The organism is Arenimonas terrae (assembly GCF_006265115.1).
GTDB classification, from domain to species: Bacteria; Pseudomonadota; Gammaproteobacteria; order Xanthomonadales; family Xanthomonadaceae; genus Arenimonas; species Arenimonas terrae.
This window is the reverse complement of record NZ_SMDR01000001.1, coordinates 167034-281744: the sequence shown is the minus strand read 5'-3', so window position 1 is coordinate 281744 and position 114711 is coordinate 167034. Positions and strand designations below refer to the sequence as shown.

Annotated in this window: 99 protein-coding genes, 3 tRNA genes and 1 pseudogene (1 of these 103 cut by a window edge); 29 read left to right on the top strand and 74 right to left on the bottom strand. The window is 69.7% G+C overall.

Translation table 11 applies throughout. The features are described from left to right. Positions 1–70: 70 nt before the first annotated feature. Complete coding sequence (locus E1B00_RS01330; protein ID WP_139444865.1) at positions 71–511, bottom strand: Hsp20/alpha crystallin family protein; 441 nt, start codon at positions 509–511, stop codon at positions 71–73. 184 nt (positions 512–695) lie between these two features. On the opposite strand from E1B00_RS01330, the gene E1B00_RS01325 reads away from it, so the two are divergent. Next, on the top strand, positions 696–1175 hold the full coding sequence (locus tag E1B00_RS01325; protein ID WP_139444864.1) for a peroxiredoxin: 480 nt from the start codon (positions 696–698) through the stop codon (positions 1173–1175). Positions 1176–1236: 61 nt separating this feature from the next. Here E1B00_RS01325 and pbpC read toward each other — a convergent pair whose 3' ends face one another. The 6 genes from pbpC to mtnA all read right to left on the bottom strand — a co-directional run bounded on the left by pbpC (position 1237) and on the right by mtnA (position 15400). Next, the gene (gene pbpC, locus E1B00_RS01320) at positions 1237–3663 is read right to left on the bottom strand and encodes a penicillin-binding protein 1C (RefSeq protein ID WP_139444863.1); all 2427 of its coding nucleotides are present in this window, start codon (positions 3661–3663) and stop codon (positions 1237–1239) included. A 1-nt stretch (position 3664) separates the two neighbouring features. Further along, positions 3665–8569 carry an alpha-2-macroglobulin family protein gene (locus tag E1B00_RS01315; protein ID WP_139444862.1) on the bottom strand — a complete coding sequence of 1635 codons (4905 nt, stop codon included), beginning with the start codon at positions 8567–8569 and terminating at the stop codon, positions 3665–3667. A gap of 93 nt (positions 8570–8662) precedes the next feature. Beyond that, positions 8663–9469 carry a hypothetical protein gene (locus E1B00_RS01310; protein WP_139444861.1) on the bottom strand — a complete coding sequence of 269 codons (807 nt, stop codon included), beginning with the start codon at positions 9467–9469 and terminating at the stop codon, positions 8663–8665. After that, complete coding sequence (locus E1B00_RS01305; RefSeq protein ID WP_176693080.1) at positions 9466–11541, bottom strand: PDZ domain-containing protein; 2076 nt, start codon at positions 11539–11541, stop codon at positions 9466–9468. The genes E1B00_RS01310 and E1B00_RS01305 overlap by 4 nt, the downstream gene beginning before the upstream one ends. A 69-nt stretch (positions 11542–11610) precedes the next feature. Continuing rightward, positions 11611–14214 carry a DNA gyrase subunit A gene (gene gyrA, locus E1B00_RS01300; RefSeq protein ID WP_139444859.1) on the bottom strand — a complete coding sequence of 868 codons (2604 nt, stop codon included), beginning with the start codon at positions 14212–14214 and terminating at the stop codon, positions 11611–11613. Positions 14215–14341: 127 nt separating this feature from the next. Continuing rightward, a complete protein-coding gene (mtnA, locus tag E1B00_RS01295) occupies positions 14342–15400 on the bottom strand; it encodes an S-methyl-5-thioribose-1-phosphate isomerase (protein ID WP_139444858.1) in 1059 nt (352 codons plus the stop codon). 72 nt (positions 15401–15472) lie between these two features. On the opposite strand from mtnA, the gene E1B00_RS01290 reads away from it, so the two are divergent. Further along, positions 15473–16183, top strand: coding sequence for a hypothetical protein (locus E1B00_RS01290; protein ID WP_139444857.1), 711 nt, complete (start codon positions 15473–15475; stop codon positions 16181–16183). Positions 16184–16247: 64 nt separating this feature from the next. Here E1B00_RS01290 and E1B00_RS01285 read toward each other — a convergent pair whose 3' ends face one another. From E1B00_RS01285 to E1B00_RS01250, 8 genes are all read right to left on the bottom strand, one after another. After that, entirely contained in the window at positions 16248–16835 is a 588-nt protein-coding gene (locus E1B00_RS01285) for a DUF3011 domain-containing protein (protein ID WP_139444856.1), read from the bottom strand. Between the two features lie 113 nt (positions 16836–16948). Then, on the bottom strand, positions 16949–17917 hold the full coding sequence (epmA, locus tag E1B00_RS01280; protein ID WP_139444855.1) for an EF-P lysine aminoacylase EpmA: 969 nt from the start codon (positions 17915–17917) through the stop codon (positions 16949–16951). A gap of 45 nt (positions 17918–17962) precedes the next feature. Continuing rightward, the gene (gene ligA, locus E1B00_RS01275) at positions 17963–20089 is read right to left on the bottom strand and encodes an NAD-dependent DNA ligase LigA (RefSeq protein WP_139444854.1); all 2127 of its coding nucleotides are present in this window, start codon (positions 20087–20089) and stop codon (positions 17963–17965) included. A gap of 7 nt (positions 20090–20096) precedes the next feature. Then, positions 20097–20867 carry a cell division protein ZipA gene (zipA, locus tag E1B00_RS01270; RefSeq protein WP_139444853.1) on the bottom strand — a complete coding sequence of 257 codons (771 nt, stop codon included), beginning with the start codon at positions 20865–20867 and terminating at the stop codon, positions 20097–20099. Between the two features lie 73 nt (positions 20868–20940). Beyond that, entirely contained in the window at positions 20941–24438 is a 3498-nt protein-coding gene (gene smc / locus E1B00_RS01265) for a chromosome segregation protein SMC (RefSeq protein WP_139444852.1), read from the bottom strand. Positions 24439–24634: 196 nt separating this feature from the next. Continuing rightward, positions 24635–24913 (bottom strand): BolA family protein, encoded by a 279-nt coding sequence (locus E1B00_RS01260; protein ID WP_246048541.1) that lies wholly within the window; start codon positions 24911–24913, stop codon positions 24635–24637. A 2-nt stretch (positions 24914–24915) separates the two neighbouring features. Further along, a complete protein-coding gene (locus tag E1B00_RS01255) occupies positions 24916–25215 on the bottom strand; it encodes a YciI family protein (RefSeq protein WP_139444851.1) in 300 nt (99 codons plus the stop codon). A gap of 12 nt (positions 25216–25227) precedes the next feature. After that, the gene (locus tag E1B00_RS01250) at positions 25228–27138 is read right to left on the bottom strand and encodes an alpha/beta hydrolase family protein (protein WP_139444850.1); all 1911 of its coding nucleotides are present in this window, start codon (positions 27136–27138) and stop codon (positions 25228–25230) included. 99 nt (positions 27139–27237) lie between these two features. Here E1B00_RS01250 and E1B00_RS01245 point away from each other — a divergent pair, with 99 nt between their 5' ends. The 4 genes and pseudogenes from E1B00_RS01245 to rluB all read left to right on the top strand — a co-directional run bounded on the left by E1B00_RS01245 (position 27238) and on the right by rluB (position 31316). Further along, positions 27238–27864 carry an L-threonylcarbamoyladenylate synthase gene (locus E1B00_RS01245; protein WP_139444849.1) on the top strand — a complete coding sequence of 209 codons (627 nt, stop codon included), beginning with the start codon at positions 27238–27240 and terminating at the stop codon, positions 27862–27864. An 83-nt stretch (positions 27865–27947) separates the two neighbouring features. Continuing rightward, positions 27948–28853 (top strand): segregation and condensation protein A, encoded by a 906-nt coding sequence (locus tag E1B00_RS01240; RefSeq protein WP_139444848.1) that lies wholly within the window; start codon positions 27948–27950, stop codon positions 28851–28853. A 22-nt stretch (positions 28854–28875) separates the two neighbouring features. After that, positions 28876–29431, top strand: a pseudogene (scpB, locus tag E1B00_RS01235) (SMC-Scp complex subunit ScpB); the annotation flags it as partial. A 220-nt stretch (positions 29432–29651) separates the two neighbouring features. Then, positions 29652–31316 carry a 23S rRNA pseudouridine(2605) synthase RluB gene (gene rluB, locus E1B00_RS01230; protein WP_139444847.1) on the top strand — a complete coding sequence of 555 codons (1665 nt, stop codon included), beginning with the start codon at positions 29652–29654 and terminating at the stop codon, positions 31314–31316. A 65-nt stretch (positions 31317–31381) separates the two neighbouring features. Here the strand turns inward: rluB and E1B00_RS01225 are convergent, their stop codons facing one another. The 3 genes from E1B00_RS01225 to E1B00_RS01215 all read right to left on the bottom strand — a co-directional run bounded on the left by E1B00_RS01225 (position 31382) and on the right by E1B00_RS01215 (position 37170). After that, positions 31382–32179 carry an amidohydrolase gene (locus E1B00_RS01225; protein WP_139444846.1) on the bottom strand — a complete coding sequence of 266 codons (798 nt, stop codon included), beginning with the start codon at positions 32177–32179 and terminating at the stop codon, positions 31382–31384. 3 nt (positions 32180–32182) lie between these two features. After that, a complete protein-coding gene (locus E1B00_RS01220; protein ID WP_139444845.1) occupies positions 32183–33331 on the bottom strand; it encodes a pyridoxal phosphate-dependent aminotransferase in 1149 nt (382 codons plus the stop codon). 149 nt (positions 33332–33480) lie between these two features. Further along, positions 33481–37170 (bottom strand): S8 family serine peptidase, encoded by a 3690-nt coding sequence (locus tag E1B00_RS01215; RefSeq protein ID WP_139444844.1) that lies wholly within the window; start codon positions 37168–37170, stop codon positions 33481–33483. A gap of 184 nt (positions 37171–37354) precedes the next feature. Between E1B00_RS01215 and ccmA the strand changes: the two genes are divergently transcribed. Genes ccmA through metX form a run of 10 tightly spaced genes read left to right on the top strand, consistent with a single transcriptional unit; the run spans position 37355 to position 45079 of the window. Beyond that, entirely contained in the window at positions 37355–38011 is a 657-nt protein-coding gene (gene ccmA, locus E1B00_RS01210) for a heme ABC exporter ATP-binding protein CcmA (protein WP_139444843.1), read from the top strand. Beyond that, a complete protein-coding gene (gene ccmB / locus E1B00_RS01205) occupies positions 38008–38691 on the top strand; it encodes a heme exporter protein CcmB (RefSeq protein ID WP_139444842.1) in 684 nt (227 codons plus the stop codon). Before ccmA ends, ccmB begins: the two co-directional genes overlap by 4 nt. A 13-nt stretch (positions 38692–38704) precedes the next feature. After that, on the top strand, positions 38705–39454 hold the full coding sequence (locus tag E1B00_RS01200; protein WP_139444841.1) for a heme ABC transporter permease: 750 nt from the start codon (positions 38705–38707) through the stop codon (positions 39452–39454). Next, positions 39451–39606 (top strand): heme exporter protein CcmD, encoded by a 156-nt coding sequence (gene ccmD, locus E1B00_RS15915; RefSeq protein WP_139444840.1) that lies wholly within the window; start codon positions 39451–39453, stop codon positions 39604–39606. The genes E1B00_RS01200 and ccmD overlap by 4 nt, the downstream gene beginning before the upstream one ends. Continuing rightward, on the top strand, positions 39603–40094 hold the full coding sequence (ccmE, locus tag E1B00_RS01190) for a cytochrome c maturation protein CcmE (protein WP_139444839.1): 492 nt from the start codon (positions 39603–39605) through the stop codon (positions 40092–40094). The genes ccmD and ccmE overlap by 4 nt, the downstream gene beginning before the upstream one ends. After that, on the top strand, positions 40095–42014 hold the full coding sequence (locus E1B00_RS01185; RefSeq protein WP_139444838.1) for a heme lyase CcmF/NrfE family subunit: 1920 nt from the start codon (positions 40095–40097) through the stop codon (positions 42012–42014). Continuing rightward, positions 42011–42544: a DsbE family thiol:disulfide interchange protein gene (locus tag E1B00_RS01180; RefSeq protein WP_139444837.1), complete on the top strand. Its 534-nt coding sequence runs from the start codon at positions 42011–42013 to the stop codon at positions 42542–42544. The genes E1B00_RS01185 and E1B00_RS01180 overlap by 4 nt, the downstream gene beginning before the upstream one ends. A 20-nt stretch (positions 42545–42564) precedes the next feature. Then, positions 42565–42966 carry a cytochrome c-type biogenesis protein gene (locus E1B00_RS01175; protein ID WP_139447624.1) on the top strand — a complete coding sequence of 134 codons (402 nt, stop codon included), beginning with the start codon at positions 42565–42567 and terminating at the stop codon, positions 42964–42966. Beyond that, a complete protein-coding gene (locus tag E1B00_RS01170; protein WP_139444836.1) occupies positions 42966–43967 on the top strand; it encodes a tetratricopeptide repeat protein in 1002 nt (333 codons plus the stop codon). Before E1B00_RS01175 ends, E1B00_RS01170 begins: the two co-directional genes overlap by 1 nt. Next, positions 43964–45079 (top strand): homoserine O-acetyltransferase MetX, encoded by a 1116-nt coding sequence (metX, locus tag E1B00_RS01165; protein WP_139444835.1) that lies wholly within the window; start codon positions 43964–43966, stop codon positions 45077–45079. The genes E1B00_RS01170 and metX overlap by 4 nt, the downstream gene beginning before the upstream one ends. Positions 45080–45138: 59 nt before the next feature. On the opposite strand, the gene E1B00_RS01160 is transcribed toward metX, so the two are convergent. From E1B00_RS01160 to E1B00_RS01135, 6 genes are all read right to left on the bottom strand, one after another. Further along, the gene (locus E1B00_RS01160; RefSeq protein WP_139444834.1) at positions 45139–45555 is read right to left on the bottom strand and encodes a hypothetical protein; all 417 of its coding nucleotides are present in this window, start codon (positions 45553–45555) and stop codon (positions 45139–45141) included. Positions 45556–46032: 477 nt separating this feature from the next. Continuing rightward, complete coding sequence (locus tag E1B00_RS01155) at positions 46033–46827, bottom strand: type I restriction enzyme HsdR N-terminal domain-containing protein (RefSeq protein ID WP_139444833.1); 795 nt, start codon at positions 46825–46827, stop codon at positions 46033–46035. 174 nt (positions 46828–47001) lie between these two features. Beyond that, positions 47002–47087 (bottom strand) — tRNA-Leu (locus tag E1B00_RS01150). A 32-nt stretch (positions 47088–47119) separates the two neighbouring features. Beyond that, positions 47120–47698: a cysteine dioxygenase family protein gene (locus tag E1B00_RS01145; protein ID WP_139444832.1), complete on the bottom strand. Its 579-nt coding sequence runs from the start codon at positions 47696–47698 to the stop codon at positions 47120–47122. Between the two features lie 68 nt (positions 47699–47766). After that, positions 47767–48210, bottom strand: a complete 444-nt coding sequence (locus E1B00_RS01140) for a hypothetical protein (protein WP_139444831.1) — start codon at positions 48208–48210, stop codon at positions 47767–47769. Between the two features lie 4 nt (positions 48211–48214). Beyond that, positions 48215–48931, bottom strand: coding sequence for a hypothetical protein (locus tag E1B00_RS01135; protein WP_139444830.1), 717 nt, complete (start codon positions 48929–48931; stop codon positions 48215–48217). Positions 48932–49038: 107 nt separating this feature from the next. Between E1B00_RS01135 and E1B00_RS01130 the strand changes: the two genes are divergently transcribed. Then, a complete protein-coding gene (locus E1B00_RS01130) occupies positions 49039–50352 on the top strand; it encodes a hypothetical protein (RefSeq protein WP_139444829.1) in 1314 nt (437 codons plus the stop codon). Between the two features lie 18 nt (positions 50353–50370). On the opposite strand, the gene E1B00_RS01125 is transcribed toward E1B00_RS01130, so the two are convergent. Then, positions 50371–51084 (bottom strand): hypothetical protein, encoded by a 714-nt coding sequence (locus tag E1B00_RS01125; protein ID WP_139444828.1) that lies wholly within the window; start codon positions 51082–51084, stop codon positions 50371–50373. A gap of 297 nt (positions 51085–51381) precedes the next feature. Next, positions 51382–52041, bottom strand: a complete 660-nt coding sequence (locus E1B00_RS01120; RefSeq protein WP_139444827.1) for a response regulator — start codon at positions 52039–52041, stop codon at positions 51382–51384. A 160-nt stretch (positions 52042–52201) separates the two neighbouring features. On the opposite strand from E1B00_RS01120, the gene E1B00_RS01115 reads away from it, so the two are divergent. Beyond that, on the top strand, positions 52202–52399 hold the full coding sequence (locus E1B00_RS01115) for a hypothetical protein (protein ID WP_139444826.1): 198 nt from the start codon (positions 52202–52204) through the stop codon (positions 52397–52399). A gap of 79 nt (positions 52400–52478) precedes the next feature. On the opposite strand, the gene E1B00_RS01110 is transcribed toward E1B00_RS01115, so the two are convergent. Next, positions 52479–53693: an NAD(P)/FAD-dependent oxidoreductase gene (locus E1B00_RS01110; RefSeq protein ID WP_139444825.1), complete on the bottom strand. Its 1215-nt coding sequence runs from the start codon at positions 53691–53693 to the stop codon at positions 52479–52481. 154 nt (positions 53694–53847) lie between these two features. Here E1B00_RS01110 and E1B00_RS01105 point away from each other — a divergent pair, with 154 nt between their 5' ends. Then, positions 53848–54153, top strand: coding sequence for an EF-hand domain-containing protein (locus E1B00_RS01105; protein WP_139444824.1), 306 nt, complete (start codon positions 53848–53850; stop codon positions 54151–54153). Between the two features lie 9 nt (positions 54154–54162). On the opposite strand, the gene E1B00_RS01100 is transcribed toward E1B00_RS01105, so the two are convergent. Next, positions 54163–54972: a 3-hydroxybutyrate dehydrogenase gene (locus E1B00_RS01100; RefSeq protein WP_139444823.1), complete on the bottom strand. Its 810-nt coding sequence runs from the start codon at positions 54970–54972 to the stop codon at positions 54163–54165. 127 nt (positions 54973–55099) lie between these two features. Here E1B00_RS01100 and E1B00_RS01095 point away from each other — a divergent pair, with 127 nt between their 5' ends. Beyond that, positions 55100–56962 carry a 3-hydroxybutyrate oligomer hydrolase family protein gene (locus tag E1B00_RS01095; RefSeq protein ID WP_246048446.1) on the top strand — a complete coding sequence of 621 codons (1863 nt, stop codon included), beginning with the start codon at positions 55100–55102 and terminating at the stop codon, positions 56960–56962. Positions 56963–57023: 61 nt separating this feature from the next. On the opposite strand, the gene E1B00_RS01090 is transcribed toward E1B00_RS01095, so the two are convergent. From E1B00_RS01090 to E1B00_RS01080, 3 genes are all read right to left on the bottom strand, one after another. Further along, positions 57024–60347, bottom strand: a complete 3324-nt coding sequence (locus E1B00_RS01090; RefSeq protein ID WP_139444822.1) for a hybrid sensor histidine kinase/response regulator — start codon at positions 60345–60347, stop codon at positions 57024–57026. Positions 60348–60363: 16 nt separating this feature from the next. Beyond that, positions 60364–61374 carry an extracellular catalytic domain type 2 short-chain-length polyhydroxyalkanoate depolymerase gene (locus tag E1B00_RS01085; RefSeq protein ID WP_246048445.1) on the bottom strand — a complete coding sequence of 337 codons (1011 nt, stop codon included), beginning with the start codon at positions 61372–61374 and terminating at the stop codon, positions 60364–60366. Between the two features lie 110 nt (positions 61375–61484). Then, entirely contained in the window at positions 61485–63710 is a 2226-nt protein-coding gene (locus tag E1B00_RS01080) for a TonB-dependent receptor (protein WP_139444821.1), read from the bottom strand. A gap of 155 nt (positions 63711–63865) precedes the next feature. Between E1B00_RS01080 and E1B00_RS01075 the strand changes: the two genes are divergently transcribed. The 7 genes from E1B00_RS01075 to E1B00_RS01045 all read left to right on the top strand — a co-directional run bounded on the left by E1B00_RS01075 (position 63866) and on the right by E1B00_RS01045 (position 68322). Next, positions 63866–65263 carry a GntP family permease gene (locus E1B00_RS01075; protein ID WP_139444820.1) on the top strand — a complete coding sequence of 466 codons (1398 nt, stop codon included), beginning with the start codon at positions 63866–63868 and terminating at the stop codon, positions 65261–65263. A 97-nt stretch (positions 65264–65360) separates the two neighbouring features. After that, positions 65361–65645 carry a hypothetical protein gene (locus E1B00_RS01070; protein WP_139444819.1) on the top strand — a complete coding sequence of 95 codons (285 nt, stop codon included), beginning with the start codon at positions 65361–65363 and terminating at the stop codon, positions 65643–65645. Further along, positions 65642–66421, top strand: a complete 780-nt coding sequence (locus E1B00_RS01065; RefSeq protein ID WP_139444818.1) for a hypothetical protein — start codon at positions 65642–65644, stop codon at positions 66419–66421. Before E1B00_RS01070 ends, E1B00_RS01065 begins: the two co-directional genes overlap by 4 nt. Positions 66422–66443: 22 nt before the next feature. Continuing rightward, positions 66444–66989, top strand: a complete 546-nt coding sequence (locus E1B00_RS01060; RefSeq protein ID WP_139444817.1) for a DUF4256 domain-containing protein — start codon at positions 66444–66446, stop codon at positions 66987–66989. Then, positions 66990–67388 carry a type II toxin-antitoxin system PemK/MazF family toxin gene (locus E1B00_RS01055; protein ID WP_139444816.1) on the top strand — a complete coding sequence of 133 codons (399 nt, stop codon included), beginning with the start codon at positions 66990–66992 and terminating at the stop codon, positions 67386–67388. It abuts the gene before it with no gap. Between the two features lie 33 nt (positions 67389–67421). Beyond that, the gene (locus E1B00_RS01050) at positions 67422–67871 is read left to right on the top strand and encodes an STM3941 family protein (protein ID WP_139444815.1); all 450 of its coding nucleotides are present in this window, start codon (positions 67422–67424) and stop codon (positions 67869–67871) included. A gap of 25 nt (positions 67872–67896) precedes the next feature. Beyond that, on the top strand, positions 67897–68322 hold the full coding sequence (locus E1B00_RS01045) for a hypothetical protein (RefSeq protein WP_139444814.1): 426 nt from the start codon (positions 67897–67899) through the stop codon (positions 68320–68322). A gap of 6 nt (positions 68323–68328) precedes the next feature. Here the strand turns inward: E1B00_RS01045 and E1B00_RS01040 are convergent, their stop codons facing one another. The 32 genes from E1B00_RS01040 to E1B00_RS00885 all read right to left on the bottom strand — a co-directional run bounded on the left by E1B00_RS01040 (position 68329) and on the right by E1B00_RS00885 (position 100343). Beyond that, on the bottom strand, positions 68329–68970 hold the full coding sequence (locus tag E1B00_RS01040) for a trimeric intracellular cation channel family protein (RefSeq protein WP_139444813.1): 642 nt from the start codon (positions 68968–68970) through the stop codon (positions 68329–68331). Next, the gene (locus tag E1B00_RS01035; RefSeq protein ID WP_139444812.1) at positions 68957–69808 is read right to left on the bottom strand and encodes a DUF817 domain-containing protein; all 852 of its coding nucleotides are present in this window, start codon (positions 69806–69808) and stop codon (positions 68957–68959) included. The genes E1B00_RS01040 and E1B00_RS01035 overlap by 14 nt, the downstream gene beginning before the upstream one ends. A gap of 7 nt (positions 69809–69815) precedes the next feature. Continuing rightward, positions 69816–70427, bottom strand: coding sequence for a CDP-alcohol phosphatidyltransferase family protein (locus E1B00_RS01030; RefSeq protein ID WP_139444811.1), 612 nt, complete (start codon positions 70425–70427; stop codon positions 69816–69818). A 168-nt stretch (positions 70428–70595) separates the two neighbouring features. Next, a complete protein-coding gene (pnp, locus tag E1B00_RS01025; protein WP_139444810.1) occupies positions 70596–72692 on the bottom strand; it encodes a polyribonucleotide nucleotidyltransferase in 2097 nt (698 codons plus the stop codon). 122 nt (positions 72693–72814) lie between these two features. After that, positions 72815–73075 carry a 30S ribosomal protein S15 gene (gene rpsO, locus E1B00_RS01020; RefSeq protein ID WP_139444809.1) on the bottom strand — a complete coding sequence of 87 codons (261 nt, stop codon included), beginning with the start codon at positions 73073–73075 and terminating at the stop codon, positions 72815–72817. 189 nt (positions 73076–73264) lie between these two features. Beyond that, entirely contained in the window at positions 73265–74188 is a 924-nt protein-coding gene (gene truB / locus E1B00_RS01015; protein WP_139444808.1) for a tRNA pseudouridine(55) synthase TruB, read from the bottom strand. Positions 74189–74197: 9 nt separating this feature from the next. Next, entirely contained in the window at positions 74198–74560 is a 363-nt protein-coding gene (gene rbfA, locus E1B00_RS01010) for a 30S ribosome-binding factor RbfA (RefSeq protein WP_139444807.1), read from the bottom strand. 15 nt (positions 74561–74575) lie between these two features. After that, positions 74576–77242 carry a translation initiation factor IF-2 gene (gene infB, locus E1B00_RS01005; RefSeq protein WP_139444806.1) on the bottom strand — a complete coding sequence of 889 codons (2667 nt, stop codon included), beginning with the start codon at positions 77240–77242 and terminating at the stop codon, positions 74576–74578. Positions 77243–77332: 90 nt separating this feature from the next. Then, the gene (gene nusA / locus E1B00_RS01000; protein WP_139444805.1) at positions 77333–78820 is read right to left on the bottom strand and encodes a transcription termination factor NusA; all 1488 of its coding nucleotides are present in this window, start codon (positions 78818–78820) and stop codon (positions 77333–77335) included. A gap of 45 nt (positions 78821–78865) precedes the next feature. Beyond that, positions 78866–79402, bottom strand: a complete 537-nt coding sequence (rimP, locus tag E1B00_RS00995) for a ribosome maturation factor RimP (protein WP_139444804.1) — start codon at positions 79400–79402, stop codon at positions 78866–78868. Between the two features lie 167 nt (positions 79403–79569). Next, a tRNA-Met gene (locus E1B00_RS00990) sits at positions 79570–79646 on the bottom strand. A 64-nt stretch (positions 79647–79710) separates the two neighbouring features. Then, on the bottom strand, positions 79711–81159 hold the full coding sequence (gene nuoN / locus E1B00_RS00985) for an NADH-quinone oxidoreductase subunit NuoN (protein WP_139444803.1): 1449 nt from the start codon (positions 81157–81159) through the stop codon (positions 79711–79713). A 10-nt stretch (positions 81160–81169) separates the two neighbouring features. Beyond that, entirely contained in the window at positions 81170–82699 is a 1530-nt protein-coding gene (locus E1B00_RS00980) for an NADH-quinone oxidoreductase subunit M (protein ID WP_139444802.1), read from the bottom strand. A 19-nt stretch (positions 82700–82718) separates the two neighbouring features. Then, positions 82719–84863, bottom strand: coding sequence for an NADH-quinone oxidoreductase subunit L (gene nuoL, locus E1B00_RS00975; protein ID WP_139444801.1), 2145 nt, complete (start codon positions 84861–84863; stop codon positions 82719–82721). A gap of 7 nt (positions 84864–84870) precedes the next feature. After that, positions 84871–85176, bottom strand: coding sequence for an NADH-quinone oxidoreductase subunit NuoK (gene nuoK / locus E1B00_RS00970; RefSeq protein WP_139444800.1), 306 nt, complete (start codon positions 85174–85176; stop codon positions 84871–84873). Then, positions 85173–85790, bottom strand: coding sequence for an NADH-quinone oxidoreductase subunit J (locus E1B00_RS00965; RefSeq protein ID WP_139444799.1), 618 nt, complete (start codon positions 85788–85790; stop codon positions 85173–85175). The genes nuoK and E1B00_RS00965 overlap by 4 nt, the downstream gene beginning before the upstream one ends. Before the next feature lie 19 nt (positions 85791–85809). Further along, positions 85810–86298: an NADH-quinone oxidoreductase subunit NuoI gene (nuoI, locus tag E1B00_RS00960; RefSeq protein WP_139444798.1), complete on the bottom strand. Its 489-nt coding sequence runs from the start codon at positions 86296–86298 to the stop codon at positions 85810–85812. A 3-nt stretch (positions 86299–86301) separates the two neighbouring features. Continuing rightward, positions 86302–87360 carry an NADH-quinone oxidoreductase subunit NuoH gene (nuoH, locus tag E1B00_RS00955; protein WP_139444797.1) on the bottom strand — a complete coding sequence of 353 codons (1059 nt, stop codon included), beginning with the start codon at positions 87358–87360 and terminating at the stop codon, positions 86302–86304. Position 87361: 1 nt separating this feature from the next. Beyond that, positions 87362–89665, bottom strand: a complete 2304-nt coding sequence (gene nuoG, locus E1B00_RS00950; RefSeq protein ID WP_139444796.1) for an NADH-quinone oxidoreductase subunit NuoG — start codon at positions 89663–89665, stop codon at positions 87362–87364. Continuing rightward, the gene (gene nuoF / locus E1B00_RS00945; RefSeq protein WP_139444795.1) at positions 89662–91029 is read right to left on the bottom strand and encodes an NADH-quinone oxidoreductase subunit NuoF; all 1368 of its coding nucleotides are present in this window, start codon (positions 91027–91029) and stop codon (positions 89662–89664) included. Before nuoF ends, nuoG begins: the two co-directional genes overlap by 4 nt. Positions 91030–91037: 8 nt before the next feature. Then, positions 91038–91565 (bottom strand): NADH-quinone oxidoreductase subunit NuoE, encoded by a 528-nt coding sequence (gene nuoE, locus E1B00_RS00940; protein WP_139444794.1) that lies wholly within the window; start codon positions 91563–91565, stop codon positions 91038–91040. Between the two features lie 14 nt (positions 91566–91579). Beyond that, on the bottom strand, positions 91580–92836 hold the full coding sequence (locus E1B00_RS00935) for an NADH-quinone oxidoreductase subunit D (protein WP_139444793.1): 1257 nt from the start codon (positions 92834–92836) through the stop codon (positions 91580–91582). 6 nt (positions 92837–92842) lie between these two features. After that, positions 92843–93565, bottom strand: a complete 723-nt coding sequence (locus tag E1B00_RS00930; protein WP_139444792.1) for an NADH-quinone oxidoreductase subunit C — start codon at positions 93563–93565, stop codon at positions 92843–92845. Positions 93566–93581: 16 nt separating this feature from the next. Continuing rightward, positions 93582–94136: a NuoB/complex I 20 kDa subunit family protein gene (locus E1B00_RS00925; RefSeq protein WP_139444791.1), complete on the bottom strand. Its 555-nt coding sequence runs from the start codon at positions 94134–94136 to the stop codon at positions 93582–93584. Further along, positions 94127–94483, bottom strand: coding sequence for an NADH-quinone oxidoreductase subunit A (locus tag E1B00_RS00920; RefSeq protein WP_139444790.1), 357 nt, complete (start codon positions 94481–94483; stop codon positions 94127–94129). Before E1B00_RS00920 ends, E1B00_RS00925 begins: the two co-directional genes overlap by 10 nt. Positions 94484–94563: 80 nt before the next feature. Continuing rightward, positions 94564–94648 (bottom strand) — tRNA-Leu (locus E1B00_RS00915). A gap of 54 nt (positions 94649–94702) precedes the next feature. Next, positions 94703–95194: a preprotein translocase subunit SecG gene (gene secG / locus E1B00_RS00910; protein ID WP_139444789.1), complete on the bottom strand. Its 492-nt coding sequence runs from the start codon at positions 95192–95194 to the stop codon at positions 94703–94705. 12 nt (positions 95195–95206) lie between these two features. After that, positions 95207–95959, bottom strand: coding sequence for a triose-phosphate isomerase (tpiA, locus tag E1B00_RS00905; protein ID WP_139444788.1), 753 nt, complete (start codon positions 95957–95959; stop codon positions 95207–95209). A 43-nt stretch (positions 95960–96002) separates the two neighbouring features. After that, on the bottom strand, positions 96003–96434 hold the full coding sequence (locus E1B00_RS00900) for a group I truncated hemoglobin (RefSeq protein WP_220396221.1): 432 nt from the start codon (positions 96432–96434) through the stop codon (positions 96003–96005). 8 nt (positions 96435–96442) lie between these two features. Continuing rightward, entirely contained in the window at positions 96443–97318 is an 876-nt protein-coding gene (locus tag E1B00_RS00895; protein WP_139444787.1) for a DUF3034 family protein, read from the bottom strand. After that, entirely contained in the window at positions 97315–99663 is a 2349-nt protein-coding gene (locus E1B00_RS00890; protein WP_139444786.1) for a putative bifunctional diguanylate cyclase/phosphodiesterase, read from the bottom strand. Before E1B00_RS00890 ends, E1B00_RS00895 begins: the two co-directional genes overlap by 4 nt. Next, positions 99663–100343, bottom strand: a complete 681-nt coding sequence (locus E1B00_RS00885; protein ID WP_425456419.1) for a methylamine utilization protein — start codon at positions 100341–100343, stop codon at positions 99663–99665. The genes E1B00_RS00890 and E1B00_RS00885 overlap by 1 nt, the downstream gene beginning before the upstream one ends. Positions 100344–100434: 91 nt before the next feature. On the opposite strand from E1B00_RS00885, the gene E1B00_RS00880 reads away from it, so the two are divergent. Continuing rightward, entirely contained in the window at positions 100435–101241 is an 807-nt protein-coding gene (locus tag E1B00_RS00880; protein ID WP_139444785.1) for an SDR family NAD(P)-dependent oxidoreductase, read from the top strand. Positions 101242–101387: 146 nt separating this feature from the next. On the opposite strand, the gene E1B00_RS00875 is transcribed toward E1B00_RS00880, so the two are convergent. The 11 genes from E1B00_RS00875 to prmB form a co-directional block, all read right to left on the bottom strand. Continuing rightward, a complete protein-coding gene (locus tag E1B00_RS00875; protein WP_139444784.1) occupies positions 101388–102326 on the bottom strand; it encodes an isopenicillin N synthase family dioxygenase in 939 nt (312 codons plus the stop codon). A 74-nt stretch (positions 102327–102400) separates the two neighbouring features. Further along, positions 102401–103744 carry a phosphoglucosamine mutase gene (glmM, locus tag E1B00_RS00870; protein WP_139444783.1) on the bottom strand — a complete coding sequence of 448 codons (1344 nt, stop codon included), beginning with the start codon at positions 103742–103744 and terminating at the stop codon, positions 102401–102403. 7 nt (positions 103745–103751) lie between these two features. After that, a complete protein-coding gene (gene accD / locus E1B00_RS00865) occupies positions 103752–104636 on the bottom strand; it encodes an acetyl-CoA carboxylase, carboxyltransferase subunit beta (RefSeq protein WP_139444782.1) in 885 nt (294 codons plus the stop codon). A gap of 70 nt (positions 104637–104706) precedes the next feature. After that, positions 104707–105510 (bottom strand): tryptophan synthase subunit alpha, encoded by an 804-nt coding sequence (gene trpA / locus E1B00_RS00860; RefSeq protein WP_139444781.1) that lies wholly within the window; start codon positions 105508–105510, stop codon positions 104707–104709. Further along, positions 105507–106727, bottom strand: a complete 1221-nt coding sequence (gene trpB / locus E1B00_RS00855) for a tryptophan synthase subunit beta (RefSeq protein WP_139447615.1) — start codon at positions 106725–106727, stop codon at positions 105507–105509. The genes trpA and trpB overlap by 4 nt, the downstream gene beginning before the upstream one ends. Position 106728: 1 nt before the next feature. Then, positions 106729–107364: a phosphoribosylanthranilate isomerase gene (locus tag E1B00_RS00850; RefSeq protein ID WP_139444780.1), complete on the bottom strand. Its 636-nt coding sequence runs from the start codon at positions 107362–107364 to the stop codon at positions 106729–106731. 597 nt (positions 107365–107961) lie between these two features. Continuing rightward, a complete protein-coding gene (truA, locus tag E1B00_RS00845) occupies positions 107962–108729 on the bottom strand; it encodes a tRNA pseudouridine(38-40) synthase TruA (protein ID WP_139444779.1) in 768 nt (255 codons plus the stop codon). A gap of 66 nt (positions 108730–108795) precedes the next feature. Continuing rightward, positions 108796–111135, bottom strand: coding sequence for a motility hub landmark protein FimV (locus tag E1B00_RS00840; RefSeq protein ID WP_139444778.1), 2340 nt, complete (start codon positions 111133–111135; stop codon positions 108796–108798). 80 nt (positions 111136–111215) lie between these two features. Then, positions 111216–112235 carry an aspartate-semialdehyde dehydrogenase gene (locus E1B00_RS00835; RefSeq protein WP_139444777.1) on the bottom strand — a complete coding sequence of 340 codons (1020 nt, stop codon included), beginning with the start codon at positions 112233–112235 and terminating at the stop codon, positions 111216–111218. Between the two features lie 206 nt (positions 112236–112441). Then, positions 112442–113542 (bottom strand): chorismate synthase, encoded by a 1101-nt coding sequence (gene aroC, locus E1B00_RS00830; RefSeq protein WP_139444776.1) that lies wholly within the window; start codon positions 113540–113542, stop codon positions 112442–112444. 9 nt (positions 113543–113551) lie between these two features. Further along, the gene (prmB, locus tag E1B00_RS00825) at positions 113552–114472 is read right to left on the bottom strand and encodes a 50S ribosomal protein L3 N(5)-glutamine methyltransferase (protein ID WP_139444775.1); all 921 of its coding nucleotides are present in this window, start codon (positions 114470–114472) and stop codon (positions 113552–113554) included. Positions 114473–114553: 81 nt separating this feature from the next. Here prmB and E1B00_RS00820 point away from each other — a divergent pair, with 81 nt between their 5' ends. Continuing rightward, positions 114554–114711: the 5' end (the start) of an SCO family protein gene (locus E1B00_RS00820; protein WP_139444774.1), read on the top strand. 511 nt of this gene lie beyond the right edge of the window; the window shows 158 of its 669 coding nt (coding positions 1–158); the start codon lies at positions 114554–114556; its stop codon lies beyond the right edge, outside the window.

Below are 114711 nucleotides of genomic sequence, written 5' to 3'. Positions count from 1 at the left end.
CGGCCCCGCCGCCCCCGCGCAGGGAGCGACGGGCCGGGAACGTGGCGCCTTCCGTGGCGGCCCGCGCCGCTTATTGCACCTGGATGCGGCGCGGCGTGGTCTCGGGACGCTTGGGAATGCTGATCTCCAGCACGCCGTGCTTGCCGGCGGCGGTGATGCCTTCCGGGTTGGCGCTGTCGGGCAGCGCGAAGCGGCGGTAGAACACGCCGTGCGCACGCTCGATGCGGGAATAGCGGTCGCCCTGGGCGGCCGATTCGGTGCGGCGCTCGCCCTTGATCGACAGGATACCCTTGTCCATCTGCACCTCGATCGCGTTCGGGTCGACGCCCGGCAGGTCGGCGAAGATCAGGAATCGGTCGCCCTCCTCCTTGATGTCCACGCGCGGCACCCACTGGCTGGTGACGACGCTGGACGCGTCGGTGTCGTCGTTGTTGAGGAACTTGTCGAACACCTGCTTGATCTCGTCCTGCAGGGCGCGGGGATTGCTGGCGGAATAGCGGATCAGGCTCATGGTTTGGTCTCCGTGGGTTCAGCGGCGCGGGGCCGCCATGACCGGAACATAGGGCCCGCCGGCGCGGCTTCAAGGCGTTGAAAAAGCGTCGGCCGGACCCCAGAAACGCCCGTTCACGCCCACGCGCGGGTCACGCGCGATCGGTACACTGCCCGTCCGCCTCCCCCACTCCACCGGAGCTGCCATGACCATCCAGATCGGCGACAAGATTCCCCAGGCCATCCTCAACGAACTGCGCGACGGCGTGCAGCCCGTGGACACCACCGAACTGTTCGCCGGCAAGAAGGTCGTGCTGTTCGCGGTACCGGGCGCGTTCACCCCGACCTGCTCGGCCAAGCACCTGCCGGGTTATGTCGAGAAGTTCGACGAGTTCAGCCAGCGCGGCATCGACGTCGCCTGCCTTTCGGTCAACGACGCGTTCGTGATGGGCGCCTGGGCCAAGGACCAGAACGTGCCGGCCGCCGTGCACATGCTCGCCGACGGCAACGGCGCCTTCACCAAGGCCCTCGGCCTGGAGCTCGACGCCACCGCCTTCGGCATGGGCCTGCGCGCCAAGCGTTTCGCGCTGTACGCCGAGGACGGCGTGGTGAAGCAGCTGCACGTCGAAGCCCCGGGCGAGTTCAAGGTTTCGTCGGCCGACTACGTGCTCGAACACCTGGCCTGAAGTCTCCCGCGATGGCACCGGAAAAGGCGGCTTCGGCCGCCTTTTTTTGCCGGCGCCGTAATCAGCGCAGCACGCGCAGCGTGAGTTCGGCCCAGGCGCCGGTGTCGGCCAGGGCGGTGATGCGCTGTTCGCCGGGTTCGTCGAAGGCGTGCGTCCAGGGTCGGCCGCCGCGGCTTTCGCCGGCCAGCCGCCCGTTCACCAGCCAGCGCACGCGCGAGTCGGTGCCGATCGCGCGCAGCCGCAGCGTCGGCGCGTGCGGACTGCCGGGGGCTCGCGCGAGCCGGGCGCCGTCGCCCGGGCCGTCGATGCGCAGCGTCTCCATCGCCGCCAACGCGTCCGGCGCGCAGTCCGGGGCCAGCGCGGGGATCGCACTCGCGCGCCGCGTGGCGGCCGGCAGCCACGGGTAGGCCAGGCCCGGCCAGCGCGCCACTTCGACCCGGCGGCGGGCGTGCGTGCGGGAGCAGCTGGCGCTGAGCCGCTGTCCGGTGCCTTCGTCCAGCTCCAGCGCCAGGCGTCCGCTGCCCCAGAGCCGCGATTCGCGTTCGGGCAGGGTTGGCGGCAGCACGCCGGCCAGGGCCAGGGCCTCGCGTTTTTCGTGGCAGAGCGCGGGGGCCGCCGGATCCGGCGGCAGGCCCAGCGGCCAACAGATCTCCAGCTTGCGCACGCTGGCAGGCGGCGCGCTGCGGCGTGAGTCGCCGGAACCGCGCGGCAGGCTGTCGACGACTTCGAACAGCAGGGGCAGCGCGGTGATCGCGCCGTACTGGCCCGGCAGCGGCGTGCCGTCCGGCCGCCCCACCCAGACGCCGACCGTGTAGCGCGCCGTGCCGCCCAGGGCCCAGGCGTCGCGGAAGCCGTAGCTGGTGCCGGTCTTCCAGGCCACGCGCGGCCTTCCGCTGGTGTCGAAGCTGTCCTCGCGCTGGCCGGGGCGCCCATGCTGTTCGAGGATCTCGCGCACGATCCAGGCCGCGCCCGGCGACAGCAGCCGGCGGTCCTGGCGCGGCGCGTCGGCGCGGTAGCGCACGGCGCCCGCCAGGCCCTCGCGGTTGAGCGCGGCGTAGGCGCCCACCAGTTCCTCCAGGCGGGTGCCGGTGCCGCCCAGGATGATCGACAGGTTGGGTTTGGAGCCACGCGGCAGGCGCAGGGTCAGGCCGGCGTGCGCCAGGCGGGCGGCGAAACGCTCCGGCCCCAGGCGGTCCAGCACGTCCACGGCCGGCACGTTGAGCGACAGCCGCAGCGCCTCGGCCACCGACACCGGGCCGTTGAAGGCCGGATCGAAATTCGCCGGCCGGTAGTCGCCGAAACTCTGCGGCGCGTCCACCAGCAGGCTTTCGGAATGCAGCAGGCCGTCGTCGATCGCCAGGCCGTAGAGGAAGGGCTTGAGCGTCGAACCCGGCGAACGGGTCGCGCGCACCATGTCCACGTGGCCCAGGCGCGCGGCGTCGGCGAATTCCAGCGAGCCCACGTAGGCGCGCGCCTCGAGGCTGGCGTTGTCCACCACCAGCAGCGCGGCCGAGGTGCGCTCCGGCAGGCGGGCGAAATACGCGGCCAGGCGCTGTTCGAGCACGCGCTGCAGGCCCGCATCGAGCGTGCTGGTGATGCGCGCCTGGTCGGGCGCCTCGGCGCGCAGCCGCTGTGCCAACAGGGCTGCGGACATCGGCGGCTGCAGGCGGCGCGAGACCACCGCTTCGATGCGGGCATCGGCGACATCGGCGTCGGTCCAGACATGCCGCGCGGCCAGACGTGCCAGCACCTTGTCGCGCGCCGCGCGTGCGGCCTCGGGGTGCCGGTCCGGGCGCAGCCGGCTCGGCGCCTGCGGCAGCACCGCCAGCAGCGCCGCTTCGGCCCGCGACAGGCTGCGCGCGGGTTTGCCCAGGTAGGCCCAGCTCGCCGCCTCCACGCCTTCGATGGTGCCGCCGAAGGGCGCGTGGTTGAGGTAGAGCGTCAGGATCTGATCCTTGGTAAAGCGCCACTCCAGCTGCAGCGCGCGCAGGCCCTGGCGCAGCTTGCCGCCGGCGGTGCGCGGGTGCGGGTCGAGGATGCGGGCGACCTGCATGCTGAGCGTCGAGCCGCCGGAAACGACGCGTCCGTTGGCCAGCCACTGTCCGCCCGCGCGCAGCAGCGCAAACGGATTGACGCCCGGGTGCCGACGGAACCAGCGGTCTTCGTAGGTGATCAGCGCCTCGAGGTAGTGCGGCGAGACCTGGTCGAGCGTGACCGGGTAGCGCCACACGCCATCCCGGTCGGCGAAAGCGCGCAGCGGCGTGCCGTCCGCGGCCAGCACCACGGCGCCACCCCCGCCTCCGGCGGGCAGCGGCGGCGGGAACAGGCGGTCCAGGCAGAACAGCAGGGCCAACAACCCGCCCGCGGCGATCAGCAGCGTGCGGGCGCGGAAGATCCGGCGCCCGGGCCGGGCGGCATCGCCGCGGCCCTTCCAGGGCCAGGCGATCCGCGCGCTGCGCGGACCGCCCCGGGGTGCCGCGGCCGCCATGTCAGGGCTGCACGACGGTCACCGACGCCGGCACCGCGCGACCGACGCCACGCAGCTCCGGCCGGTACATGTCCTCGACCTGCGGCGGCGGCACGACGTAGGTGCCCGGCGTCACCGCCCGCACCAGGTAGAACAGCTGCGTGGTCTGGCCCTGGTAGAGCTTGATCGCGGCCACGTAGCGGTCGTCGCGGTATTCCTCGTGCAGCACCTCGGCGACGTCGCCGCGGTCGCCCAGCGAGGTGCCGCCGACGGTGACGTCGGCCCACTGCGCCGGATCGGTGAGGTTGAGGTTCTCGACCTCCAGGCCGGCCGGCAGCAGGTCGACCACCAGCGCATCGGGCATGGCCTCGCGGGCCTCGATGCGCAGGGCCGCCACCAGCACCTGGCCTTCCTTCAGCGGACCCGGCTTCCAGGGCGTGCCGTCGGGGTTGTGCCAGGTGCGCTGCACGCTGATCGCGCTGTCGTCGGGCACCGGCGCCGTGCGCGGCACGCCGGCCACGTCGATGCTGGCGAACACCGGCGCCTGCGCCGTCGGGGTGAAGCGCACGCCGGCATTGAGGTCGCCGATGCCGAAGTCGCGGCTGAACAGGCGATCGGCGCTGAGCTCGTCGGTCTCGCCGCCCACGGCCAGCTGGCCGGAGAAGGTGCTCGACGCATCCAGCGTCAGCGCCCGGCCCAGGCGCGCCAGGGCGATCTGTTCCTGGGTGCTGAGCCAGTAGTGGCGCTCGGCGCCACGCGCCTGCAGGTCGCGCGACAGGGCCAGCAGGCGATCGTCCTGCGGCTTGCCGCTGCGGCCGTTCTCGCGCAGCAGGGCCAGCATCAGGGCGCGGTCGCGCAGCTCGCTGCCGTAGTCGCCCAGCCAGCGCGGCCGCTCGTCCTTCTTCGCCAGCGCCTCGTTGATGGCCTTGGTGCCGCGCGCCTCGTCGCCCTGCATGACCAGGGCCAGGCCCAGCTGCAGCAGCGGCAGGCCGGTGCGGGCCTTGCCGCGTTCGTTGTCGTAGAGCGCGCGCAAGGTGCCGAGCGGTGCCCGGTTGACCTTCGCGAGCACGTAGCCGGCCTGGGCCTGGTAGGCGAAGCGCAGGTGGTCGGACTCGTCGTAGGCGTAGAAGGGCACGCCGCCGGTGAGCAGGTCCTCGTTGAGGCGTTCGAGCGCCTTCTGCAGCATCGCCTCGGGCACCGCGAACCCGGCCTCGCGCGCGCCGAGCAGGAACTCGGCGATGTACGGGGTCAGGATCGGCGTGCTGCTGTCGCCGCCCCACATCGAGAAGTGGCCGTTTTCCGTCTGCAGTGCCGCCAGGCGACTGAAGGCGCCCTCGAGGCGCTGGCGCCTTGCGGTTTCATCCAGGCCGGTGAAGCCCATGCGGCGCGCGCTGTCGCCGTCGAGCAGCAGGGCCGCGTAGCCGCGGGTGGTGGTCTGTTCGACGCAGCCATAGGGGTAGTCGAGCAGGTCCTGCAGGGCCCGCGCGAACGGGATCGGCGGCACCGCCGTCACCGTCAGGCGTGCGGACACCGTGCCGGGCATCAGCCCGGCGGCGAGCTCGCTGCCCAGCGACAGCGAAGCATCCGGCGCCAGGCTCTGCGCGCGCGAACGCACGATGCCGCTCCAGGCCGCGCGCACCGGCACGTCGAACTCGCGGTTGACCGCATGGCCGCCGCCTTCCACGCGCAGCCGCAGCGTGCCGACACCAAAACCTTCGGTGCCGCTGAGCGCATAGGTCAGCGTGGTCTTTTCCTCGGAGGCGAGCGCCACCTTGCGGCGCTCGCCCGCCACTGCGATCGGGCCGGTGGTGTCGAGGCTGACGTTGAACTCGCCGGCGGCGCCGGTGTAGTTCTGCAGGTCCAGCGTGACCGTGCTGCGGTCGCCCGGCGCCAGCGCGCGCGGCGCGCTGACTTCGGCCAGGATCGGCGCACGCAGCACGCTCTCGCTGCTGCCCTGGCCGTAGACCTCGTCGCTGAAGACGAGCGCGGACACGCGCAGCGTGCCGTTGAAGTCCGGCACCTCCACGTCCACCTTGGCGCGGCCCTGCGCGTCGAGCTTCACCGGGCCCGCGAACAGGTCCACGGTCTGCACCCGCGCGGTCGGCCGGCGCGCCTGCGGCAGGGCCGCCAGGGCCATGTCGCCGCCGAAGCGCAGCGTCGCCGCTTCGCCCTCGAAACTTTCGATCACGCGGCCGTAGAGGTCGCGTGCGTCCACGCCGAGCCGGCGCTGGGCGAAGAAATGTTTCGCCGCGTCCGGCACCGGGAAGCGCGTGATGTTGAGGATGCCGACGTCCACCGCCGACACCGTCGCCCATGCGGTCTTTCCGGCCAGCGCGGGCGCGGTGATGGTCACCGGCAGCGCCTGTTCCGGACGCGTCTGCCTGGGCGCCTCGACCGTCACCGGCACGGTGCGCGCGGCGCGGTCCATCGGCACGTGGGCCACGCCGACGGCGCGCGCCGGCGTGACCTTCTCCACCGCCGAACCGCCGCGGAAGACCAGGGCGGTGATGTAGATGTCGTGCCGTTCCCAGGCCTCGGTGACCTTCAGCTCGTAGGTCGCGCCGGGTTTGGCCTCCAGCGGCTGCACGTGCAGCAGCTGGTCGCTTTCCACGATCAGGATGCCGGGGCCGGGCTGCGGCGGCGTCACCGTCACCTTGAGCGTGTCGCCGGCGCGGTAGGCGGTCTTGTCCAGGGCCAGCTTGACCTTGTCGGGGCGGGCGTCGAGGCCGCGGTTCTGGTTGTCCCAGCTCCAGCCGGCGACGAAAGGCAGGCGCGTGGTCAGGCCGGTGGCCGGATCGGTGATCTCGAGCCGGTATTCGCCCCACTCGACCGGGAAGTCGATGCGGGTGCCGCCCGAAGGCAGCGTCGCCAGGCTGCGGGTTTCGACGGTCTCGTAGCGGCTGGTGAAGTCGTAACCCCAGCCGCCGCTGTCCTGGCGCCAGTGGTAGTCGCGCAGTTCGCGCACCAGGCTGACCTTCAGCGCCGGGGCGGCGGAAAGTTTGCCGGTGGCGTCGCTGCGCAGCACCTCGAACCCGGCCACGCCGTTGGCCGGCGCGCCTTCCTTTAGGTCGAACAGCGGCCGCGCGCCGACCAGCTCGGCGGCCGGCCAGACACTGCGCTTGAGGCTGCGGCTGACCGGTCGGCCGCCGCTTTCGTAGACGCTGCCAGTGACCACGACCGCGACCGGCGCGCCCGGATTGGAGGCTTCCTCGGGCAGTGCGAGCTGGGTGCGCAGGCGGCCGTTGCCGGCCAGCGCCTCGTCCACCACGTCCTTGGCGTCCTTGGGCAGGGTGATCGTCGGGTCGCCGAAGAAATGGTCGGGGTACTGCTCGACCGGATGCTGTTCGGGCGAGACCGCCAGGCGCGCCGTGAAGCGGTTGCCCGCGGCCGGCGCGCCGTAGAGGTAGGCGGCGTCGACGTCCACGGTCAGCTTCTCGCCGGGCCGCAGCGTGGCCTGGGCGGAGGACAGCTCCAGCTTCATGCGCTCGGGCAGGAACTCCTCGATGCGCAGGCTCATGCCCTGCACCACTTCGGCGGCGCCCGGCGCGGTGCGGAACTCCACCTGCCAGCGGCCGGTCGGCACGTCGGCCGGCAGCGCCTGGCTCCAGGCGTAGTAACCGCCCTCGCCCGCCGCCAGCTGGGTTTCCAGGAAGACCTTGCCGTCGGGCTGCTTCAGGCTCAGGAACAGCGGCTGCGCCTTCACCGCGCGGCCGTCGAAATCGCGCATCAGCGCCGAGATGCGCACGGTCTCGCCGGGGCGGTAAAGGTCGCGGCCCGACCACGCGAACACGTCGAACCAGGCCTGTGGCCGTCCCGCCACCGCGAACTCGGAGAGATCCAGCGCCGGCTGGTTGAACGGCAGCAGGGACACGTCCGAACCGCTGCGCGCTACCAGCACGTGGCCGGCGTCGAGCTTGTAGCCGACCAGCGCATTGCCGGCGCCGTCGGTGGTCGCCTTCGCCACCACCTCGCCCTTGCGGTCGAGCACTTCCAGCGCCACGTCGCCGGCGGCATCGCCGCTCTTGAGCGAGGCGGTGTGCACGAACACCTTGTCGCCGTAGGCGCGCAGGTGCAGGCCGATGTCGCTGATGAAGAAGATCGCGGTTTCGTAGTCGTCGCCGTAGGCGCCGACCCGGCGCATCAGCGCGAAATACAGGCCCGGCTGCTGCAGTTCGGTGATGTTCTGCACCGGCAGGTAGCTAAGCCGGCGCTCGTTCTCGCCGCCGCCGAGCACGAAGCGGTTGAGGTAAACCGAGTCGGCGACCTTGTTGATCGCGACGCGGTTCTGCCACTCGCTGTCGCTCAGCTCCCAGCCGCCGCGGCGGCCGCCGCGCTGGTAGCTGACGAAGAAGTTCGCGACTTCGCTGTCGCGCACGCGCAGGAACTCGACGTCCACTTCGGGCACGTTCACCGAAACCACCGGCAGGCCGCGGGTGTCGCGCGCCGGCAGCACGCTGCCCTGCGAAGCGAAACCGACCGCCGGCTCCACCGGCCCGGTGTTGACCTTGCGCCGGTCTTCCTTGCCCAGGGTTTTGCCGTCGGCGGCGGACAGGCCGGCAAGCAGCACCACGCTGTAGTCCTGGCTGGCCTCCACGTAGGGGAAGCGCAGCTTCAGCGCGGACTCGTCCAGCACCCAGCTGCCCTTCACCGCCTCGCCCTTCGGACCGGTCACCACCAGCAGTTCGTCGAAGGACTGGCCCGCGGCCAGCGGCTGCGAGAACTCCAGCTCGATCGCCAGCTGGCCTTCGTGCGTGCCGCGCCCGGCGGCGACCAGGGCGAACCCTTCGACCTTGGGCCGGGCGTCGACCGCGCCATCCTGCAGTTCCGGCACCTGGTTGGCGTCGCGCTTGCAGCCGGCGAAGGCCAGCACCGCGGACAGAAGGATCAGGATCGCCGCGGCGCGGCGGAAAACGCGATTGGAAAACATGGCCAGCTCCCGGGGGGATGCGGCCAGTATAGGTCGGCGGCGTGACCGTTCGCCGCCACGGATTCGGCGAAAAAAACGGTCAGTGCAGGAAACTCACTGCCCGCCGGCGACCGGCAGCTTCGCCGCCTGCGCGGTGGCGGCGGCGACCTTGTCCACCGGCGTCATGCGCAGCACCAGGTCGGCCATGTCCATGCCCATGCCGGTATTGCGCGAACGCATCATCGAGGCCAGGTCCACGTCCACGTAGCCCATCGGCTTGCCGTCGTGGCTGAAGGCCAGGCCGGGCACGCCGTCCACCAGCAGGCGGAAGGTCGGCGTGCGGGTTTCGCCCAGCACCAGGCCCGGGCGGAACACCGGCACCCCGCCCCACTCGTCGGAGGTGCGCAGCAGGGAAAAGAAGGCCATGCCCGGCTCGGCCTTGATACCGGCGGCCAGGTCCACGTAATCGAGCTTGCCGGCCGGCTGGCGCAGGCGCAGCCAGGCCAGGCCGAGTTCGGCGTCGCGGGTGACCAGGTCGGCGGGCAGCCAGTCCTCGGATCCCGCCAGGCGCACGCGGAAGTCGCTGGACTTGGCCACCGGCGCGGCCTGGCCCGGCGTGACGTTGCCGAAGGTGCTGAAATCCAGGCTGACCGAGCGGTCGGGCACGATCATCAGGCCGTCGTCGCTGACCAGCACCGCCTGGGTGCGGTCCTCGATGCGCTGCTCGTTGCCCGAGTTCACCACCGACATCACGAACTTCACCGTCACAACGGCCTCGGCGTGCTGCCCGACCAGGTCGCGGTAGATCTCGCGGTAGTCCTCGAAGGGCTCGGCGGCGGTGGCAGCAGCGGTGTCGGCGGCGGCAAGCGCGGGGACCAGGGCCAACAGGGCCGTCAACACCAGGGGGCGGACCAGGGTCATGGCGTCTTCTCCGTGAGCCAGTAGCGTTCGAGATAGAGGATCCGGGTTTCCGGACCGCGCAGCACCTGCAGCGGGATCACGCTGCCATTGCCCTTGGCCAGCGCAACGTCCAGCGCCGCCGCCAGTCCGGGCAGGTCGCGCACCGGCTGGTCGGCCAGGCTGATGATGATGTCGCCGCCCTGCAGATGGGCCAGGCCGGCCGGACCGCCGGTTTCGACGCCGTCCACCACCACGCCGGCCTGGCTGGCCGGCAGGCGGCGCGCGGCGCGGTCGTAGAAGCCGAACTCGCGCAGCTGGGCGCGCAGCCGGGTCAGCGCCAGGGTGCGCAGGCCGGAGGTATTGGTCGGCGATTCGGCCAGCGTGACCACGAATCTGCGCGGCTTGCCGGCGCGCAGCGCGCTGAACTCGGCGCGGCTGCCGATCAGCAGGTCGCGCACGCGCTGGTGGTAGCCGTCGGCGGAGTTTTCGTTGGCGGCGCGCAGCGGTTCGCCGTCGATCGCCGTGATCAGGTCGCCGACCTCGGCGCCGGCGGCGCCCAGCGGGCTGCCCGGATACACGCGGGTGATGCGGAAGCCGGACGCCGCCAGGCCCAGGTCGCGCGCCAGCGAGGCCGTCACCGGCTGCACCTCGACACCCGACCAGGCCTTGGCCAGCTCGGGCAGCGGCGTGCGCACGCGGTCGCCATGGATCGGCGACAGCAGGGCCAGGCGCTGCTCGGCCTCGCGCTGGAACTCGATCACCAGCGGCTTGCCGTCGGCGGGCGGGCGGCCGGCCACGGCTTCCAGATCGGCCAGGCGACGCACCGGCTGGCCGCCGACGCGCAGGATCAGGTCACCCTGGGCCAGCGCCGGGCGGGCGATGGCCGCCGGACCGCCGGGGCGGATGCCGGTGACCAGCAGGCCCTGGGCACCGTCGAAGTTGCGGCGGCGGCCCATGGTCGGCGTGAGCTCGGACACCGACAGGCCGAAGGGCAGGAAGGCGCGCTCGTCGCCGCGGTCTTCGGGCTGGGCCGCGGCCACCAGGCGGATGCGGCTGGCCTGGCCGTCGCGGTCGATGTCCAACTGCACCGGCTTGCCGATGCTCAGCTCGGCCAGGCGGCGCTGCAGCGCCGGCACGTCCACCGGCTGCGGCGCGCTGACCGGCTGGCCGTCGATCGCCAGCACCAGGTCGCCGGCGCGCAGGCCGGCCTTTTCCGCCGCCGAGCCGCGCTCGACCGCATTCACCAGCACGCCGTCCGTTTTGCCCGTGCCCTTGAGCGAACGCAGCCGGAAGCCGAAATGCGCGCGCTCGATCCGGCCCTTGGCGATCAGGGCGCGCACCACCTCGCCGGCGTCCGGACCGGGAATGGCGAAGGCCAGGTCGCCGCCGAAGATCATGCCGCGGGTGTTCACGCCGACGATGCGGCCGCTCAGGTCCACCAGCGGGCCGCCGGAGTTGCCGGGTGCGATGGCGGCGTCGTGCTGGATCCAGGCGTAGTAGCGGCCGGTGGGCTCGTCGGCGCCCAGGCGGTCCTCATAGTCGGCCTCGTCGTCGAAGAGCGAAACCAACAGGCGGCGCGGGTTGTTCACCACGCCGGCGCTCATCGAGTTCGAAAGGCCCCAGGGCGCGCCCATGGCCAGCACGGTGTCGCCGGGTCGCAGGTCGAGCACATCGGCGAACTGCGCGTAGGCGAAGGTCTCGGGCTTGGGCGGGATCGCCTGCAGCACCGCGAGGTCGGAAAGCGTGTCGGTGCCGACCAGGCGCGCGGGCAGCTCTCGGCCGTCGGCGAACACCACCCGGAAGCTCTTGCCGTTCTGGGTGACATGGGCATTGGTGGCGATGTGGCCTTCGGCCGACACCACGGTGCCGCTGCCGCTGGACACGCTCAGCACCGGTTCGCCCTGCTGGTAGTCCTGGCGCACGTTGAGGATGCTGACCACGACCGGCAGCACGCGGTCGCGCGCTTCGGAGATGCGGTTGGCGTCGCTGGCGCGGACGGGAGCCGACGCGGGCGCCGGCTGGGCCGTGGCCGGCGCGCTGGCCAGGATCAGGGGCAGGACGAACGAAGCCAGGACGACGCGGGTCGGGCGCATGCAGCACTCCATCGGAAGACCGGCCTTAGGGTACAGGCCGCGCGGAGAGTTCCGCGCGGCCCGCCGGACTCAAGCTTCCGGCTGCGGCTGCGACGGCTCGGTGACGGTGCCGGCCTCTTCGTCGGCGACGTCGAGCACGTCCACGCGCTCCACGGCGATCAGCTCCTCGTCGGCCGCCACCCGCATGAGGGTAACGCCCTGGGTGTTGCGGCCGACCTGGGAGACTTCCGCCGCACGGGTGCGCACCAGGGTGCCCTGGTCGGAGATCAGCAGGATCTCGTGCTGTTCGGTCAGCTGGATCGCGCCGACCAGGTCGCCGTTGCGCTCGCTGGTCTGCAGCGCGATCACGCCCTGGGTGCCGCGGCCCTTCTTCGGGTACTCCGACACCGGGGTGCGCTTGCCGAAGCCCTTGGCGCTGGCGGTGAGGATGTCGCCGTCGCCGTCCACCACGATCATGCTCACGACCTTGGCGCCCTGCCCTTCGCCGTCTTCCTTCAGGCGCATGCCGCGCACGCCGGTGGCGGTACGACCCATCGACCGGACCTCGCCCTCGTCGAAACGCACAGCCTTGCCGTTGCTGGCGAACAGCATGATGTCGCGTTCGCCGTTGGTCAGCTGCACGTCCACCAGGCCGTCGCCCTCGTCGAGGTTGATGGCCCAGATGCCGGTGGAACGCGGGCGCGAGTATTCGCTCAGCGGGGTCTTCTTGACCGTGCCGTCGCGGGTGGCGAAGAACACGAAGTGGCTGTCGTCGAACTCGCGCACCGGCAGCACCGCCTGGACCTTCTCGCCTTCCTGCAGCGGGATCCAGTTGATGATCGGGCGGCCGCGCGAGTTCGGGCCGGCGTCGGGCAGCTGGTAGACCTTGAGCCAGAACACGCGGCCGGTGCTGGTGAAGGTCAGCAGCGTGTCGTGCGTGTTGACCACCCACAGGCGGTCGATGAAGTCCTCTTCCTTCACCGCCGTGGCCGAACGGCCCTTGCCCCCGCGCTTCTGCGCGCGGTAGGTCGTCAGCGGCTGGCGCTTGGCGTAACCGGCGTGCGACAGGGTCACGACGACGTCTTCCGAGGCGATCAGGTCGAGCACGTCGAGGTCTTCCTCGCCGGCGCGGATCTCGGTGCGGCGGGCATCGGCGTATTCGTCACGCAGGGTGCGCAGCTCGGTGCGGATGACTTCGAGCAGGCGGTCCGGGCTTTCCAGGATCTCGATCAGGCCGCGGATGGTCTCCAGCAGCTGCCTGTACTCGTCGGTGAGCTTTTCCTGCTCCAGGCCGGTGAGGCGGTGCAGGCGCATCTCCAGGATCTGCTGCGCCTGGACGTCGGTGAGCACGTAGTTGCCGTCGACCAGGCCCACGCCGTCGGGCAGGTCCTCGGGGCGCGAGGCCTCGGCGCCGGCGGCGCCCAGCAGCGCGCCGACCAGGCCCGGGGCCCAGGCGCGTGCCAGCATGCGCTCCTTGGCGACCGCGGGGTTCTCGGAGGTCTTGATCAGCTCGATCATCTCGTCGATGTTGGCCAGCGCGACCGTCAGGCCTTCCAGGATGTGGGCGCGGGCGCGGGCCTTGCGCAGCTCGAAGATGGTGCGCCGGGTCACCACCTCGCGGCGGTGGCGCACGAAGGCCTCGAGCATCTGCTTGAGGTTGAGCACCTGCGGACGGCCGTCCACCAGGGCGACGACGTTGATGCCGAACACCGATTCCATCGGCGTCTGCTGGTAGAGGTTGTTGAGCAGCACCTCGGCCGACTCGGCGCGCTTGACCTCGATGAAGATGCGCATGCCGTCCTTGTCGGACTCGTCGCGCAGCTCGCTGATGCCCTCGATCTTCTTTTCCTTGACCAGCTCGGCGATCTTCTCGATCAGGCGGGCCTTGTTGACCTGGTAGGGAAGCTCGGTGACGACGATGGCCTCGCGGCCGCTGTCCTCGTTCACCTCGACCTCGGCCTTGGCGCGCACGCGCACCCGGCCGCGGCCGGTGTGGTAGGCGGCGTGGATGCCGGCGGCGCCGTTGATGATGCCGCCGGTCGGGAAGTCCGGGCCCGGCATGTACTGCATCAGGTCGCTGATGCTGGTTTCCGGGTCGTTGATCAGGGCGATGGTCGCGTCGATCACTTCGCCGAGGTTGTGCGGCGGGATGTTGGTGGCCATGCCGACGGCGATGCCGGCCGAGCCGTTGACCAGCAGGTTCGGGAAGCGCGACGGCAGCACCGTCGGCTCGAGCTCCTTCTCGTCGTAGTTGGGCTGGAAGTCGACGGTGTCCTTGTCGATGTCGGCCAGCAGTTCGTGCGTCAGGCGCGTCATGCGCGCCTCGGTGTATCGCATGGCGGCGGCGGCGTCGCCGTCGATCGAGCCGAAGTTGCCCTGGCCGTCCACCAGCAGGTAGCGCAGCGAGAACGGCTGCGCCATGCGCACCAGGGTGTCGTACACCGAGGCGTCGCCGTGCGGGTGGTATTTGCCGATGACGTCGCCGACGATTCGGGCGGACTTCACGTGCGGCTTGTTGCTGTGGGTGCCCAGTTCGTTCATCGCGAACAGGACGCGGCGGTGCACGGGCTTGAGGCCATCGCGGACATCCGGGAGCGCGCGGCCCACGATCACGCTCATGGCGTAGTCGAGGTAACTCTTGCGCATCTCGTCTTCGAGGTTGACCGGGATGATTTCCTTAGCGAGATCTGCCATTCGTGCTTCCGTGTTCGACGTTCGGGCGGGCGCCGCGGCCAGGGCCGCAGACAGGGCTTTCAGGGACGAAAAATGATACCAGAAACGGACCCGCGACGGGCCAGCCTAGAGGCCGGAAAACAAGCACTTAGCCCGGAATTTTGGCCCCGAACACGGCCGCCATGCGGGCCGCGTCCGGAGCGGTCACCACGCCCCGCTCGGTGACGATGGCGTCGATCAGTCCGGCAGGGGTCACGTCGAACACGGGATTCCACGCTTCGACCCCGTCGGCGACCGTCCGGGTACCGGCCACGGACAGCAGTTCGGCCGGGTCGCGCATCTCGATCTCGATGTCCTCGCCGCGGGCGGTGTCCATGTCCACGGTGGACGAGGGCGCCACCACCATCACCTTCAGCCCGTGGTGGCGCGCGGCGATGGCGTGCGAATAGGTGCCGATCTTGTTGGCGGTGTCGCCGTTGGCGCAGATGCGGTCGGCGCCGACGATGACCCACTGCACGGCGCCAGTCTTCATCAGGTGGGCGGCGGCGCCGTCGCCGATCAGGGTGGCCGGGATGCCGTCCTGCAGCAGCTCCCAGACCGTGAGCCGCGCGCCCTGCAGCCAGGGCCGGGTCTCGCTGGCGTAGACGCGCTCGATCCGGCCCTCGGCCACGCCGGCGCGGATCACGCCCAGGGCGGTGCCGAATCCAGCGGTAGCCAGCGATCCGGTGTTGCAGTGGGTCAGCACGCCGCTGCCCGGCGCGATCAGGGCGGCGCCGAGCGCGCCCATATAGCGGTTTGCGGCCAGGTCCTCGGTCTCGATCGCGATGGCTTCGGCGGACAGCACGGCCAGCCAGTCGCTGCCGGCGGCAGCGAGGGCGCGGCGCACCCGGGCCAGCGCCCACATCAGGTTGACCGCGGTCGGGCGCGCGGCCTTGAGACGGTCCAGCGCCGGGCCCAGTCGGACCAGCGCCTCGGCGCCATCGGCGGCCTGCACGCCCTGCCCCGCCAGCACCGCGCCCCAGGCCGCGGCGATGCCGATGGCCGGCGCGCCGCGCACCACCAGGTCGTGGATGGCGCGCGCCACTGCGTCGCTGTCGGTGCAGTCGACCATCTCCACGGTGAAGGGCAGCCGGCGCTGGTCCAGCAGGGACAGGCGGTCGCCCTGCCAGCGGATCGGGCGGATGCGGTCGTAGCGGTCGAAGTCCATGCGCGGTTCCGGAAAGTCCAGGCGCCGAGTTTAGCAAGGCGCAGGCGACGGTCCCCGCGTTATGCTCGGGCCATGACTGCCCGCCGCCCCGCCCCGCGCACGTCCGCCGCCTTCGATGCCGGCATCGAGCCGATGCTGCACACCGCCTGCGTCAAGGCCGGGGCCGGCGCCGCCCTGCAGGTCGGCATCGACCGCCTGCCCCTGCTCAAGCCTTTCCTGCCGGCGCGCGTTCGCCGGGCCGGCAGCAGCGAATCGGCCGAGGACATCCAGCGCCACCTGGTGGAATCGATCTACCGGCGCTACCAGCTCAAGCCCGCGGGCTGGGAAGTCGAGGGCGTGCTGGCCGTGGCCCAGACCCAGGCCGTGCTCAGCCCGCTCGCCACCCGCGAAGGCCTGCGCGGCCTGCTGCGCGGCTGGCTGCCGTCGGCGGTCAGCACGCCGCTGATGCGCTACACACCGCTCGAACCCCTGGTCACGGCGACCGTGCGCGCCGTCGCCGCCACCTGGGCTGCCGGACGCTACGCCGACAGCGTCTGCCGGCTGCGCAAGGCGGGTGCCGACTGGCTGCCGGCACCGCTGGCAGGCGCCCTCCGGCTTGCGCCGTCCACGCTCAAGGCCTGGAGCGCCGAGGCGCTGGCGCTGGCGATGCCGCCGCTCAAGCTCGCCACGGCCTTGGGTCGCCAGCTGGCCGGCGGCAGCGTGCTGGCGCCGCCGAAAAAGAAGGCCGTCGCGAAAAAAACGCCGGCGCGCAAAGCCACGCCGCGCGGCAGACGGCCGAACTGAATCCGTCCGCTGCAAACACGAAGCCCGGCGCGAGGCCGGGCTTCGATCGGAACGCTCTGCAGGCTCAGAAGACCTGGAAATCGGCGCGGCAACCGCGCTCCACCCAGATGCCATCGCGGCGGTAGCCCCAGCTGTAGTTGTAGTCGCAGGGCGCCTTGCTGCGCTGGTAGGACACCTGGGCGCGGCGCACGCCGCCCGGCACGGGGCAGAAGCGCGGACGGTTGTCGTTGGATTCGCAGCGCACGGTGCGGACACCGTGGCCGTAGCCCGGGCCATGGCCGTAATCCGGCCGGCCATGACCGGGGCGGCCCTGGCCGCGGCCGACCGCAAAGGTCGCGCGACAGCCATTGGTGACCCAGATGCCGCGATAGTCGGCGCCCCAGGTGCGGCCCTGGATGCAGGCGGCTCGCGACTCCTGGCGCACCAGGCGCACGCCGCCGCGGGTGTCGACGGCGCAGATCTGGGTGCGGCGATCGTTGGAGTGGCAGGCGACGAGATTGCGGCCACCGTAACGCCCGTCGTAGCGGTCGTCATATCGATCGTCGTAGCGGTCGTTGTAGCCGTAACGATCATCGTAACGGTCGTCCGCCGAGGCAGCGATCGGCAGCACGGCGGCGGCGAGGGCAAGCAAGGCGAACAGGCAGCGTTTCATGTCGGATCTCCATGGCGTCGACCCACCGGGGCCGCACGGCCGGGAATCTAGGGCCCGGCGGATGAATCGACGGCCAATCGCGGCGGCCGCTGGCCGCGGCGCTTACCCGCGATTCATGCCCGGTCGAAGGGGAAGGCCATCACGTCGCCGATCTTGTCGGTTCCCAGCAGGGCCATCATCAGCCGGTCCACCCCGAGGGCGACCCCGGCGCAGGCCGGCAGCTTCGGCAGCGCGGCCAGCAGCCGCTCGTCCAGCGCCGGCGCGGCGGCGTTGCGGGCGCGGCGCCGGGCCAGGTCGGTTTCGAACCGCGCGCGCTGCTCGGCCGGGTCGGTCAGCTCGTGGTAACCGTTGGCCATCTCGAGCGGGCCCAGGTAGGCCTCGAAACGTTCGGCGACCGGCGGCGTGCCGGGGCGGATCTTCGCCAGCGCGCACTGGCTCACCGGGTAGTCGTAGACCAGCAGGATGCGGTTGGCGGGAATGCTGGGCTGGATCAGGTGGGTCATCAGCAGGTCGAGCCAGTCGTCGCGGGTCAGGCCCTTCGGGTCGATGTCGTAGACGCCCAGCGGCGAACGCAGGTCCGCTTCGGAGGCCTCCATCGGGTCGAAGCCGAACTTGTCCTGGTAGAGCTGGCGGAAGCTGGTGTCGCGCACTGTGGCGCGGCGGCCGGCCAGCGCCAGGGCCAGCTTCAGCAGCTCCGCCACCTCGTCCATCAGCTTCTGGTGGTCCCAGCCGACGCGGTACCACTCGAGCATGGTGAACTCGGGGTTGTGACGCTTGCCGGCTTCGCCGTTGCGGAACACCCGGCCCAGTTCGTAGCAGTCGCCGATGCCGGCCGCGACCAGGCGCTTGAGCGGGAATTCGGGCGACGTGCGCAGCCAGCGCAGCGGCTCGCCGGCCGCCTTCGGGCCGTCGAAGCGCAGCGAAAAACTCTCGATGTTCGGATCGGTGTTGCCGGCCGCCGACAGCACCGGCGTCTCCACTTCCAGCACGCCGCGTTCGGCGAAGAAGCGCCGGAACAGCGCATAGAGTTCGGCCCGCAGGCGCAGGGCCTTGGCGTTCGCGGTCGGTTTCCAGTCTTTCATGGCGAGTACTCTACGCCCCGGCGGCGACGCCCGGATGCGGCCCGCTCAGCCGCCTTCGTTTTTGTTCAGGAAGTCGAGCAGCATCGCCTCGTCCCAGACCTCGAGGCCCAGCTCCCGGGCCTTTTCGAGCTTGGACCCGGCGGCCTCGCCGGCCACGACGAAGCTGGTCTTCTTGGAAACACTGCCGGCCACCTTGGCGCCCAGCGCCTGCAGGCGGTCGCCGGCCTCGTCGCGGCTCATCGCCGACAGCGCACCGGTCAGCACCACGGTCTTGCCGGCCAGCGGGCCTTCGGCGGAGCGCTGCGGCGCGCCCTCGGGCCAGTGCACGCCGGCGGCGCGCAGGGCCTGCACCACCTCGCGGTTGTGCGCCTCGGCGAAGAAGCCGGCGATGCGCGCAGCCACCACGGGGCCGACGTCGGGGATCTCGACCAGGGTCGCCTCGTCGGCCGCCAGGATCGGATCGAGCGCGCCGAAATAGCGCGCCAGCGTGCGCGCCGTGCTTTCGCCGACGTCGCGGATGCCGAGCGCGAACAGCAGGCGTTCGAGCGTGGTCGCCTTGCTGGCGGCGATCGCCTCGACCAGGTTCTCGGCCCACTTGCTGGCGATCTTTCCGGCCTTGACGGTCTCGGGCACGGTGCCGTCGCGCTGGTCGGCTTCCTGTTTCATCTTCAGGAAGTCCTCGAGCCGCAGCCGGTAGAGGTCGGCCACCGTCTTGACGTAGCCGAAATCCACCAGGGCTTCGATGAATCGTTCGCCCAGGCCCTCGATGTCCATGGCCCGGCGGGAGGCGAAGTGGATCAGCGCCTGCTTGCGCTGCGCCGGGCAGAACAGGCCGCCGGTGCAGACGATGGCCGCGCCCTCGGCGTATTCGATGCCGCCGGCCTTGGTCTGCTTCAGGACTTTCCGCACCGCTTCGGTATGCGAACCGCAGGCCGGGCAGTTGGCCGGGAATTCGTAGGGCCCGTGCAGCGCCCTGCCCTTCGCATCCACCGGGCGCTTGTCCTCGATCACGCGCACCACTTCCGGGATCACGTCGCCGGCGCGGCGCACGATCACGGTGTCGCCGACGCGGACGTCCAGGCGTGCGATCTGGTCGGCGTTGTGCAGGGTGGCGTTGGTGACGGTGACGCCCGCCACCTGCACCGGCGCCAGCCGCGCCACCGGCGTCAGCGCGCCGGTGCGGCCGACCTGGACCTCGATCGCCTCGACCGTGGTCAGCTGTTCCTGGGCCGGGAACTTGTGCGCGATCGCCCACCGCGGCGCGCGAGAGACGAAGCCCATCGCGTTCTGCTGGTCGTAGCGGTCGAGCTTGTAGACGACACCGTCGATGTCGTAGGGCAAGGCATCGCGGCGCGCGCCGACCTTCGCGAAATAGTCGAGCAGCCCCTGCGTGCCGCGCGCCACGCCGACTTCCGGCGACACCGGGAAGCCGAAATCCTTCAGCGCGTGCAGCATCTTCGAATGGCGCTCGGGCAGTTCCCAGCCCGAAACGACACCCAGCCCATAGGCATAGAATGCCAGCGGCCGTGCGGCCGCGAGTTTGGGATCGAGCTGCCGAAGCGAGCCCGCCGCGCCGTTGCGCGGATTGGCCAGCACCTTTCCGCCGCTCTCACGCATGCGCCGGTTGTAGGCCTCGAAACCTGCGCGCGGCATATAGACCTCGCCGCGCACTTCCAGCACGGCCGGCGCGTCGCCGCGAAGGCGCAGCGGGATGGCCTTGACGGTACGCAGGTTGGCCGTGACATCCTCGCCGGTGGCGCCGTCGCCGCGGGTCGCGCCGCGCACGAACACACCGTCCTCGTAACGCAGGCTGATCGCCAGGCCGTCGAGCTTGGGTTCGACCGAGAACTCTGGCTCCGACACGCCCAGCGCCTTCTCGATGCGTGCGACGAACTCGCGCACTTCTTCGTCGCTGAAGGCGTTGTTGAGCGACAGCATCGGCTGTTCGTGCTGCACCTGTTCGAAGAACGGCAGCACCGCGCCACCGACCCGATGGGTCGGCGAATCGGCCGTCACCAGCTCCGGATGCGCGGCCTCCAGCGCTTCGAGATCGCGCACCAGCGCGTCGTACTGCGCGTCCGGAATGGCCGGATCGTCGAGCACGTGGTAGCGGTGGTTGGCGTCCTCGATCTGGCGCCGCAGTTCGGCGGCGCGGGCGGCGGGCGTGCTCATCGCGGCCTCAGCGGGTGGTGCGCAGGTCCCACTTCTGCTGCTTGCGGTCGTAGTTGCGCAGGTCTTCGCGGATGTGGGCGATGCGCTGGCGGCCGAGCGCGTTGCGCTCCTCGTCCAGCAGCACGCCGTCGAGCAGTTCGGCCATGCGCTGGGCCGTGGGCAGCATCGCGTCCCAGGCGTCGAGCGCCGACAGCGGGCCCGGAAGCGCCATGAAGAAGCTGATGCCCGGCGTGCGCAGGTCCTGGATGTGGCTCATGTCGAAGGAACCCGGCTTGACCAGGTTGGCGACGCTGAAGACCGGGCCCTGCTCCGGGTGGTTGTCCACCAGGCGGTGGAAGATGTTCATGTGGCCATAGATCAGGCCGGCCTTCTCGGCCGCGACCACCAGGTCCGGGCCGTGCAGCGCCTGGCCGGCGCGGGCGGCCAGGAACAGGCTGACGACCTTGTCGAAGTTCTCGTCCGGGCGGGCGCCCGGCATCGGCGCCGGCGCCGGGCGGCGGTCCGGCACAGGCTCGCCGGCCAGGGTCTTTTCCAGCAGGTCGAGTTCGGACTGTTCGATCGCGGCATTGCCGTCGCCGGTGTCGGCGTCGGCTTCGAGGATCTCGCGCAGGGTCGGCTCCTGGCGCGGGCCGGTGGCTTCACTGCGCGCCGGCAGGTGGCGCTTGCCCTGCTGACCGGGCTTCTTGCGGCTGGTGAAGACGATCACCGCGAACAGGATCAGGGCGGCCGCGCCGATGGCGATGCGCAGCAGCGCGGTGTCGCTGAGTCCTTCGAACATGGCGCCTCTCCCTGTGTGCCTTCAGGGCCGCGGGGGCGGCCCAGCGGAATGATGCCCGATTTCGCCGGTCAGGTCAGGCCGCGCCGACCAGGCGCGTGGCCTCGGCCAGGTCCACCGACACCAGTCGGCTGCAGCCCGGCTCGCGCATGGTGACGCCGGAGAGCTGCTTGGCTGCTTCCATCGTCGCCTTGTTGTGGGTGACGAACAGGAACTGCACCTTCTCGCTCATCTCGGTGACCATGCTGCTGAAGCGGCCGACGTTGGCCTCGTCCAGCGGCGCGTCCACCTCGTCGAGCAGGCAGAACGGCGCCGGGTTGAGGCGGAAGATCGCGAACACCAGCGCCACCGCGGTCAGCGCCTTCTCGCCGCCCGAAAGCAGGGAGATGTTGGACACGCGCTTGCCCGGCGGGCGCGCCATGATCGACACGCCGGTGTCGAGCAGGTCTTCGCCGGTGAGCTCGAGATAGGCGTGGCCGCCGCCGAACAGGCGCGGATAGAGTTCCTGCACGCCGGCGTTGACGCGGTCGAAGGTTTCCTTGAAGCGGCCGCGGGTTTCCTTGTCGATCTTCTTGATCGCGCCTTCCAGGGTTTCCAGCGCCGAGGTGAGGTCGGTGTTCTGGGCGTCGAGGTAGGTCTTGCGCTCGCTCTGCTCGCCGTATTCCTGGATCGCGGCCAGGTTGACCGGCTCCAGGCGGCGCATCTTGGCGTCGATGTCGGCCAGGTTCTTCTGCCAGCCCTCGAGATCGGCCTTCTCCGGCAGCGAGGCCAGCACGTCCTCCAGCGCCAGGCCGGCGGCGGCCACGGCTTCCGACAGCTGGCCGGCGCGCAGGCTCAGGGCCTGTTCTTCCATGCGGCGGGCGGAGATCGCCTCGCGCTGGGCCAGCGCCTGCTGGTCGCGCTGCTGGCGGGTCTGCTCGTAACCGCGCATCTCGGCCTCGATGCCGTCGACGCTCGAGCGCGCGGCGGCCAGGTCCTTCTCGACGATGACGCGCTGGTCGAGCGCGGACTGCCGCTCGGCCTGCAGGGCCACGACCGGCGCGTCACCGTCGGCGAGCTGGGCGACGAGTTCGTTCAGGCGCACTTCGAGCTGCGCCTTCTGGTTGCCCATGCGCGCCAGCGACTGGCTGAGCGCGACCACGCGGGCGCGCTGGGATTCCAGCGACAGGGCCAGCTGGTGCGCGGCCTCGCGGGCCTCGCGGGCGGTGTTGCGGGCGGCGTCGCGCTGTTCGCCCAGGCTGCGGCGTTCTGCGTCCAGGCGCTGGCGTTCGGCCTCCAGGTCGCCCATCTTGGCCACGGCCTGCTCGAGGCGGCCGCGCGCTTCGCGGGCATTGGTCTGCGATTCCTCGAGCGTCGTTCCGAGCGTGGCCAGCTCGCCGTCGATGCGGGCGACGCGGGCCTGGGCGGATTCGAGCCGGCTCTTCTGGCCCTGCAGCTGGCCGGCGAGTTCCGACACGCTGCGGTGCGCCAGGTACAGCGAACGCTGGGCGTCCTCGCGGTGCTGCTCGGCCTCGAGCAGCCTGTCGCGCATCGCCGTCAGGCCTTCGTTGAGCTGGGTTTCCTTCTTGGCCAGCGCCTCGATCTCGGCGCGCAAAGACTGGATCTCGCGCTCGCGGGCCAACGCACCCTGGTGGGCATCGCCGCTGCGCAACACGCGCAGCCAGCCGCCGCCGAGCCACTCACCACCGCGGGTGATGACGGCCTCGTTCTCGCCCAGTGACACGGCGCGCGCGGCAGACGCATCGTCGGCCGCGTGGATGTTCGCCAGCAGGCGGCGCACGGCGTCGGGGCCCTGCACCTTCGCGGCCAGTGAACCGGCGGGCACCTGGATGCCGCGGTTCTCGCCGCTGACCAGGGCGACGCGGCCCTGACCGAGGCTGGCGAGCGCATCGAGCCACTCCGACGGCGCGTCCACGGTGACGGCCTCGAGCAGGCTGCCGAGCACGGTCTCGACGGCAGTCTCCCAGCCGGCCTCGACCTGCAGCGCCTCGCCCAGACGGGCGTTGTCGGCGATGCCCTGGGCCTTGAGCCAGTCCAGCGCGACGTTCTTTTCCTGGCCCAGCGCGGCGTGCTGCAGCGCCTCGAGCGAGGACAGGCGGCCGCGCGCGGCCTGGCCCTGCTTGCGCACGTCGGCCAGTTCGCTCTGCTGCTGGCGCTGCTGTTCCTGCAGCGCGGTCAACGCGGCCTTGCGCTGTTCGAGCGTTTCGCCCAGGCCGTCCAGGCCGGCCTTCTGGCCGTCGTGGTCGGCGGTCAGGCGGGCCAGGGCCTCGGTGATGGCGGCGGTGTCCAGGCCGGTGCGTTCATTGGCCAGGGCCTCGCGGCGGCGGCCCGCGTCGAGCGCCTGCTTTTCCAGGTATTCGATCTTGGTGCGCTCGACCTCGGCCCAGCGCGCGGCTTCGGCCTGCGCCTTGGCATAGGTGTCCCAGCGCTGCTGCCAGTCGTGCAGCGCGGTCTCGGCCGCCTTGAGCGCGTCCTGGCGGCCGGCGTCTTCGGCGCGCAGCGCCTCGAGCCGGGGGTCGGCGGCGGCGATGGCATTGTGCAGCTCGCCCATCTGGCGCTCGTCGCCGCTGATGTGCTCGCCGATCTGGGCGAAGGCGGCGTCGGCTTCAGCGCGCGCGGTTTCCAGGCGCTGGCGCAGCTCCTTCTGGTGATGGATCTGCTGTTCGATGCGGGCCAGCTCGCCGCCGACGCGGTAGACCTCGGCCTGGGCGCGGCCCAGGCGTTCGCTGGCCTCGCCGTGCTGGCCGCGGCAGGCTTCGATCTGCGCTTCGGCCTGGCGCTGGTCGGCCAGCAGCGACTGCAGCTTGATCTCGTCCTGGGTCAGCGAATCGTGCAGGGCCTTGAGGTCGGCGTCGTAGCGGCGGAATTCCAGCGCCTTGAGCTGGGCGTCCTTGTTCAGGCGCTCGGCCTGCAGGGTCTGGTACTGCTCGGCGGCGCGGGCCTGGCGCTTGAGGTGCTCGAGCTGCTTGTCGACTTCCTCGCGCAGGTCGTTGAGGCGGTCGAGGTTCTCGCGCGTGCTCTTGATGCGCGATTCGGTTTCCTTGCGGCGCTCCTTGTACTTGGAGATGCCGGCGGCTTCCTCCAGGTAGACGCGCAGGTCCTCGGGCCGGGCCTCGATGATCTGGCTGATCATGCCCTGCTCGATGATCGAATAGCTGCGCGCGCCCAGGCCGGTGCCCAGGAACAGGTCGGTGATGTCGCGGCGGCGGCAGCGGGCGCCGTTGAGGTAATAGTTGCTCTGGCCGTCGCGGCTGACCGAGCGCTTGACCGAGATTTCCGCGTAACGCGCGTACTCGCCGCCGATGCTGCCCTCGGAGTTGTCGAAGATCAGCTCGACCTGGGCCTGGCTGACCGGCTTGCGCGAGGACGAGCCGGAGAAGATCACGTCGGTGAGCGAATCGCCGCGCAGGCGGCTGGCCGAACTTTCGCCCATCACCCAGCGCACCGCATCGATGATGTTCGACTTGCCGCAACCATTGGGACCGACGACGCCGGTCATGTTGGTCGGCAGGTGCAGCACCGTGGGGTCAACGAAGGATTTGAAGCCGGACAGCTTGATCGTGGAAAGGCGCATTCGTCGGGGTTCTCAAGCAGCCGGTCGAGCCGGCCGGCACCGGAGCGTCTTCACGCTCCGCCGCAGGGTCCAGGGGAAGCTCGCGAACGGGTCCGCAGCCCATGCCAAGTGATTGATTCCATTGGCAGAGCGCGGTCCCCGGCACGCGGCCGTGGGGCAGTATACCAGCGGCCGCGGGGCCGCCCAGCCCGGCCGCTCAGCCCGCTTCGGTGGGGGTCCGGGCCTGGATCGACAGGGCGTGGATGTCGGTCTCCATCATCGTGCCCAGGGCCGCGTAGACCCGGCGGTGCCGGGCCAGGGGCGCCAGGCCGGCGAAGGCCTCGCTGACGATGTGCACCGCGAAATGGCCGCGGCCGTCCCGGGCGCCGGCGTGGCCGGCGTGCTTGTGGCTCTCGTCCACGACCTCCAGCGCCGTGGGTCGCAGCGCCTGCTCCAGGGCGGCGCGGATCGCCGCCGGGCGCTGTTCGCGCGGCAGGCTCACGGCAGCACGACCTTGAGCGGACGGACGTCGACGCGGGCGTAGACGCCGGCCGCGACATAGGGATCGGCATCGGCCCAGGCGCGCGCGTCCTGCAGCGAGGGGAACTCGGCCACGATCACGCTGCCGGTGAAGCCGGCGGGACCCGGATCCTCGGCGTCGATGGCCGGCAACGGCCCGGCCAGCTTCAGCCGGCCCTGGTCACGCAGCGACTCCAGCCGCGCGAGATGGGCCGGACGCGCGGCCTTGCGGCCTTCCAGCGAGTTGGGGTGATCGGTGCCGTGGATCAGATACCACATCTGCGCGCCTCCTCAGGGGCTCGGGGCGGCCGGCTTCCCGGGCCGGCCGATGGTGCGGTCCAGCAGGGCCAGCACGCGCCTCTGCCAGTCGAGTTCGTTCTTCGCCAGCGCATAACCATGCGCTTCGCCGGGATAGGTAACCATCTCCACTTCCCTGCCGGCCTTGGACAAGGCCTTGTGCATGTCGCGCGTGTGGGCCACGGGCGCGATCGAATCCATCTCTCCCGCACCCAGCAGTACCGGCACCTTGATCTCCGCCGCCCGGTTGACCGGCGACCGCGCCTTGCGGTCCATGTCGCCGAACATGGTGTCGATGTACTCGCGGCTGTAATAGGTCCCCCAGGCATCCTCGCGATACATGCGCGGCAGGTCGTAAACCCCGACGTTGCCGATGCCGCAGGCGTAGAGCCCGGGCTCGCGCACCAGGCCCATCATCGCCGAATAGGCGCCGTAGCTCGCGCCATAGATGCAGATGCGCCCCGGCGCCGCCACGCCCTGGGCCAACGCCCAGTGGGTGGCGTCGGTGACGTCGTCCTGCATCTTGCCGCCCCACTCGCCGTTGCCCAGCTCGCGGAAGCGGCGGCCATAGTTGCCGGACCCGCGGAAGTTCACCTGCAGCACCGCGTAACCCCGGCTGGCGAGGATCTGCACGTCCTGGTCGAAGCCCCAGATGTCGAATATGCCCTTCGGTCCCCCATGCGGCATCACCACCATCGGCGCCGGCTCGCCGCCCGCCGAACGCGGCACCGTCAGGAAACCTTCGATCTCCTCGCCGTCGCGGGCCTTGAACCGGAACGGCCGCATCGTTGCCATGCGTTCGGGATCGAGCCGCGTGTTGCGCGAGGCGATGAGCGCCGCCTTCCCCGCCTGGTGGTCGACCAGATAGAAGTCGCCGGAATTGACGTCCGATGACACCAGATAGACCCCCTTGCCGCCATCCCGCGTGTAGGAAGTGGGCTGGACGTAGGCATCGGGAAAGGCGCGCTCGAGCTTCAGGAGTTCGCGGGTGAATCGGTCCTCCGGGCGTACGGGCAGCAGCTTGGGCTTGCCGTCCAGGTAACGCGCGAGGATGACGCCCCCGTCGACAGGGGACCTGAGCACGCTGTTGAGGTCGACGCGCTGCCCTTCGAGCAGGGGCGCCCGCACATGGGTTTCCAAGTCCAGTGTCTCGAGCCCGACGGTGCCGGACCCGCGGCCCACGGCGAGGTAGGCCAGCCGGTTGTCGGCGGAAAAACCCAGCACGTCGACCGAATCGCCGGTGCGCTCCTGGACGTTGACGTGATGCCACTCCACGCCGCCCTTCTTCAGGTAAAGGCGCGGCGTGTGTTCGCGGTTCCAGTAACCCGACACCAGGCGCAGTTCGCCCGCGTGGTCGAAGTACACGTCGGTGCCGCTGAGCGGCGACCGGGTGCTGATGTAATCGATCTCGCCCGTGTCAAGCCGGACCTTGCCCACACCCGAACCCCAGGAGTCGACGTAGCCGACCAGGATCCGGTCGTCGTCGTCCCGCAGCTCGTCGGCCAGCCACATCCGGACCTTGGCATTGACCGGCTGGGCGCCGCTGCCGTCGGCGTTGACGCGATACAGGTAGCCGGTCTCGCGGGGCGCCGCCAGGCGGCCTCCCTGGCTGGCGACCGAGTAGACGATCTGCCGCGGGTTGACCCAGACGAAGCCGGAGACATGGGCATCGCGCGCGAAGGTGACGAAGGCCGTCTGCTTGAGGTCCCTGGCCCGCAGCACCGCCAGCGCGGTGCGGTCGCCGTAGGGCACGGACACCGCGTAGTGCTCGCCATCGGGCGAGATGCGCAGCATGTCGAAATCGTTGGGCTGGATGAAGTGCTCGAGCGGAACCGGCGCCGACGGGGCGTCCGCGGCGACCAGCCCGGGCACGAACGCCAGGAACATCAGGATGGACAGGCGCATGCGTCGAGGAGATGGCTTCGTGGGCCGCCAATCTAGCCCAGCCGGCGCCCGGGGTGCATCGCCCTCGCTCCGGGCGGACGGGACGGGCACAATCGGGGCATGTCCGAACGTCTCAGCGTGCACCCCATCAATCCCCAGGCCCGCCTCGTCGAAAAGGCGGCGGGCATCCTGAGGGCCGGAGGCTTGGCGCTGCTGCCCACCGACGCGGGCTACTCCTTGGTCTGGACCCTGAACGGGAAGGAGGCCGAGGAGCGCGTCCAGCGCCTGCGCGAGCTGGACAGCCGACACCCTTTCACCTTACTCTGTCGGCAATTGAGTGAGGCCGGCCGCTTGGCCCGGCTCGACGATCCGGCCTTCCGGCTGATGCGATCGCTGACCCCCGGACCCTGCACCTTCATCCTTCCGGCCTCCGCGGACCTGCCCAAGCGCATCAAGAACAGCGGCCGCAGCAAGCGCCGCGACATCGGCATACGCCTGCCCGACCACGTGGTCGCCAGGACCTTGCTGGAAGCGATGGGTGAGCCCTTGCTGTCGACCAGCCTGGTGCTGCCGGATGATCCGCATCCGACCAGCCACGAGGCCGAAGGGGTAGCCGAGCGCTGGTTGCGCTGGGCCGATGTGATGCTGGATGCCGAGGACTGCGAGCCCGGCCCGACCAGCATCGTGGACTGCACGGGCGATCAACCCGTGGTGGTGCGCCAGGGTTTCCACCCGGTCGCCCTCTAGTCCGATCCGCCGATGTCCCGCACCACCCCGGCCCGGAGGGGGCCCCGCTCGATGAGAGCACCACCGATTGCCATGAGCCTGCGATGAGCGAACACACCGCGCCCGAAGCGGAGCATCCGACCTTCCCCGTGCCGCCCCAGCAGCAGGAAATGCCGCTGGCGATGGTCCTGGGCCAGCCGGTGCTGCAGATGCCGCAGGACCTGTACATCCCGCCGGACGCGCTGGAAGTCATCCTCGAGGCCTTCGAGGGCCCGCTGGACCTGCTGCTCTACCTGATCCGCCGGCAGAACCTGAACATCCTGGACATCCCCGTCGCCGAGATCACCCGGCAGTACGTCGAATACATCGGAGTGATGCAGGACCTGCGCTTCGACCTCGCCGCCGAGTACCTGGTGATGGCCGCCATGCTCGCCGAGATCAAGTCGCGCATGCTGCTGCCCCGCCCGCCCGCCGAGGAAGGCCTGGAAGGCGACCCGCGCGCCGAGCTGGTGCGCCGCCTGCAGGAGTACGAGCGTTTCAAGAAGGCCGCCGAGGACATCGACGGCCTCGACCGCCTGGACCGCGACACCGCCGTCGTGCACGCCCACGTACCGGAGCGGGCCGCGGTCAAGGTGCCGCCGCCGGTGGACCTGCGCGAGATGCTGCTGGCCCTGCGCGACGTGCTCAAGCGCGCCGAGCTGTTCACCCACCACGCGATCAAGCGCGAGGCCCTGAGCGTCCGCCAGCGCATGGGCGAGGTGCTGTCGAAGCTGGGCGACGGCCAGTTCCACGGCTTCGAGACCCTGTTCAACGCCGAGGAAGGCCGCCTGGGCGTGGTGGTCACTTTCCTGTCGATCCTCGAACTGGCCAAGGAACAGCTGCTCGAGATCGTGCAGGAAGCGCCGCTGGCACCGATCTACGTGAAGTCTCTGGCCGCCGGCGACGGCGAGGCCACCGACATCGAACTCCCCGAACCGACCTCGGACGGCGCCGACGCGCCGGCCGCGTAAGTCCACTCCAACCCGCGAATCCATGGACCAGACCCTGATCCGACAGATCGTCGAGGCCGCCCTGCTGGCCGCCCCGCAACCGCTCACCCTGGCGCAGCTGGCCGGGCTGTTCCCCGAGGACGAGCCGGCGCCGCCGGGCTCGCTCGAGCAGGCCATCGCCGACCTGCGCGAGGCCAGCGCCGACCGCGGCGTCGAGCTGGTCGAGGTGGCCTCGGGTTTCCGCTTCCAGGTCAAGGCCGAGGTGCACGGCTGGGTCGCCCGCCTGTGGACCGAGCGCCAGACCAAATACACCCGGGCGACGCTGGAAACGCTGGCCCTGATCGCCTACCGCCAGCCGATCACCCGCGGCGAGATCGAACAGATCCGCGGCGTCAGCGTCAACGCCAACATGATCAAGATGCTCGAAGAGCGCGAGTGGATCCGCTCGGTCGGCCACCGCGACGTGCCGGGCCGCCCGGAGCTGTTCGGCACCACCAAGGGCTTCCTCGACTACTTCGGGCTCAAGAGCCTGGACGAACTGCCGCCGCTGGCCGAACTCAAGGACATCCCCGAGCTCGAGCCGCAGCTGCCCTTCGACATCGCGCCCGCCGGCGTGGCCAGCGCGGCGCTCGCCGCCAGCCTCGACGACGTGGCCGACGAGGACGGCGAAACCGACGAAGACGGCGGACACGACGAAGACGAGTCGGCCGACGAGGCCGACGAAGCCGATGACCAGACGCAAGACGACCGCACCGTCGAGACGACGACTGCGCATTCCCATCCAGAGGCCGGCGACGACGCCGAGCCGGAGCAGAAGTAATGAGCGACAAACCGAAAAAGACCCTCTCGCTGCGCCTCAAGGGCAGCGAGCCCGCCGCCAAGGTCGAGGAGCGCCTGCACAAGGTGCTCGCCCAGGCCGGCCTGGGCTCGCGCCGCGCGCTCGAGGAACGCATCGCCCAGGGCCTGGTCAAGGTCAACGGCACCGTCGCCCAGACCGGGCAGTCGGTGAAGGGCGGCGACCGCATCGACCTCGACGGCAAGACCTTCGTGGCCACCGCGCTGACCGAACCGGCCAGCGTGCTGCTGTACAACAAGCCCGAAGGCGAAGTCACCACGCGCGAAGACCCCGAAGGCCGCCCGACCGTGTTCGAGTCCCTGCCCCGCCTCAAGGGCGCGCGCTGGATCGCCGTGGGCCGCCTCGACATCAACACCACCGGCCTGCTGCTGCTCACCACCGACGGCGAGCTGGCCAATGCCCTGATGCACCCGTCCAGCGGCATCGCCCGCGAATACGTCTGCCGCATCCACGGCGAAGTGCCCGACAACGTGGTCGACCGCCTCGCGCGCGGCGTCGCGCTGGAGGACGGCCCGGCCAAGTTCGACGAGATCGAGCGCATCGGCAGCTCCGATTCGCACGCCTGGTTCAAGGTCGTGCTGACCGAGGGTCGCAACCGCGAAGTGCGCCGCCTGTGGGAATCGCAGGGCTTCCAGGTCAGCCGCCTCAAGCGCGTGAAGTACGGCAGCGTGCACCTGCCCCGCCTGCTCAAGCGCGGCCACTGCGAGGAAATGCCGGCCGACCAGGTCGAGCAGCTGCGCGCCCAGTTCAAGCTCGAGGAAAACCCGCCGGTGCTGACCCTGCAGCCGGTGATCGGCCAGCGCAAGTCGCGCCCGACCGAAATCCGCGTCGGCAAGGACCGCAAGCAGGCCTCCTACGTCAACGGTTCGGTGGATGACGAAGCGCGCGAGCTGCGCCGCTTCGACCACGTGCGCGAGGAAAAGAACCCCCGCGGCCGCGGCCGTCCGGGGGCCGGCGCCGGCAAGCCCTTCGGCGGCAAGGGCAAGCGCGGCGCGGGCGGCGGCAAGCCGTTCTCGGGCCCGATGGGTACCGACGCGCCGCGCGGCGCGCGTCCCGGCGGCCCGGGCGCCAAGCCCTTCCGCAGCAAGCCCGGCGGCGCGCCGGGTCCGCGCGGTCCGCGCGACGACAACTTCGGCAACCGCGCCGGCGGCCCGGGCGGCAACGCCGGCGGCTTCAACAAGAAGCCGCGCGCACCGCGCGGCGACGCGCAGCCGACCCACCACAACGCCCACGACAACAACCCGGCGGCGTTCCGCAGCTGGTACGTGCCCGAGGGTGTCGAGACCGGCTCGAAGGTCGCGCCGCCGCGCGGCCAGCGTCCGGGCGGCAAGCCCTCCGGTCCGCGTCCGCAGGGTGCGCGTCCGTTCAACGACCGCGGCCCGCGTCCGCAGGGCGACAGCCCCTACGGCCAGCGCGGTCCGCGCGGTCCGAAGCCGGCCGGCGACGCGCCCTACGGCCATTCGCGCGGTCCCGCCGGTCCACGCGGCAACAAGCCGGCGGGCGCCAGCCCCTACGGCCAGCCGCGTGGTCCGCGTCCGGACGGCAACCGCGGCCCGCGCAAGCCGGGCCCGGGCGGCCCGCCGGCGTTCAAGAAGAAGCGGCCGGAAGGCCTGCCGTCCGACGACTGATCGGCCCGCCGCACGAATGAAGAACCCGCCTCACGGCGGGTTCTTTTTTGCCCCGGCTCCGAGTCTCAGTGCAGGTCGAAGCGGTCGGCGTCGAGCTGGGCCGGGAAGCGCTCGCGGTGCCCGGCCAGCGCCGCGGCCGACAGCGTGGTGGTGGCCACCTGCACCTGCGCGCCGAACTCCATCAGGGGCTGGCCCAGGAAATCCAGCGCGACGCTGTCGCCGCTGTAGGGATGGCCGTTGCCGTCGGTGCCGACCCGGTTCACGGCGGCGACATAGCTCAGGTTCTCGATCGCCCGCGCGCGCAGCAGGGTCTGCCAGGCGTAGCGGCGCGGGCTGGGCCAGTTGGCGACGAACAGCAGCAGGTCGTAGTCGAAACGCTCCGGCGCCTCGACGCCGTAGCGGTTGCGGATGAACACCGGGAAGCGCAGGTCGTAGCAGACCAATGGACAAACCCGCCACCCCTTGAGCTCGACCGTGAGCCGCTCGCGCCCGGATGCATAGCGCTCGTGCTCCTTCGCCATGCGGAACAGGTGCCGCTTGTCGTAATGCTTCAGGCTGCCGTCCGGCGTTGCCCACAGCAGGCGGTTGTAGACACCCTCGCCTTCGCGGATCTGCACGCTGCCGGTGACCACGGCGCCCAGCTGCCGGGCCTGGTCGCGGATCCAGGCCACGGTCGGGCCGTCCATGCCTTCGGCCGAGGCCAGAGCCTCGTTGCTGAAACCGGAGGTGAAGGTTTCCGGCAGCAGCACCAGGTCGGTGCGGCCGGCCAGCGGCGCGATCAGGTCGGCGTACATCGCCCGGTTCGCCGCCGGGTCGTGCCAGACGGTGTCGCCCTGGACCAAAGAGACACGAAGGTCATCCATGGTTCAAAGCCCCTGCAGCCGTTCGATCGCCGCATCGAGCGTGCTCTCGACCTTGGCGAAGCACAGCCGCGCCAGACGCTGCCCCTTCGGCGGCGTCTCGTAGAAGGGCGACAGCGGGATCGCCGCCACGCCCTTCTCGATGGTGAGCCAGCGGCAGAAGGCGGCATCGTCCAGGTCGCTCACCGCCGAATAATCCACCAGCTGGAAATACCCGCCCGGCACCGGCAGCGGCTTCAGGCGCGTGGTCTCGAGCTGCTTGCGGAAGCGGTCGCGCTTGGCCTGGTAGAAGGCGCCCAGCCCGTCGTAGTGTTCCGGCTCCTGCGCGATCATCGCCGCGAAGGCCCACTGCGCCGGGGCGAAGGTGCAGAAGGTGTTGTACTGGTGCACCTTGCGGAACTCGGCGCTCAGCGCCGGCGGCGCGATCGCGTAGCCGATCTTCCAGCCGGTGCAGTGGTAGGTCTTGCCGAAGCTGGAGATCACGAAAGCGCGCTCGGCCAGCTCGGGGTAGCGCAGCACGCTCTCGTGGCGGCGGCCGTCGAAGATGATGTGTTCGTAGACTTCGTCCGACAGCAGCACGATGCCGGTGCCGCGCAGGATGTCCGCCAGCGCCGCCATGTCCGCGGCGGTGAACATCGCGCCGGACGGATTGTGCGGCGTATTGACCATCAGCATCCGGGTACGCGGGGTGATCGCGTCGCGCACGCGCTGCCAGTCGACCGAGAAGTCCACCGGATCCAGCGGCACGTGCACGGCTTTCGCGCCGGCCAGGTCGATCGCCGGCTCGTAGCAGTCGTAGCAGGGATCGAGCACCACCACTTCCTCGCCCGGCCGCACCACGGCGTGGATGGCGTTGAAGATCGCCTCGCTGGCGCCGCTGGTGACGGTGATCTCGGCGTCGGCGTCGACACGGCGGCCGTAGCAGCGCTCGGTCTTGGCGGCGATCGCCTGGCGCAGGGCCGGGATGCCGGTCATCGGCGCGTACTGGTTCTTGCCCTCGGCCATCGCCCGGGCCAGCTCGTCGACCAGGCGCGGCGGCACCGGGAAATCCGGGAAGCCCTGCCCCAGGTTCACGGCCTGGTGCTCGAGGGCCAGCTGGGACATCACGGTGAAGATGGTCGTGCCGACCTTCGGGAGCTTGGTGGGAATCTGCATGGACCGGAACCGGGGAAAGGATGCCGCCGATTATGCGGCCGCCGGGCGGTGGCCGCACCCGCCCCCGGTTATTCGCTGATAACCAGAGGCGGGCCATGGCAAAAAAAACGGGGCCCCGAAGGGCCCCGTGATGCCGGCAGACGCCGGGCTTACTGGCAGTTCTTTCGCTGCGACAGCAGGGCCACGGCGCGGTTCTGCGTCCAGGTGCCGGACAGCGCACCGGTGAAGTTGGCGTTCACCGACATGTCGGTGACGTTGTTCGTCGCCAGGGTGCGGGTGCCGGTGCCGGCCGCCGTGCCGGTCAGGCCGACCGGCGCCGACAGCGGCGAGAAGCCCGAGAACCACTGCAGGTTGAAGGTCGGCGTCGCCGCGGCGAAGTTCTTCTGGCCGTACAGCCAGCGCGGGAAGCCGACACCGTCGTACACGTAGGGAATGAAGACTTCCTGCGGGTTGGCGCCGCCGGTGGCCAGGTAGGTGTAGCCGAAGCCCGACAGGCTGGGCGAATACCAGTGGCCGCTGACGTCGAGCGTCTGGGCATTGTGCTGCGGGCAGTTGCCGCCGCCCACGCGCGTCATGCGCTCGAAGCCGCTGCGGCCGTCGAGGTTGAAGTTCATGGTCATGGTCTGCGCGCCGGTTTCCGTGATGATCACGTCGCCGACGTCCACCGCGTGGGTGGCGCTGCCGTTCCAGACCACGCGGAAGAGCTCCGCCTTCCAGGTGCCGTTGGCGCCGGGCGCGGCGCCCTGCGAGTAGTACCAGGTCGGGGTGTTGTCCTCGAGGTAGGTGTACCAGACCGTCACCCACTGGTCGGGCGCGCTGCCGGCCGGGCCGGCGAAGTCCACGAAGATGCCGTGGCCATCGCGGGCCGCGTTGACGTACTGGCCCGACAGGAAGCCCGGGCGGGCGCCCTGCGCGGTGATCGTCGCGGTGACGGTGGCGCGCGCATCGGTGCCGGTCGCATTGCCCGCCACCACGTAGTAGCGGCCCGGCAGCAGCGTGCCGGCCGCGGTGGTCAGCGTCACCGTTTCGTTGCCGCTGGCGGTGGCGGCGCGGAACGCGGCATTGCCGTTCCAGGCCGGCGCGGCCGCGATGGTCGGGCCGGTCGGGTTGGGCACGTGGGCGACGTAGAGGTCGACATTGCCCTGGCTGCCGGTGGTGGTGAAGGTCGCCGACGTCGCGTGCGGCGGCACGTCGAAGTACAGGCGATCGTGCGAGCTGTTGGGCGTGAGCTGCACGAAGCGGCCGACGCCGTTGGACAGCGCGAACGGTTCGTAGGTCGTGCCGGTGCGGCGCAGGCGGATCGGCACCTCGACGGCGCTGGTGCCGGGCTGGCCCTGCATCATCACGTAGCCGACGCGCTCGGTGCCGTTGGTCATGCCCGGGTTGTCGTAGGACACCCGGACCTTGAACGGCGAGGCGGCGGGCGTCGTGCCCGGACCGGTGGCGACCAGGGTGGTGGCGCTGCCGCCACTCGCGGCGCGCATCGGGATCACGTAGGTGTCCACGCCGACGTTGGTGCCCGGCCCTTCCCAGTTCTGCACCATCACCCACATCGGAATGTCGGCGTTTTCGGTGGTGACCTGGACGCTGCACTCCTCGGCGGAGGTCGACGAGCCGGAAATGCAGAGCAGTTCGCCCGAATCCGGCACGCCGTTGTTGTCGTAGTCGCGGCCGACGTAGAGATCGACATCGCCGGCGGCGGCGCGGGTCACGGCATGGATGCGGTAATTGATCGGGCCTTCCGCACCCACTGTGGCCGGCACCGACAGGAAGCGGCGGTAGTGCACGCTGACGTCGTCGAACACGTCGGTCGGCGTGTCGTCCTGGGTGATGGTGTGCGTGCTCGACAGCGGCGAGTACAGGCCGGTGGAGACAAAACGGGCGTTCGGCAGCGGCACCATGCCCTCGACGTCCAGGTCGAACACGCCGCGTTCGGTGGTGACGTTGCGCTGCGCCGGATTGAAGCGCGCCGCGAAGGCCGGGGTCGAGAACGGCGAGGCATAGACCGCCACCGGCAGCTTCAGGTTCGGGCGACCGTCACCGGAGTTGTTGGTCAGGGTCACGGTGCCGTAGATCCACTTGCCGGCCAACGCCGGGTTGTCGACGTTGACGGTGAAGGTGACCGCCTGACCGGCGGCGCTGCTGTTGAAGCTGGTGACATTCGGAGTGATCGTCGCGCCCGCGGTCACCGACGAGGAGATGCTGTAGTTGCCCGCCGACGTGCCGGGCATCTGCTTGAAGGTGCGCGTGACGGTGCAGGTGCGGAAGCAGAACCCGTGCCCGAGGGTGGGCAGGTTCAGCGCCTGGGCGTTGCCGGTGGCCGGGTTCGCGGTGGCGGCGCGGAACTGCGTGCCGGTGACGTCCAGATACAGGCCCGCCTTGACCGCCAGCGACAGGTCCAGCATGCCAGCGCCCTGTTCGTGCGGCGTGGCGGTACGGCTTCCGTTCGTGACCGAGTTGCGCGCCGTCAGGGTCAGCGCGGAAATCAGCTGGTCCACCGTCGCGGTCGGGCGCGCGGACTTGAGCAGGGCGGCCGCGCCGGCGACATGCGGGGTCGCCATCGAGGTGCCGCTCAGTTCTTCGGTGCTGGTGTTGCCGCTGGTGCCGGCGGCGATGATGCCGACGCCCGGCGCAGTGACATCGGGCTTGACCACGCCCAGCGGGATCACCGGGCCGCGACCGCTGAAGCTGGCCAGGCGATCGGGCGGCGGGACGCCGTCGTGGGTGGCGGCGGCGACGCCCATCACCCAGGGCGCATTGGAGGGGTTGCCGTGCGAGCCGGGGGCCGGGCCGTCGTTGCCGGCCGCGGCGGCGACCACGATGCCGGCCTCGCGCGCGGCCAGGAAGGCCTCGCTGTCGTCGTTGATGGTGCCGCCGACGCTGGCCCAGGGATCGAAGGGGCCCGAGCCGATCGAATAGTTGATGACGTCCACGCCATCCTGGATGGCCTGGTCGATCGAGGCCAGCAGGGCCGTGCCCTGGCAGCTCAGGCCGGGGCAGGCCTTGTAGGCGATGACGTTGGCGTTCGGCGCCACGCCGCTGTACACGCTGAAGGCGTTGCCGGCGGCGGTGCTGGCGGTATGCGTGCCGTGGCCATCGTCGTCGATGGGGTCGCGCAGGCCGCTGGTCAGGCCGTCGGTGAAGTCCCAGAGGCCGATCAGTTTGTTGTTGCAGGCGCTGGGGGTGGTGGTGCAATAGCCGCGGAAGCTGCCCAGCGGGTTGCTCAGGCCGTTGGCCGCGAAGGCGACGTGGGTGCGGTTGATGCCGGTGTCGATGACACCGACGATCTGGCCCTCGCCGCGGCGCGCGGTGCCGCCGTTGGCAACGCCGTTCCAGATCTGGTCGGCCTTTATCCACTTGGGACCGAAGTCGGTCTGGATGAATCGGACGAATTCGGGCTGGACGCGCTTGACGCCGGGCATCGTCGCCATCGCCTCGGCCTCGGCGGCGGTCAGCTGCAGGGCCATGCCGTTGAGCGCATGTTCGTATACGTAGGTCGCGCGCACCGGCCGGCCGAGGCGGGACGAGGCTTCACGCAGGCGCTGCTGACGCAGGTCGCCCAGGTACTCGGTGTAGGCGACGGCGGCCGCGCTGCGGGCGTCGTACTTGCGCGCGCCGGTCACCGCGCGGCTGCTGGCGGCCAGCCGGGGACGGGTGCTGTCCTTGCTGCTGAAACCGCGGAAGCTGGCGGCGGCGGGTTCGTCGAATACGACGATGTAGGTCTTGAGCGCGTCGCGGCTGGCGACGGCATCGGCCGGATTCGGAGAGGCGGCCTCGAGGGCGGGAGCCGACAGGCCGAGGCCGAGGGCGATGGCAAGCATCAGGGGAGTCGCGCGCATGCTCTTGCTGTCCTGCGAGATGAATGAACTCCCCGATTCTCACGCACGAGGGCGCGAAGCACAACGAAGGGGCGCTCGAATGTCCGGTTGCGGTTTGTGAAGCCGCACGGAAACTTGATTCTGGTCAGGCAACGCTAACGCCGGCAGGGCGGGAAGCGGCGGCCTGAGGTAGCATTCCGCCGCCATGACGCCCACGCCCAACGCCCCCGCGCCGCCGCTGCTGCAGGCCCGCGGCCTGTGTTTCGCCCGCAATGAAGAGCCGGTGTTCGGGCCGCTGGATTTCGAACTCGGTCCCGGCGAAGCGCTGCTGGTGCTGGGCGGCAACGGCGCCGGCAAGACCACCCTGCTGCGCGTGCTTGCCGGCCTGCTGGGCGCCAGCGCCGGCGAGGTGTTCCTGTCCGGCCGGCCGGTCGACCGCGGCCACCTGGCCCGCGGCAGCGCCTACCTGGGCCATCTGCCCGGCCACAAGGCCGAGCTGGGCGCGCTGGAGAACCTCGCCTTCCACCGGGCCCTGCGCGGCGACGCCACCGGGGCCGACCTCGAGCGCGCCCTGACCGATGTCGGCCTCTCCGGCCACGAAGACAGCCCGGCCCGACGCCTCTCCGCCGGCCAGAACAAGCGCCTGGCCCTGGCCCGCCTGCGCCTGCAGTCGGCGCCGCTGTGGCTGCTCGATGAGCCCTACGCCAACCTGGACCTGGACGGCATCGCCCTGGTCAACCACCTGATCCAGGAACACGTGCGCGCCGGCGGCGCCGTGCTGCTGACCACCCACGGCGCCTATGCGGCCCCGCCAGTGCCGGTGCGCACCCTGACCCTGGCGCCGGCCCGGAGCCCCGCATGAGCGGCCCGTCCCTGCTGGCCGCCGCCCGCGCCCAGGCCGCCCGCGACCTGCGCCTGGTCTGGCGTCGGCGCGGTGATGCCGCCCAGCCCCTGCTGTTCGCCCTGATGGTCGTCGCCCTGTTTCCGCTGGCCCTGGGCTCGGACCCGGCCCAGCTCGCCCGGATCGCCCCGGGCGTGCTCTGGGTGGCGGTGCTGCTGGCGGGCCTGCTGACCCTGGATTCGCTCTACCGCAGCGACGTCGAGGACGGCAGCCTGGAACAGATGCTGCTCGCGCCCGTGCCCCTGGCCTGGCTGCTGGCCGTCCGGGTAGCCGTGCACTGGGCCACCACCGCCCTGCCCCTGGTGCTGGTCACGCCGCTGCTGGCGCAGCTTCTTTACCTGCCCGGGGAACTCCTGCCGGTGCTGATGGTCTCGCTCGCGCTGGGCACGCCGCTGCTGAGCCTGATGGGCGCGGTGGTGGCGGCGCTGACGGTCGGGATACGCCGCTCTGGTATGCTTTTGGCCCTGCTGGCGCTGCCCCTGTTCCTGCCAGTGCTGGTATTCGGCGCCGGCAGCGTGATGGCCGCCGCGCAGGGCCTGCCCTGGTCCGGCGCGCTGCTGCTGCTCGGGGCCGGACTGGCCCTGGCCCTGGTACTCGCCCCGCTCGCCGCCGCCGCGGCGATCCGCATCGCCCTGACCTGAAAGCCATCGCCTCGTGAATCCCGTCCTGCTCTGGTTCCACCAACTCGGCTCGCCCCCCACCTTCGACCGCTTCGCCGCGCGCTGGGCGCCGGTGGGTTTCGGCCTGGGGCTGCTGACGATGGCGATCGGCCTGTACGGCGCGCTGTTCGTGGTGCCGGCCGACTACCAGCAGGGCGACAGCTTCCGCATCCTGTACATCCACGTGCCGGCGGCCTGGATGAGCCTGTTCGTCTACGCGCTGATGGCCTTCTACGCGGCCATCGCCCTGGTCTGGCGGATCAAGCTGTGCGAGATCCTGGCCATGGCCTGCGCGCCGGTCGGCGCCCTGTTCACGGCGGTCACGCTGGCCACCGGATCGATCTGGGGCAAACCGATGTGGGGCACCTGGTGGGACTGGGACCCGCGCCTGACCTCGGAACTGGTGCTGCTGTTCCTGTACCTGGGCGTGATCGGCCTCAACGCCGCCATCGAGGACCGCCGCAACGCCGCGCGCGCCGCCGGCTTCCTGGCCATCGTCGGCGTGGTGCTGCTGCCGGTGATCCGCTATTCGGTGGAGTGGTGGAACTCGCTGCACCAGGGCGCCACCATCCGGCTGTTCGGCGAATCGACCATGGATTCGTCCATGACCTGGCCGCTGTGGGTAATGGTGCTGGCGACCAAGTTCTGGTTCGCCGGCTCGCTGCTGCAGCGCGCCCGCGCCGACAACCTCGAGCGCGAGGCCGGCAAGGACTGGGCGCGCGCCGCCGCGGAGGCGCCGCGATGAGCTACCTCGACTACGTGATCGGCGCCTACGCCGTGTTCGCCGCCTTCCTGGCCTGGGATTTCGTGGTGCCGCGCATCCGCCTGGCCCGCACCCGCCGCGCCATCCGGCTGCGCGCCCGGCGCGACGCCACCCGCTCCGGAACCCCCGCATGAACCCGACCCGCAAGCGCCGCCTGCTGCTGATCCTCGCCCTGCTCGCCGCCTCCGGCGTGGCCGCGGCCCTGGTCGCGCTGGCCCTGCGCGAGAACATCACCTACCTGTACACGCCCAGCCAGGTGTTCGCCGGCGAAGCGGCCGACCAGGCCGTGTTCCGCCTCGGCGGCATGGTCGCCAAGGATTCGCTCAAGCGCGAGGACGGCACGCTGAAGGTGCAGTTCGGCGTCACCGACGGCGACGCGGTGATGACCGCGTACTACGAGGGCATCCTTCCCGACCTGTTCCGCGAGAACCAGGCCGTGATCGCCACCGGCCGCCGCGAGGGCGACGTCTTCATCGCCACCCAGGTGCTGGCCAAGCACGACGAGCAGTACATGCCGCGCGAAGTGGCCGAGGCCATGGGCAAGGCGCACGACAAGCACAAGGTCGACGACAAGGCCGCGGATGGCGCACCCGCCGACGGCGCCAAGCCGGGAGCCTACTGAGTGCTGCCCGAACTCGGCCTGCTGAGCCTGGCGCTGGCGCTGCTGCTGGCGCTGGCCCTGTCCGTGCTGCCGCTGTTGGGCGCACACCGCGGCCACACGGCCTGGATGGCGACCGCGCGGCCGCTGGCCTATGCCCAGCTGCTGATGGTCGCAGTTTCGTACGGCCTGCTGACCTGGGCCTTCCTGCAGCACGACTTCTCGGTCGCCTACGTCGCGCAGAACTCCAACTCGCTGCTGCCGCGGGCCTACCAGTTCACCGCGGTCTGGAGCGCGCACGAAGGTTCGCTGCTGCTGTGGGTGCTGTTCCTGTGCGTCTGGACCGCGCTGGTGGCGCGCTTCTCGCGCAAGCTGCCGGCACCGGTCATCGCCCGCGTGCTCGCGGTGATGGGCATGATCGCGCTGGGTTTCCTGGCCTTCACGCTGTTCACGTCCAACCCGTTCGAGCGCCTGCTGCCCGGCGCCGACGAAGGCCGCGACATGAACCCGCTGCTGCAGGACGTGGGCATGATCTTCCACCCGCCCCTGCTCTACCTGGGCTACGTCGGTTTCGCGGTGGCGTTCGCGTTCGCGGTGGCGGCGCTGATCGACGGCAAGGTGGACGCGCAGTGGGTGCGCTGGTCGCGTCCGTGGACGAATGTGGCCTGGGCCTTCCTGACCCTGGGTATCGCGCTCGGCAGCTTCTGGGCCTATTACGAACTGGGCTGGGGCGGCTGGTGGTTCTGGGATCCGGTCGAAAACGCCAGCTTCATGCCCTGGCTGGTCGGCACGGCCCTGCTGCATTCCCAGGCGGTCACCGAAAAGCGCGGCAGCTTCCGCGGCTGGACCCTGCTGCTGGCGATCGCGGCGTTTTCGCTGTCCCTGCTCGGCACCTTCCTGGTGCGCTCCGGGGTGCTGACCTCGGTGCACGCCTTCGCGTCGGATCCCGAACGCGGCATGTTCATCCTCGCCTTCCTGGTGATCGTGATCGGCGGCTCGCTGCTGCTGTACGCCTTGCGGGCGCCGAAGATGGAAACCGGCCAGCCCTTCGCCGCGTCCTCGCGCGAGACCTTCCTGCTGGCCAACAACCTGCTGCTGACCGCCGCCGCCGCGATGATCCTGCTGGGCACGCTGTATCCGCTGCTGGCCGAAGCCCTGGACCTGGGCAAGATCTCGGTCGGCCCGCCCTACTTCGGCCTGCTGTTCGTGCTGCTGATGGCGCCGCTGGTGGCCCTGGTTCCGTTCGGGCCGCTGACCCGCTGGCAACGCGAGGACATCGGCCGGCCGCTGCGCTGGCTGGCCCCCTGGGCGGGGCTGGCGGTGATCGCCGGCGTGCTGGTCTTCTTCGCCTGGCCCAACGGCACCGCCAAGACCGCCTTCGGCATCGCCGGCGCGGTCTGGATGTTGGCAGGCACCGCTCGCTTCGTCTGGCTGCGGCTGAGGTCCAGCGGCAGCCGCTTCACCGCCGAGATGGTCGGCATGGTGCTGGCGCATGCCGGCATCGGCATCTTCGTGGCCGGCGTGTTCCTGACCGAAAGCACCAGCATCGAGAAGGACGTGGCGGCGAGACCCGGCCAGAGCTTCGAGCTGCGCGGCCATGACTTCCTGTTCCAGGGCGTGGAAAAACAGCCCGGCCCGAACTTCATGGCCGACCGCGGCACCGTCGTGGTCAGCCGCGACGGCCGCCAGGTCGCGGTGATGCATCCGGAAAAACGCGCCTACGCCAGTGGCGGCCAGGTGATGACCGAAGCCGCGCTCGACGGCGGTCTCTCGCGCGACCTCTACGTCGCGCTGGGCGAACCGCTGGACCAGAACGGCACCTGGGCGCTGCGCCTGTACGTCAAACCCTACATCCGCCTGATCTGGCTGGGCGCGCTGTTCATGGCCCTGGGCGGCTTCGTCGTGGTCTTCGACAAGCGCTTCCGGCGCACGGTGGCGGCATGATCAAGCGCCTGCTGCCGCTGATCGCCTTCTCGCTGCTGGCCCTGCTGCTGGGCGTGGGCGTGCTGATGAATTCGGGCAAGGACACCAGCGCCATTCCCTCGCCGCTGATCGGCAAGCCAGCGCCGGCGTTTTCGCTGCCGGTGCTGGGCGAACCCTCGCGGATGATCACCAATGCCGACCTGGGCGGCGCGCCCTACCTGCTCAACGTCTGGGGCAGCTGGTGCCCGGCCTGCCGCGACGAACACCCGGTCATCACCGAACTCGCGCAGAGCGGCCGCATCAAGGTGATCGGCTACGACTACAAGGACGAACCGGAAGACGCGTTGCGCTGGCTCGAGCAGTTCGGCAACCCGTACGCCCTGGTGATCGCCGACCGGGACGGCCGCGCGGCCTTCGACTGGGGCATCTACGGCGCGCCGGAGAGTTTCCTGGTGGATGCCCAGGGCATCGTGCGCTGGAAGTACATCGGCCCGATGACCGACGAGGTCGTGCGCGACCAGCTGCTGCCGGAACTGGAGAAGCTCAAGTGAAGCGCCTTCTGCTCGTGCTGATGCTGCTGCTGTCGGCCACCGTCGGCGCGATGGAGCCGATCCAGTTCGAGGACGCCGCCGAGGAAGCCCGCTTCCGCGAGCTCAGCGCCGAACTGCGCTGCGTGATGTGCCAGAACCAGTCCCTGGCCGACTCCAACGCCCAGATCGCTCACGACCTGCGCCTGCAGGTGCTGACCCTGATGCGCGAAGGCAAGAGCGACCGCGAGATCAAGGACTACCTGGTCGCGCGTTACAGCGACTTCGTGCTCTACAACCCGCCGGTGCGGCCGGCGACCTGGCTGCTGTGGTTCGGGCCGGCGCTGATGCTGGCGATCGGCGCCGCGGTGGTCGTGGTGGTCGTGCGCCGGCGCGCGGCCGCCGCCCCCGCGATCGCCCCGAACGAAAACGACCAGGAGTGGTGATGACCGGTTTCCTGCTCGGCGCCCTGCTGATCTGCGCGCTGGCCCTGGCCTTGGTGCTGCCCCCGCTGTGGCGCGACGCCCGCCGCACCGCCCTGGCGCTCGCGCTGGCACTGCCGCTGGGTGCGGCCGGCGTGTACGGGCTGCTCGGCACACCCGACGCACTCGATCCGAAAAACGTCGAAGCCCCGACCACGCTCGAGGACGCCATCGCCCAGCTCGAACGCCGGCTGGAAGACGAGCCCGGCAGCGTCGAGGGCTGGGTGCTGCTGGGCCGCAGCCGCATGGCGCAGCAGAACTGGCCGCAAGCCCGCGACGCCTTCGCCAGGGCCCAGGCCCTGCTGCCGGACGAACCGGACCTGATGGTGGAATACGCCGACGCGATGATGCGTGCCGCACCCGACGGCCGTTTCCCGCCCGAAGCGGTGGCGATGCTGGAGAAGGTCGTCGCCGGCCAGCCCAACCACCAGCGCGGCCTGTTCTACCTCGGCGCCCAGCGGCTGCAGGCGGAAAAACCCGCCGAAGCGGCCGACTACTGGGGCCGCCTGCTGCCCCTGCTCGACGCCCGCACTGCCGAGGCCCTGCGCCCGCAGCTGGCGATGGCGCGCGAACAGGCCGGCCTGCCGCCGCTGGAAGAGACGCCCGCCGCCGCGACCGGCCCGACCCTGCAGGTGACGGTGGCACTGGCGCCCGCGTTGGCGGCGCAGCTGGACGCCGCCGACACCCTGTTCGTATTCGCCCGCACGCCCGACGGCGCCGGCCTGCCGGTGGCGGTGAAGCGCCTGGCGGCGAAGGATTTCCCGATCACGATCGGGCTGTCGGACGCCGACGGCCTGATGCCGGCGCAGAAGCTGTCGATGCAGGCGCAGGTGCGGCTGATGGCGCGCATCTCGAAATCCGGCGACGCTGCGGCGGCCGCCGGCGACCTCGAAGCCGAAGCGCAGGTGATCGCCGTGCGCGACGGGGCCCAGGCCACCCTGATCATCGACCGGGTGCATCCATGACCGAAACCATCCCGCCCGGCACCCGCTTCGCCGCCCTGCCCTCGCCCTTCGCCTTCAAGCGCGGCGGCGAGCTGCACGGCGCCCGGATGGCCTACGAAACCTGGGGCGACCTCAACGCCGCCCGCGACAACGCCCTCCTGATCCTCACCGGCCTGTCGCCGAATGCGCACGCGGCCTCCAACGCCGGCAATCCCGACCCGGGCTGGTGGGAAGGCATGCTCGGCCCGGGCAAGGCGATCGACACGAACCGCTGGTTCGTGATCTGCGTGAACTCGCTGGGCAGCTGCAAGGGTTCGACCGGCGCCGCGTCGGTCAACCCGGCCACCGGCGAACCCTATCGCCTCGATTTCCCCGACCTGTCGATCGAGGACGGCGCCCGCGCCGCCCACGTCGTGGTGCGGTCGCTGGGCATCGAGCGTCTGGCCTGCGTGATCGGCAACTCGATGGGCGGCATGACCGCGCTGGCCTACCTGCTGCTGCATCCGGGATCGGCGCGCGCGCACATCAATGTCTCGGGCAGCGCCCAGGCGCTGCCGTTCTCGATCGCGATCCGCTCGCTGCAGCGCGAGGCGATCCGGCTGGATCCGAACTGGAACCACGGCCGCTACGACGACGCGCACTACCCCGAAAACGGCATGCGCATCGCCCGCAAGCTCGGCGTGGTGACCTATCGCTCGGCGATGGAGTGGGACGGCCGCTTCGGCCGCGTCAAACTCGACAGCGAGATGCGCGGCGACGAGGACCCGTTCGGCCAGGAATTCGAGGTCGAGCGCTATCTCGAGGGCCACGCGCAGCGCTTCGTGCGCAGCTTCGACCCGAACTGCTACCTCTATCTTGGCCGCTCGATGGACTGGTTCGACGTGGCCGAATACGGCGGCGGCGACGTGATGAAGGGCCTGGCGTCGATCAAGGTCGAACGCTCGCTGTCGATCGGCGTGCATACCGACATCCTGTTTCCGCTGCAGCAGCAGGAGCAGGTGGCCGACGGGCTGCGCGCGGGCGGCGCGGAGGCGGAGTTCGTGCCGCTGCCGTCACCGCAGGGGCATGATGCGTTTCTGGTGGATATCGAGCGGTTCGGGGCGGCGATTGGTGCGTTCTTACAACGGCTTTGATTTTTCGCGATCCTGTCGAGAAGATTCACGCACTCATACTTCCCTGACAGAGCACAAGATTAACGCGTCGACTCGAAAGGAGACCTCGGCAGAGCGACAACTGCCCCCTCTCCCATCAGTATCATTCCATCTTCTTCAGGGCTCTCAGGCCACGCGAAGTGCGCAAAGTTGCCGCGTTCGACAGAAAAATGGCCCAAATCATCCAGCTCGCGTGTACCTTCCAGGATGCTTTGAATCGATGGACCTGCCGCAGAAATATCGCCTCGTGTAATGAGGAAAGCCAGCGGGTAGAACTTCAGAAGTGAGAAGTGAACGTTCCCCGAAAGCCCAAACTTCATCATCATCGCGCCACGAATCGAGACCTGTCGAGAGTATGGGTAGACCCATGCGGAGAATTCGAGCTCGGCGGGCCATTTAGCAGCTGGGTCAAGAAAGAATCCCGCGAGTGCAGATCCGATCTCACCCGCAGCAGGCATATTTACACCTACTGCTAGGAGATGACCGACTACTGCGCGAGCGATTCGCTGCGGCATACATGGAAAATGAAGCACTCGCGGCAATGCCGTAACAGCGGTCAGGCACCTGTGCACATCATTGGCAAGAGAAATAAGCGCTGGATCGTACTCGCCCCCAAGACGTTCGTTATTGCAACGAGCGCAAATCGTCGTATGCGTTGGCCCACCCTGAAATAGTCGACCTCGATAAGCAGGCACTTGATTGCCCATTGCCTCGTGTAGTCGATACATCTCGAACTGTCCGATGCGAGGCACCCCTTTCGGCGGGACGTGATCTTGGGTCAGCCGACCAAAACGCCCGCAGATATTGCATGCTCCGTCCCTACTTCCGCGCGTGCGTATCCTTTCATAACCACGCGCCATGCCTCACCCCGCTCCCGTGGAAGACTGTATCGGGTTCGTTACGGTCGTTAGGTCAGCTGAAAATTCCTACGGCTCCTAAGCACCATCGCCAGACCCGCTCGATGCTTTGGCTCCCGTCACTTTTGGCGCCCGCAGCAGTGTATTTGCGGCCTTGGCGACTCTCTTCCGGGCCTCTTCCGCCTTCTCACCCTCTAGTACTTCCCGCTTGATTACTTCGTTCACCAAGACGTCTTTGATCTGGTCGGCATCGATCTTGACGTCAGGGGATACCCGCCTCAGCTCCCTGCGGATCACATCCAGAACGGTGTCCGTCTGAAGCATCGCGCCAACGAAGAATCTGGATAGCGCCTGCTTCTGCGTGTGGTACTCGCCCAGCAAGGACCGCTGCCAACCCTCTTTGCAGAACAGGTAGAGGCGCTCAATATCTCCGTCAGAACGATGGCTCAGCGAGCAGAAATCGATTTCCAGCACAAGCTCCTGATCAATCGGTTTAGCGAAGATGACGTGATAGACCCGCCAAATGGCTCCGTTCGTAAGGAGCACCCAGTCCACGCCCTGATTCGCGGCATAGTCAATGGCCTGCTTGACGTGACTTTCCTTCAGGTCCAGTCCGATGGACTTAACCTCGATCAGGGTCTGAAGTTGGCCATCCAGCTTTATTGCCAGATCGCAGTAGGTTCCGCGAATGGCGTACTCCGACGTCACATCTGAGTACTTGTCGTAGCCGAAGACGTCAGCGAGCATGTCTTTGATGATGGTCACGGTGTCGGCTTCGCCAACGTCCCGCGCCTTGGCTGCCGCGACGATAGGCTGATATCGCTTGATGCCCGCTACGACACGCTCGGCGATCTTCTTAGGAACTGCTGCCATTACCTACCCCCAGGACAGAAACAGTCGATTCGACGTTACATGACCCAACGCGGGTCATACAAACTTCCGGCCTCGGAAAAGGAAAAAGCCCGCCAAGGCGGGCTTTTTCGGGCATTGGGGAGTGGGGACTCCGTTTGGGGGGCGTGGGCCCTCCAATCGGCTTTTCCACTCCTTTGGTACCGGTGATAGGACTCGAACCTACACGACATCGCTGCCAAGGGATTTTGAGTCCCCCGCGTCTACCATTCCGCCACACCGGCACATTGGCGCCGCGATTATAGCCCAGTGCCGCTCAGGCGGCTTCGTCCAGGCCCAGCTGGCGGTCGGCCTTGGTGTACCAGCCGTCGCCTGCGGGATGGAAGTGCGCGCAGCAGGTCAGGGCCTGCTTGTAGATGTGCAGGGACACCGCGATGGCGGTGGCGCTGGGGTTGCGGATGGTGTGGTACTCGTGCGGCGGGATCAGGCTGCCGGCGGATCCGGCCCCGGCCAGGGTCGTGCCCACCGGCTCGAACTGGAAGCGCTCGCCGTCGCGGCCGCGCAGGTCGTACTGGGTGATCTCCAGTTGGCCTTCGACGATGCCCTCGACGCACCAGACGCCGGAGTGGTCGTGGATGGCCGTGCCCTGCCCCGGGCCCCAGGTCATGGCGACCACGCTGAAGCCGGTGAGCTCGCAGCGGTAGAGCTCGCGGCGCGCGTAGTGGTCGGCCACCGGCTCGTGCACGCAGTCAGGGAGCGTCATGGCCCGGGTGCGGATCAGCTCGGACAGGCCGTTGCGGATGCAGTCGGTGGTCTGGCGCTGGCAGTCGCCGGTCACCGCCGCGTTGATCATGGCGATGAGCTTGTCGCTGCCGGGGAAGTCGAGGGCCAACATGGCGGCACCTGGGGGTTTCGGGAGTGGGCGCAGTTTAGCACCGGGCCTTCACGCCGCCTTGCGCCCGGTCAAACGGCCCGGGGCCAGGGCCACCAGCCGCGGCCGGTCAGGGCGTAGCGGTCGGCGGCCTGTTCGAAGCGGTTGCGGTGGCTGATGCCGCCGCAGGCGAAATACAGCGGCAGGAACAGCGGCCCCAGCACCAGGGCCTGGTAGACGTGGGCGCGTTCGTGGTCGCCCAGCCGCACGCATTCGTCGCGGCCGCCGCGGGCGGCGCAGGCGTAGGTCACCGTCACCTCGTCCATCGACGCGCCGGTGTGCAGGATCACGTTGCCCAGGGTCAGGGCGCCGCCCGGGCCCCAGGGATACCGGTGGAAGACCAGGGCCGCGTCGGACAGGCGCGCCCTGGCGCCGAACGGCAGCCCCGCCAGGCCGGCCAGCAGGCCGGCCAGGCTCATCGGGCTGGCCCAGGCCATGCCCAGCGCGAAACCCAGGACCTGGCCGGCCCGGCGCATCGCCCTACTCGCCGCCCGCCCAGATCAGCCGCGACATCGCCTCGGCGCTTTCGGGGTCGAGCTGGGTCGAATTGTGGGTGAAGGCGTTGATCGCCCAGCAGGCGTCCTCGTCGGACGCGGCGACCGGATTCTGCAGCACGCCGGCGATGCGCTGGCCGAACGGGCCCGGGAACTTCTCGCCCAGGTGCTGCAGCGCGCGGTCGCGTTTCACCGTATCCACCGGGATGATCGGCGCATTGCCGACCTCGGCCTTGAGCGCGCGCAGGTAGAAGTCCCAGAGGTTGCGGTGGTGCACCGGCGGCAGGCGCTCGAGCGCCGACTGCATGTCGTTGCCAAGCTCGCGGTCGAAATCGTCGCGCGGACGGATCAGCTTGGCGCAGCTCTTCTGCGGCAGGCGCGGGATCATCGCCGCCATCGCCCGCGTCACCTTCACCAGCGACGGGCCGTCCAGCGACTGGGCGCCGCGGCCCAGCGCGAACTTCACCTCCGCGTACAGGCCCTTGCTGGAGAAGGTGCCGGCGAAACGCTCGCGCAGCGCCGGGTCGGCGTTGAAGCGGTCCACGAACTCCTGCTGCTGCGCATGCAGCGACGAACCGGGCGGGTACGGGTTGATCATCTCGCCGCTGATCTGGCGCAGCACCGGCGCACCGCCCCTGCCCATCTCCTTGTAGACCACGGCCGCGGCGATCAACAGCACCACGCCGATGAGCAGCTTCTTCATTGCCTGTTTCCCCTGGATTCCCCTGATTCCGGCCGGAATTCTAGCATCGGCCGCTTGTGGCCGACCCCGGCGATCTGCGACGCTGGCGCCCTTGCCAGGAGTGCGAAATGGACCAGCCCGACGCGGCCGAAAGCCCCAAGACCGAGTTGCCCGGACGCACCACCCCGACTTGGGAGATGGAGCTGCTGGTCTCCGGCGCGACGGTATTCGGCCTGATGCAGCTGCCGGCACAGGCCGACCGCCTGGTGTTCGGCTTCTACAACGCCAGCAACTTCGCGGTGGCCGCGCTGGCGCCCTCGCTGTGGATCTACATCAAGTTCTCGCTGCTGACCCTGATCGCGACCTTCGTCGTGCACCTGTGCCTGCGCGGATACTGGGTGGCGCTGGTCGGCCTGCATTCGGTCTATCCGCAGGGCTTCCGCTGGGACCGGATGAAGGCCCGGCTCGGCCCGCATTACCTGGAGACCAGCCGCGAACTGGCCGGCGACATCCGCACCCTGATCGAACGTGCCGACAACCGGGCCAGCGTGGTCTTCGGCCTGGGCTTCGGCATGGCGATGCTGATGCTGATGCCGATGGTGCTGGTGATGGGCATGATGGCCTTCATCTGGTGCTACGAAACCCTGGGCGGCGACGGCACGGATGCACTGAAGCTGTCGGCCGCCATGGCCGCGCTGCTGTTCATCGTGTTCGGCGTGATGGTGTACTGGGACCGGGCCAAGGGCGACCACTACCCCGCCGGGAGCCGCGCGGGGCGCTGGATCCGCGGCTTCTTCCGCTTCTACGCCCGGCTCGGCTTCGACCGCGCGAACAATCCGCTGATCACCCTGTACGGCAGCAACGAGGGCAACCGCCGCACCGCGGTCATCCTGGGCGTGGTGATGTTCTGCGTGATGAGCATCGTGATCTGGCAGGCGCTGGGCGACCGCCTGGGCTGGGACGTCGGCGACTTCGACGGCTTGCCCGACGACGTGCAGTCGGCCACCGACACGGTGCTGCCCCAGCACTACGCCAGCCAGCGCGGCGATACCCCGCGCCTGGCGCCGCTGCCGCACATCCCGGACCCGGTGGTGCGCGGCGGCTACGTGCGCCTGTTCGTCCCCTACATTCCGGCCCGCCACAACGAGGCGATGCGGCTGCGCTGCCCGCAGGCGCTGGAAGCGACCGGCGACGACGCGCAGCGCGAACGCCTGGAGTGCCTCGAGGCCATGCACGCGGTCACGCTCGACGGCCAGCCGCTGGACATCCATTTCGACGCCGCCGAAGACCCGGCCACCGGCCAGCGCGGCATGCTGGCGATGATCCCGGTGCATGCGCTCGAGCGCGGCCGCCACGAGCTGAGCCTCCAGCGCACCCCGCGCAGCGACCGCAAGGCCGACGATCCGCCGCCCAAGCCCTACGTCATTCCCTTCTGGCTCTGACTCCGGCGTCCGCCAGGATCATTCCGATTCCTGCCGATTGGCGAAATACGGCACTTCACGACCAGGGGCCATTTCGCCGATGTGTTCTCGCTCGCGGGCGTATCGGGGATCTTCGGGATGAAGCTCGAAAAAGCCGTGCACCGCATTCCCGTCCATGTCCCTGCTGAGCGAGATCTCCAGCACCCCATCGTCGCGAAGCATCGCCACCCCCAACTGCAACGGCGTTTCGGCCGATGGCTCGGGCAGTTCGTGCCAGCTGAGTGAGGACACTATGTCGTTCAGCCTGCGGCAGTTGCCTGTGTTTGACGTGCAGTTGAACTTCAGCTCAAGCCGCAGACCCTCCCGATCCAACGGCATCACCAGAATGTGCTCGGTGCGCACGATCCAGGGAGTCAGCGTGCGAGCGTGGCGGACGGCGTGCGGCCAACGACGGCCCTTGCCGTCCACGTAGGTGGACAGCTTGAACGGTGGCGGCGCGGACAGGCGGGACTGACCGGCCGCGATCTCCCGCGCCCGCGAGTCGGCGTCCCAGAAGCCGGCCCAGGCCAGCAGCGCGCGATCGTCGTACTCGGCCGGAGGCCTGCCGCGCGGCAAAAGTTTGATGATCAGGTCTTCCCAGTCACTGCCGCTCCAGTGTGTCCAGGGGTTGAAAAGATGTCCGGGGCCGTCCCTGTAAGCGATGGCTGCGAAAGGTGAAGTGCGACCAGGGTCCGCTCCCTCCGGGATCTCCACGCAGACACGCCAGGCTTCGGCCGCATCGCAGACACGAGAGCCGGATGCGGCTTCGGACGCCGATGCCTGACCGCAAGGCAAAACGGCACAGGCCAGGACCAGAGAAACTGCACGCCAGCATCCAGGCATCCGAATTCCCATGATCGGCGGATGATGCCCGCCTCGTCGCCATCGGACCACAACACCGGAATGCCCGCAACGCACCCCGAACGACGAAGGACTGCCTACCCCGGGCCGAAGACCGCGACGATGGAACGTACTCCGCCGCGCCCGAGGTCATTCCCTTCTGGCGCTGATCTAGGCCTCGCGTGCCGGGTCGGCCAGCGCCAGCGACCCGAGCAGCACGCCGGCCTGGGTGCGGTTGCGCACGCCGAGCTTCTCGAAGATCGCGCTCATGTGCGCCTTCACCGTGCGCTCCTGGATGCCGAGCTCGTCGGCGATCTGCTTGTTGAGCCGCCCTTCGGCCACGCGCGCCAGCACCTTGAACTGCTGCGGGCTGAGGCTGGCGAGCCGGGCCGCCGTCTCCCGGTCGCCCGGATCGGCGGCAGCACGCGCCACCGGCTCGCGCAGGGCCGGCGGCAGCCATTCCTCGCAGGCCAGCACAGCGCGCAGGCCGGCCTGCAGCTCCGACAGATCAGCGCGTTTGGTCAGGTAGCCGGCGGCGCCATAGGCCAGCGCGCGGCGGATCGTCACCGGATCCTCGTGCGCGGAGATCATCGCCACCGCCACGCCGGGGTGCTCGGCGCGCAGCGAAGCCAGGCCCATCAGGCCGTGGCTGCCGGGCATGTGCAGATCCAGCAGCACCAGGTCGGTGTCGGGCGCGGCGGCCAGCGCGGCGTGCACGCCCGGCATGTCCTCGGCCTCGGCGATCACCGCGTCGGGCAGCACGCCGCGCACGGCCTGGGTCAGGGCCAGGCGGTAGAGCGGATGGTCGTCGGCGATCAGCAGTCGATGCATGGCCTCATGGTATGTCGCCCTCCGCCACCGGGAAACCCGGAGGCCGCGCAATCGCTTCCGCCGTCGGTATCGGCTGCTGAACCACATCGGCGTGGCACGGACATTGCTGCACTCTTCCCGTCGGTAGCTTTCCGACATCCCCCCAACGGAGAACTCCAAGATGGCCAACAACCAGAACAACCAGACCACCCCGAACCCGCAGGACAAGGGCCAGCAGGGCCAGCCGGGCAAGAACGCCCCGGGCCAGCAGGACCGCAGCCAGCCGGGCCAGAAGGACGCCGACCGCGACGCCAAGGAAGGCGGCAAGGAAATGCCGGGCCAGGATAAGGATCGCGCCGGGCAGAACACCGGCCGCTGAAGCCTGACCGATGAACCGATGCCCCGGCTCGCGCCGGGGCATTTTTTTCAGAAAGCTCCAATCCTTTCCGGTCGGCCGCTCAGCCCGCGGTCCGCTCGAACGAAAACAGTCGGGCCAGCGGATGCGGCTGCGATTCTATGCGCGCGCGCAGCAGTCCCGCGCCCAGCAGGCTGTAGGTGATGCCGTTGCCGCCATAGGCCAGCGCGAACAGCACGCGCGGCCCATGGGCCGGATGCGGCCCGAAATACGGCAGGCCGTCGGCGGTTTCGGCGAAAGTGCCGGCCCAGGCGAAGGCAGGCGTCAGCTCCAGGTCCGGGAACAGGCCGGCCAGCCGCCGCTGAAGTTTCGCCTGCTTCTTCTCCACCCGCCGGTCGCGCCGCGCCGGAATGTCCACCGCATCGTCCTCGCCGCCGACCAGCAGGCGGCCGTCGGTGGTGCTGCGCAGGTAGAGATAGGGGCGCGCCGACTCCCAGACCAGCGTGCGCGACAGGAAGCCCAGGCGCTCCGCGCCCACCGGATCCGAGATGAAGGCGTAGCTGCTGCGGTTCTTCGCCACGGCCTTGGGCAACCACGCCTGCGAAGCGTAACCCGCGGCGATGATCACGCGGCCCGCGCGCACCACCGGACCGCCTTCGGTATGCAGCTCCACGCGCCGCGCCGAGGTGGTGATGTCGAGCACGCGCGTGCGGTCGTGGACCTGGCCGCCCTTTTTCTCCACGCGCATCAGCAGCCGGTAGGCCAGGCGATAGGGATCGACCGTGGCCGCGGGCCGCGTCAGCAGGCCGGCCGGGGCGTCCAGCCCGAAATCCGAGCGCAGCGCGTCGCGGTCCTGCCACTCGACCTCGATGCCGGCGCGCCGCCGCGCCTCGAACTCGCGGCGGATGCCGCGCACATGCCCTGCGCGCGAGGCCAGATAGAGACTGTCCTGCCTGCGGAAGCCGGCATCGGGAAACGCCCTGGCCAGCCGCCCGAGTTCGCGCACCGCGTCGACGCAGGACCGGTAGGCGAGCACGGCATCGGGCAGGCCGACCTTGCGCGTAAGGTCCACCAGGTGCGTGTCGATCTCGTACTGCAGCAGCGCCGTGCTGGCCGCAGTGCTGCCCCAGGCGACGTCGCGCTGTTCTAGCACGATGACCGAATGCCCATGACGGCACAGCTCATCGGCCACCAGGGCCGCGGTGATGCCGCCGCCGATGATCGCCACGTCGGCCTGCGCATCCGCCTCCAGCCGCGGAAACGCGTGCATCAGCCCGTTCTTCACCGCCCAGTAGGGATAACCGCTCTTGAGGTCCATGGCAGGGTCCGTGGGGGCTTGCCCGACTCTACCGCCTTCGCCGCCGGCGCTTTACGCCAGACGAAACCCCACCTGAACGCGGGGTCCGCGATTCACGCACCGTTCGTCCCGCGATGTTCATGGTCGTGGCACTCCACCCCGAAGGGAGAACGACATGAAACGTTTGACGATCATGCTTTCCGCGACGCTGTTCGCCGCCGCCGCGCAGGCCCAGGTCACCCCGACCAGCGAAGTCCAGTTCGAGGCCACCACCGGTCCGGTCACGGTGAAGTCCGTGCAGCCGCCGATTCCCAACAGCGACGACTACCAGGCCACCGTGGCCCAGCTCGACCAGAATGGCGACGGCGTCGTGGTGCGTTCGGAGGTTCCTGCCGACCACGCGCTCGCCAGCGAGTTCAGGCTGGTCGACACCGACCGCAACGGCCGCATCACCGACGCCGAGCTGTCGAACTGGAAATGAGCCAGCGGGCTATTGCGCGGTCCAGCCGCCGTCCACCGGCAGCGCGGCGCCGCTGAGGTTGTGCGCTTCGCGGCGGCACAGCCACACGACCAGGTCGGCGATTTCCTCCGGCAGCGACATGCGGCCGCTGGGCTGCTTCTCGCGCAGCAGCTCGCGCACGCCGGCCTCGCGGTCGCCGTGCACCGCGGAGGCGCGGGCGGCGATCTGCGGTTCGATCAGCGGCGTCTCGACCCAGCCCGGGCAGACGCAGTTCACGGTGACGCCGCCGCTGGCGCGGCTGCCGGCGGCCGCGTACTCCAGCGCCGCGACCTTGCTCAGCCCGATCAGGCCGAACTTGCTGGCGACGTAGGGTGACTTGTTCACCGACGCCACCAGGCCGTGCACCGAGGCGATGTTGACCACGCGGCCGTAACCCTGCGCGGCCATGCCCGGCAGCGCCAGGCGCATGGTGTGGAAGGCGGCGCTGAGGTTGATGGCGATGAGTTTTTCCCAGGTCGCGGCCGGCATCTCGGCGATCGGCGCGGTGTGCTGCACGCCGGCGCAGTTCACCAGCACGTCCACCGGCGCCCAGGCGGCGAGGTCGGCCATCATCGCTTCGATGGCCGCGGCATCCGACAGATCGGCGCCGAAATGGCGGACCTCGGGCGCGCCGGCCTGGCGCACCGACTCCAGCGCCGCGGCGATCTGTTCGGGCGTGCCCAGACCGTTCACGGCGACCCGCGCGCCGGCGGCGCCGAGGCTGCGGGCGATGGCCAGGCCGATGCCCGAGGTCGAGCCGGTGACCAGGGCGCAGCGGCCGGCGAGGAAGCGGTCGCTCATGGCGAAGTCCTTGGGGCGATAGGGATTTCCCACCCTAGCAGGGCCGCCGCGGCGGCGCGTCGTACCAAGGTACGATGCCGGCCGCACGCGCCATTGCTAAGGTCGGGCGATGAACCCGATGCCGACCTTGCCGTCCCGCCCCCAGCCGCGCTGGGATCGCCGCTCGCGCCCACTGGCGCTGTCGCTGCTGGCGCTTGCGCTGGCGGCCTGCGCAGGCACCGCCGAACGCGCGCCGGCGCTGGCGCTGGACGCGGGCGTCCACCTGCATGCCCACGCCGACGGCGACGATCTGCTGACCGCCGGCCTGGGCGAAGCCGGCCTGCGCAACCCCGTGCCACCGGCCTTCGCCAACCCCGAACAGCCGACCGCCGCGGAACTGCGCCGGCGCGCGATCTGGACCAACTGGCGCGGCATCGCCGACCTCGCGCCCGGCGGCGGCTACGGCAGCGTCTACGGCACTTTGCAGCCGGTGCCGGGCCGCGAATACCACGCCTTCGCCCGGCTGCCCGGGCGCAATCAGCCGCACCGCGTGCTGGTGCAGCTGCCCGATGCCTTCGATGCCGGCAAACGCTGCGTGGTGGTGACCGCATCCTCCGGCTCGCGCGGCGTGTACGGCGCGATCGCCCTGGCGGGCGCCTGGGGCCTGCCGCGCGGCTGCGCGGTGGCCTACACCGACAAGGGCGCCGGAACCGGCTACGTCGCGGAAGGCGGCCGCGGATTCGGCATCGATGGCCGCGTGGCGGCGAAAGGCGCGCCGGTTGAATTCGCGCCGGACGCGGCGATGGCGGCCAATCAGGACGCGCCGCGCATCGCGGTCAAACACGCGCATTCCGGCGACAACCCGGAAGCCGACTGGGGCCGGCACGTGCAGCAGGCGGCGCAGTTCGCGCTGCAGGTGCTGGACACGGCGCATCCCGGCGATGGCCCCTGGACCTTCCGGAACACGCGCGTGATCGCCGTGGGCGTGTCCAACGGCGGCGGCGCGGTGCTGCGGGCGGCGGAGCTCGAGGGCGATTGGCTCGATGCCGTGGTCGCGGTATCGCCCAACATACTGCCCGGCGACGGCGGCCGCGCGCTCTACGACTACGGCACCGAAGCCGCGGTGTGGATGCCCTGCGCGCTCAACGCCGCCGCCTTCGACGGCGTGCTGCTGGCGCGCCCGAACGGCGGCAAGCACCCGGCCGGCACCTTGCGCTGCGCTTCGCTAAAGGCGGCGGGCCGCCTCGAGGGCGACAGCGCCGAAGCCCAGGCCGAATCCGCGCACGCGACCCTGAAAGCCGCGGGCTGGACCGACGAGGCCATCGCCGCCGGCGCGCTCAGCACCGGCTTCGATCTGTGGCGCGCGGTGGACGTCACCTATGCGTCGGCCTATGCGCGCACGCCGGCGTCGGCGATGCCCTGCGGCTACGGCTTCGCCGTGCTCGGCGCCGACGGCAGACCGCGCGCGCCGACCGCGGCCGAACAGGCGGCCTGGTGGAGCGACGGCAGCGGCATCCCGCCGGGCACCGGCATCGGCCTGCTCGATGGCCAGGCCAGCGGCGCCGACCCTGCCCTGCCGGGACTGAATTGCCTGCGCGGCCTCTGGGACGACGCCGGGGGCGCCGTGCGCGCCGGCATCGCCCAGACCCGCGCCGCCCTGCCCCGCGCCGGCCTGCCGGTGATCGTGGTGCACGGCGCCGACGACGGCCTGGTGCCGGAAGCCTTCAGCGGCGCCGCCTACGCGCGCTGGGCCGACGCCAGCGCGCGCCCGGTCAGCTACTGGCGCGTGCGCAACGCCCAGCACTTCGACGCCTTCCTCGGCCTGCCGGTGCTGGCCATGCGCTACGTGCCGATGCTGCCCTACGGCTACCGCGCACTCGATGCCGCCTGGGCGACGGTGGCGGAAGGCGCTCCCCTGCCGGGCGATGCCGAGATCCAGACCACACCACGCCCCTTCGCGAACGGCGCGCTGGCGCCGCTGACGCCGGAAAACCTGGACGCCCCACGCTGAGCGCAAGCGCTAATCCGGGGTCAGAGTGCATTTATCTGGATAAATGCACTCTGACCCCGGGTTAGCGTGCCAGCAGTCGGGACATCACCGACTTCAGCGCCAGCGGCTTGAGCGGCTTGTGCAGCAGCACGCAGCCGGCGGCGGCGACTGCGTCGCGCACGTCGGCGCTGTGGTCGGCGGTGATGATGACGCAGGGTCGCGCCGGCAGGGTCGCCGCCAGGCGTTCGCGCAGGGCCAGGCCGGTGTCGCCGCCGTCGAGGTGGAAGTCGAGCAGCAGCAGGTCCGGCATCGCGCCGGCGGCCAGCCGCTGCGCCTCGTCGGCGTCGCGCGCGGCCAGCACCTCGCACTGCCAGCCGCCCAGCAGGGCCTGCATGGCTCGAAGCACGTCGGCGTCGTTGTCCACGACCAGCACGCGGCTGCGCGGTGGTTCCGGGGTGGCGGGTTCCGGCGCCGCCGCGGCCACCGGCGCCGGCGCCGCGCGCGGCACATCGATTGCGAACATGGTGCCGCGCCCCGGCCAGGAGCGCAGCCGCAGCGGATGCCCCAGCAGGCGCGCGATGCGCTCGGCGATCGCCAGGCCCAGGCCCAGCCCCTGCCCGCCGCGGTCGAGCCGGCGGAACTCCTCGAAGATCAGGCTCTGGTCGCTTTCGGCGATGCCGGGGCCGGTGTCCCAGACTTCGATCGACAGCGCGTCGCCGCGGCGGCGCACGCCCACCAGGATGCGGCCGCGGGCCGTGTACTTCACCGCATTGCCCAGGAAGTTCTGCAGCACGCGGCGCAGCAGCTGCGGGTCGCTGCGCACCCAGGCCCCGGTGCCGACGCAGTCCAGCGGCAGGCGCTTCTCGGCCGCCAGCACGCGGAATTCGGCGGCCAGATGCTGCAGCAGGTCGCCGATGCGGAAGGCCTGCTCCTTCGGCTCCATGCCGCCGGCGTCGAGCCGCGAGATGTCGAGCAGGCCGGCCAGCAGCGATTCGGCCGAACCCAGCGCACCGTCGATATTGACCAGCGCTTCGACATGCCGGCGCTCCGTCAGCTGCGGTGCCAGCGCGTGCACGAACAGGTGGGCGGCGTTGAGCGGCTGCGCCAGGTCGTGGCTGACCGCCGCCAGGAAGCGGGTCTTGGCCCGGTTGGCGCGCTCGGCCTCGCCCTTGGCGCCGGCCAGTTCGGCGGTGCGCTCGGCGACGCGCTGCTCCAGCGTCTCGGCCACCGACTTGAGCGCCTGCTCGTTGCGCCGGAAATCGGTGACGTCGGTGAAGGTGGCGACAAAACCGCCGCCGGGCATCGGGTTGCCGCGGATCTCGACCACGGTCTCACCGAAGCGGCGCTCGGCGACGTAGGGGGTGCCGGCGCGCATGTGCGCGATGCGCTTGCCCACCTCGCCGTCGCCGCGGCCCGGGCCGGCAAGGCCGCGGCGCACGTTGTGCGCGACCAGCTCCGACACCGGCACACCGACCTGCAGCAGGGTCGCCGGATAGTCGAACAGTTCGGCATAGCGCCGGTTCCAGGCCACCAGGCGCAGCTCGGCGTCGACCACGCTGATGCCCTGGCTCATGTTCTCCAGCGCCGCCTCGAGCACGCGCTGGTTGAAGCGCAGCGCCTGCGAGGCTTCGCCCACGATGGTGGCGACGGTGTCGAGGTCGCGGCCCTGTTCGCGCCGCGCGGCGTCGAGCAGCAGGCGCGCCGAGGCGGCGCCCAGCACCGCCGCCAGCTCGCGTTCGATGCGCTGCTCGATCTCGGCCGGCACCGCGGCGTCGGCGCCGGTGTCGGCCAGCACCGCGTCCACGCGCTGCGCCGGCAGGAACCGCGCCGCGACTTCGCGCAGCCCGGCGCGCGACAGTCCGCCACCGACCGCACGGTCCGGCGCCACGTCCAGCCGCGAGGCCAGCACCCAGGTCACGCCCGCCCCGGCCAGCAGGCTCAGGGCGGTGGCGCGGCCGATGCGGCTCCACTCGCCCAGGCCGAACATCGCGTCCGGCGCCAGCCAGGCCAGGCCGAACGGCCCCTGCACGAGCCACGGCGCGGAATGACCCGCGGCCTCGGCCAGCGCCGGCACCAGCAGCACCCATATCCACACGAGCACCGCCGCCACCACGCCCGCAAGCACCGCGCGCGCCGGCGTCTGCGGCCGCCACACCGCGAAGCCCACCGCCGGCGCCAGCGTCGCCAGGCCCGAGAACGACAGCGCACCGATATCGGCCAGCGCGTCGCTGCCGGCGATGGCGCGACTGTAGAGCCAGGCCAGCAGCACCACCACCAGGATGCCGATGCGCCGCTGCATCAGCACCGCGCCGCGCAGGTCGGCGCCCTTGCCGCCGCCGGCCCAGCGGCCGCGCACCAGCAGCGGCGCCAGCCAGTGGTTGCCGATCATCACGCTCAGCGCCAGGGTCGAGATGATGACCATGCCGGTCGCGGCGCTGAGCCCGCCCAGGAAGGCCAGCAGGGCCAGCGCCTCGTGGCCCTGTGCCAGCGGCAGCGCCAGCACGTACAGGTCGGAAGGCACGCCCATCGGCGCCAGCAGCGCGTCGCCGGCGCGGGCCAGCGGCAGGATCGGCAGCGCGATCACCCCCATGTACAGCGGGAACAGCCAGCGCGCCGTGCGCAGCTGGGTCTCGTCGCGGCACTCGACGATGCCGACGTGGAACTGGTGCGGCAGCGTGAACATCGCCAGCGCGCCCAGCAGCACGAGGGCCGGGAAACCGCTGGCGCCGTCGGGCGGCGGCGGCGCGGCCGGCACGTCCGGCAGGTCCAGCCCGAACCAGACGAAGGCGCCCAGGGCCAGCATCGCGCCGAGCTTGAGCAGCGACTCGACCGCCATCGCCAGCACCAGCCCGCGGTTGTGTTCGGCCGCGGAGGCGCGGCGCGTGCCGAACAGCATCGCGAACAGCGCCATCGCCAGCGCCACGTACAGCGCGCTGTCCTGCCACGGCGGCGGCGCCAGGTCGGAGGCGCGGGTGAGCATGCCGTAGCTCATGGCCACCGCCTTGAGCTGCAGCGCGATGTAGGGAACGATGCCCAGCACCGCGACGAAGGTGACCACGGCCGCCAGCCAGGAATTGCGGCCCAGCCGCGTCGCCACCAGGTCGGCCAGCGAGGTCGAGTTGTGCTCGCGCGCCAGCCGCAGCAGCTTGAGCAGGAAGCCGAAGCCCAGCACGTACAGCAGGATCGTGCCCAGGAAGGTCGGCGGGATCGGCCAGCCCGAGCGCTGCGCCTGGGTCACCGTGCCGTAGAAGGTCCACGAGGTGCAGTACACGGCCAGCGACAGGCTGTAGACCACCGGCCACTGTTTCGCCAGCAGGCCCGGGCGCCGTTCGGCCCACAGCGCAGTGCCGAACAGCAGGCCCAGCCAGAGCAGGCCGGCCCCGACGACCAGGCCGTCGGTCAGCACGGCGCCCTGCCGGCGGTCATTGCAGCGGTGCGCCGATCGCCGCCATCGCCGACGCCAGCCAGCGCAGCTGCGCGCCGCGACGGGTGTCGTAGTCCGGTCCCGTGTAGCCCCACCAGTCCCAGCATGCTTTTGGATTCAGCGGCAGATAGCTCGATCGCGCCTGAGGATACAGCACCACCACGCGGTGCACGTCCGCCCAGCGGTTGAAGCCGGCGTCGCGCACGAAGGCCTCGCCGACCCGGTCGGCGTTCTGTTCGCAGCCGTGGAAGGCGACCAGCAGACCGCAGCGCTCGCCGGCCGCGCAGGCGGCGGGCAGGTAGAGATAGCCGTCGACGGCGAGCTGGGCGTCCTGCCCGGGCTCGAGGTAAGCCTCCTGGCCGAAGCGGCGCAGTTCGCCGCTGGCCTCGCCCGCTTCCGCGCCGGGCTCGCCGAACAGGGCCTGCATCGCCTCGCCGGCCGCGTCCCGGCCGCAGGCACCCAGGTGCGGCGGGCCGCCGGCGACGCAGTCGGCGCCGGCCAACAACGTCGGCAGCACGTGGCCGAAGTCGCCGGTTTCGCGGGTCACGGTGAGCCCGGGCGCGTCGGCGCCGAGCTGGCGGTAGAGCTGCTGCGCCGAATCCACCACTGCCGCGGCGACGACCTGGTCTTCGCGGCCGTGCAGCAGCCAGACCCGGTCGCCGGCCAGGCCCGACAGCGGCGCGATGTCGCCACGCACCGCGCGTTCGCGCAGCTTTTTCGCCAGCCGCTCCGGATCGGGCGTGAAAGGCTTGGCTTCGATGCAGGGCCCGAGCGCGGTGTCGAGCGAGCCGCCGGCGCAGCCGTAAGGTCCACCCGCCACCAGCGCCGCGCCGCGCAGCCGGTCCGACCAGGCGAAGTGGACCTGCGTGGCCATGTAGGCGCCCGAAGACAGGCCCGCGACCGCGATCCGGTCGGCGTCGATCGCCAGCGCCGGCAGCGGCGGCGCCGGCTCCGCGGCGCAACCGCAGAGCACGGCGATCGCCAAGAGTCCGCCCGAAAAACGAGCCACTCGCGCGGTGCCGCTGCCGGGAACGCTGCTCGCGTGCGGGTCGACGCGTCCGCCAAAAACACGGGCCGCTTGCGCGGCCCGTTGGGAAAGTTCCCGGGGAAACATCGGCATCAGAAGTCGTAGCGCACGGACAGGCTGTACTGGCGCGGCGGGCCGTAGAAGCCGGTGTAGACGCCGAGCGCGCGGTTGAGGTTGTAGCCCGTGGTCAGGTACTCCTCGTCGGCCAGGTTCGAGCCCTGCAGCGACAGGGTCCAGGCGTCGTTGACGTTCCAGATGACGCCGGCGCTGATCAGGCCGTAGCCGTCCTGCATGATCGGCGGGCGGCCGTTGGGCGGCACTTCGGCGCGCACGATCTCGGTGGTCGCGGTCACTTCCGACTGGTAGCTGTAGCCGAGGCGGGCCGAGAGGCGGCCGCCGTTGGCCAGGGCCGTGCGGTACTCGACATTGAAGGCCCCCGAGAACTCGGGCGCATTGGTGAACTCCTGCTCGTCGGCGATGTTCAGGCCGGCGTACATGAAGGTGTCGTACTCGCCGTCGAGCCAGGCCAGGTTGCCGCTGATCAGCCAGTTCTCGGTCGGCAGGAACTGGTACTCGACCTCGAAGCCGTTGACCGTGCCTTCGCCGGCGTTGGTGAAATCGCCGAAGAAGGCGTCGTCGGTGCCGTCGCCGTTGCTGTCGTAGGCGGTGAACACCGACAGCTGGATGTCTTCGTACTTGTTGTGGAAGGCCGCCAGGTTCAGGAACAGGCGCTGGTCGAGGAAGGACATCTTGGTGCCGACCTCGAAGCTGTCGACCACCTCGTCGTCGAAGGGTTCGGCCGAACGCGGCACCGCGGTGGCCTGGGCGCGGATGTTGTAGCCGCCGGACTTGAAGCCGCGGGTCGCCAGGCCGTAGACCAGGATGTCGTCCGTGGCCTGGTAACCGAGCGAGATGCGCGGCGAGATGTTCTTGAAGTTGATCGTGCGGTCGAAGTTCGCCGCCACCGAAATCGGCGTGGTGTAGGTGCCGTCGCTGTAGCCGCGGTTGAGCACGTCGGCGCGCTTGTCCTCGTCGGTCCAGCGCACGCCGACGTCGAGGTTGAGCTTCTCGCTGAGGTCGAAGCTCCAGTCGCCGTAGACCGCCAGGCTGTCGGTGTAGACCGTGCCCTGGGTGTCGCCGAACAGCAGGCCGAAGAAGTTGTTGAGCACCTGGCCGCCGGCTTCGCCGTCGAACAGGTACAGGCCCATCACGCCACGGTGGCGGCCGCCGCCGTCGTAGTTGAGCTGGATCTCGTGGCTGACCTGCTCGTCGCTGTAGAAGGCCTTGACGTCGGCGATGGTGGACTGGGTCAGGTCGAAGTCGATGTTGGTCTCGGTGTCGGATTCGCGCTTGGCGAACACGTACTTCGCATTCCAGTCGTCGTTGATGCGCCAGTTCGCCGTCAGCGAGGCGCCGGCCATCGAGGTGTCGTTGACGTTGGGCATGCCGTTGCGTACGTCGTAGCGGCTGTCCATCGGCGTCGCCAGCGGCACGAAGCGGTTGCCTTCCAGCAGCTGGGCGCCGCGCACGCCGGACGTGTCGTCCATCCAGTCGAAGGCGAACTGCAGGTTGAAGTCTTCGGTGACGTAGGCGCCGAGCTGGCCGCGCAGGGCCTTGATCTTCTTGTCGCTGACGTCGTCGCCGGTTACCACGTTCTCGCCGAAGCCGTCGCGGTTGAGGCTGGCCAGGGCGATGCGGCCGCGCAGCGTGTCGGCCTCGTTGAAGGAGCCGCCGATCGAGGCCTTGGCGTCGACCTGGCCGTAGTTGCCCACGGTCAGTTCGGCCCGGCCCTCGGTTTCAGTGGGCAGGCCGCGCGAGATGTACTTGATGGCGCCGCCGACGGTGTTCTTGCCGTACAGGGTGCCCTGCGGGCCGCGCAGCACTTCGATGCGCTCGACGTCGAACACGTCCAGCAGCGCGCCCTGCGGGCGGGCGATGTAGACGTCGTCGAGATAGATGCCCACGCCCGGGTCCACGCCCCACAGCGGATCGGACTGGCCGACGCCGCGGATGTAGGCGGTGACCGTGCTCGAGGAGCCGCGCGCGGCGTAGATGGTCAGGTTCGGCACCTGGGCGTCGAGGTCGCCGAGGTCGCGGACATTGAGCTTGTCCAGGGATTCGGAGGTGAAGGCGGTGACCGCGACCGGCACTTCCTGCAGCGTCTCTTCGCGCTTGCGGGCGGTGACCTGGATCGCGTCCAGGGTGACGGCCTCGCCTTCGGCGGCGGGCGCCGGCGCGGCGGACTCCTGGGCCTGCGCCTGCAGGGCGCCGAGGGTCAGGGTCAGGCCGATGGCCAGGCTGAGGTGGTTGCGCTTCATGTTCTCCCCTTGCAAGCGTGTGGACGGCCGGACGGCCGACGCCCAGCAGACTATGACGGCCCCGTGGGGCCGGGCACTGTACCTTGGTACAGGTGGCCGCCGGCGCGCGCGCTGCGGAGACTCGGGCCCTGGATTTCCCCTGGGGAAGCGAAGGCATGTCCTTCCTGATCGTGCTCGCGGCGCTGTGTTTCCTGATGCTGGTCGCCTACCGCGGCTACAGCGTGATCCTGTTCGCGCCGATCGCGGCCATGGGCGCCGTGCTGCTGACCGACCCGACCCTGGTCGCGCCGATGTTCACCGGCCTGTTCATGGACAAGATGGTCGGCTTCCTGAAGCTGTACTTCCCGGTGTTCCTGCTGGGCGCGATCTTCGGCAAGCTCATCGAAGTCTCGGGCTTCTCGAAGTCGATCGTGGCCGCCACCATCCGGCTGTTCGGGCCGCAGCGGGCCATGCTGTCCATCGTCGCGGTGTGCGCGCTGCTGACCTACGGCGGTGTGTCGCTGTTCGTGGTGGTGTTCGCGGTGTACCCGTTCGCCGCCGAACTGTTCCGCCAGGCCGACATCCCCAAACGCCTGATCCCCGGCACCATCGCCCTGGGCGCCTTCACCTTCACCATGGACGCGCTGCCGGGCACGCCGCAGATCCAGAACATCATCCCGGCCTCGTTCTTCGGCACCGACGCCTGGGCCGCGCCGGTGCTGGGCACGCTGGGCGGCGTCTTCATCCTGGCGCTGGGCCTGGGCTACCTGGAATGGCGCCGGCGCGCCGCACTGGCCGCGGGCGAAGGCTATGGCACCGAACTGGTGAACGAGCCCGCGCCGTTTGCCGGCGACAAGCTGGCCAACCCCTGGATCGCACTGCTGCCGCTGGTGCTGGTGGGCGTGTCGAACAAGGTGTTCACCGTGCTGATCCCGCAGCACTACGGCGCCAGCCACGCCTTCCTTCCGTCGGTGATCGGCGACCCGGCGCCGGTGGTGCAGGAGATCCCGCGCATCGCCGCCGTCTGGGCGGTCGAAGCGGCGCTGCTGGTCGGCATCCTGACCGTGCTGCTGCTGTCCTGGCGCGCGGTGGCCACGCACTTCGCCGAAAGCACCAAACCCGCGATCGGCGGCGCCCTGCTGGCCTCGATGAACACCGCCTCCGAATACGGCTTCGGCGCCGTCATCGCCGCCCTGCCCGGCTTCCTGGTGGTGGCCAATGCGCTGGGCTCTATCCCGAACCCGCTGGTCAACGAGGCAGTGACCGTGACCGCGCTGGCCGGCATCACCGGTTCGGCCAGCGGCGGCATGTCGATCGCCCTGGCGGCGATGGCCGACACCTTCATCGCAAACGCCAATGCCGCCGGCATCCCGATGGAGGTGCTGCACCGCGTGGCCGCCATGGCCAGCGGTGGCATGGACACCCTGCCCCACAACGGCGCGGTGATCACCCTGCTCGCCGTCACCGGCCTGACCCACCGCCAGGCCTACAAGGACATCTTCGCGATCACGATCATCAAGACGATGGCGGTGTTCGTGATCATCGGGCTGTTCTACGCGACTGGGTGGGTTTAGGCCCTCTGCTTGACCCGGCGCGGGCCGTCGCCAACCATAGGTCCCGACGCCCCGCACCGGGGCCGGATCGGCGCCCGGCGCCATCGGAAGGCAGTCAATGGCCACTCGCAAGACCGCGGCAAGACCCACCGTCGCCACGCGCCACCTGAAGAAGGTGGCGGCTGCGCCTGACCGAAAGCACACGGTAAAGGCGTCGCTGCGCAACGTCGACCTGACCAAAGCCACGTCCGCGCTGAACTTGGTCCTTCGCGCTGACGGCGAAAAACTGGGGGAACTGGTCGTTGGGCGCGGCTCCTTCTTCTGGTACGCCCGCAACAGCAAGAAGCGCCAGCGCATCACCTGGTCCGACTTCGCGGACCTGATGGACAAGCACGCCAAGTGAGCGACCCTAGCCTGACCCGGCTGGAGATGACCCACCTGTGCCCCCTATGCGGCGTTGCCCTGCCGCTGATTGCCCGATATCCGCGCTATGTTTGCCCCTCTTGCGAAAGTAGAGCCTGTTCGCGCAACGGCCGTCCGCTGGCATTCTTCAACCTGGGGCTTTCGGGCGGCTACGGCGCGCAGTACGCCGACGACCACAGCCCCTATGACAGCCATGACTGCTACATCGACGGCCATCCCTGCCGCGCCGACGAAGCACGATTCGGCGGCATCGTAGTCCAAACTCTGCCGCCGGAGCCGGATTGGACCGAATTGAGCGACCGCCAGCTGCTCACGGCCCACGGTGCGCTGCTTGACGAGTTGACGCGGCGCGGAGTTGTGAGAAGCGCGAACAATCCCGTGGCCGACTATGCAGAAGCCTTGGTATGCAAGGTGTTGCGGCTTTCGCGGGAAGTTCCTTCCCGCGCCGGATTCGACGCAATCGATTCCGACGGAACGCGCTACCAGATCAAGGGGAGACGGTTGGCCGGACCGAACAAATCGACGCAGCTGGGAGCCATCCGCAACCTCGACCAACGACCCTTCGACGTGCTGGCAGCCGTGGCCTTCGATGCTGACCTGTCGGTGCGATACGCCGCGCTGATTCCAGTAGAGTTCGTCACCGAACGGGGGAGATACTCCCGCCACGCCAATGCCCACGTATTTCACTTCCGCCCCTCCGTTCTAGAGGACGGAAGAGTCGTTGAAATCACCTCGGAACTGGCGAGGGCGCAATGATCCGGAACGGGATTCAAACGGCATGAACAAGAAACAACGCGATGAGCTTCTCGACGTGCTGAAAACGCGCTTCGAGAAGAACACGTCCCGTCACAAAGGTATCGCCTGGCCCCAGGTGCAGGCGCGGCTCGAAGCCCAGCCCGCCGCGCTGAAGGTGCTGGCCGCGATGGAGGCCACGGGCGGCGAACCCGACGTCGTCGCCGCGGCCGGCAAGGCCGGCCCGTACACCTTCTTCGACTGTTCGGCGGAAAGCCCGTCGGGCCGGCGCAGCACCTGCTACGACGCCGACGCCCTGGCGGAGCGCAAGGAGAACAAGCCCGCCGACAGCGCCGCCGGCATGGCTGCCGCGATGGGCATCACCCTGCTCACCGAAGCGCAGTACCGGCAGCTGCAGGCGCTGGGCGAGTTCGACCTCAAGACCTCCAGCTGGATCCAGACCCCGCCGGCGGTCCGCAAGCTGGGCGGCGCGCTGTTCTGCGACCGGCGCTACGGCCAGGTCTTCGTCTACCACAACGGCGCGCAGTCCTATTACGCCGCGCGTGGTTTCCGCGGTTCGCTGGAGGTCTGAGTGACCCTGCCCCCTTCGGGCCAGTCCGAACGCCCCATCCGTCGCGGCGACCTCTACTGGCTCGTTTCCGACGGACCGCAGGGTTCGGTGCCGCCGATCCGGCACCCGCATGTCGTGGTGCAGGACGACCTGTTCAACGATTCGCGCATCGACACCGTCGTCGTCTGCGGCATCACCACCAACGCCCGGCGCGGCTCGGAGCCCGGCACGGTGCGCCTGCCGGCCGGCGAAGGCGGACTGGAGCGCGAAAGCGTGGTGCTGGCCTCGCAGGTCTCGTCGGTGCGCAAGGACCAGCTGGGCGAGCGCATCGGCAGCGTTTCCGCCGAGCGGGTCGAACAGATCCTCTCGGCGCTGCGTTTCCTCCAGCACTCCTTCCATTCGCGCCCCGACCTGCGCTAGAAACGAAGTCCACCCGCCCACCGCGCCTGCACCATGAAACTGACGCCCCCGCCCTTGAAGTTCGTGATCCTGCTGCTCGTCTCCGCCGCCTTCGTGGCCATGGGCATCTTCCTGGTCGCGCAGGGCAAGCCGCTGATCGGCTGGCTGAACATCGTCTTCTTCGGGCTGGGCGTGGCGGTGGCCATCGTCAGCCTGCTGCCGGGCAGCAACCACCTGCAGCTCGACGACGAAGGCCTCGAGGTCTGTTCGCTGTACCGGCGCTGGTCGGTGCGCTGGGGCGACGTGCAGACGTTCTTCCCGGCCTTCATTTCGCGCCGGGAGCTGGTCTGCTGGAACTACGTGCCCGGGTATTCCGGCCAGCGCGCTGGCCGGGTGGTGGCCAGCCACCTCGCCGGCGTCGAGGCTGCCCTGCCCGACACCTACGGCATGACGGCCGCGGCCCTGGCCGACTTGTTGAATCAATGGCGCATCCGGCATACCTGACGTCCCTATCCTTCAAGGAATCTCCATGAGCACCGTGTTGTGGGCGAACCTGCTGATCGACGGCGAAGTGAGCTCGGACGAAAGTGACAAGGCGGCGCTGCACCGGCACGCCGACAAGCTCGACGGCATCTTCCAGCGCGCGGCTGGCGTGTCCCTGCTGTCGTTCTGCGACAGCACCGACCTGGAGTACAACCTGGGCGACGACGAGGAACTGCCCGAGGGCATGACGTCCACGAACCAGGTGATGGCCCTGTCCGGGAAATGGATCGCGGCCACCGAGGCCGTACGCGCGATCACCGCCGCCCTGGCCGAGATCGAAGCCCGCAAGATCCGCTTCGGCCTGCTGCGCAATGACCACGACGCCGTCGTCGCCGAACTGAAGGAAAGCCTCGCCTATGCCGGCAGCACGCAGGCCCCGGACGCGCGCTTCAATTTCAGCATCGTGATGTAGCCACGCTCAGGCCGGCGGCTCCGCCGTCGGCAGGCGCCAGCCGCGGCGGATCGCGAACAGGCGCAGTCCGGTGCAGGCGACCACGCCGGCGACCACGACCGGCGTCAGCGGCAGCGAAAGCGCCTTGCCCAGCACCACCACGCCGGCGCCGGCCAGCGCGGCCACGGCATAGAGCTCGGCCTTGAGCACGGCGGGCACCTGGGCGACCAGCACGTCGCGCAGCATGCCACCGCCGATGCCGGTCAGCATGCCCAGCAGGATGGCGCCGACCGGGCCGAGGCCGAAGGCCTGCGCCTTCAGCGCCCCTGCGACGGCGAACACGCCCAGGCCGACCGCGTCCATGCTCTGCACCGGGTTGCGCCAGCGTTCGATCGCACCGGCGCGCCAGAAGGTCAGCAGGCCGGCCGCCATCGAAATGGCGACGTAGCGCCAGTCCTGCAGCGCCGCCGGCGGGGTCGCGCCGATCATCGTGTCGCGCAGGATGCCGCCGCCGCAGGCCGCGACGAAGGACAGCACCAGCACGCCGAACAGGTCCAGCCGCTGCCGCACCCCGACCAGCGCGCCGCTGAGCGCGAAGACGAACGTCCCCACCAGGTCGAGCACGACCAGGACCAGACCGACCGCGACCGCGCCGTCAATCGGCGACATGGATGCGTTCCTTGATGTGCTTGAGGTTGGCGACGATGGTGAAGGTCATCACCACCAGCAGGGCCCAGGAGCTCCATTTTCCCACGTGCACCGCCGCCCAGGCGCCGATCTGGTTGGGATAGCTCCAGATGTGGAAGAAGGTGCTGATGTTCTCGGCGATCCAGATGAAGAAGCCGATCAGCACGAAGGCCAGCAGCAGCGGCATGCTGCGGTCGCGGTCCAGGGGGCGGAACAGCACGGTCGAGCGCGCGTACAGCCCCAGGGCGCAGGCCGCCAGGTACCAGCGGTAGTCGCCGATGTAGTGGTGGGTGAAGAAGTTCGCGTAGATCAGCATCGCCACCAATGCCGCCATCCAGTGCGGCGGATGGTGCCGCACGCGCAGGTCGAACAGCCGCCAGGCCTGGATCACGTAGCTGCCCACCGCCGCGTACATGAAGCCGGCGAACAGCGGCACGCCCAGCACCTTGGTGTAGGCGTGATCTGGGTAGCTCCAGGAGCCGATCGCCGGCGAAGTCTTGAACACCTCCAGCGCGAAGCCGACGGCATGGAACAGGCAGATCGCCTTGAATTCGTCCCAGGTCTCGAGCCTGGTCGCCAGCATCCAGGCCTGGATGCCCAGCGCGACGACCAGCAGTACGTCGTAGCGCGGCAGGCCGAACAGCCCGGCCCGCGGCACGGTGAACACCGCCGCGAAGAACAACACGACGAACAGGCAGGCCCGCGCCTCCTTGACGCCGAAGTAGAGGAACTCGCGCAGGAAGCGCGGCAGCCGCGCCAGCCAGGGCAGCGGCCGCTGCCCCACCAGGTGCGCGTCGACATCGGCCAGCGAGGGAATCATGGGCGGATCAGGGCTTGGGGATGCGCAGGGTCTTGCTGATCATCAGCGAACCCGACAGCGCGAACATCAGCACCAGCGGATGCAGCTGCCAGCCCAGGTCGACGCTGCCCAGCCACAGCGATTCGCCGATGCGCTGCTGCCAGGCGGCGACCGCCAGCACCACCACCAGCGCCAGACTGGTTGGGATCGGCGTGCCTTCGAAATACTTGACCTTGCCCTCGTCGCCGCTCAGTGCTTCGGCGGTGACGTTGTAGCGGGCCAGGCGGCTGACGCCGCAGCCGACGAAGTAGGACAGCACCAGCCAGTCCCAGCCGCCCTGCATGCCGCAGGCGTAGGCCAGGGCCGCGGGCGCGACGCCGAAGGAGATCACGTCCGACAACGAGTCCAGTTCGCGGCCCAGGGTCGAGGACGATTGCCGCGAACGGGCGATGCGGCCGTCGAGCGCGTCGAAGACGAAGGCCAGCGGGATCAGGGCCATGCCCCAGAGCAGGTCGGTGACGTGGCCGTCCTGCAGGAAGCGCATCGCCGCGAAGATGGCGCCGGTGCCGCAGAAGGCGTTGGCCAGCGTGAACCAGTCGGCCAGGTGGAAATCGCGGAGCATGGAGAAATGGCGTTTCATACCGGCACCATCGTCGGCTCGGGAACGAGCCGACTTTAGCAGACGGAAACCGGGCCGCCCGCCGGGCGACGCGGACGCAGGAAAAACTTTCCGGCCGGGCCCTCGTGCCGAACAAAGAAAAAGCGGGCCGAAGCCCGCTTTTCCGTGCACAACATGGGAATCGGAGGCTTAGACGCCCTCGCCCTCTTCCACGGCCTTCATCGACAGGCGGATGCGGCCCTGCTTGTCGACTTCCAGCACCTTGACCTTCACCACGTCGCCTTCCTTGAGCTTGTCGGAGACCTTCTCGACGCGCTCGTTGGAGATCTGCGACACGTGCACCAGGCCGTCCTTGCCCGGGGCGATGGTGACGAACGCACCGAAATCCATCAGCTTGGCGACCTTGCCCTCGTAGATGCGGCCCGGCTCGACGTCCGACGTGATCGACTCGATGCGCGCCTTCGCGGCCTGGGCGGCGGCGGCGTTGACCGAGGCGATGACGATGGTGCCGTCGTCCTGGATGTCGATCTGGGTGCCGGTTTCCTTGGTGATCGCCTGGATCACCGAACCGCCCTTGCCGATCACTTCGCGGATCTTGTCCGGGTGGATCTTCATGGTCAGCAGGCGCGGCGCGTACTCGCTCATTTCGGTGCGCGGCGTGCTGATCGCCTTGGCCATCTCGCCGAGGATGTGCAGGCGGCCCTGCTTCGCCTGCGACAGCGCGATCTTCATGATCTCTTCGGTGATGCCTTCGATCTTGATGTCCATCTGCAGGGCGGAGATGCCCTCGGCGGAACCGGCCACCTTGAAGTCCATGTCGCCGAGGTGGTCTTCGTCACCCAGGATGTCGGACAGCACGGCGAAATCGTCGCCTTCCTTGATCAGGCCCATCGCGATGCCCGCGACCGGCGACTTCACCGGCACGCCGGCGTCCATCAGCGCGAGCGAGGAGCCGCAGACCGACGCCATCGACGAGGAGCCGTTCGACTCGGTGATCTCGGAGACGACGCGCACGGTGTACGGGAACGACTCCATGCTCGGCATCACGGCGAGCACGCCGCGCTTGGCGAGGCGGCCGTGGCCGATCTCGCGGCGCTTCGGGCCCATCATGCGGCCGGCTTCACCGACCGAGTACGGGGGGAAGTTGTAGTGGAACAGGAAGTGCTCTTTGTACTCGCCGGCGGCCTGGTCGATGATCTGGCCGTCACGGGCGGTGCCCAGGGTGATCGCGACGATCGCCTGGGTCTCGCCGCGGGTGAACAGCGACGAGCCGTGCACGCGCGGCAGCACGCCGGTCTTGACGGTGATCGGGCGCACGGTGGTCAGGTCGCGGCCGTCGATGCGGGACTTGGTCTTGAGCACCGAAGAACGCATCGAGTTGTACTCGAGCTCGCTGAATTCCTTGCCCAGGTCGGCCACGTTCCAGCCCGCTTCCACGGCCTTGGGCTTGAGCGACTCGACCACTTCCTTCTTCAGCTTGGAGATCGCGTCGCGACGCTCGATCTTGTCCTTCACGGCGTAGGCGGCGGCGAGGCGGTCGCCCACGGCGCCGGCGACGGCAGCGACCAGCGCTTCGTTCTTGGCCGGCGCGGTCCAGTCCCAGCGCTTGACGCCGACTTCGGCGACGAGCTCGTTGATCGCGTTGATCACGGCCTGCTGGGCCTGGTGGCCGAACACGACGGCGCCGAGCATCACGTCCTCGGACAGCAGCGCGGCTTCGGATTCCACCATCAGCACGGCCTTGGCGGTACCGGCGACGACCAGCTCGAGCTTCGAGGTCTGCAGCTGGGTGGTGGTCGGGTTGAGGATGTACTTGCCGTCGATGTAGCCGACCTTGGCGGCACCGATCGGGCCGTTGAACGGCAGGCCCGACAGCGCCAGCGCGGCGGACGCGCCGATCAGCGCCGGGATGTCGCCGTCGATTTCCGGGTTCAGCGACATCACGGTGGCGATGACCTGGACTTCATTGGTGAAGCCTTCCGGGAACAGCGGACGGCACGGACGGTCGATGAGGCGGGAGATCAGCGTCTCCTTCTCGGTCTGGCGGCCTTCGCGCTTGAAGAAGCCTCCCGGGATGCGGCCGCCGGCGTAGAACTTCTCGATGTAGTCGACCGTGAGCGGGAAGAAATCCTGGCCTTCCTTCGCCGTGCGGTTGCCGACGGCCGTGACGAGCACGACGGTGTCGTCCATCTTGACGATGACGGAGCTGGCCTGGCGCGCGATCTCGCCGGTCTCCAGGGTCACCTGGTGCTGGCCGTACTGGAAGGTCTTGGTTACTTTCGCCACGTTGTGTAGTCCTTGAGTCTTCTGATTCATGAACCGGCGGGCACCCTGCCCGGCGGCTTCGCATCCGGGCGACCGCCCAAATGCGACGCGGCGCCATCGGCGCCGCGTCGTTGTTGCTTGCCTTAGCGGCGCAGGCCCAGGCGCTCGATCAGCGTCTGATAGCGCGCGGCGTCCTTCTTCTTGAGGTAGCCCAGCAGCGAACGGCGCTGGTTGACCATCTTGAGCAGGCCGCGGCGGGAGTGGTGGTCCTGCTTGTGCGCCTTGAAGTGGTCGGTCAGCTGGTCGATGCGGGCGGAGAGCAGGGCCACCTGGACTTCCGGCGAACCGGTGTCGTTGGGGACGCGCTTGAACTCTTCGATGATCTTGGCGGAATCGATGGACATTTCTGTATTTCCTTGTGATGCGCAGCCTGCAGGAACGGGGCCAGGATTGGCGCCGCACCGCGTGGCCCGCCGGTTGGGAGGTGCTCGTGAAAGCCGCGAAATTGTAGCCGAGCGGGCCTTTGCGGACAAGGCTTTAGCGGCACAGGAACCGCGGTCCCCCGCCATGCGGGGGCGCGGGAACACGCGCGCTTATTGCGCCGAAGCCCAGCGGAACAGGCGCCTGGGCCGCAGGGAACCGTCTTCACGCAGCTCGCCCAGCCCCAGGGAACGGCCGTTCAGGTCGGTGAGGTTGAGGGTCTCGACGGGGGCGGCGCCGTCGATGGCGAGTACCTGGCCCTGCCCCAGGCGCCGCGCCTGGTCGGGGTCCAGGGCCAGGGCCGGGAAATGGGCCAGCCCGGCCTCGACCGGCAGCAGCCGGGCATCCAGGGCCGCTTCGCCGCCGGCGTCGGCCAGGGCCTGGAGCTGGTCGGGCGTCATCATGTCCGGGGACAGGAAGGGCTCGACCCAGGTCCGGCGCAGCGCGGTGATGTGGCCGCCGCAGCCCAGCGCCTCGCCCAGGTCGCGGGCCAGGCTGCGGATGTAGGTGCCCGAGCCGCAGGTCACGGCCAGGCGCAGCAGCGGGCCGTCCAGGGCCAGCACGGTGATGTCCTGGATCTCGACCTCGCGCTCGGCCACCTCGATGGTCTCGCCGCGCCGGGCCTTGGCATAAAGCGGCTCGCCGCCCTGCTTGAGCGCGGAATAGATCGGCGGGCGCTGGCGGATGCGGCCGAGGAAGGGCCGCAGCGCCGCCTCAATCCGGGCGCGGTCCAGCGGCGGAACCGGCCGCTCGCGCAGCACCGTGCCGTCGGCATCATCGGTGTCGGTGGTGGCGCCGAAGCGGATCTGCGCCTCGTAGGCCTTGCGGCCGCCCAGCAGCAGGCCGGCGATCTTGGTTGCCTCGCCGAAACACAGGGGCAGCAGGCCGGTCGCCAGCGGATCGAGCGCGCCGGTGTGGCCGCCCTTCTCGGCGCGGTACAGGTGGCGCACGCGCTGCAGGGCCTGGTTGGAACTCAGGCCGGCGGGCTTGTCCAGCAGCAGGATGCCGTCGAGCGGGCGGAAGGTCGTGCGGCCCACGCGCGGGGCTCAGTCTTCGGCGGAGCCGGACGGGTTCTCGCGCAGCAGCTTCTCGATGCGCTCGCCCTTGTCGACCGAGTCGTCGTAGAAGAAGTGGATCTCGGGCACGTGGCGCATGCGCACCGCCTGGCCAAGCTGGTAGCGCAGCTCGGGCGCGAGTTCCTTGAGCGCCTTCACCGCGGTCGGGCCCTGCTCGGCCAGCAGCGCGGTGACGAAGACCTTGGCGTGGGCCAAGTCGCGGGTGACCTCGACGTCGGAAACGCTGACCGACGGCAGGCCATGGTCGCGCACCGCCTGGTGCACGATCTGGCCGATGTCGCGCCGCAGCTGGGCCGCGACGCGGTCGGTGCGATGGAAGCTCTTGGTCGCCATGGGTTCGCGCGCGCCTTACAGCGTGCGCTGGACCTCGATGCGCTCGAAGCATTCGATCTGGTCGCCCGGCTGCACGTCGTTGTAGGCCTTCACCGCGATGCCGCACTCGGTACCCGAGCGGACTTCCTCGACGTTGTCCTTGAAACGGCGCAGCGACTCCAGCTCGCCCTCGAACACCACGACGCTGTTGCGCAGCACGCGGATCGGCTTGCTCTTGCGCACGGTGCCCTCGATGACGAGCGAACCGGCGACGGCGCCGAACTTGGAGCTGCGGAACACATCGCGGACCTCGGCGATGCCCAGGATCTCCTCGCGGATCTCCACGCCCAGCAGGCCGGACGCCACCTGCTTCACCTGGTCGATCACGTCGTAGATGATCGAGAAGTAGCGCAGGTCGAGGCCGTTGGACTCGATGATCTTGCGGGCGGTGGCGTCGGCGCGGACGTTGAAGCCGATGATGACGGCCTTCGACGTCGCCGCCAGGGTGGCGTCGGATTCGGTGATGCCGCCCACGCCGGACGAGATGACGTTGATCTTGATCAGGTCGTTCGACAGCGCGACCAGCGACTGGCGCAGCGCCTCGACCGAACCCTGCACGTCGGCCTTGACCAGCAGGTTGAGGGTGGCCTGGCCGGTGTTCTGGCCCATCTGCGCCATGATGTCTTCCATGCGCGAACCGGCGGTGGCGACCAGGCGCGACTCGCGGCGCTTGGTGTCGCGCTGCTGGGCCACTTCCTTGGCCAGGCGCTCGTCGGCGACCACGACGAAGTCGTCGCCGGCGTCGGGCACGCCCGACAGGCCGAGCACCTGAACCGGGATCGAGGGCGCGGCGGAATCGGTCTGCTTGCCGTTCTCGTCGAACAGGGCGCGGACGCGGCCGTAATGCACGCCGCACACCAGATAGTCGCCCTTCTTCAGGGTGCCCTGCTGCACCAGCACGGTGGCCACCGGGCCGCGGCCCTTGTCCAGCGCCGATTCGATCACCACGCCGGTGGCGCGGGCGTCGTACACGGCGGTGAGCTCCATGACTTCGGCCTGGACCGCGATCGCGTCCAGCAGGGCGTCCACGCCCATGCCGGTCTTGGCCGAGATCGGCACGAACTGCACGTCGCCGCCCCACTCTTCCGGCACCACTTCGAGCTTGACCAGGCCCTGCTTGACGTTGTCCGGGTTGGCTTCCGGCTTGTCCATCTTGTTGACGGCGACCAGCAGCGGCACCTTGGCGGCGCGCGCGTGGTTGACCGCCTCGATGGTCTGCGGCATCACGCCGTCGTCGGCCGCGACCACCAGCACCACGATGTCGGTGAGCTTGGCGCCGCGGGCGCGCATGGCGGTGAACGCCGAGTGGCCCGGGGTGTCGAGGAAGCTGATGACGCCCTTGTCGGTTTCGACATGGTAGGCGCCGATGTGCTGGGTGATGCCGCCGGCTTCGCCCGACGCGACCTTGGTGCGGCGGATGTAGTCCAGCAGCGAGGTCTTGCCGTGGTCGACGTGGCCCATGATGGTGACCACCGGCGGGCGCACCTTGCGCTCGCCCTGGACCTCGTCCTGGTGCGCGACCAGCGCGACCTCGGCGTCGTCTTCGGTGGTCTTGTTGGCGCGATGGCCGAGCTCCTCGACCACCAGCACCGCGGTGTCGTGGTCGATCACCTGGTTGATGGTCGCCATGACGCCCATCTTGAACAGCGCGCGCACCACTTCGCCGCCCTTCATGGCCAGCTTCTGGGCCAGGTCGGCCACGGTGATGGACTCGCCGATGAAGACGTCGCGCACGATCGGGGCGGTCGGACGCGAGAAGCCGTGCTGGCCGCTGGCCGTGCGGGACGGTTCCGGCGCGCGCATCTTCGGCTTCTTGCGGTTGCCGGCGGCGCCGCGGCGGGCGCGCTCGGAGTCGGTCAGGTGCAGCTGGCCGGCGACGAAACGGTTCGCCTGGCCCTCGTCGCCCTCGTTGTCGACCATGGCGTGCGAACCGCGCACGGCCTTGTGCTTGGGCGGAGTCTGCTGCTTGTTCGCGCCGCCCGCGGGCGGGCGGTTCGGGCCGGTGGGCGCCGGACGCGACATCGGGCCGGGCTTGCGCTCGGGGGCCTTGGCCTCGGTGCGCGGCTTGCGCGGCTCGTGGATGACGATGGCGCCCGGGGCGACCGGCTCGACTTCCGGCACGCGCTCTTCGATTTCGGGGGCGTCTTCGACCACCGGCTTCAGGGCGGCGGCCGCGGCGGCGGCGCGCGAGGCCTCCTCGGCGTCGCGCTCGAGCTTGCGCTTGCGGTCGGTCTCGCTGAGCGCGGCCAGTTCGGCGTCGTTGCGGGCCTTGGATTCCTCGAGCTTGCGCAGGGCGTCCTGGCGCTCGTCGGTCACCGGCGCGTCGACGTCGTCGCGCTTGACGTAGGTGCGCTTCTGGCGGACCTCGACGGTGACCGTCGACTTGGTCTTGCCGGCGCTGACCGTCAGCTCTTCCTGCTTGCGGCGCTGCAGGGTGATCTTCTTCGGGACCGAGACTTCGGCCGGCTTCTCTTCCTTGCCGTGGGTACGGCGCAGGAAACCGAGCAGCTTCATCTTCTCGGTGCTGCTGACCACCTGATCCGGCCCGCTGAAGGTCATGCCTGCGCCGGCCAGCTGCTCGAGCAGCTTCTCGACGGGCATTCCCAGCACTTTGGCCAGCGAACCTACGGTGACTTCAGACATGTGTTGGTGATTCCTTGGGGCTGCGCGCCGGAGCGCGCGATGGTGTTTCCGGAACTAGCTTTGCCGCGATGGCGTGACGCCGTTACAGCCTTATTCGAACCAGTGCGCGCGCGCCGCCATGATCAGCTTGGCCGCGCGTTCGTCGTCCATGTCGTCCAGGTCGGTCAGTTCGTCCGTGGCCAGCTCGGCCAGGTCGTCGCGCGTGACCACGCCGCGGGCGGCCAGGGCGTAGGCCAGGGTCTCGTCCATGCCTTCGAGCGACAGCAGGTCGTCGGACGGCTTGTGGTCCTCGATCTCTTCCTCGACCGCCAGGGCCTCGGTGAGCAGGGCGTCACGGGCGCGGGCGCGCAGCTCCTCGACGATGTCCTCGTCGAAGCCTTCGACGGCCAGCAGCTCGGCGGCCGGCACGTAGGCGATTTCCTCGACCGTGCTGAAGCCCTCGGCGACCAGGATGCCGGCGATCTCTTCGTCCACTTCCAGCTTGTCCATGAACAGCGCGCGGGCCGTGGCCTGCTCGCCCTCGGACTTGGCGGTGACCTGGTCCTGGGTCATGACGTTGAGCTGCCAGCCCGTCAGGCGGCTGGCGAGGCGCACGTTCTGGCCGCCCTTGCCGATCGCCTGGGCGAGCTTGTCCTCGGCGACCGCGAGGTCCATCGAGTGCTTCTCTTCGTCGACGATGATCGACTGCACCTCGGCCGGGGCCATGGCGTTGATGACGAACTGGGCCGGGTTGTCCGACCACAGCACGATGTCGATGCGCTCGCCGTTGAGCTCGTTCGAAACCGCCTGCACGCGCGAACCGCGCATGCCGATGCAGGCGCCGATCGGATCGGTGCGGTGGTCGTGGGCGAGCACGGCGATCTTGGCGCGGTCGCCCGGGTCGCGGGCCGCGGCCTTGATCTCGACCAGGCCCTGGCCGACCTCCGGCACTTCGAGCTTGAACAGCTCGATCATGAATTCCGGCGCGGTGCGGCTGATGAACAGCTGCGGGCCGCGCTGTTCGGCGCGCACGTCCAGCAGGTAGCCGCGCACGCGGTCACCCGGGCGCAGCACGTCGCGCGGGATGGCCTTGTCCTTCGGGATGAAGGCCTCGGCGTTGCCGCCCAGGTCCACGTAGACGTTGCCGCGCTCGACGCGCTTGACGATGCCGTTGACCAGCTCGCCGATGCGGTCGCGCCAGGCGTCGACCACCTGGGTGCGCTCGGCCTCGCGCACGCGCTGCACGATGACCTGCTTGGCGGCCTGGGCGGCGATGCGGCCGAACTCGGCGTTCTCGACCTGCTCCTCGACGAAGTCGCCGATGACGGCGCCTTCCTTCTCGTCGACGGCGTCCATCAGGCGGATCTGCCGGTCCGGCGATTCCATCACGACGTCATCGGCCACGACCTCCCAACGGCGGAAAGTCTCGTAGCTGCCGTCCTTGGAATTGATGGCCACGCGCACGGACACGTCCTGCTCGTGGTAGCGCTTCTTCGCGGCGGAGGCCAGCGCGGCCTCCATCGCCTCGATGATCACGGCGCGCGGCACGCCCTTCTCGTTGGCCACCGCTTCCATCACCAGCAACAGTTCCTTGCTCATCTTTTCCAGCTCCGTCAAAGGCGGTGCGACCGCCTCGGGTTTTGATCAGGATTCTTTGGTCTTGGCCTTGCGGCGCGAGCCGCCCGGGCCGGTAGGCTTGGGCTGGGCCGCGAGGCCCAGGGCGACCAGGTCGGGGACCAGGCGCGCCTTTTCGATGTTGTCGTGCTCGACCCGCATGTCGCCGGCCTCGTGCGAAAGCAGCACCACGTCGCCCTCGACGCCGGTGATGCGGGCGATGAAGCGGCGGCGGCCGTCCTGCGCCAAACGCAGGGTCAGCTTGGCCTGCTCGCCGATGAAGCGGCCGAACTGCGCCGCGGTGAACAGCGGCCGGTCGATGCCCGGCGAGGACACTTCCAGCGTGTACTCCGAGGCGATCGGGTCGGCGACGTCCAGCTGCGCCGACACTTCGCGGCTCACCGCTTCGCAGTCCTCGATGGCCACGTGCCGGCCGGGCGCGTCGATGTACAGGCGCAGCATCGCGCTGTTGCCGGTGGGCGCGAATTCCACGCCCAGCAGCTCCAGCCCGAGCGCCGCCACGGTGGGCGCGAGCAGTTCGCTGATTTCGGTCGCCTTGCCGGTCATCGGTTCGGTCCTGTCGCCTCGTTGTTTCGCGAATTTCGAAAACAAAAAAGGGCCGTAAGGCCCTTTTCCGGTACATCCAGGTTCCGGCTTCCCGGGGCCGCCAAAAGGGCCGACCCGAGGGAACAAGCCTGAGCGTTGAGATCCTTTCGGAACACTTCGCCAGAAACTGGTAGCGGGGGCAGGATTTGAACCTGCGACCTTCGGGTTATGAGCCCGACGAGCTGCCAGACTGCTCCACCCCGCAGCAGTAGACGCGCATTATAGGGGCCTGGGTGAATCCGGCGCAAGCCCAATGATGAGCGGACGGTTCAGGCCGGGAAAGCGAGCCCGCACCAGGCCAGGATCGTGTCGGCGAACAGGCCCAGCACCAGCAGCGCCGCGGCGTTGACCGCGAACAGCACGCGCAGGTGGCTGTCCGGATGCACCCGGGCGCCCTCGCCTTCCGGCTCGTCGAAGAACATCACCTTGATCACGCGCAGGTAGTAGAAGGCGCCGATCACCGCGAAGACCACGCCGACAACGGCCAGCCACATCAGGCCGGCGTCGAGCGCGGCCACCAGCACTTCGAGCTTGGCCCAGAAGCCCAGGAACGGCGGCACGCCGGCCAGGGACGCCATCACGAACAGCACCAGCACCGCCTGGCCCGGGTTGCGCGACCACAGGCCCTTGAAGTCGTCGATGTTCTCGGACTCGAAGCCCTTGCGCGAGAGCGCGATGATCGCGCCGAAGGCGGCCGCCGACATGATCGCGTAGCTGATGGCGTAGAACATCGCCGCCGAGTAGCCGAGGTTGCCGCCATGGGCCAGGCCCATGAACAGGAAGCCGACGTGCGAGACGGTCGAATAGGCCAGCATGCGCTTGAGGTTGGTCTGCACCAGCGCCACGAGGTTGCCGATCACCAGCGACAGCGCCGCGACCCAGGCGACCATGTCCTGCCAGTACGGATCGAGCGGACCGACGCCCGCCTCGAGCAGCCGGTAGGCCATGCCGAACGCCGCCAGCTTGGGCGCCGAGCCGATGAACAGCGTGATCGCGGTCGGCGCGCCATGGTAGACGTCCGGCAGCCACATGTGGAACGGCGCGGCGCCGAACTTGAAGGCGATGCCGACCAGCATGAAGACGACGCCGAACAGCAGCAGGGTGCGGTCGCCGCTGCTGGCGGCGGCCGCGTGGATCTCGCCCAGCATCAGGCTGCCGGTGGCGCCGTAGACCATGGACATGCCGTACAGCAGCAGGCCCGAGGCCATCGAGCCGAGCACGATGTACTTCATCGCCGCCTCGGAGGAGCGCGGGTTGTCGCGGTCCATGCCGACCAGGCCGTAGGAGCTCAGCGCCAGCAGCTCCAGGCCCAGGTAGACGGTGAGCATGCTGCCGGCGGAGATCATCAGCATCATGCCGAGCACGGCGAACAGGCCGAGCACGTAGAACTCGCCCTTGAACAGGCCGCGGTCCTGCAGGTAGGGCTTGGCGTAGACGAAGGACGCACCGGCGACCAGGTACACGGCGAGCTTGAGCACGTCGCTGGCGGTGTCGCGCACGAACATGTTGGCGAAGCCGTACACCGGCTCCATCGCCAGGTCGCGCACGGTCAGCACCGCGGCCCCGGCGAGGATGAACAGGGCCAGGAAGTGGGTCAGGCCACGCCGCTGGTCGGACAGGAACAGGTCGACCATCAGCAGGGCGAAGGCCGCGCCGCAAACGAAGATCTCCGGCCCCAGGGGCAGCAGGTCGGCAACAGTGGGCATCGGCAGGGCCATCGTGGCTTCCTTAAAGCTTGGTGGCGGCGAGCTGGGTCAGCAGCTGCGCGATCGGTGCTTCCATCAGATCGGTCAGGGGCTTGGGGTAGACGCCCAGGGCCAGGGTGCCCAGGGCGAACACACCCAGCACCAGGGCCTCGCGACCGTTGATGTCGGTGAGTTCGGCGACGTGGTGGTTGGCGACGTCGCCGAAGATCACCCGCTTGGTCATCCACAGCGTGTAGGCCGCGCCGAGGATCAGGGTGAAGCCGGCGCCGAAGGCGACCCAGACGTTGTGCTGGAACGCGGCCAGGATGACCATGAACTCGCCGACGAAGCCCGACGTGCCCGGCAGGCCGGAGTTGGCCATCGCGAAGAAGACGAAGAAGGCCGCGAACCAGGGCATGGTGTTGGCCACGCCGCCGTAGTCGCGGATCATGCGGCTGTGCATGCGGTCGTAGACCACGCCGACGCAGGAGAACATCGCGCCGGAAATGAAGCCGTGCGAGATCATCTGCACCATCGCACCCTGCAGGCCGAGCTGCGCCGCATCGGTATTGCCCAGCTCGCGCACCAGCGCGAAGGCGACGAAGGTACCGAGGGTGACGAAGCCCATGTGCGCGACCGAGGAGTACGCGATCAGCTTCTTCATGTCCTCCTGCACCAGGGCGACCAGGCCGACGTAGACCACCGCCGCCAGCGACAGGCCGATCACCAGCCAGGCCCACTCCTGCCCGGCGTCCGGCACGATCGGCAGGGTGAAGCGCAGGAAACCGTAGCCGCCGATCTTGAGCATGATCGCCGCCAGGATCACCGAGCCGCCGGTCGGCGCCTCGACGTGCGCGTCCGGCAACCAGGTGTGGACCGGGAACATCGGCACCTTCACCGAGAACGCGGCCAGGAAGGCGAAGAAGATCCACATCTGCTCGGTGGCGCCGAGCCGCAGCGCGTAGAAGTCGGCGAGCTGGAAGCTCGGGCTGCCGGCCTTCACCGTCTGCAGGTACAGGTAGACCAGGCCGATCAGCATGAAGACCGAGCCCAGGAACGTGTACAGGAAGAACTTCAGCGACGCGTACACGCGCCGCGGGCCGCCCCAGACGCCGATGATGATGAACATCGGGATCAGCATGCCCTCGAAGAACACGTAGAACAGGATGGCGTCGAGCGCGCAGAACACGCCCACCATCAGGCCCTCGAGGATCAGGAAGGCGGCGAAGTACTGGTGCGCGCGGCGCTCGACCGAGGTCCAGGAGCCGATCAGCACCAGCACCGTGGTCAGCGTGGTCAGGGCGATCAGCGCGATCGACAGGCCGTCCACGCCCAGGTGGTAGCGGATGTCGAAGCTCGGGATCCAGGGATGGTCCTCGACGAAGCGCATCGCCGCCGAGGCGTAGTCGTGGCCGGCGAACAGGAACAGGCTCGCGACCAGCGTGGCCAGCGAGACCAGCAGCGCGAAGGCCTTGGCCTGGTGGGCACGGGCGTCGCCGAAGGCCAGCGTGAGCAGGCCGCCGACGATCGGCAGCCAGATCAGCACGCTAAGCAGGGGCCAGGTGGCTTCCATCAGGGCTTCCTTGTCAGTCTCAGGCGCCGATCGTCCGCACCAGCACCGCCAACAGGACGATGAGGCCGAGGATCATGGCGAAGGCATAGTTGTAGAGGCGGCCGGTCTGCAGCTGGCGGACCAGGCCCGCGACGCGGTCGACCAGCACGGCGGAGCCGTTGACGAACAGGCCGTCGATCAGCCCGGCGTCGCCGCGCTTCCAGGAGAAGCGGCCGAGCTTGACGCCGCCGCCGGCGAAACCCTTGATCCACAGGTCGTCGAAGCCGTACTTGTTCTCGAGGATGCGGGTGAGGAAGGCGCCGGGCTTGCTGGCGCGCATCTTCGTGGCGACATCCGGATAGAACAGGTAGAGCGCGGTGGCCGAGGCGAAGCCGGAGAAGGCCAGCCAAAACACCGGCGACGACCAGAAGTGCAGGCCGAAGCCCACCGCCGCCGACACCCAGCCGTGGTCGGCGTGCCAAAGCGACTTGCCGGCCGCGGCGACCGTATCGTGCGCCGGCAGCACCTCGATGGCGCCGCGGAAGAAATCGCCGAACAGCATCGGGCCGACGGTGAAGAAGCCGATCAGAACCGACGGGATCGCCAGCAGGATCAGCGGCACCGTCACCACCTTGGGCGACTCGTGCGGCTCGACCGGGCCATGGTGGTGGCCGTGGTCGTCGTGCGCGTCGTGGTGGGCGTCGCCGTGCGCGTCATCGGCGCCGTGGTGGTCGTCGTGGCCATGGGCCTCGACCTCCCGGAAGCGCTCCTTGCCGTGGAAGGTCAGGTACAGCAGGCGGAAGCTGTAGAAAGCGGTCACGAACACGCCCAGCATCACCGCCCAGTAGCCGTAGGTCTGGGCCCAGCCGCCGGTCTTGGCCGCCTCGCCCGCCGCCACGATGATCGTGTCCTTGGAGAAGTAGCCGGAGAAGAACGGCGTGCCGACCAGGGCCAGCGTGCCGATCAGGCTGGTGATGTAGGTGATCGGCATGTACTTGCGCAGGCCGCCCATCTTGCGCATGTCCTGCTCGTGGTGCATACCGATGATGACGCTGCCCGCCGCCAGGAACAGCAGCGCCTTGAAGAAGGCGTGGGTCATCAGGTGGAAGACCGCCGCCGAATAGGCGGAGACGCCGAGCGCGACGGTCATGTAGCCCAGCTGCGAAAGGGTCGAATACGCGACCACGCGCTTGATGTCGTTCTGGACGATGCCGATCAGGCCGGTGAACAGGGCCGTGGTGGCGCCCACCACCAGCACGAAGGCCAGCGCGGTTTCGCTCTGCTCGAACAGCGGCGACATGCGCGCGACCATGAAGATGCCCGCGGTCACCATGGTCGCGGCGTGGATCAGGGCCGAGATCGGGGTCGGGCCTTCCATCGAGTCCGGCAGCCAGACGTGCAGCGGCACCTGGGCCGACTTGCCCATCGCGCCGATGAACAGGCAGACGCAGATGAAGCCGATGATCGTCACCTCGACCGGCGAGGACAGCACGTCCACCGTCCAGGCGCCGGTGCCGATCTTGCCCGACCACAGGGTGAAGGTGGCCTGCAGGTCGGCGTTGCTGGCCTGGGCGAACACGGTCGCGTAGTCGAGCGAACCGACCCACATCAGCACGCCGGCGATGCCGAGCAGGAAGCCGAAGTCGCCGACGCGGTTGACCAGGAAGGCCTTGAGGTTGGCGAAGATGGCGGTCGGCCGCTTGAACCAGAAGCCGATCAGCAGGTACGAGACCAGGCCCACCGCTTCCCAGCCGAAGAACAGCTGCAGGAAGTTGTTGCTCATCACCAGCATCAGCATGCTGAAGGTGAACAGCGAGATGTAGCTGAAGAAGCGCTGGTAACCCGGATCCTCGGCCATGTAGCCGATGGTGTAGACGTGCACCAGCAGCGAGACGAAGGTCACCACGACCATCATCATCGCGGTCAGCCTGTCGACCATGAAGCCGACGTGCGCGGAATATCCGCCGACCTGGAAGAAGGTGTAGACGTTCTGGTTGAACGGGTCGGCATGCTGCACCGCCAGCTGCCACAGCACCTGGACCGACAGCGCGCAGCTGACCGCGACGCCCAGGATGGTGACCCAGTGCGCGCCGGCGCGGCCGACCTGCTTGCCGAAGAGGCCGGCGACGACGGCACCCAGCAGCGGCGCCAGGGCGATGATCAGGAGCGTGTTCATGGAGATCATGGCGCGCTCAGCCCTTCAGGGAATCGAGTTCGGCGACGTTGATGGTCCGCCGGTTGCGGAACAGGGTCACCAGGATGGCCAGGCCGATGGCGGCTTCGGCGGCGGCCACGGTAAGGATGAAGAACACGAAGATCTGGCCGGACACATCGCCGAGGAAGCGCGAGAAGGCCACGAAGTTGATGTTCACCGCCAGCAGCATCAGCTCGATGCACATCAGCAGCACGATGACGTTCTTGCGGTTGATGAAGATGCCGGCGACGCTGATGCAGAACAGCACCGCGCCCAGCGCGAGGTAGTGGCCGAGGCTGATCACGGGTTGCCCTCCTGGCGGGGTTCGGCCGGCATCTTGACCAGTCGCACGCGGTCGTCGCGGCGCACGGCCACCTGCCGGCCGGGGTCCTGGTGCTTGGTGCCGGGGCGGCGGCGCAGGGTCAGCATCACCGCCACGATCAGGGCCACGGTCAGGATCACCGCGGCGATCTCGAAGGGCAGGATGTACTTGCTGAACAGCGTCTCGCCGATCCATTGCAGGTTGGTCTTGCCGGCCGCGGCGGCCGGGTCGGTGGCCGACAGCCCCACCTCGAAGCGCTTGTTGCCGATCAGCATCACCATCTCGGCCGCCATCACCACCACCACCGCGCCGGTCAGCGGCAGGTAGCGGGTGAAACCTTCGCGCAACGGCGCGGTGTTGATGTCGAGCATCATCACCACGAACAGGAACAGCACCATCACTGCGCCGATGTAGACCAGCACCAGCACCACGCCCAGGAACTCGGCCTGCAGCAGCAGCCACAGGCAGGCGGTGGAGAAGAAGGCCAGCACCAGGCTGAGCACGGCGTGCACCGGGTTGCGGGCCAGGATGACCCCCAGCGCCGCCAGCACGGTGACCCCGGCGAAGGCCCAGAAGGCGATCAGTTCGTAGCTCATGCTCATGTCGTCCCTGCCCTCACCGGTAGGCCGCGTCGGCGGCCCGGCGTTGCGCGATCTCGTCTTCGAAGCGGTCGCCGATGGCCAGCAGCTGCTGCTTGCTGACGATGTTCTCGCCGCGCTTTTCGAAGTGGTATTCGTGGATGTGGGTTTCGACGATCGAGTCCACCGGGCAGCTTTCCTCGCAGAAGCCGCAGTAGATGCACTTGAACAGGTCGATGTCGTAGCGCGTGGTGCGGCGCGAACCGTCGGCGCGCGGCTCCGAGTCGATGGTGATGGCCAGCGCCGGGCACACCGCCTCGCACAGCTTGCAGGCGATGCAGCGCTCTTCGCCGTTGGGGTAGCGGCGCAGCGCGTGCAGGCCGCGGAAGCGCGGCGACTGCGGGAACTTCTCGAACGGGTAGTTCACCGTGTAGGTCGGGGCGAACATGTAGCCCAGCGTCAGGCGCATGCCGGCGAGCAGCTCCAGCAGCATCAGGCTCTTGAGGTAGGTGGCGATGCGGTTCATGTCTTAGGCGCCCAGGGTGAACCAGCCGTTGTAGGCCATGACGGCCGTCACGAAGATCCACACGATCGTGATCGGGATGAACACCTTCCAGCCCAGACGCATGATCTGGTCGTAGCGGTAGCGCGGGAATGTGGCGCGGAACCACAGGAAGGTGAAAGCGAAGAACACGAACTTGGCCGCCAGCCACCACCAGCCCGGCTCGCCCAGGAAGCCCCAGGACGGCGGGAACGGCGACAGCCAGCCGCCCAGGAACAGGATCGGGGTCAGCAGGCTGACCAGCATCATGTTGGCGTATTCGGCCAAGAAGAAGATCGCGAAGGCCGAACCGGAGTACTCGACGTGGAAGCCGGCGACGATTTCCGATTCGCCTTCCGCGACGTCGAAGGGCGCGCGGTTGGTCTCGGCCACGCCGGAGATGAAGTAGATGATGAACAGCGGGAACAGCGGCCACATGAACCACTCGCCGATACCGAGATTGCCCGCCTGCGCGTGCACGATCTCGGTCAGGTTCATGGTGCCGGCCGCGACCAGCACGCCGACCAGGGCGAAGCCCATCGCGATCTCGTAGCTGACCACCTGCGCGGCGGAGCGCAGCGCGCCCAGGATCGCGTACTTCGAGTTCGAGGCCCAACCGCCGATGATGATGCCGTACACGCCCATCGATGTCAGGGCCAGCAGCACCAGCAGGCCGGCGTTGACGTTGGCCAGCACCACGCCGTCGTCGAACGGGATCACCGCCCAGGCCGCGAAGGCCGGCGCCAGCGCCAGCAGCGGCGCCAGCCGGAACAGCAGCGGGCTGGCCGAGCTCGGGATCACCAGCTCCTTGAACAGCATCTTGAACACGTCGGCGAAGGCCTGGATGAAGCCGATGCCCATGAAGCCGCCGATGAACTGCGGTCCCTGGCGCACGTGCATCCAGCCGATCACCTTGCGCTCGGCCAGGGTGTAGAAGGCCACGCCGATGGTGATCGGCAGCACGATGACGATGATTTTGACCAGGGTCCAGATGACCAGGCCGAGGTCGCCGAAGGAGAGGAAGAACTCGCGGAGGGCGTCGATCATCTCAGGCTCCCACCACCGCCAGGCGCGCCACCGGCGACATCGGCGCGGTGGCTTCGTAACCGTTCTCGATCCACACCGCGCCCTTGGGCACGCGCGGGCTCACCGACACCGGCAGCGCCGCGCTGCCGACGCCATCGCCGACCTTGGCCATGCCGCCGTCGGACAGTCCGCGCGACAGCGCCTCCTCCGGATGCAGCACGAGCCGGGCGCCGACCGTCAGCGGGTGCGCGTTGAGCGCGGCCGAACGGCGCAGCACCGCATCGCCGCGGTAGATCGGCGTGCTGGCGATGCGCTCCAGGCCCGACTCGGCCTTGCCCGCTTCCGCCAGGCCGCTGCCGGCGGCGGGCGCCTGCGGCTTGAGCCCAGCACGCAACCCGTGCAGGTCGGTGAACTCGAAACCGGCCAAGCCAAGCTGACCTCCCAAAGCGCGCAGCACGCGCCAGCCGGCCCGCGCCTCGCCCGGCAGCTTGCCGCCGGCCTGGGTGGCCTGGTCGGTGCCGTCGACATTGGCCAGCGTCGCTTCGATCTCCGGCAGCAGGCCGATCGGCAGGATCACGTGTGCCAGCTTCTTGAGCTCTTCGGACGCATAGGCCGAGAACGCGACGACCTTGGCAGCGGCCAGGGCCTTGAGCGCCTGCGCGCCGTGCGCGAAGTCGTACTGCGGCTCGATGCCGTAGAGCAGGTAGGCCGGCAGCGGCTGCGCCAGCATCGCCGCGGCGTGCCTGCCCTGCCCCTTCGGGACCAGGCCGTGGCGCGCCAGACCGATGGCGTTGGCGCCCTGCGGAACGCGGTTGAGCTTGGCGCCGGTGGCGGTCGCCAGCGCACGCGCGGCGGCGCGAAGCCAGGAAGCCTGGGCGTGGTTTTCGGCCAGCTCGCCGAGCACGATCACGGCCTTGCCGGCCTTGGCCAGTGCGTCGGCCATGGCCTGGGCGCCGTCATGCGCCTCGGCAGCGATTGCACCGGGTAGCGTGGCGCCGGCGGCCTGCGCGACCGCGGCGAGCGCGCCCGGCAGGTGCGAGGGCGCGACGATGCGCTTGCTGGCGAGGTTGAACGTGGTCTCGAAGTCCACCGGGTTGATCGCGAACACCTTGGCGCCGCGCTTGCCGGCCTTGTGCAGGCGCTGGTGCAGCAGCGGCAGCTCGTGGCGCAGGTTGCAGCCCACCAGCAGCACGGCCTCGGCCTGTTCGAGTTCGGCCGCCGGCAGCTCGAAGGGTTCAGCGAAGGCGCCGTCGGCGAAGTCCAGCGTCTTGAGACGGTGGTCGACGTGGCCGGTGCCCAGGCCCGCGGCCAGGGATGCCAGCAGCGCGCCCTCCTCGTTCGAGGTCGCCGGATGGGCGAGCACGCCGAGCGACTCGCCCGCCTCCTTGAGCAGCTTGGCCGCCAGCGCCAGCGCCTCGTCCCACGAGGCCTCGCGCCAGGCGTTGCCTTCGCGCACCAGCGGCTTGCCGGCGCGGTCGTCGGCCACCAGGCCCTGGTGCGAATAGCGGTCGCGGTCCGACAGCCAGCACTCGTTCACCGCTTCGTTGTCGCGCGGCACGGTGCGCAGCACGTCGCCGCGGCGCGCGTGCAGGTAGAGATTGGAGCCGAGCGCGTCGTGGTAGCCGACGGATTCACGCGCCACCAGCTCCCAGGCGCGGGCGCGGAAGCGGAACACCTTGTTGGTCAGCGCGCCGACCGGGCAGACATCGATGACGTTGCCCGAGAGTTCGGTCATCAGCGGCTTGCCGTCGTAGGTGCCGATCTGCAGGTTCTCGCCGCGGCTCATGCCGCCCAGCTCGAAGGTGCCGGCCACGTCCGCGGTGAAGCGGATGCAGCGGGTGCACTGGATGCAGCGGGTCATGTCGGTGGCGACCAGCGGGCCCAGGTCCTCGTCGGCGACCACGCGCTTGCGGTCGACGTAGCGCGACACCGAGCGGCCGTAGCCCATCGACACGTCCTGCAGTTCGCACTCACCGCCCTGGTCGCAGATCGGGCAGTCCAGCGGGTGGTTGATCAGCAGGAACTCCATGACGTTGCGCTGCGCGTCGAGCGCGCGCTTGGTCTGGGTGGTGATCTTCATGCCTTCCATCACCGGCGTGGCGCAGGCCGGGGCCGGCTTGGGCATCTTCTCGACGTCCACCAGGCACATGCGGCAGTTGGCCGCGATCGGCAGCTTCTCGTGGTAGCAGAAGCGCGGGATCGGCACGCCGGCCTTGTCGGCGGCCTGGATGATCATCGAGCCCTTCGGCGCCTGCATGGCCTTGCCGTCGATCTCGATGTTCACCACGTCCGGCGCGGTATTGGGTGCGGTCGGCTGGGCGCTCATGCGGCCTGCTCCGTGGTGGCGAGCTGGCCCTTGGCCAGGTCGTCGACGTAGAAACGCTTGTTGACGATGGCGTACTCGAACTCGTGCCAGAAATGGCGCAGGAAACCCTGCACCGGCCAGGCGGCGGCTTCGCCGAAGGCGCAGATGGTGTGACCCTCGATCTGGCCCGCGGCGCCCTTGAGCATGTGCAGGTCGTCCATCGTCGCCTGTCCGTTGGCGATGCGGGTCAGCACGCGGTACATCCAGCCGGTGCCCTCGCGGCAGGGCGTGCACTGGCCGCAGGACTCGGCGTAGTAGAAGCGCGCGATGCGCTGGCAGGCGCGCACCATGCAGGTGGTCTCGTCCATCACGATCACCGCGCCCGACCCCAGGCCGGAACCGGCCTTCTGGATCGAGTCGTAGTCCATCGTGCAGGCCATCATGGTGTCGGCCGGCAGCACCGGCATCGAGGAACCGCCCGGGATCACGGCCTTGAGCTTGCGCCCGCCCTTGACGCCACCGGCCAGGGCCAGCAGCTCCGAGAACGGCGTGCCCAGGCGGATCTCGAAGTTGCCCGGATTGTTGACGTGGCCGGACACCGAGAAGATCTTCGGGCCGCCGTTGTTGGGCTTGCCCAGGTTGAGGAACCACTCGGCGCCGTTGCGCACGATCGCCGGCACCGAGGCGTAGGTCTCGGTGTTGTTGATGGTGGTCGGACGGCCGAACAGGCCGTAGTTGGCCGGGAACGGCGGCTTGAAGCGCGGCTGGCCCTTCTTGCCTTCCAGCGACTCCATCATCGCGGTCTCTTCGCCGCAGATGTAGGCGCCGGCGCCGAGCGCCGCGTACATGTCCACGTCCACGCCGGAACCGAGGATGTCCTTGCCCAGCCAGCCGTTGGCATAGGCTTCCTTGAGGGCTTCCTCGAAGTGCTCGAACGGCTCGTGGTGGAACTCGCCACGCAGGTAGTTGTAGGCGACGGTGCAGCCCGTGGCGTAGCAGGCGATCGCCATGCCCTCGATCACCGCATGCGGGTTGTAGCGCAGGATGTCGCGGTCCTTGCAGGTGCCCGGCTCGGATTCGTCAGAATTGCACAGGATGTACTTCTGGCCGGGCGCGCTGCGCGGCATGAAGCTCCACTTCAGGCCGGTCGGGAAGCCCGCGCCGCCGCGGCCGCGCAGGCCGGACTGCTTGACCATGTCCACGACCGCGGCCGGGTCGATCTTCTCGGTCAGGATCTTGCGCCAGGCGGCGTAACCGCCGGTCTTGAGGTAGTTCTCGTAGGACCAGGGCTTGTCGAAATGCAGGGTCGTGTAGACGACGCTGTGTTCCTGCGGGGCCGGGCCGACCGGACCGGTGGGCTCGGAATAATGCGAGTGGTGCGCCATGGCCTGCCTTACTCCAGTCCGTCGAGCAGCGCGTCCACTTTTTCAGTGGTGAGCTTCTCGTGGTAATGACCGTCCACCACCATCATCGGCGCGCCCGCGCAGGCGGCCAGGCATTCTTCCTCGACCTTGAGGAAGATGCGGCCGTCGGCGGTGCTCTCGCCGTGCTTGATGCCGAGCTTGCGCTCGCAGTGGCGCACGATGTCTTCGCCGCCGTTGAGCCAGCAGCTGATGTTGGTGCAGATGGCGACCTTGTGCCGGCCGACCGGCGCCAGGTCGAACATCGAATAGAAGGTCGCGACCTCGTAGGCCCAGACCGGCGGGATGCCCAGGTACTTGGCGGTGGCGGCGATGATCTCGTCGCTCAGCCAGCCGGCATTCTGTTCCTGCGCGGCCATCAGGCCCTGGATCACGGCCGAGCGCTTGCGGTCTGCCGGGAACTTGGACACCCAGTGGTCGATGTGCGCGCGCGTGGCGTCGCTCAGCGCGACCATCGGGTCGACGTGCTGGCAGGCGGCGAAATTTCCGGTGGCTTTCATCGGTCAGATAACCCTTAGCGATCGATTTCGCCGAAGACGATGTCGTAGGTGCCGATCATCGCGACGACGTCCGGCAGCATGTGGCCGCGCACGATCGCGTCCATGGACGAGAGGTGGGCGAAACCGGGGGCGCGCAGCTTCAGGCGGAACGGCTTGTTGGCGCCGTCGGAGACGATGTAGGCGCCGAACTCGCCCTTGGGCGCCTCGACCGCGGCATAGGCCTCGCCGGCCGGCACGCAGTAGCCCTCGGTGAAGAGCTTGAAGTGGTGGATCAGCGCTTCCATGTCGTCCTTCATCTCGGCACGCGACGGCGGCGCCACCTTGAAGTTCTTGACCATGACCGGACCGGGGTTGGCCCGCAGCCACTGCACGCACTGCTTGATGATGCGGTTGGACTGGCGCATTTCTTCGACGCGCACCAGGTAGCGGTCGTAGCAGTCGCCCTGCACGCCCACCGGGATGTCGAAGTCGACCTTGTCGTAGGCGGCGTAGGGCTGCTTCTTGCGCAGGTCCCAGGCCAGGCCGGAGCCGCGCAGCATCGGGCCGGTCATGCCCCAGGCCAGGGCCATGTCGGTCGGCACCACGCCGATGCCGACGGTGCGCTGCTTCCAGATGCGGTTGTCGGTGAGCAGGGTTTCGTACTCGTCGACGCGGCGCGGGAAGTCGTCGCAGAAGGCGTCCAGGAAGTCGAGCATCGAACCTTCGCGCGAGGCATTCACGCGCTTGAGCTCGGCGCCCTTGCGCCACGGCGACTCGCGGTACTTGGGCATCGCGTCCGGCAGGTCGCGGGCCACGCCGCCCGGGCGGTAATAAGTGGCGTGCATGCGCGCGCCCGACACCGCCTCGTAGCAGTCCATCAGCTCTTCGCGCTCGCGGAAGGCGTACAGGAACACCGCCATCGCGCCGAGATCGAGGCCGTTGGAACCGATCCACATCAGGTGGTTCAGGATGCGGGTGATCTCGTCGAACATCGTGCGGATGTACTGCGCGCGGATCGGCGCCTGCACGCCCAGCAGCTTCTCGATCGCCAGCACGTAGGCGTGCTCGTTGCACATCATCGAGACGTAGTCCAGGCGGTCCATGTAACCGATGGACTGGTTGAAGGGCTTGGACTCAGCCAGCTTCTCGGTGCCGCGGTGCAGCAGGCCCACGTGCGGGTCGGCACGCTGCACGACCTCGCCGTCCATCTCCAGGACCAGGCGCAGCACGCCGTGCGCGGCCGGATGCTGCGGGCCGAAGTTGAGGGTGTAGTTGCGGATTTCCTGGGTCATGGCCGCTCAGTCCTTGCTCGGCTGCTCGGTGGCGGCCTGCTGCCAGCGCGAGTCTTCGCGCACCACGCGCGGCACGCCGACGCGCGGTTCGATCGAAACGGGTTCGTAGACCACGCGCTTGCGCTCGGCGTCGTAGCGCACTTCGACGTTGCCGGTCAGCGGGAAGTCCTTGCGGAACGGGTGGCCGACGAAGCCGTAGTCGGTGAGGATGCGGCGCAGGTCCGGGTGGCCCTCGAACACGATGCCGAACAGGTCGAAGCACTCGCGCTCGAACCAATTCGCCACCGGGTAAACGTCGACCAGCGACGGCACGACCGGCAGGCCGTTGTCGGCGGCGAAGCAGCGGATGCGCAGCCGCTTGTTGTTGCGCACCGACATCAGGTGCACCACCACGGCGAAACGGCGCTCCGGACCATTGCCACGCGGACGGTCTTCCCAGTTGAAGCGGCCCGGGCCGGAGGTGCCCTCGACGCCGCGCGAGAAACCCTCGTCGCTGACGTCCACGGTCTCCCACTCGTCGCTGCCGTAACCCAGGAAGTCGACGCCGCACAGGTCGATCAGCTGCTCGAAGCCGAACTCGGGCTCGTCGCGCAAGATGCGCGCCGCGTCGGCCCAGGAATCCGGCGTCAGTTCGACGGTGGTTTCGCCCAGCGCCTCGCGCACCGACACCAGTCGGTCCTGCAGGCGCGCCTTCAGGCGCTCGGTGAAGCTGATCGTCGTTTCGACCATGGCGGCGGCTGGGTCCTTAGCGGGCGATGGTGTTGGTGCGGCGGATCTTCTTCTGCAGCTGCAGGATTCCGTAGACCAGGGCTTCCGCGGTCGGCGGGCAGCCCGGCACGTAGACGTCCACCGGCACCACGCGGTCGCAGCCGCGCACCACCGAATACGAGTAGTGGTAGTAGCCGCCGCCGTTGGCGCAGCTGCCCATCGAGATCACCCACTTGGGTTCCGGCATCTGGTCGTAGACCTTGCGCAGCGCCGGCGCCATCTTGTTGACCAGGGTGCCGGCGACGATCATCACGTCGGACTGGCGCGGCGACGGGCGGAAGATCACGCCGTAACGGTCCAGGTCCAGGCGCGAGGCGCCGGCGTGCATCATCTCGACCGCGCAGCAGGCCAGGCCGAAGGTCATCGGCCACATCGAGCCGGTGCGCGCCCAGTTGACCAGGGTGTCGATGTTGGTGGTGACGAAGCCGCGCTCGAGCAACGGGTTGTCGCCTTCGGGACGCAGGATGTCGTCCACCGAGCCGATCGGCTCGGGGTTGTTCATCACGCGCGAAATGGCCGAGCTCACTCCCATTCGAGCGCTCCCTTCTTCCAGACGTAAACGAAGCCGAGCACCAGCAGGCCGATGAAGATGCCCATCTCGGTGAGGCCGACGATGCCGAGGTTGCGGAAATTCACCGCCCACGGGAAAACGAAGGCGATTTCCAGGTCGAAGATGATGAACTGGATGGCGATGAGGTAGTAGCGCACGTCGAACTGCATGCGCGCGTCCTCGAAGGCCTCGAAGCCGCATTCGTAGGGCGAGAGTTTCTCGCTGTCGGGGCGCTTGGGGCCCAGGGCCCAGCCCGCGAGCAACAGGACGATGCCCAGTCCGGTCGACACGAAGAGGAACAACAGGATCGGCAGATATTCGCCCAGCACGCGCGCGTCCTCACCTTGCGCCCGTAGGCGCGTTCGTGCCGCCGCTCCAGCTGTTGCCGGGCGGCAGCCCGTCTATCGATTGGTGCCCAAGGGGGGACTCGAACCCCCACGACTTACGTCGCTACCACCTCAAGGTAGTGCGTCTACCAATTCCGCCACCTGGGCAGGTGTGCCACGTCCGGATCACCCGGAACGAAGGCGAAAGATTGTACCAGCGGATCAGCCGCCTTGGCTGCCCTGCTCGTCCTTGGCCTCGGCCTCGGGAGCCGCAGGCTCGGCCGGAACCTCGGCCGGAACGGCTTGCGCCGCCGGAGCCGCGTCGCCTTCGCTGGCCGGCGCGGCGGGAACATCGGTTGCCGGGGCGGCCGGGATCACCGGCATGTCGGCGGCCGGCGCCGGAAGCTCGCCGGCCGGCGGCGCCGCGGCCGGAACGTCGGACATCACGCCCAGGTCTTCCGCGGCCGGGTTGTGCGTGATGGTGCGGGTGGCGTTCCAGGCCATGCCCAGGCTCATCGCGAAGAACACGACGGCCAGCCACTTGGTGGCGGTGGACAGGAAGTTCGCCGAACCGCGCGCGCCGAACACCGTGGCCGAGGCGCCGGCACCGAAGCCGGAACCCGCGGCGGCGCCCGAACCGCGCTGCATGAGGATGAGCACGATCATGGCGATCGCGACCAGCACATAAATGACACTGACGATGGTGAGCAGCATGGCTTGTTCGTTTTACCTCGCCGCCGCGGCAGCGATTGCCAGGAAATCCTGGGCCACGAGGGACGCGCCCCCGATCAGGCCGCCATCGACGTCCGGCTGGGAAAACAGCTCGGCCGCGTTGGCGGGTTTCACGCTGCCACCGTAAAGGATGGGCAGCGAGCCGGCGATTCTAGCATCGTGTGCGCGCAGTTCGCCACGGATGAAGGCATGTACTTCCTGGACCTGCTCCGGGCTGGCGGTCCGGCCGGTGCCGATGGCCCAGACCGGCTCGTAGGCCAGCACGGCGCCTTCGAAGGCGGCGATTCCGGCCAGTTCGACCACCGGGCCCAGCTGCTTCTCGATCGCCCATTCGGTCTGGCCGGCCTCGCGCTGGTGCAGGGTCTCGCCGATGCACAGGATCGGGCGCAGGCCGGCCTTGCGGGCGGCGACGAACTTTTCGGCCACCAGCTGGCAGCTCTCTTCGTGGTACTGACGGCGCTCGGAATGGCCCACCAGCACGTAGCGGCCGCCGACGTCGTGCAGCATCCGGCCCGAGACCTCGCCGGTGTAGGCGCCCTGCTCGTTCAGCCCCAGGTCCTGGGCGCCGAAGGCCAGGCCCTGCGCGGCGTAGCGGTCGGCCAGCTCGCCCAGGTAGGGCACGGGCGGCAGGATCACCAGGTCCACGCCGGCCGGCCGGGGCGCGGCCACCACGGCATCGAGCAGGTGGCGCGCGAAGGCGCGGTCCCCATGCAGTTTCCAGTTGCCGGCGACGATTCTCTGGCGCATCCGTGGCTCCTCGTAATCCAGGCGCCAAGGATACCGCGCCGGCCTAGGGACTGACGATGTCCCGGTGCATCGGCGCCAGGCGCCGGAGCAGCCGGTTCTGCGCCCGGCGCGGGATGCCCCGGGCCTCCATCGCGTCCACGAGGTCCTCGACCAGGGCGTTGAAATCGGCCTCGGTCACGGCCAGGGACGCATGCGATTCGGCCATGGTCCGGCCGGTATAGGTGCAGGGTCCGCCGACCTCGACGCAGATCTGCTCGACCAGCCGGTCGTTGAGGTTGACCAGGTCGACCTCGGCGAAGCCGGCATTGATGCGCGGGTCTTCCAGCACCCGGACCAGCAGCTCCTCGACCAGGGCCTCGATGCCCGGCCGCTCGCCGAACTCCTGGTAGAGCGTGGGCCGGGGCGCCTGGCCCGCGCAGCCGGCCAGCAGCGCCGTGAGCAGGAGGCAGGTCAGCAGGTGATGGATCGGGCGCATGGCGGTCCTCAGTAGCTCAGCTGGACGGAGAGGTAGGGGCCGCCCTGCCCGTCCAGGCCGGCGATCGAGCCCAGGTCGGCCCAGGCCGCCACGACGGCGACGTGTTTGTTCGGGAACCAGGCCACGAAGACGTCGACCCAGTCGTCCTCGCCGGCGAAGCCCAGGTTGTCGGGCTTCTGGCGGAACTCGACCCCGACCGCCCAGCCCGGGTCCCAGACCACCGCCGCCGAGCCCTCGAACACCAGCGACCGTCCGCCCCGGCGGTCGCCGCCGTGGCCCAGCAGGCCCATCTGGTTGGCCCGGGTCGAACGCAGGGTGGCGTTGAGCAGCAGCTGGTGGCCGGCAGCGGCATCAAGCAGCAGCTTGCTCGCGCTCAGGTAGACGTCGGTGCCGGCCTCGTCCCGGGCCCCCACCGCCAGCGGCAGGCGCCCATCGCGCAGGCGCTTGTGCTGCACGCCAAGGCTGACCTGGGGCATCGCCGTGTACACCAGGTCGCCGCCGAGGCGCAGTTTGGCGCCGAAGACGTCCTGCTCGAGCGCATCCCAGGGCAGCGCCAGCCGCCGCTGCAGCTCGCCCAGGTCGAAGCGCTGGCGGGCGATGGAGAGTTCCAGTCGATTCCGGAACGTCCAGGCGGCGCCATAGGCATCCAGGGCGTAGTCCCCGGTGTCCACCCGAGTGTAGAAGGCGGTGCCGCCGTTCTGGTCGCGGGTGCCGTACCCGGCCAGCACGGCCCAGGGCACGAGGCCACCCCCGGCGGCCCCCTCCACCTGGCTGGCGCCGCCGGTGGCCAGCAGCCGCCCGTCGCCGGCCAGGGCCGCGAGTGGCAGGCCGGCCAGCAGGGCCAGCACGCTGACCCCAACCCTGCGCACGGTCGGTGCCTTCATGCCTCGGCCCCGGCGAAGTTGCGGCACCAGTCCATCAATGCCCCGCCCTCCAGCGGAGCGCTGAACAGATAGCCCTGGACCATGTCGCAGCGGTAGCGCTCGAGCAGGACCAGGCTGGAGTCGTTCTCGACGCCCTCGGCGATCACCGACAGCCCCATGTTGTGCCCGAGCTCGATCGTCGAGCGCACGATCACCGCATCGTCGCTGCCTTCGGTCATCTGCGTCACGAAGCTCTTGTCGATCTTCAGCTCGTCCACCGGCAGCCGCTTGAGCTGGGCCAGGGACGAATAACCGGTGCCGAAGTCGTCGATGGCCAGGCGCAGCCCGGAGGCGCGCAGCCGGTGCAGCATGCGCACGGCGTAGTCGACGTCGCGCATCAGCGCGCTCTCGGTCACCTCCAGGATGAGCCTCGGCGGCGGCACCCGGTGCCGGCGCAGGCAGGCCTGGATGAAGTCGGGCAGGTCCGCGTCCATCAGGTCCATGGCCGAAAGATTCACCGCCACGCCCAGGTCCAGGCCCTGCTCGCGCCAAAGGCTGTTCTGCTGCAGCGCCTGCTCCAGCACGAACCGGGTCAGCTCGTGCACGAAGCCGGAGCGCTCGGCGAGCGGGATGAACTCGTCCGGCGGAATCGCGCCGAGGTCATCGTGACGCCAGCGCAGCAGGGCCTCGGCGTGTTTCACCTGGCGCGTGGCCAGGTCCACCTTGGGCTGGAAACGCAGGCTGAGCTGGCCGCGGACGAGCGACTGGCGCAGGTCGCCCATCAGGGTCAACTGGCGCAGGTGCACCTCGTCCCGCCCGGGTTCGTAGACGGCGACACCGCTGCGCGCCTGCTTGGCGTCGTAAAGCGCGATGTCGGCGCGGCGCAGCAGGGTCTGGGCGTCGGCGCCGTGGTCCGGGTGCAGCACCATGCCGATGCTGCAGTCGAGGTTGATGCGGGTCGACGGCAGGTCCAGCGGCAGCCGCAGGTGCTCGAGCAGGGCGCGGGCCCGGCGCGGCGCGTGCTCGCGTTCGACGTCCTGCATCAGCACCATGAATTCGTCGCCGCCCAGGCGCGCCACCATGTCCTCGGGACGCACCGCCTGGCGCAGCCGTTTCGCCACTTCGCGCAGCACCTGGTCGCCGAAGCCGTGGCCCAGGGTGTCGTTGATTTCCTTGAACCGGTCCAGGTCGAGCATCAGCACCGCGCAGCAGCGCTCGGCGGATGGCCCGGCGATCGCCTGCTCGAGCCGGTCGCGGGCATGGCTGCGGTTGGGCAGGCCGGTCAGCCCGTCGTGGTTGGCCTGGTGCAGGATGCGCTCCTCGCGCGCCGCGATGCCGCGCTGCATCAGCCCGAAAGCATTGGACAGCCCGGAAATTTCGTCGCGGCCGCGCTCCTCCGCCACCGGCTGCGAGTAGTCGCCGGACTGGATGCGCTGCGCGGCCTCCGCCAGCCGCGTGACCGGCCGGCTGATGCCGCGGCCGACCAGAACCGCGACGATCACTGCGATCAGCGCCGCCAGCCCCGACAGCAGCAGGATCCTGGCCTTGAGCGCGCCGTAGGGCGCCATCGCCTGGTCCAGGGATCCCTGCAGCAGGACCATCACAGGCTCGTCCCCGGCGCCGGGCAGCGATTCGGCCAGCACGAAGTACTGGCCGGCGCCGAGTTCGAGCTGGCGGATGGACTTGTCCGGCCGAAGGTCGTCCGCCACCAGCGCTTCCAGCGAAGTCCGCGCCGGTGCCGGCAGGCTCGAGGCGTACACGGCGAGCCGGCCGGACTCGCGCCGGACGAAGCTGGCGTCCAGCCGGGTCAGGGCGCGGAAATCGCCGGCATAGGCGTCGCCGAAGTCCGAGCCGATCGCCACCCAGGCGATCTGGTTTGGCGCCATCACCGGCAGCAGGGCCATCACCCGCAGCCGTCCCGCCATCGGTATCACGGACAGCGCGAAGCCCTGTTCGCGCGCGTCCGCCAACATCGGTGCGATCGCCGCCCGCTGCGCCTCGGGCGTGCCGCTGTCGGCCAGGCCGGCCTGCCACTGTCCGTCCGGGCTGAGCAGCAGGGCCGCGTCGGCACCGATGCGGCTGGCCTGGTTGCGCAGCGCCGACTCCATGGTCGCGCGGTCCCCGCTGGCCACCGCGGCCTTGAAGCCGAAATCGTCCGCCAGCACCAAGGCGGTCTCCAGCAGCTGGCTGCTGCGGTTGTCGTAGAAGCGCTGCCAGACCCGCTCGCCGACCAGCAGCTCCTCGGACAGCTGGCGGCTGACGCTGCGTTCGGTGGCCACGTGCACCACGGCGAAGGTGGCCAGCTGGGCCGCCAGCACGACCAGGATCAGCAGCGCGATGATCTTGCTCTGCAGGCGCGAACGCATCAGGGTTCCCGCTTGAGGCTGCGCAGCTTTTCCTGCAGCGCGCGCAGGCGCTCGTTGCCGCGACGCTCGGGTGGAGGCGGCCCCAGCGCCAGTGTCACCGCCTGCCCGGCGGCGCCTTCGGCCAGGCTCACGGTGCGCTCGAACGGCGCGGCCAGACGCGCATGCCAGACCTGCAGCCGGTAGGTGCCGGGCGGCGCCTGCAGGCGTACGAGGCCCTGGGCGTCGGTCTTGCCGAAGTGCGGCGTGTCGAGCACGACGATGTGGCCGATCATCCAGTCGTGGATGTTGCAGCCCACGACCACGACGCCCGGTGTGTCGAAGCGCACCGGCTCCAGCGGCGTGCCCGCGTACAGCGGCAGTTCGAAGGGCTTGGCGGCCGAGAACGAATACACCTGGTGCTGCACCCGGTCGCTGTTCGGGAAACTCACCGCCGTGCCCGCCTGCACCGGCAGCACGCCCGGCACGAAGGTGGTGTCGCGCTGGTCCATCACCGCGCGGGTGCCCGGTGCCGCAGGCCGCGCGTCAGCGTGCAGGCTCGCCACCGCGTCGGCGATCGGCGCCATGCCGTCGTCCACGCGAACCTGCAGCGTGGCCGCCGGCAGCGGGGCCGACGCCAACAGCGACAGCCAAAGACACAGCCATCGGCCGCCGGTGTTGCGAAAGCTTCTGCCTGGCTCCATGGCACCCCCTGTTGGGCCTGTCGCCGAAATGTCGGCCGATTAGCGCCCGGAGCAAGTGATAATGGCGCGAAGCCCCCGAACGGACCGCCCCATGCCCAGCCCGACGACCCCCGGCTACGCCCTGATCACCGGCGCCTCCAGCGGCATCGGCGCCGCCATCGCCCGCGAATACGCCCGCCGCGGCAAGCCGCTGGTCCTGGTCGCGCGCCGGGCCGAGCGGCTGGAGGCGCTCGCGGCCGAACTTTCCGCCCAGGCGCCTTGCGTGGTGATCGCCGCCGACCTGGCCGACCCGGCCACACCCCAGCGCCTGTTCGAGGAAACGCGGGCGCGCGGGCTGTTCGTGGACACGCTGGTGAACAATGCCGGCTTCGGCACCCCGGGCCGCTACCTGTCGGCCGACTGGAAGACCCACGCCGATTTCCTGCAGGTGCTGATGACCTCGGTGGCCCAGCTCACCCACCTGTACCTGCCGGCGATGGAAGCCGCGGGCCGCGGCCGAATCCTCAACGTCGCCTCGCTCGCCGGCCTGGTGCCGGCGACCGCCGGCCACACGCTCTACGGCGCGACCAAACTCTGGCTGATCCGTTTCTCCGAGACACTGAACCAGGAATGCCGCACCCGCGGCGTGCACGTCACCGCCGTCTGCCCCGGCATGACCTATACCGAGTTCCACGATGTCAATGGCATGCGCGACAAGGTCAACAAGCTGCCCAAGGGCCTGTGGCTGACCAGCGACCAGGTGGCGAAGCTGGGCGTGGACGCCGTCGAGGCCGGCAAACCGCGCATCGTCACCGGCAAGGCCAACAACGTGATCGCGGCCTTGTCGAAGTACTTGCCGAACTGGCTGGCGAGCGCCCTCATCGGCTCCCGTTCAAAAGACTTCCGCGACGCTGATTGACGCGGGTTCGCGTCAATCCCCACGATTCGCTTCGCGAACCGCGGGCCCCCAGCTCACCTGCCGATCCCCGCGCCTTCGGCGCGCCCCCTTACCAAGGGGGCTTTCCAACAACGGGCGACCGGGCCACCCGCGGGAACACGCTCGGTTCAGACCAGCTTGATCTCGCGAAGCCGCTCCATGAGGTACTCGTGGCCGGTGATGGGCGTCGGGTAGCGGTCGGGATTGTCGGCGCTGACGCACTGGGGCAGCGTCTTGATCAGGAAGTCGGGGTTCGGGTGCAGGAAATACGGGGTGGAATAGCGCGGCTTGCGCGCCGCCTCGCCCGGCGGGTTCACCACGCGGTGGGTGGTGGACGGGTACACGTGGTTGGTGAGGCGCTGCAGCATGTCGCCGATGTTGACCACGATGGTGTCGGCGTCGGAGGTGAACGGCACCCACTCGCCCTTCTTCGACAGCACTTCCAGGCCGGCGGCGCTGGCGCCGACCAGCAGGGTGATGAAGTTGATGTCCTCGTGGGCGCCGGCGCGCACGTTCGGGATGTCGTCGGCGGTGATCGGCGGGTAGTGGATCGGCCGCAGGATCGAGTTGCCGAAGTTGGTCTTGTCGGCGAAGTAGTCCTCGGGCAGGTCGATGTGCAGGGCCAGCGCGCTGAGCACGCGCGAGCCGAGGTCGTCGAGGGCCTGGTAAAGGCCGTACGCCACTTCCTTGAACGCGGGCACTTCCGCCGGCCACAGGTTCGGCGGCATCACGTCGGCGTACTTGCTGTCGCGCGGGATCTCGCGGCCGACGTGCCAGAACTCCTTGAGGTCGAAATACTTGGCGCCCTTGGCCGTCTCGATGCCGAAGGGCGTGTAGCCGCGGGCGCCGCCGCCGCCGGGCACGTGGTACTTGCGCTTGGTCTCGTCCGGCAGCGCGAAGAACTCCTGGAACACGGCGTAGGCGCGGTCGATCTGCGCCTGCGGGATGCCGTGGTTGCGGATGCCGGCGAAACCCCACTCGCGATAGGCGGCGCCGAGTTCGGCGACGAAGGCTTCGCGGTCGGTGTCGTAGCGCTGGATGTCGAGGGTCGGGATTCGGGAGGTCACGGCGGCGTCTTCCGGTTCGGTTCGGGGAATGGCGCCAGTCTAGTCCCGGCCGGGCGACGACGCCTTGATGCGGCTCAAGCGGCGGCGCGCACGGCCTCGGCCAGGCGATCGAGCACCTGCCGCATCAGCTGGCCGTCGTCGGCCTCGACGGTGACGCGCACCACCGGTTCGGTACCCGAGGGGCGCAGCACCAGCCGGCCGCGGCCGGACAGCGCGGCTTCGGCCTCGGCGCGCGCGGCCTGGACGGCGGCGTGCTCGAGCGGCTTCACGCCCGGGGCAACGCGCACGTTCACGGTCTGCTGCGGCAGCGGCTCGTAGCCGGCAAGCGCTTCGGCCAGGGTTTTTCCGCTGCGTCGCAGCACCTCCAGCACCTGCAGGGCGCTGACGATGGCGTCGCCGGTGCTGGCGCGGTCCAGGCACAGCAGGTGGCCGGAGGCTTCGCCGCCGAGCACGCCGTCGCCCTCGACCAGGGCCTGGTGCACGTAGCGGTCGCCGACCCGGGCGCGCACGAAGCCGATGCCGCGTTCGCCCAGCGCCCGCTCCATCGCGTAATTGGTCATCAGGGTGCCGACCACCGGGCCGCGCAGGCGGCCGCTGGCGTGCCAGTCGTTGGCAAGCACCCAGATCAGGCCGTCGCCGTCCACCAGGCGGCCCTGCCCGTCCACCATCAGCACCCGGTCGCCGTCGCCGTCGAAGGCGATGCCCAGGTCGGCGCCGGTTTCGCGCACGCGGGCCATCAGGGCCTCGGGATGGGTCGAGCCGACGCCGTTGTTGATGTTCAGGCCGTCGGGTTCGGCGCCGATGGCCTCCACGGCCGCACCAAGCTCCGAGAACACCCGCGGCGCCACCTGGTAGGTCGCGCCGTGGGCACAGTCGAGCACGATCTTCATCCCGTCCAGAACGAAGTCGTCGGGCACGGTGGACTTGCAGAATTCGGCGTAACGGGCCATCGCGTCGCCGATCCGCGAGGCCTTGCCCAGGTATTCGGAGGCGACGGTGCTGAACTCGCGCTCGAGTTCGGCTTCGATCGCCGCTTCGACCGCGTCGCCCAGCTTCTCGCCCTGGGACGAGAAGAACTTGATGCCGTTGTCATGGTGCGGATTGTGCGAGGCGCTGATGACGATGCCGGCATCGGCGCGCAGCGAGCGGGTCAGGTAGGCCACGGCCGGGGTCGGCATCGGGCCGAGCATGCGCACGTCGGCGCCGGCCGCGACCAGGCCGGCCTCCAGCGCCGCCTCGAACATGTAGCCGGAAATGCGGGTGTCCTTGCCGATGACGACGATGGCGTGTTCCTTGCCCTCGCCCGCCAGCACCCGTCCCGCGGCGGCGCCCAGGCGAAGCATGAAATCCGCCGAAATCGGGTATTGCCCGACCCGGCCGCGGATACCGTCGGTGCCGAAATACTTTCGTGCGCTCATCGTTACCTCAGGCGGCGGGGGCCGGATCGGCCGCCGGGGCCGGCTGGCGCATCATCAGGGCCAACAGCGCGGCGAGCTTGTCGCGCATCTGGCGGCGATCGACGATCAGGTCGAGCGCGCCGTGGTCGAGCAGGAACTCGGAGCGCTGGAAGCCTTCGGGCAGGGTCTCGCGCACGGTCTGCTCGATCACGCGCGGACCGGCGAAGCCGATCAGCGCCTGCGGCTCGCCGATGTTGATGTCGCCGAGCATCGCGAACGAGGCCGACACGCCGCCGGTGGTCGGGTGCGTCAGCACCGAGATGAAGGGCAGGCCCGCCGCGCGCAGGCGGCCCAAGGCCGCCGAGGTCTTGGCCATCTGCATCAGCGAGAACAGGCCTTCCTGCATGCGCGCGCCGCCGGTGGCCGAGAAGCTGACGAAGGGGCAGCCGAGTTCGAGCGCGCGTTCGGCCGCCAGCGCGAAGCGCTCGCCGACCACCGAACCCATCGAACCGCCCATGTAGCGGAACTCGAACGCCGCCACGCAGATCGGCCGGCCCTTGAGCTGACCCTGCACGGCGACCAGGGCGTCGCGCTCGCCGGTCGCCTTCTGCGAAGCCTTGATGCGGTCGGCGTACTTCTTCTGGTCCTTGAAGTGCAGCGCGTCCACGGGGCCGAGCGCGGCGCCGATCTCCTCGCCGCTGTCGTCGTCCAGGAAGGCGATCAGGCGCTCGCGGGCGCCGATGCTCATGTGGTGGCTGCACTTGGGGCAGACCCGCAGGTTCTTCTCGAGCTCGGGGCCGTACAGCGCCGCGCCGCACTTGTCGCACTTCTCCCACAGGCCCTCGGGCACGGCGCGTTTGCCGCCACCCTGGGTGCGGATGCGGGAGGGCATCAATTTGGTCAGCCAGCTCATTCGGACACCGGTCTAGTTATGGGCCACGCAGTTTAGCCGGAAAGCCCGGAACCGGCAGGCCCCGGCCCGGTCAGGCGTCCAGGGCCGCGCGCAGCGGGGCCAGGAAGGCCGCGGCGCGGGCCGCGGCGTCGTCCGGCGAGTCCGCGGCGGCCAGGGCCTCGACCAGGGCGCTGCCCACCACCACGCCGTCGGCGGCGGGCGCCAGCGCCGCGGCGGAGGCCGCGTCGCGGATGCCAAAACCGACCAGCACCGGCACCGTCGCCAGGCGGCGCAGTTCGCCGGCCTTGGCCAGAACCTCGCCGGTGTCGAGCTTGCCCGCGCCGGTGACGCCGGCGAAGGAGACGTAATACAGGTAACCCTGCGATTCGGTGGCGGCGCGCGCCAGCCGCGCCGGCGAGGTCGTCGGCGCCACCAGCGAGATCAGCTGCAGTCCGGCGGCATTGAAGGCGGCGCGGGTCGGGCCCGCCTCTTCCGGCGGCAGGTCCACCAGCAGCACGCCGTCGACGCCGGCCTCGGCGGCGGCCTGCGCGAACGCCGTGGCGCCACGCATCTCGACCGGGTTGAGGTAGCCCATCAGCACCACCGGCGTATCGCGGTCGCCGCGGCGGAAGGCGGCGACGGCTTCCAGCACGTAGCGCAGGCCGGCACCGCGCTCGATCGCGCGTTCCGAGCTGCGCTGGATCACCGGGCCGTCGGCCATCGGGTCGGAGAACGGCACGCCGAGCTCGAGCACGTCGGCACCGGCCTTCACCAGTGCGTGCATCACCGGAACCGTGGCCTCGAGCGAGGGATCGCCGGCGGTGACGAAGGGCACCAGGGCCTTGCGCTTCGCGGCCTGCAGGGCGGCGAAGCGGATCGCGATGCGGTTGCTCACAGTTCGATGCCCTCGCGGCGCGCGATGGTGAAGATGTCCTTGTCGCCGCGGCCGCTGAGGTTGCACAGCACCAGCGCATCCCTGGGCAGTTCCCGCGCCAGCTTCATGGCCTGGGCGACGGCGTGGCTGGATTCGAGCGCGGCCAGGATGCCCTCGGTGCGCGCCAGCAGGTGGAAGGCCTCCATCGCCTCGTCGTCGGTGACGCCGACGTATTCGCCGCGGCCGCTGTCCTTCAGGAAGGCGTGCTCGGGGCCGACGCCCGGATAATCCAGGCCGGCGGAGATGGAGTGGGTTTCGGTGATCTGGCCGTCGTCGTCGCAGATCACGTAGGTCCGGTTGCCGTGCAGCACGCCCGGGCGCCCTGCCGACAGCGACGCCGCGTGGCGGCCGGTCGCGATGCCGTCGCCGGCCGCTTCGGCGCCGACGATACGCACCGAGCGGTCGTTGAGGAAGGCGTGGAAGATGCCGATGGCGTTGCTGCCGCCGCCGACGCAGGCAGTCACGGCGTCGGGCAGCCGGCCGTACTGTTCCAGCATCTGCGCGCGCGCCTCCTTGCCGACCACTGCGTTGAAATCGCGCACCAGCTTCGGGTACGGATGCGGGCCGGCCACGGTACCGATGATGTAGAAGGTGTCGTGCACGTTGCTGACCCAGTCGCGCATCGCCTCGTTCAGCGCGTCCTTGAGCGTCTTGCTGCCCGAGGTCACGGGCACCACCGTGGCGCCGAGCAGCTTCATGCGGAACACGTTCGGCGCCTGCCGCTCGATGTCGGTCGAGCCCATGTAGACCACGCACTCCAGGCCCAGGCGCGCGGCGACGGTGGCGCTGGCGACGCCGTGCTGGCCGGCGCCGGTTTCGGCGATGATGCGGGTCTTGCCCATGCGGCGCGCCAGCATGGCCTGGCCGATGGTGTTGTTGATCTTGTGCGCGCCGGTGTGGTTCAGGTCCTCGCGCTTGAGCAGGATGCGCGCACCGCCCACATGCTTCGACAGCCGCGCGGCTTCGTAGACCGGGCTCGGCCGGCCGACGTAGTGACGGTAGTCGTTCTGCAGTTCGGCCAGGAATTCGGGGTCGTTGCGGTATTTCTCGTACGCCGCCTCGAGCTCGCGCAGGGGCTCGATCAGGGTCTCGGAGACGAACACGCCGCCGTAGCGGCCGAAATGCCCCGCGGCGTCGGGCCATGCGGAGAAATCGGCGATGTCGGCGGCGGCGGGAATGTCATTCGGCGATGTTGCGGTCTGCACGTCTTACCTCGTCCACGAACTGCTGCATTTTTTCGCCGTCCTTCAGGCCCGGCGCGCTCTCGATGCCGCTCGACACGTCCACCGCATAGGGCCGCACGGTGCGGATGGCCTGGCCGATGTTGGCTGGCGTCAGGCCGCCGGCCAGGAAGATCGGCCGGCCCAGGGGCGGTACGGTGGTCCAGTCGAAGCGCTCGCCGCGGCCGCCGGGCTGGCCGGGGCCATGGCCATCGAGCAGGAAGGCACTGGCCGAAGGGTAGCGTTTCCGCGCCAGGGCCGCATCGTCGGCGCCCTGCCCCATCGGCACGGTCTTGATGAAGGGCAGGCCGAAGCCGCGGCAGAAGGCTTCGTCTTCGGCGCCATGGAACTGCAGCAGGGTCGGCCGCAGGGCCTTGATGGCCGACGCGACTTCGCTGCCCGGGTTGTCCATGAACAGGGCCACCACATTCACCAGGGGCGGCACGGCCTGGCGCAGGCCCTCTAGTTGCTCTGGGGCCAGTCGGCGGGGGCTGGCCGCGGCGAACACAAAGCCCAGGGCGTCCACGCCCAGTTCCACCGCCAGGCGGACGTCTCCCGGGCGGGTCAGCCCGCAGAATTTGATCCGGGTCCTCATGGCGGCATTGTAGTCCCTCCCCCGTGTTCATCCCGTCAGCGCTTGCGCTTTTGGCGCAAGTAGGTCACTTGCTCGTTTCCGGTTGATCCGGCGTGCGCCGCCGCAGACAAGAGGGGGTCCCTGCCCGCTCGGGCGTGAGCGGCATCCTGCCCAACTCACTCGCGGCCGTTGCGGGCATCCTGCCCTCCACTTCAGGTACCCCCTCTTGTCTACGTCGTCGCCACGGAGCGGTGTCGCAAGCCGATGGGACAAGCGCGTGCCCCCAGAAGGCACGAAAGCTCGCAGACGGGCCGGAATCGGCGTTTTTTGGCAGGTTTGGACAAGCCGCAAGTTAACGGCGGGGATGCCGAAGGTATCGCCAACGCGAGCTTTTAAAGCTCAATAGCCCGGCCCGGATGGTCCGCAGGCCGTCGTGCGTGAGGGCTCTTCCCGGGGCTTCGAAAACAGGGACGTTTTCGAAGAGCCTCCATGGATGGATTCACGGCGTCCCCGGGAAGAGCCCTCACGTACGGCGGCCTATCGCCAGGATCGATCCCGGCGCCAGACGAACCCAAGAAACCGAGCACGGGACCTGCTTGCGAACGCAAGCGCGAAGGGTCAGAGGGTGACTTCGGCCGGCAGAGACCATTCGGCCGGATAGCGCGGGCCGAGGAAGACCAGGCCGTTGGAGGGCGCCGTGGGCCCGGCGACGATGCGGTCGCGGCCGGCGAGCAGCTGGCCGACCCAGGCCTCGGGCTGCTCGCCCCGCCCGACCGGCAGCAGGCTGCCGACAAAATTGCGGACCATGTGGTGCAGGAAGGCGTTGGCCTGGACTTCGACGATGACCCGGTCGTCCTCGCGGCGCACGCTGATGTCGTGCACGTTTCGATTGGGGTGCGGCGCCTGGCAGTGCACCGTCCGGAAGGCGCTGAAATCGTGCTCGCCGACCAGGGCCTGCGCCGCCCGGTGCATGGCCTCGGCGTCCAGCGGCTGGCGCTCCCAGGTCAGGTACTCGCGCTGCATGGCCGGACGGATCTTCCGGTTGAGGATCGTGTAGCGGTAGCGGCGCGCGCGCGCGGAATAGCGGGCGTGGAAATCCTGCGGCATCGGCTGGCACCACAGCACCGCCACGCCGCCGGGAAGCCGGCTGTTGCCGCCCTGCTGCAGCGCGTACGGCGTGCGCACCGCTTCGGTGTCGAAATGCACCACCTGGCAGCGCGCGTGCACGCCGCTGTCGGTGCGGCCGGCGCAGACCACCTCGAGCGGATGGTCGACCACGAACGACAGCGCCGCCTCCACCGCCGCCTGCACCGAGGCGCCATGGCTCAGCCGCTGCCAGCCCTGGAAGCCGCTGCCGTCGTATTCGATGCCGAGTGCGTAGCGCATGCCGTGAAATGTGAAGGGCCGGGTTGCCCCGGCCCTTCGTTCTGCCTTCGAGGTCGGAGCGCGAGGTTAGCCGATTTCCTTGAGCAGCCGCTGCGCTTCGGCGCGGCCTGCCGGGCCGGCTTCGGCCAGCACTTCCTCGAGCATGCCCTTGGCGCCGTCGATGTCGCCGATGTCCAGGTAGGCCTTGGCCAGCTCGATCTTGGTCTCGCTGCCGTCGTCGTCGCCGGCCTGTTCGGCCGGAGCCGCGCTGAAGTCGTCGGTGAAACCGTCGTGGCCCGGGATGTCGACCGCCACCGGCTCGAAGTCGATGTCCAGGTCGGGCTCGGAGGCCACGATCGGGGCGGGCTCGGGCGCGACCACCGGTGCCGGAGCGGCGACGGGGGTCGGGGCGGCGATCGGTGCCGGTGCCGGTGCCGGTGCCGGTGCCGGCGTGGGCGCGGCGGCGGGCGGCGCGGCCTTGGCGGTGGCCGGGATCACGCCGGTGTCGCCGAACTTAGGCGTGTTCCAGCCGGCCTGGCTGAACAGCGGGTTGGACGGCGACAGCGCCACGCCCATCACCACGGCCTCGCGCCAGCGCGGGTCGAGCGTGCTGCGCACGCGGATGCGCATGGCCTGCGCCGCGATCTCGTAGGCGGTGGTCTCGCCCTTGGCGTAGTAGTGGCGCAGCAGGCTGATATGCGCCTCGAGGTCCTCGGGATGCGCCTCGACATTGCCGCGCAGGCGTGCCAGCTCCGGATCGCCGGCGGCAAGCTCGGAGTCGTCCTCGTCCTCCGCTTCCACCACCGCCGCGCGCGTGCCGGCCAGGCTGGCGTGCAGGGCGTCGTCGTCGGAGATGCGGCGGCTGACCACCGGCACCGGGCTGGCGGAGCGGCGCCCGCGCAGCGCCAGCACCAGGCCGCCGAGCAGGACGAGGCCGCCACCGCCGAGCAGGAAAGGGTTGAGGTACCAGGGCGCCGGCCCGACGGCCGGGGACGCCGGCACGGGGCTGGCCGCGGCGGCCGGATCGGCGGCCGCGACCGGCGCCGGGCTGGCGGCGGCGACGTCCTCGCCCAGGCGCTCCTGCAGCGACTTGAGCTTGCTGTTCTGCAGTTCGATCAGGCGCTGGCTGTCGGCCTGCTGCTGTTCGAGCTCGGTCATCTGCGAGCGCAGTTCGGACACTTCGGCTTCGCGCGCGGCCAGGTCCTCACGGGTCTGGGTCAGTTCCGCGCGCAGCTCCTTGCCGCCGCCGGTGCTGCTGGCGCCGGACTGCAGGCCGCGGGCGGCCTGCTCGTCGCCCGAGGGCGGCACGATCTCCAGGCGGCCGTCGGACGGCGCGGCCGCGGGCGTGCTGGGACGGGCCGGCGCGCGCTCCGGCGCGGCGGCGACCGATTCGGCCGGCTGCGGCACCGGCTGGCGCCGCGACTGCCAGGCCGCGGCCTGTTCGCGCACCAGGGCGGCGGCTTCGTCGGCACCCAGGCTGGCGACTTCGTCGCGCGCCGGGATGCGCAGCACCGCGCCCTTCTTGAGCTGGTTGATGTTGTCGTTGATGAAGGCTTCGGGGTTGGCCCGCTGCAGCGCCAGCATCATCTGGTTCACCGTCACCGACGGATCGGGGCGGACGGAATTGGCCAGGCTCCACAGCGTCTGGCCTTCAGTGACCGGGCCGTAGCTGTCGGCGGCGGGTGCGGGCGCAGGCGCGGGCACGGGGGCCGGCGCCGCGGCGACGGGCTCCGGTTCCGGGGCGGGTGCGGGAGCGGGCTCCGGCGTCGGCGCCGGCTCGGCGACAGGTTCCGGGGTCGGTTCGGGTGTCGCCGCGACGGGTTCGGGAGCGACCGGCGCCGGCTCGGGTTCGGGCAGCGGTTCCGGCGGCAGCGGCTCGGGCTCGCTGTCGGTGACGGTGAGCGTGGGCTCGGGATCCTGCTGGACAGGCGCGACCTCGGCTTCGGGTTCGGCGACCGGGGCCTGCATGGGCGCCGGCGCCACGGCGACCGCCGGGGCCTCGAGCGGACGGATCACCGCCGGCGCGATATAGGGCGGATCGACCAGGGCGCTGAACTCGCGCACGACGCTGCCGCGGCCCCAATTGGCCTCGAGCAGGAAGGTCAGGAACGGTTCGTTGAAGCGGTCGGGCGTGGTGACCCGGATCACCGGTTGGCCGGCCGCATTGCGGCCGACGCTCATCTGCAGGTTGGCAGTCAGGCCGACCGGACGCTCCAGCCCGACGCGCGCGAACGCCTCGGGCGAGGCCAGGCGCACTTCCAGTTCGTCGATCTCGCCCGGCGCCGCCGACAGGATCGGGATCTCGGCGACGAGGGGCTGGTTGAGCCCGGACTTCACCTCGATCGGACCCAGCCCCAGGGCCTGGGCGCTGGAGGCGCCCAGAGCCAGGGCCAAGGCCAGCGGTAGCTGCAAATGCCTGATGTTCACGCTTCAAATCTCCCCGAAGAAGGCTGGCGCGACCACTCCCCTGCAGCGGCCCCGACGGTAATGCCCGCCGAATATACCGGTCAGCAACGCTCTTTGACCACGAGTTCCGCCAGCTGCACCGCGTTCAGGGCCGCGCCCTTGCGGATGTTGTCCGAAACGATCCACAGGTCCAGGCCGCGAGGATGGGAGATGTCCTCGCGCAGCCGGCCGACGTAGACCGCATCGGTGCCGGCGGCGTGGGTGACCGGCGTCGGGTAGCCGCCTGCGGCGCGCTCGTCCACCACCTCGACGCCGGGCGCCGCCTCCAGCAGCTGGCGCGCCTCGGCCACCGTAAGCTTGCGCCGCGTCTCCAGGTGCACCGCCTCGGAGTGGCCGTAGAACACCGGCACGCGCACCGCCGTCGGATTCACCTGGATGCTGTCGTCGCCCAGGATCTTGCGGGTCTCCCAGACCATCTTCATCTCTTCCTTGGTGAAGCCGTTGTCCAGGAATTCGTCGATGTGAGGGATCAGGTTGAAGGCGATCTGCACCGGGAACTTGCCCGGCTCGTGGTTCTGGAAGTTGAGCATCGCCGCGGTCTGCTTGCCCAGTTCCTCCATGCCGCTGCGGCCGGCGCCGGACACCGACTGGTAGGTGGCGACATTGATGCGCTCGATGCCGGCGGCGCGGTGCAGCGGCGCCAGCGCGACCAGCATCTGCATGGTCGAGCAGTTGGGGTTGGCGATGATGCCGCGCGGGCGGTTCTTCGCCGCCTCGGGGTTCACTTCGCTCACCACCAGGGGCACGTCGTCGTCGTAGCGGAAGGCCGAGCTGTTGTCGATCACCACCGCGCCGGCGGCGGCGAACTTCGGCGCGTACTCCTTCGACACCGAACCGCCGGCGGAGAACAGCGCGATGTGAATGCCCTTGGGGTCGAAGGTGGCGAGGTCCTCGACCACGATCTTCTTCGCGCCGTAGTCGATCTTCTCGCCCGCCGAGCGCGCGCTGGCCAGCAGGTGCAGGCGGCCGATCGGGAACTGGCGCTCGGCCAGGATGGACAGCATGGTCTCGCCGACGGCGCCGGTGGCGCCGACGATGGCGACGTTGTAGGTCTGGCTCATGGTTCGGGGGTTCTCTCGTATTCGTTGGATGCCGCGTCGTGCGCGGAGGGGATGCACCGAACGGATTCGGCCTCAGGCCGGCAGGGAACACAGGGCGCCGCGCGGGCGCATCGTCGTCCAGGCCGTCCGAGGCGATCGTTTTCGATCGCACGGGCGGCAAGTCTGGGTCGGTTTGCGGGCATGGCCCGGGCGGAAAAAGGGCGAAATCATGGCAGGCCGCCCGGCAGGCGCGGCGACACCGGACCGACGTCGCCGCACTGGGCGCGGTGGCGCAGGGCCTGGTCCATCAGCACCAGGGCCAGCATGGCCTCGCAGATCGGCGGCGCGCGCAGGCCCACGCAGGGGTCGTGGCGGCCGGTGGTGATCACTTCGACCGGCTGGCCGTGGATGTCCACGGTGTCGCCCGGCAGGCGCAGGCTGGAGGTGGGCTTGAACGCGACCGAACAGGTGACCGCCTGGCCGCTGCTGATGCCGCCCAGGATGCCGCCGGCGTGGTTGCTGGCGAAGCCGGCCGGGGACATCAGGTCGCGGTGCTCGCTGCCCTTCTGTCCGATGCTGGCGAAGCCGGCGCCGATCTCGACACCCTTCACGGCGTTGATCGACATCATGGCCGCGGCGATCTCGGCGTCGAGCTTGCCGTAGACCGGCTCGCCCCAGCCCGGCGGCACGTTCAGCGCCTGCACCTCCACGCGCGCGCCGACCGAATCGCCGGACTTGCGCAGCGCGTCCATGTAGGCCTCGAGCTCGGCCGCCTGGCCGGCGTCGGGCCAGAAGAAGTCATTGCCCTCCACCGCCGCCCAGTCGAAGCCGCGCGGGCGCAGGTCGGCGATCTGGGAAACGCAGGCGCGCACGGTGACACCGTACTTTTCCGCCAGCCACTTCTTGGCGATCACCGCGGCGGCCACGCGCATGGTGGTCTCGCGCGCGGAGCTGCGGCCGCCGCCGCGCGGGTCGCGCAGGCCGTACTTCTGCCAGTAGGTGTAGTCGGCGTGGCCGGGGCGGAACTGTTCGGCGATCTTCGCGTAGTCCTTGCTGCGCGCGTCGGTGTTGCGCACCAGCAGGCCGATCGGCGTGCCGGTGGTGCGGCCTTCGTAGACGCCGCTGAGGATTTCGACCTCATCGGCCTCGTGGCGCTGCGAGGTGTGCCGGCTCTTGCCGGTGGCGCGGCGGTCGAGGTCGGCGCGGAAATCCTCCGGCGCGATCGCGATGCCCGGCGGGCAACCGTCGACCACGCAGCCGATCGCCGGACCGTGGCTTTCGCCGAAGGTGGTGATCCGCAGCAGCCGGCCGAAGCTGTTGTCGCTCATGCGCCGGGCTCAGCTCCGCCGGGCATCGGCCAGCGCCTTGATGCGGGCGTGGTGGGCGACGATGTCTTCGCGCTCGATCACGAAGATGCCCATCTGCCCGACCTTGAACTCGATCCAGGCGAAGGGCACTTCCGGCAGCAGCTCGACCAGGGCGCGTTCGCTCTCGCCGACCTCGCAGATCAGCAGGCCGTGTTCGCTCAGGTGCCGCGGCGCGTCGCGCAGGATCTCCAGCGCCAGGTCCAGCCCGTCGTCGCCGGCGCGCAGGCCCATCTCGGGCTCGTGCGAATACTCCTTCGGCAGTGCGTCGGTTTCGGCGTGGGTGACGTAGGGCGGATTGGTGACGATCAGGTCGTAGACCTCGCCGTCGAGGTTCTTGAACAGGTCGGAATGGACCAGGCGGACGTTGCGCGCGTCCAGCCGCTCCACGTTCTCGCGGGCCAGGGCCAGCGCGTCCTCGCTCAGGTCCACCGCGTCCACCTGCCAGTGCGGGTGATAGTGCGCCGTCGCGATCGCGATGCAGCCCGAGCCGGTGCACATGTCGAGCGCGCGGTGGACCTCGCGGCCGCCGAGCCAGGGCTCGAAGCCGGTTTCGATCAGTTCGGCGATCGGCGAGCGCGGCACCAGGGCGCGCGGATCGGACTTGAAGCTCAGGCCGGCGAACCAGGCCTCGCCGGTGAGGTAGCAGGCCGGAATGCGCTCGTTGATGCGGCGCGAGAACAGCGCCAGCACTTCCTGCTTCTCGTCGGCGGTCAGGCGCGCCTGGCCGTAGGCCGGACCCAGGTCGTGCGGCAGGTGCAGGGCGTGCAGGACCAGCTGGGTCGCTTCGTCGAGGGCGTTGTCGTGGCTGTGCCCGAAGCTCAGGCCGGCGGCGCCGAAGCGGCTGGTCCCGTAGCGGATGAAGTCGATGATGGTCTGAAGCTCGGCCGGCATGTGATTGAAATTCCTTGTGATGACGCGAGTATAGCCGTGCCCCGGCTATAATTGCGGCCCTCTCCGCCCTCCGGACGCGCCGTGTTCAATCGCCGCAACCTGCTCATCGTGATCGCCGCGCTCGCGGCCGGACTCGGCCTGTGGGCCGCCCAGGTGGCGTTCGCGCCGACCGCTCCCGGCGCGCCGCAGGCCGTCGAAGCCGCGGCCCCGGCCGTGGACCCGGCAACGCTCAAGGCGGT

Bases quoted from the DNA above. Each gene is read 5' to 3' on its own strand.
- E1B00_RS01330 (WP_139444865.1), bottom strand. From the start codon at position 511: ATGAGCCTGATCCGCTATTCCGCCAGCAATCCCCGCGCCCTGCAGGAC.
- E1B00_RS01325 (WP_139444864.1), top strand. From the start codon at position 696: ATGACCATCCAGATCGGCGACAAGATTCCCCAGGCCATCCTCAACGAA.
- pbpC (WP_139444863.1), bottom strand. From the start codon at position 3,663: ATGGCGGCCGCGGCACCCCGGGGCGGTCCGCGCAGCGCGCGGATCGCC.
- E1B00_RS01315 (WP_139444862.1), bottom strand. From the start codon at position 8,569: ATGTTTTCCAATCGCGTTTTCCGCCGCGCCGCGGCGATCCTGATCCTT.
- E1B00_RS01310 (WP_139444861.1), bottom strand. From the start codon at position 9,469: ATGACCCTGGTCCGCCCCCTGGTGTTGACGGCCCTGTTGGCCCTGGTC.
- E1B00_RS01305 (WP_176693080.1), bottom strand. From the start codon at position 11,541: ATGCGCCCGACCCGCGTCGTCCTGGCTTCGTTCGTCCTGCCCCTGATC.
- gyrA (WP_139444859.1), bottom strand. From the start codon at position 14,214: ATGGCAGATCTCGCTAAGGAAATCATCCCGGTCAACCTCGAAGACGAG.
- mtnA (WP_139444858.1), bottom strand. From the start codon at position 15,400: ATGGACTTCGACCGCTACGACCGCATCCGCCCGATCCGCTGGCAGGGC.
- E1B00_RS01290 (WP_139444857.1), top strand. From the start codon at position 15,473: ATGACTGCCCGCCGCCCCGCCCCGCGCACGTCCGCCGCCTTCGATGCC.
- E1B00_RS01285 (WP_139444856.1), bottom strand. From the start codon at position 16,835: ATGAAACGCTGCCTGTTCGCCTTGCTTGCCCTCGCCGCCGCCGTGCTG.
- epmA (WP_139444855.1), bottom strand. From the start codon at position 17,917: ATGAAAGACTGGAAACCGACCGCGAACGCCAAGGCCCTGCGCCTGCGG.
- ligA (WP_139444854.1), bottom strand. From the start codon at position 20,089: ATGAGCACGCCCGCCGCCCGCGCCGCCGAACTGCGGCGCCAGATCGAG.
- zipA (WP_139444853.1), bottom strand. From the start codon at position 20,867: ATGTTCGAAGGACTCAGCGACACCGCGCTGCTGCGCATCGCCATCGGC.
- smc (WP_139444852.1), bottom strand. From the start codon at position 24,438: ATGCGCCTTTCCACGATCAAGCTGTCCGGCTTCAAATCCTTCGTTGAC.
- E1B00_RS01255 (WP_139444851.1), bottom strand. From the start codon at position 25,215: ATGTGGTATCTGATCCACGGCACCGATCACCCCAACTCGCTGGAAGGC.
- E1B00_RS01250 (WP_139444850.1), bottom strand. From the start codon at position 27,138: ATGCGCCTGTCCATCCTGATGTTCCTGGCGTTCGTGCCCGGGCTGGTC.
- E1B00_RS01245 (WP_139444849.1), top strand. From the start codon at position 27,238: ATGTCCGAACGTCTCAGCGTGCACCCCATCAATCCCCAGGCCCGCCTC.
- E1B00_RS01240 (WP_139444848.1), top strand. From the start codon at position 27,948: ATGAGCGAACACACCGCGCCCGAAGCGGAGCATCCGACCTTCCCCGTG.
- rluB (WP_139444847.1), top strand. From the start codon at position 29,652: ATGAGCGACAAACCGAAAAAGACCCTCTCGCTGCGCCTCAAGGGCAGC.
- E1B00_RS01225 (WP_139444846.1), bottom strand. From the start codon at position 32,179: ATGGATGACCTTCGTGTCTCTTTGGTCCAGGGCGACACCGTCTGGCAC.
- E1B00_RS01220 (WP_139444845.1), bottom strand. From the start codon at position 33,331: ATGCAGATTCCCACCAAGCTCCCGAAGGTCGGCACGACCATCTTCACC.
- E1B00_RS01215 (WP_139444844.1), bottom strand. From the start codon at position 37,170: ATGCGCGCGACTCCCCTGATGCTTGCCATCGCCCTCGGCCTCGGCCTG.
- ccmA (WP_139444843.1), top strand. From the start codon at position 37,355: ATGACGCCCACGCCCAACGCCCCCGCGCCGCCGCTGCTGCAGGCCCGC.
- ccmB (WP_139444842.1), top strand. From the start codon at position 38,008: ATGAGCGGCCCGTCCCTGCTGGCCGCCGCCCGCGCCCAGGCCGCCCGC.
- ccmD (WP_139444840.1), top strand. From the start codon at position 39,451: ATGAGCTACCTCGACTACGTGATCGGCGCCTACGCCGTGTTCGCCGCC.
- ccmE (WP_139444839.1), top strand. From the start codon at position 39,603: ATGAACCCGACCCGCAAGCGCCGCCTGCTGCTGATCCTCGCCCTGCTC.
- E1B00_RS01180 (WP_139444837.1), top strand. From the start codon at position 42,011: ATGATCAAGCGCCTGCTGCCGCTGATCGCCTTCTCGCTGCTGGCCCTG.
- E1B00_RS01175 (WP_139447624.1), top strand. From the start codon at position 42,565: ATGCTGCTGCTGTCGGCCACCGTCGGCGCGATGGAGCCGATCCAGTTC.
- E1B00_RS01170 (WP_139444836.1), top strand. From the start codon at position 42,966: ATGACCGGTTTCCTGCTCGGCGCCCTGCTGATCTGCGCGCTGGCCCTG.
- metX (WP_139444835.1), top strand. From the start codon at position 43,964: ATGACCGAAACCATCCCGCCCGGCACCCGCTTCGCCGCCCTGCCCTCG.
- E1B00_RS01160 (WP_139444834.1), bottom strand. From the start codon at position 45,555: ATGCCTGCTGCGGGTGAGATCGGATCTGCACTCGCGGGATTCTTTCTT.
- E1B00_RS01155 (WP_139444833.1), bottom strand. From the start codon at position 46,827: ATGGCAGCAGTTCCTAAGAAGATCGCCGAGCGTGTCGTAGCGGGCATC.
- E1B00_RS01145 (WP_139444832.1), bottom strand. From the start codon at position 47,698: ATGTTGGCCCTCGACTTCCCCGGCAGCGACAAGCTCATCGCCATGATC.
- E1B00_RS01140 (WP_139444831.1), bottom strand. From the start codon at position 48,210: ATGCGCCGGGCCGGCCAGGTCCTGGGTTTCGCGCTGGGCATGGCCTGG.
- E1B00_RS01135 (WP_139444830.1), bottom strand. From the start codon at position 48,931: ATGAAGAAGCTGCTCATCGGCGTGGTGCTGTTGATCGCCGCGGCCGTG.
- E1B00_RS01130 (WP_139444829.1), top strand. From the start codon at position 49,039: ATGGACCAGCCCGACGCGGCCGAAAGCCCCAAGACCGAGTTGCCCGGA.
- E1B00_RS01120 (WP_139444827.1), bottom strand. From the start codon at position 52,041: ATGCATCGACTGCTGATCGCCGACGACCATCCGCTCTACCGCCTGGCC.
- E1B00_RS01115 (WP_139444826.1), top strand. From the start codon at position 52,202: ATGGCCAACAACCAGAACAACCAGACCACCCCGAACCCGCAGGACAAG.
- E1B00_RS01110 (WP_139444825.1), bottom strand. From the start codon at position 53,693: ATGGACCTCAAGAGCGGTTATCCCTACTGGGCGGTGAAGAACGGGCTG.
- E1B00_RS01105 (WP_139444824.1), top strand. From the start codon at position 53,848: ATGAAACGTTTGACGATCATGCTTTCCGCGACGCTGTTCGCCGCCGCC.
- E1B00_RS01100 (WP_139444823.1), bottom strand. From the start codon at position 54,972: ATGAGCGACCGCTTCCTCGCCGGCCGCTGCGCCCTGGTCACCGGCTCG.
- E1B00_RS01080 (WP_139444821.1), bottom strand. From the start codon at position 63,710: ATGAAGCGCAACCACCTCAGCCTGGCCATCGGCCTGACCCTGACCCTC.
- E1B00_RS01075 (WP_139444820.1), top strand. From the start codon at position 63,866: ATGTCCTTCCTGATCGTGCTCGCGGCGCTGTGTTTCCTGATGCTGGTC.
- E1B00_RS01070 (WP_139444819.1), top strand. From the start codon at position 65,361: ATGGCCACTCGCAAGACCGCGGCAAGACCCACCGTCGCCACGCGCCAC.
- E1B00_RS01060 (WP_139444817.1), top strand. From the start codon at position 66,444: ATGAACAAGAAACAACGCGATGAGCTTCTCGACGTGCTGAAAACGCGC.
- E1B00_RS01050 (WP_139444815.1), top strand. From the start codon at position 67,422: ATGAAACTGACGCCCCCGCCCTTGAAGTTCGTGATCCTGCTGCTCGTC.
- E1B00_RS01045 (WP_139444814.1), top strand. From the start codon at position 67,897: ATGAGCACCGTGTTGTGGGCGAACCTGCTGATCGACGGCGAAGTGAGC.
- E1B00_RS01040 (WP_139444813.1), bottom strand. From the start codon at position 68,970: ATGTCGCCGATTGACGGCGCGGTCGCGGTCGGTCTGGTCCTGGTCGTG.
- E1B00_RS01035 (WP_139444812.1), bottom strand. From the start codon at position 69,808: ATGATTCCCTCGCTGGCCGATGTCGACGCGCACCTGGTGGGGCAGCGG.
- E1B00_RS01030 (WP_139444811.1), bottom strand. From the start codon at position 70,427: ATGAAACGCCATTTCTCCATGCTCCGCGATTTCCACCTGGCCGACTGG.
- rpsO (WP_139444809.1), bottom strand. From the start codon at position 73,075: ATGTCCATCGATTCCGCCAAGATCATCGAAGAGTTCAAGCGCGTCCCC.
- rbfA (WP_139444807.1), bottom strand. From the start codon at position 74,560: ATGGCGACCAAGAGCTTCCATCGCACCGACCGCGTCGCGGCCCAGCTG.
- infB (WP_139444806.1), bottom strand. From the start codon at position 77,242: ATGTCTGAAGTCACCGTAGGTTCGCTGGCCAAAGTGCTGGGAATGCCC.
- nusA (WP_139444805.1), bottom strand. From the start codon at position 78,820: ATGAGCAAGGAACTGTTGCTGGTGATGGAAGCGGTGGCCAACGAGAAG.
- rimP (WP_139444804.1), bottom strand. From the start codon at position 79,402: ATGACCGGCAAGGCGACCGAAATCAGCGAACTGCTCGCGCCCACCGTG.
- nuoN (WP_139444803.1), bottom strand. From the start codon at position 81,159: ATGGCCCTGCCGATGCCCACTGTTGCCGACCTGCTGCCCCTGGGGCCG.
- E1B00_RS00980 (WP_139444802.1), bottom strand. From the start codon at position 82,699: ATGGAAGCCACCTGGCCCCTGCTTAGCGTGCTGATCTGGCTGCCGATC.
- nuoL (WP_139444801.1), bottom strand. From the start codon at position 84,863: ATGATCTCCATGAACACGCTCCTGATCATCGCCCTGGCGCCGCTGCTG.
- E1B00_RS00965 (WP_139444799.1), bottom strand. From the start codon at position 85,790: ATGAGCTACGAACTGATCGCCTTCTGGGCCTTCGCCGGGGTCACCGTG.
- nuoI (WP_139444798.1), bottom strand. From the start codon at position 86,298: ATGAACCGCATCGCCACCTACCTCAAGAGCCTGATGCTGCTGGAGCTG.
- nuoH (WP_139444797.1), bottom strand. From the start codon at position 87,360: ATGATCGACGCCCTCCGCGAGTTCTTCCTCTCCTTCGGCGACCTCGGC.
- nuoG (WP_139444796.1), bottom strand. From the start codon at position 89,665: ATGAGCGCCCAGCCGACCGCACCCAATACCGCGCCGGACGTGGTGAAC.
- nuoF (WP_139444795.1), bottom strand. From the start codon at position 91,029: ATGGCGCACCACTCGCATTATTCCGAGCCCACCGGTCCGGTCGGCCCG.
- nuoE (WP_139444794.1), bottom strand. From the start codon at position 91,565: ATGAAAGCCACCGGAAATTTCGCCGCCTGCCAGCACGTCGACCCGATG.
- E1B00_RS00935 (WP_139444793.1), bottom strand. From the start codon at position 92,836: ATGACCCAGGAAATCCGCAACTACACCCTCAACTTCGGCCCGCAGCAT.
- E1B00_RS00930 (WP_139444792.1), bottom strand. From the start codon at position 93,565: ATGGTCGAAACGACGATCAGCTTCACCGAGCGCCTGAAGGCGCGCCTG.
- E1B00_RS00925 (WP_139444791.1), bottom strand. From the start codon at position 94,136: ATGGGAGTGAGCTCGGCCATTTCGCGCGTGATGAACAACCCCGAGCCG.
- secG (WP_139444789.1), bottom strand. From the start codon at position 95,194: ATGCTGCTCACCATCGTCAGTGTCATTTATGTGCTGGTCGCGATCGCC.
- tpiA (WP_139444788.1), bottom strand. From the start codon at position 95,959: ATGCGCCAGAGAATCGTCGCCGGCAACTGGAAACTGCATGGGGACCGC.
- E1B00_RS00900 (WP_220396221.1), bottom strand. From the start codon at position 96,434: ATGCGCCCGATCCATCACCTGCTGACCTGCCTCCTGCTCACGGCGCTG.
- E1B00_RS00895 (WP_139444787.1), bottom strand. From the start codon at position 97,318: ATGAAGGCACCGACCGTGCGCAGGGTTGGGGTCAGCGTGCTGGCCCTG.
- E1B00_RS00890 (WP_139444786.1), bottom strand. From the start codon at position 99,663: ATGCGTTCGCGCCTGCAGAGCAAGATCATCGCGCTGCTGATCCTGGTC.
- E1B00_RS00885 (WP_425456419.1), bottom strand. From the start codon at position 100,343: ATGGAGCCAGGCAGAAGCTTTCGCAACACCGGCGGCCGATGGCTGTGT.
- E1B00_RS00880 (WP_139444785.1), top strand. From the start codon at position 100,435: ATGCCCAGCCCGACGACCCCCGGCTACGCCCTGATCACCGGCGCCTCC.
- glmM (WP_139444783.1), bottom strand. From the start codon at position 103,744: ATGAGCGCACGAAAGTATTTCGGCACCGACGGTATCCGCGGCCGGGTC.
- accD (WP_139444782.1), bottom strand. From the start codon at position 104,636: ATGAGCTGGCTGACCAAATTGATGCCCTCCCGCATCCGCACCCAGGGT.
- E1B00_RS00850 (WP_139444780.1), bottom strand. From the start codon at position 107,364: ATGAGGACCCGGATCAAATTCTGCGGGCTGACCCGCCCGGGAGACGTC.
- truA (WP_139444779.1), bottom strand. From the start codon at position 108,729: ATGCGCTACGCACTCGGCATCGAATACGACGGCAGCGGCTTCCAGGGC.
- E1B00_RS00835 (WP_139444777.1), bottom strand. From the start codon at position 112,235: ATGAGCCAGACCTACAACGTCGCCATCGTCGGCGCCACCGGCGCCGTC.
- aroC (WP_139444776.1), bottom strand. From the start codon at position 113,542: ATGAGCGACAACAGCTTCGGCCGGCTGCTGCGGATCACCACCTTCGGC.
- prmB (WP_139444775.1), bottom strand. From the start codon at position 114,472: ATGCCGGCCGAGCTTCAGACCATCATCGACTTCATCCGCTACGGGACC.